The sequence below is a fragment of the Ketobacter sp. genome (assembly GCF_003671495.1).
Classification (GTDB): Bacteria; Pseudomonadota; Gammaproteobacteria; order Pseudomonadales; family Ketobacteraceae; genus Ketobacter.
In genome coordinates this window covers 1-115,343 of record NZ_RCHN01000020.1, presented here as the reverse complement: position 1 = coordinate 115,343, position 115,343 = coordinate 1, and the positions used below count along the sequence as shown (strand labels likewise).

The 115,343-nt window shown below is 55.7% G+C and carries 55 protein-coding genes (1 of these 55 running past the window's edge); 43 read left to right on the top strand and 12 right to left on the bottom strand.

The features are described 5' to 3' along the window. The 4 genes from D9N14_RS10285 to D9N14_RS10270 all read left to right on the top strand — a co-directional run. On the top strand, positions 1-3 hold the 3' portion of the coding sequence (locus D9N14_RS10285) for an acetyl/propionyl/methylcrotonyl-CoA carboxylase subunit alpha (RefSeq protein WP_290579293.1). It extends 1,986 nt beyond the left edge of the window; the window shows 3 of its 1,989 coding nt (coding positions 1,987-1,989); its start codon lies beyond the left edge, outside the window; it ends in the stop codon at positions 1-3. A gap of 2 nt (positions 4-5) precedes the next feature. Beyond that, complete coding sequence (locus D9N14_RS10280; RefSeq protein ID WP_290579292.1) at positions 6-1,994, top strand: acetoacetate--CoA ligase; 1,989 nt, start codon at positions 6-8, stop codon at positions 1,992-1,994. Between the two features lie 39 nt (positions 1,995-2,033). Next, positions 2,034-2,684: a peptide-methionine (S)-S-oxide reductase MsrA gene (gene msrA / locus D9N14_RS10275; RefSeq protein ID WP_290579291.1), complete on the top strand. Its 651-nt coding sequence runs from the start codon at positions 2,034-2,036 to the stop codon at positions 2,682-2,684. 156 nt (positions 2,685-2,840) lie between these two features. Then, positions 2,841-3,821, top strand: a complete 981-nt coding sequence (locus D9N14_RS10270) for a DUF2817 domain-containing protein (protein ID WP_290579290.1) — start codon at positions 2,841-2,843, stop codon at positions 3,819-3,821. On the opposite strand, the gene D9N14_RS10265 is transcribed toward D9N14_RS10270, so the two are convergent. The 3 genes from D9N14_RS10265 to D9N14_RS10255 form a co-directional block, all read right to left on the bottom strand. Next, positions 3,751-4,575 carry a lysophospholipid acyltransferase family protein gene (locus tag D9N14_RS10265; RefSeq protein WP_290579289.1) on the bottom strand — a complete coding sequence of 275 codons (825 nt, stop codon included), beginning with the start codon at positions 4,573-4,575 and terminating at the stop codon, positions 3,751-3,753. The genes D9N14_RS10270 and D9N14_RS10265 overlap by 71 nt on opposite strands. Then, on the bottom strand, positions 4,572-5,360 hold the full coding sequence (locus tag D9N14_RS10260) for a GNAT family N-acetyltransferase (protein ID WP_290579288.1): 789 nt from the start codon (positions 5,358-5,360) through the stop codon (positions 4,572-4,574). Before D9N14_RS10260 ends, D9N14_RS10265 begins: the two co-directional genes overlap by 4 nt. Before the next feature lie 146 nt (positions 5,361-5,506). Then, positions 5,507-6,073, bottom strand: coding sequence for a chalcone isomerase family protein (locus D9N14_RS10255; protein WP_290579287.1), 567 nt, complete (start codon positions 6,071-6,073; stop codon positions 5,507-5,509). 493 nt (positions 6,074-6,566) lie between these two features. On the opposite strand from D9N14_RS10255, the gene D9N14_RS10250 reads away from it, so the two are divergent. The 3 genes from D9N14_RS10250 to D9N14_RS10240 all read left to right on the top strand — a co-directional run bounded on the left by D9N14_RS10250 (position 6,567) and on the right by D9N14_RS10240 (position 9,117). Continuing rightward, entirely contained in the window at positions 6,567-7,313 is a 747-nt protein-coding gene (locus D9N14_RS10250; RefSeq protein WP_290579286.1) for an electron transfer flavoprotein subunit beta/FixA family protein, read from the top strand. Next, on the top strand, positions 7,313-8,242 hold the full coding sequence (locus tag D9N14_RS10245; protein ID WP_290579285.1) for an electron transfer flavoprotein subunit alpha/FixB family protein: 930 nt from the start codon (positions 7,313-7,315) through the stop codon (positions 8,240-8,242). The genes D9N14_RS10250 and D9N14_RS10245 overlap by 1 nt, the downstream gene beginning before the upstream one ends. A gap of 128 nt (positions 8,243-8,370) precedes the next feature. After that, the gene (locus D9N14_RS10240; RefSeq protein WP_290579284.1) at positions 8,371-9,117 is read left to right on the top strand and encodes an outer membrane beta-barrel protein; all 747 of its coding nucleotides are present in this window, start codon (positions 8,371-8,373) and stop codon (positions 9,115-9,117) included. Between the two features lie 81 nt (positions 9,118-9,198). Here D9N14_RS10240 and D9N14_RS10235 read toward each other — a convergent pair whose 3' ends face one another. Beyond that, positions 9,199-9,447 (bottom strand): YdcH family protein, encoded by a 249-nt coding sequence (locus D9N14_RS10235; protein WP_290579283.1) that lies wholly within the window; start codon positions 9,445-9,447, stop codon positions 9,199-9,201. A gap of 197 nt (positions 9,448-9,644) precedes the next feature. On the opposite strand from D9N14_RS10235, the gene D9N14_RS10230 reads away from it, so the two are divergent. The 5 genes from D9N14_RS10230 to D9N14_RS10210 all read left to right on the top strand — a co-directional run bounded on the left by D9N14_RS10230 (position 9,645) and on the right by D9N14_RS10210 (position 13,670). Next, complete coding sequence (locus tag D9N14_RS10230; RefSeq protein ID WP_290579282.1) at positions 9,645-10,277, top strand: hypothetical protein; 633 nt, start codon at positions 9,645-9,647, stop codon at positions 10,275-10,277. Between the two features lie 5 nt (positions 10,278-10,282). Continuing rightward, a complete protein-coding gene (locus tag D9N14_RS10225) occupies positions 10,283-11,824 on the top strand; it encodes a GMC family oxidoreductase (protein WP_290579281.1) in 1,542 nt (513 codons plus the stop codon). Positions 11,825-11,992: 168 nt separating this feature from the next. Then, positions 11,993-12,802 carry a TatD family hydrolase gene (locus D9N14_RS10220; protein WP_290579280.1) on the top strand — a complete coding sequence of 270 codons (810 nt, stop codon included), beginning with the start codon at positions 11,993-11,995 and terminating at the stop codon, positions 12,800-12,802. A gap of 118 nt (positions 12,803-12,920) precedes the next feature. Beyond that, positions 12,921-13,169, top strand: a complete 249-nt coding sequence (locus D9N14_RS10215) for a hypothetical protein (RefSeq protein WP_290579279.1) — start codon at positions 12,921-12,923, stop codon at positions 13,167-13,169. 39 nt (positions 13,170-13,208) lie between these two features. Then, entirely contained in the window at positions 13,209-13,670 is a 462-nt protein-coding gene (locus D9N14_RS10210; protein WP_290579278.1) for a MaoC family dehydratase, read from the top strand. Between the two features lie 81 nt (positions 13,671-13,751). Here the strand turns inward: D9N14_RS10210 and D9N14_RS10205 are convergent, their stop codons facing one another. From D9N14_RS10205 to D9N14_RS10190, 4 genes are all read right to left on the bottom strand, one after another. Beyond that, entirely contained in the window at positions 13,752-15,896 is a 2,145-nt protein-coding gene (locus D9N14_RS10205; protein ID WP_290579277.1) for a hypothetical protein, read from the bottom strand. Positions 15,897-16,075: 179 nt separating this feature from the next. Next, positions 16,076-17,881, bottom strand: a complete 1,806-nt coding sequence (locus D9N14_RS10200; protein ID WP_290579276.1) for a CocE/NonD family hydrolase — start codon at positions 17,879-17,881, stop codon at positions 16,076-16,078. A 321-nt stretch (positions 17,882-18,202) separates the two neighbouring features. Continuing rightward, positions 18,203-19,915, bottom strand: coding sequence for an OmpP1/FadL family transporter (locus tag D9N14_RS10195; protein WP_290579275.1), 1,713 nt, complete (start codon positions 19,913-19,915; stop codon positions 18,203-18,205). Between the two features lie 104 nt (positions 19,916-20,019). After that, a complete protein-coding gene (locus tag D9N14_RS10190) occupies positions 20,020-21,612 on the bottom strand; it encodes a TolC family outer membrane protein (RefSeq protein WP_290579274.1) in 1,593 nt (530 codons plus the stop codon). A gap of 596 nt (positions 21,613-22,208) precedes the next feature. Here D9N14_RS10190 and D9N14_RS10185 point away from each other — a divergent pair. The 7 genes from D9N14_RS10185 to ectB all read left to right on the top strand — a co-directional run bounded on the left by D9N14_RS10185 (position 22,209) and on the right by ectB (position 84,048). Further along, on the top strand, positions 22,209-30,848 hold the full coding sequence (locus D9N14_RS10185; protein WP_290579273.1) for a non-ribosomal peptide synthetase: 8,640 nt from the start codon (positions 22,209-22,211) through the stop codon (positions 30,846-30,848). A 189-nt stretch (positions 30,849-31,037) separates the two neighbouring features. Continuing rightward, the gene (locus D9N14_RS10180; RefSeq protein ID WP_290579272.1) at positions 31,038-43,604 is read left to right on the top strand and encodes a non-ribosomal peptide synthetase; all 12,567 of its coding nucleotides are present in this window, start codon (positions 31,038-31,040) and stop codon (positions 43,602-43,604) included. Further along, complete coding sequence (locus D9N14_RS10175; RefSeq protein WP_290579271.1) at positions 43,601-52,864, top strand: non-ribosomal peptide synthetase; 9,264 nt, start codon at positions 43,601-43,603, stop codon at positions 52,862-52,864. Before D9N14_RS10180 ends, D9N14_RS10175 begins: the two co-directional genes overlap by 4 nt. Positions 52,865-53,021: 157 nt before the next feature. After that, positions 53,022-54,803 (top strand): diguanylate cyclase domain-containing protein, encoded by a 1,782-nt coding sequence (locus tag D9N14_RS10170; RefSeq protein WP_290579270.1) that lies wholly within the window; start codon positions 53,022-53,024, stop codon positions 54,801-54,803. 124 nt (positions 54,804-54,927) lie between these two features. Continuing rightward, positions 54,928-66,066, top strand: coding sequence for a non-ribosomal peptide synthetase (locus D9N14_RS10165; protein ID WP_290579269.1), 11,139 nt, complete (start codon positions 54,928-54,930; stop codon positions 66,064-66,066). Positions 66,067-66,214: 148 nt separating this feature from the next. Further along, positions 66,215-82,783, top strand: coding sequence for a non-ribosomal peptide synthetase (locus D9N14_RS10160; protein WP_290579268.1), 16,569 nt, complete (start codon positions 66,215-66,217; stop codon positions 82,781-82,783). Between the two features lie 8 nt (positions 82,784-82,791). Then, positions 82,792-84,048 carry a diaminobutyrate--2-oxoglutarate transaminase gene (gene ectB, locus D9N14_RS10155; RefSeq protein ID WP_290579267.1) on the top strand — a complete coding sequence of 419 codons (1,257 nt, stop codon included), beginning with the start codon at positions 82,792-82,794 and terminating at the stop codon, positions 84,046-84,048. A 34-nt stretch (positions 84,049-84,082) separates the two neighbouring features. On the opposite strand, the gene D9N14_RS10150 is transcribed toward ectB, so the two are convergent. Further along, the gene (locus D9N14_RS10150; RefSeq protein WP_290579266.1) at positions 84,083-85,276 is read right to left on the bottom strand and encodes a condensation domain-containing protein; all 1,194 of its coding nucleotides are present in this window, start codon (positions 85,274-85,276) and stop codon (positions 84,083-84,085) included. Between the two features lie 102 nt (positions 85,277-85,378). Between D9N14_RS10150 and D9N14_RS10145 the strand changes: the two genes are divergently transcribed. The 5 genes from D9N14_RS10145 to D9N14_RS10125 all read left to right on the top strand — a co-directional run bounded on the left by D9N14_RS10145 (position 85,379) and on the right by D9N14_RS10125 (position 94,259). Further along, the gene (locus D9N14_RS10145) at positions 85,379-86,686 is read left to right on the top strand and encodes an MFS transporter (RefSeq protein WP_290579265.1); all 1,308 of its coding nucleotides are present in this window, start codon (positions 85,379-85,381) and stop codon (positions 86,684-86,686) included. Between the two features lie 326 nt (positions 86,687-87,012). Continuing rightward, entirely contained in the window at positions 87,013-87,822 is an 810-nt protein-coding gene (locus D9N14_RS10140; RefSeq protein ID WP_290579264.1) for a thioesterase II family protein, read from the top strand. Positions 87,823-88,043: 221 nt separating this feature from the next. Further along, entirely contained in the window at positions 88,044-89,786 is a 1,743-nt protein-coding gene (locus D9N14_RS10135) for an efflux RND transporter periplasmic adaptor subunit (RefSeq protein WP_290579263.1), read from the top strand. Further along, a complete protein-coding gene (locus D9N14_RS10130; RefSeq protein WP_290579262.1) occupies positions 89,783-93,124 on the top strand; it encodes an efflux RND transporter permease subunit in 3,342 nt (1,113 codons plus the stop codon). Before D9N14_RS10135 ends, D9N14_RS10130 begins: the two co-directional genes overlap by 4 nt. A 76-nt stretch (positions 93,125-93,200) precedes the next feature. Then, complete coding sequence (locus D9N14_RS10125; RefSeq protein WP_290579261.1) at positions 93,201-94,259, top strand: hypothetical protein; 1,059 nt, start codon at positions 93,201-93,203, stop codon at positions 94,257-94,259. A 6-nt stretch (positions 94,260-94,265) separates the two neighbouring features. Here D9N14_RS10125 and D9N14_RS10120 read toward each other — a convergent pair whose 3' ends face one another. Continuing rightward, positions 94,266-95,243: a serine/threonine protein kinase gene (locus D9N14_RS10120; RefSeq protein WP_290579260.1), complete on the bottom strand. Its 978-nt coding sequence runs from the start codon at positions 95,241-95,243 to the stop codon at positions 94,266-94,268. Between the two features lie 400 nt (positions 95,244-95,643). Here D9N14_RS10120 and D9N14_RS10115 point away from each other — a divergent pair, with 400 nt between their 5' ends. The 15 genes from D9N14_RS10115 (at position 95,644) to D9N14_RS10050 (ending at position 108,985) form a co-directional block, all read left to right on the top strand. Next, entirely contained in the window at positions 95,644-95,961 is a 318-nt protein-coding gene (locus tag D9N14_RS10115) for a hypothetical protein (protein WP_290579259.1), read from the top strand. Between the two features lie 140 nt (positions 95,962-96,101). Beyond that, entirely contained in the window at positions 96,102-97,712 is a 1,611-nt protein-coding gene (locus D9N14_RS10110) for a Tad domain-containing protein (RefSeq protein ID WP_290579258.1), read from the top strand. Beyond that, positions 97,705-98,508, top strand: a complete 804-nt coding sequence (locus D9N14_RS10105; protein ID WP_290579257.1) for a hypothetical protein — start codon at positions 97,705-97,707, stop codon at positions 98,506-98,508. Before D9N14_RS10110 ends, D9N14_RS10105 begins: the two co-directional genes overlap by 8 nt. 120 nt (positions 98,509-98,628) lie before the next feature. Further along, on the top strand, positions 98,629-99,246 hold the full coding sequence (locus D9N14_RS10100) for a hypothetical protein (protein WP_290579256.1): 618 nt from the start codon (positions 98,629-98,631) through the stop codon (positions 99,244-99,246). An 18-nt stretch (positions 99,247-99,264) separates the two neighbouring features. Continuing rightward, positions 99,265-99,483, top strand: coding sequence for a hypothetical protein (locus D9N14_RS10095; RefSeq protein ID WP_290579255.1), 219 nt, complete (start codon positions 99,265-99,267; stop codon positions 99,481-99,483). 11 nt (positions 99,484-99,494) lie between these two features. Next, entirely contained in the window at positions 99,495-100,313 is an 819-nt protein-coding gene (cpaB, locus tag D9N14_RS10090; protein WP_290579254.1) for a Flp pilus assembly protein CpaB, read from the top strand. 28 nt (positions 100,314-100,341) lie between these two features. Continuing rightward, the gene (locus D9N14_RS10085) at positions 100,342-101,616 is read left to right on the top strand and encodes a type II and III secretion system protein family protein (RefSeq protein WP_290579253.1); all 1,275 of its coding nucleotides are present in this window, start codon (positions 100,342-100,344) and stop codon (positions 101,614-101,616) included. A gap of 23 nt (positions 101,617-101,639) precedes the next feature. Next, entirely contained in the window at positions 101,640-103,316 is a 1,677-nt protein-coding gene (locus D9N14_RS10080; RefSeq protein WP_290579252.1) for an ATPase, T2SS/T4P/T4SS family, read from the top strand. Further along, on the top strand, positions 103,313-104,188 hold the full coding sequence (locus tag D9N14_RS10075) for a type II secretion system F family protein (protein WP_290579251.1): 876 nt from the start codon (positions 103,313-103,315) through the stop codon (positions 104,186-104,188). Before D9N14_RS10080 ends, D9N14_RS10075 begins: the two co-directional genes overlap by 4 nt. A 12-nt stretch (positions 104,189-104,200) precedes the next feature. Then, on the top strand, positions 104,201-105,112 hold the full coding sequence (locus tag D9N14_RS10070) for a type II secretion system F family protein (RefSeq protein ID WP_290579250.1): 912 nt from the start codon (positions 104,201-104,203) through the stop codon (positions 105,110-105,112). Between the two features lie 4 nt (positions 105,113-105,116). Beyond that, the gene (locus D9N14_RS22700) at positions 105,117-105,479 is read left to right on the top strand and encodes a DUF192 domain-containing protein (RefSeq protein WP_411267930.1); all 363 of its coding nucleotides are present in this window, start codon (positions 105,117-105,119) and stop codon (positions 105,477-105,479) included. 64 nt (positions 105,480-105,543) lie between these two features. Then, positions 105,544-107,103, top strand: coding sequence for an FHA domain-containing protein (locus tag D9N14_RS10065; protein ID WP_290579249.1), 1,560 nt, complete (start codon positions 105,544-105,546; stop codon positions 107,101-107,103). Then, the gene (locus D9N14_RS10060) at positions 107,091-107,633 is read left to right on the top strand and encodes a tetratricopeptide repeat protein (protein WP_290579248.1); all 543 of its coding nucleotides are present in this window, start codon (positions 107,091-107,093) and stop codon (positions 107,631-107,633) included. The genes D9N14_RS10065 and D9N14_RS10060 overlap by 13 nt, the downstream gene beginning before the upstream one ends. A gap of 5 nt (positions 107,634-107,638) precedes the next feature. Further along, positions 107,639-108,304: a PP2C family protein-serine/threonine phosphatase gene (locus tag D9N14_RS10055; protein WP_290579247.1), complete on the top strand. Its 666-nt coding sequence runs from the start codon at positions 107,639-107,641 to the stop codon at positions 108,302-108,304. Positions 108,305-108,328: 24 nt separating this feature from the next. Then, positions 108,329-108,985 (top strand): TadE family protein, encoded by a 657-nt coding sequence (locus tag D9N14_RS10050; RefSeq protein WP_290579246.1) that lies wholly within the window; start codon positions 108,329-108,331, stop codon positions 108,983-108,985. Here the strand turns inward: D9N14_RS10050 and D9N14_RS10045 are convergent. Together D9N14_RS10045 and gltA are read right to left on the bottom strand one after the other, a co-directional pair. Further along, a complete protein-coding gene (locus tag D9N14_RS10045) occupies positions 108,971-109,840 on the bottom strand; it encodes an NAD(P)-dependent oxidoreductase (protein ID WP_317622608.1) in 870 nt (289 codons plus the stop codon). The genes D9N14_RS10050 and D9N14_RS10045 overlap by 15 nt on opposite strands. Positions 109,841-109,912: 72 nt before the next feature. After that, positions 109,913-111,193 carry a citrate synthase gene (gltA, locus tag D9N14_RS10040; RefSeq protein WP_290579244.1) on the bottom strand — a complete coding sequence of 427 codons (1,281 nt, stop codon included), beginning with the start codon at positions 111,191-111,193 and terminating at the stop codon, positions 109,913-109,915. Positions 111,194-111,754: 561 nt separating this feature from the next. On the opposite strand from gltA, the gene sdhC reads away from it, so the two are divergent. Genes sdhC through D9N14_RS10020 form a run of 4 tightly spaced genes read left to right on the top strand, consistent with a single transcriptional unit; the run spans position 111,755 to position 114,986 of the window. Beyond that, positions 111,755-112,129: a succinate dehydrogenase, cytochrome b556 subunit gene (gene sdhC, locus D9N14_RS10035; protein WP_290579243.1), complete on the top strand. Its 375-nt coding sequence runs from the start codon at positions 111,755-111,757 to the stop codon at positions 112,127-112,129. Continuing rightward, a complete protein-coding gene (gene sdhD, locus D9N14_RS10030; RefSeq protein WP_290579242.1) occupies positions 112,123-112,491 on the top strand; it encodes a succinate dehydrogenase, hydrophobic membrane anchor protein in 369 nt (122 codons plus the stop codon). The genes sdhC and sdhD overlap by 7 nt, the downstream gene beginning before the upstream one ends. A gap of 3 nt (positions 112,492-112,494) precedes the next feature. After that, positions 112,495-114,267, top strand: a complete 1,773-nt coding sequence (sdhA, locus tag D9N14_RS10025; protein WP_290579241.1) for a succinate dehydrogenase flavoprotein subunit — start codon at positions 112,495-112,497, stop codon at positions 114,265-114,267. Positions 114,268-114,278: 11 nt separating this feature from the next. Beyond that, positions 114,279-114,986, top strand: a complete 708-nt coding sequence (locus D9N14_RS10020) for a succinate dehydrogenase iron-sulfur subunit (RefSeq protein WP_317622605.1) — start codon at positions 114,279-114,281, stop codon at positions 114,984-114,986. Positions 114,987-115,343 lie beyond the last annotated feature (357 nt).

Genomic DNA, 115,343 nt, shown 5'->3' with positions numbered 1-115,343 from the left:
TAACTGTGGAAAACGTGCTGTGGCAACCGGATCAAGCCTGGATCGACAACACCAATATGCACCGGTTTATGGCGTTGGTACAGGCCCGTTGCGGGGTGTCTGTGGATGACTATGCTGCGCTGCATCGCTGGAGCTGCGAACACAGTGCAGCGTTCTGGGAGCGTGTGGTTGAGTTCTGCGGCATCCGGCTGAACGGAAATCCGGATAGGGTTGTGGACGACCCCGGCAAGCTGCCTGGCGCCAAATGGTATCCGCAGGCCACGCTCAATTTTGCCGAAAATCTGTTAGCCCCTGCCGGGGCTGCAGATTCCGCCCATAAACCGGCATTGGTGTTTCGCGGTGAAAACGGTCGCAGGGACGTCGTTACCTATCAGCAGTTGTACAATAAAGTGCAACGCCTGGCCGCTTTCATGCAACGCAACGGCGTCCGTAAAGGCGACCGGGTTGCGGCCGTCATGCCCAACTGCATCGAAACAGTGGTGGGTATGCTGGCGGCCACCAGCCTGGGGGCGATCTGGAGTTCCTGCTCTCCGGATTTTGGTATCAATGGCATTGTGGATCGCTTCCAGCAGATTGAACCGGTGATGCTGATTGCCGTAGACGGATACTTCTATGCCGGTAAATCGATCTCGATTCTGGACAGGGTAGAGCTGGTGCAGCACAAGATCCCCAGCATTCAAAACACCATTCTGGTGCCCTTTCTGCAATCCGATCCGTCTGTCCTGCAATCCGATCCGTCTGTGCAGAACCTGAACGCCACCACCCTTTACCCCGAGATAGAGCAGAATGACGCGCCTGGGAAACTGGAATTCACCCAGGTACCCTTCGATCACCCGCTTTATATCATGTATTCCTCCGGTACCACCGGCGTGCCCAAGTGCATTGTGCACACTACCGGAGGTACACTGCTGCAGCACCGTAAGGAGCACAGCCTGCACGCGGACCTGAAAGCCGAAGACGTGTTCTTCTATTTCACCACCTGTGGCTGGATGATGTGGAACTGGCTGATCAGCGGCCTGGCCAGCGGCGCTACTCTGGTGCTGTTTGATGGTTCTCCGTTTCACCCCAAAGCATCTGCCTTGATTGACATGATAGATGAAGAGGGCATCAGCCTGTTTGGCACCAGTGCCAAATACTTATCGGCGCTGGAAAAGGCCGGTGTCAAACCCCGGGAATCCCACCAGTTGAGTCGGTTAAAGGGAATCTTCTCCACCGGTTCACCGCTTTCTCATGAGAGCTTTGACTATGTCTATCGGGATTTCAAAGCCAATCTTTGCCTGTCGTCCATCTCTGGTGGCACCGATATCATCAGCTGTTTCGCCCTGGGCAATCCGCTACTGCCGGTGGTTCGTGGCGAGCTGCAGTGCATCGGCCTGGGCATGAATGTGAGAATTTTCGATGAGCAGGGCAGGGCAGTCGTCAATGAAAAAGGCGAGCTGGTGTGCCTGAATGCCTTTCCATCCTGTCCTGCCGGATTCTGGAATGACGCCGATGGCGCCAAGTTCCACGGTGCCTATTTCGACCGCTTTGATGGCGTCTGGGCTCACGGTGATTATGGTGAGATCACGGACCGCGGCAGCATGATCATCTATGGCCGTTCAGATGCCGTGCTCAATCCGGGTGGGGTGCGCATCGGCACCGCGGAAATTTATCGCCAGGTGGAGCAGCTGGATTTCGTCTTGGAAAGCGTGGTGGTAGGGCAGGACTGGCAGGATGATGTGCGGGTTATTTTGTTCGTTCGACTGAAAGAGGGCGAACACCTGGATGACGAGAAAATCGCCATTATCAAATCCACGATCCGAACCAATACCACACCCCGGCATGTGCCTGCTAAAATTATACAAATCGCCGATATACCCCGCACAATCAGTGGTAAGATTGCGGAATTGGCGGTACGTAAAGTGATTCACGGTGAAGCGGTGAAAAATACCGATGCTTTGGCAAATCCGGAATCACTGGCATTGTATTCAAATTTGGAAGCACTGCAGAGCTGAGATCTGCACCACGTGTGATGGGTTGCCCTGATGGACTGGATGTTCGGTAGTCGAAAAAACAAATTGAAACTCCCCACGGAAGAAGACGCGTTGCCAGGTCGGGCTACCCCTCTGAAAGTGGAGGTGTTACACGCCGTATTGCAAACCGAATTAAAGCCTCCGTACCCGGCGGGCACGGAAACGGCCTACTTTGGTATGGGCTGCTTCTGGGGCGCTGAAAAACTGTTCTGGAATGTGCCGGGCGTACACACCACCGCGGTGGGCTATGGTGCAGGGCTTACCCCCAATCCAACCTACGAAGAGGTTTGCAGCGGCCTGACCGGTCACAACGAGCTGGTGAAAGTGGTGTTTCATCCGCACCAGATCAGCTTTCAGAGGTTACTGAAAATTTTCTGGGAGAACCACAACCCCTGTGAAGGTATGCGCCAGGGCAATGATGTGGGTACCCAGTACCGTTCTGGCATCTATCCCACGTCGCCGGAGCAGCGAGCTGAGGCCGAGGCAACACAAGCAGCTTATAACCGGGCTCTGACTGAACGGGGCCTGGAACCCAGTACCACAGAAATTGTGGATCGCTTCGATTTCTATTATGCAGAGGAATATCACCAGCAGTATCTGGCGAAGAATCCTGCCGGCTATTGTCCCAACCATGGCTGCGATGCCACTGGCTTACCCAGGTTGCCAGACTAGCCTTGGCGGCATCTTAAATATGCGGACGCAATCGCAACTGTCATAGTCCTGCAATCCAAATGTTATAAAACGGCTGCATTCGTTGTAATGGAGCCTCCTTTCTTGACGCTTATACGTTCCGACCGGGTCCTTAAGGGCCTGCCTGAGCTTTATCAAATGGACCGGTGGCTTGAACAGCCGGATTTGCCCGCCCGAATTCACACACTGACCGCCATTGAGTGCGGTGACGATTGCCTGCCCATCTATTGTTTTGAAATCGGCAACGCCAAGGCGGACGTGCCCACAGTGATTTTTACCGGTGGCGTGCATGGTGTGGAACGCATTGGCACCCAGGTGATCTTGTCCTTCATGCACACGCTGTTCAACCGGATGGACTGGGATGAAAGCCTGGATGCGATGCTGGAAGACGTGCGTATTCTGTTTGTGCCGTTGGTTAATCCTTCCGGCATGTTGCGGCGTACCCGCAGTAACCTCAATGGCGTGGACCTGATGCGCAACGCACCCATTGATGCCACCGGCAAAGTGCCGTTTTTACTGGGCGGTCAACGTCTTAGTCGACATATACCCTGGTATCGCGGGCGTCGGGATGACCCCATGGAGAAAGAGGCCAACGCCGTCATCCGCATGGTGGAGAGCATTGTCAAGGAATCCAGCTTTGTGATCTCCCTGGATTGCCACTCCGGTTTTGGGCATCAGGATCAGGTCTGGTTTCCCTATGCCTATACGCCGGATCCGTTTGACGACATTGGGGAAATGTTTGCCCTCAGGTTGCTGTTTCGGCGCACCCATCCCACCTTCAGTTTTTATCTGATTGAACCCCAGTCCCGCAATTACACCACGCATGGGGATCTGTGGGATCATGTTTACAAACAAACCCTGAACACCCGTAAAGGCACTTATCTTCCCTTGACGCTGGAGATGGGGTCCTGGCTCTGGATCAAGAAAAACCCCCTGCAGATGTTCAATGCCCTGGGGGTATTCAATCCGGTATTGCCTCACCGCCACGAACGGGTGTTGCGCCGGCATCAATGTTTGATGGAGTTTTTGATCCGGGCGACAGCCAGCTTCAGAAACTGGCTGCCTCATCCTTCAGATCGCAGGGAATGGATGCACCAGGCGATAGAGTATTGGTATTAGCCTGATATCGGGCATGATGACCGGCTACAGACGAGGCCACCTCCTGCTGCAGCCCTTTTACAAACTTGTCCAGTTCCGTCATGTCCACGGGGCGCAGCGGTAGAAATTCCACGGTCGCGGTGATGCGCTTATAACGCAGCAGATTCCATAAATGCTCAGCGAATTCGTCATCACCAATAAAGGGAACCGGGTTCTTTTCTGCTGATGCCAGGTGGTAATGAATGGCCACCGGGCAGACGTTGATTGCAGTGTGTTGGGCTGCTTTGAACAGTTTGCCGTGAAAACGCCGAACCTGCCTGCCATCGCTGGTGGTGCCTTCAGGAAAGAACAAAACCGAGCGCCCTGCATCCAGATAATCGGCAATAGACCGTGACACCCGTTCTGCGTCACCGGAGCCTCTTTGAATGAACAGGGTGCCGGTACCATCCGCCAGTTTTCCAATGATGGGCCAGTTACGCACTTCGGCCTTCGACAGAAAATTCAGTTGGGACAAGCCTCCGATCAGAGGGATGTCGATCCAGGAGACGTGGTTACTGACAAACAACACGCCCTTGCCGTGTTCAGGTTTTGGTATTTCACCCCTGATCCTGACAGCAATGCCCAGCAGGCGGGTGGTCCGTGCCAACCACCATTGTTTGGTACGTTTCACCAGTTTGGTTTTATTGTTCCAGAGCGAGCCGGTCAGCACCAGCAACAGCACGCCCGCCAGAATGTGCAAGAACAGGCAGGCGGCTGACCAACATTGTTTTATCATGCCGCTTCGCGATCCTTCAGGAAGTGACGGGCGTAGCGATTGGCCACGTTATTGATGTCCAGCAGCACGAACAGGTCGGCTACGTTGAAGTCCGGATCCCAGCAGGCTTCACCACAGATGCGGGCGCCCATTCGGGTATAGGCTTTCAACAGCGGGGGGAAGTTCGCTTTGCCCTGCTGCAACCCTTTGCGCAGTTTGAAGGGGACTTTGGGGCTGACCCGGAACTCGTCATCCGCCATGTATTTTTCCCGGATCACCGGATTCAGTGCCGCCAGGGTTTCACCACCGTCTTCCAGGGATACGCTGGCGCAGCCGAACAGATACTGGTAATCGTTTTCCTGCATGAATTTTGCGAGAAAGGCCCACAGAACGGCGATGGTGGCTCCGTTGCGATGCTCGGGGTGAATGCAGGTGCGGCCGATTTCGAGAAAGCGACCGGGGCGGTCGATCACGTTGCTGATGTCAAACTCGTGGCTGGAGTAGTAACGGCCGAAACGCTTGGCCAGATCGCAGGTAAGAACCCGGGTATAGCCGATGATTTCCCCGTCGTGCTGAGTGCGCACTACCAGGTGGAGACAATGATCATCCAGTTCGTCCACGTCGATGGGATGGCCGTTCCAAACCATATTGACGGGCAGCTCGACTTTGTACTCTTCGCAGAACACTTCATAGCGCATTTTCTGTGCGCTGCGAATTTCCTGCTCCGTCGTGATGAATTCGGCAAAAATTCGAGGCTTTTGACTGAATTCCACTGAGCGCTGAGTAAGGTTTTGTTCCTGAAGCATCTTGATCTCCGCAATATATGAAACCTCGATGCTGACTTTAGATCGCTACTGTTGCTTGAACGTGAAGGATTAATGAATAAATTAAGACAGAGTCAGGTGGCATGTGACGTCATCGCATCACATGCCGGACAGGGCCAGATAACCGCTCAACCCTTGAGGCCGAGCATCGCTTTCTTCAAGGATTTCTGCGCTGGGCGATCCGATATCCAGATGCCAAACAGGGCGGATTTGAAGGCCACGTCGCCTTTGATCAGTTGGGCATTTTGTCCATTCTTGACGATTTGCACGCCGGCACCCGGCAGATAGATGAAATCGAAAATATCGCCTTCTTTGATGGGCTCAGCAAAGGTTGCCAGAAACTGGTCGATTTCAGTTTGCAGGGGTGCCGTTTCTCCGTGAGTGGCGTTCTCGAATCCCTCCACGGTGGCTTTGGTCATCTTCTCACTGGTAATCATGCCGGAGATGATGTGCAGGCGAATGGCCATGGGTTCTGACGCCTGCAGGATGGCATCCCCGTCGGTTTGCTTGGCAGGGAGGTAGAGGCCACCCACGTACAGGTCCAGCAACCATTTATCCCGGATACCGGCGCCATTCAGGTGCAATTCAGAACCTCCGGCTTGCAGGGAATCCGGCAAGGTAATGCCGCCAATGTCCAGAGAGTAGGCCGCAGAGCTCAGTATGCATGCGGCGAGCAGAGCGAAAAGCTTCTTCATCCTTTAAGTACTCCAATTGATCTAAAAGAGGGCAGAGTGTAGCCCTAATAAAATTAGCAAAATCGCACTATTCCCAGGGGGAGTGCGACGGCGCTAGTGTAATGGATTTTTATGGCCTTATAACCGGTCCTTTCGGACTATCGTCCTGTTTTTTCAGTTGGGCAGGGTTGGTGCTGGCTGTATAGAAAGTATTCGGCCCAGCAATGTGCCCGGGTCGTGCCACTAACTGTTTGATTTTTCCCGGCCATTTTGTCCTAATAGATGAAGCCGCATTGGCGCGGGGGACGGGTTGCACTGCCTGATTTGCTATTGACCTACCTGACATAAAACGGCAAGATACCTCGCGCTTTTAACTAGGGCGGTCAAAGTATAGGTAATTCGCTGTACTATTCTGTGCGGTGCCTGTACTGTCGACGATCGCGTGGTGTCCCCCTCTGATTCAGAAGCGGAACGACACCGTAAATCCACATTCCATTATAAAGCCGAGGGTTCCATGAAGGTTCTTGTTGCTGTCAAACGAGTTGTTGACTACAACGTTAAGGTTCGGGTGGCTGCTGATCACAGCGGCGTTGACCTGACTAACGTCAAGATGGCCATGAACCCCTTCTGCGAAATCGCTGTTGAAGAAGCTGTTCGTTTGAAAGAGAAGGGGGTTGCTACCGAGATTATCGCGGTGGCCGTAGGTCCTAAAGAAGCTCAGGAGCAAATCCGTACTGCTCTGGCGCTGGGTGCTGATCGTGGCATCTTGGTTGAAGCAGCCGATGTGCAGCCGCTGGGTGTTGCCAAATTGCTCAAAGCCATTGTTGATGAAGAAAAGCCTGAGCTGGTGATTCTGGGTAAGCAGGCGATCGACGGCGACAACAACCAGACTGGTCAGATGCTGGCAGCATTGGCTGGTATGGGTCAGGGCACTTTCGCTTCTGAAGTGAACGTGGCCGACGGCTCCGTTAAGGTGACCCGTGAAATCGACGGCGGTCTGCAAACGGTAGATCTGAAACTGCCGGCGGTTGTAACCACTGACCTGCGTCTCAACGAACCCCGCTACGCTTCTCTGCCCAATATCATGAAAGCCAAGAAGAAGCCCCTGGATATCAAAGCTCCGGGCGACTATGGCGTTGACGTTACTCCGCTGGTGAAGACTGTGAAAGTCGAGCCGCCTGCTGAACGTCAGGCAGGTATCAAGGTAGCCGACGTTGCAGAGTTGGTTGACAAGCTGAAAAACGAAGCGAAGGTGATCTAATGAGCGTATTAGTCTATGCAGAACACGATAATGCCAGCTTGAAGGGTGTTACCCTGAACACTGTAGCGGCAGCTCAGGCCATCGGTGGTGATATCACGGTATTGGTCGCTGGTTCCGGTTGTGCCGCAGTGGCAGAAGCTGCAGCCAAGATTGCAGGCGTTTCCAAAGTATTGCTGGCAGACGATGCCGCCTACGAACACCAACTGGCGGAAAACGTTGCCGATCTGGTTGCTGAAGTGGGCAAAGGCTACAGCCACATCCTGGCGCCTGCCACCACTTCCGGTAAAAACTTCCTGCCCCGCGTAGCGGCGTTGCTGGATGTGCAGATGATTTCTGAAATCTCCGGCGTGGTTAACGCAACCACATTCCAGCGTCCAATCTACGCAGGTAACGCGATTGCCACTGTTGAGAGCTCTCAGGCGACCAACGTGTTGACCGTACGTGGTACCTCGTTTGATCCGGTTGCTGCAGAAGGTGGTTCAGCTGCAGTCGAGAACCTGGGTGTTGCCAAAGATGCAGGCGTTTCCTCCTTCGTGGGTGAAGAGCTGGCCAAGAGCGATCGCCCTGAATTGACTGCTGCCAAGATTGTTATCTCCGGTGGTCGCGGCATGCAGAATGGCGACAACTTCGAGATGCTGTACAAAGTGGCAGACAAACTGGGTGCTGCTGTGGGTGCTTCCCGCGCCGCGGTGGACGCCGGTTTTGTTCCCAACGATATGCAGGTTGGTCAAACCGGTAAGATTGTTGCGCCGCAGCTGTACGTTGCTGTTGGTATTTCCGGTGCGATCCAGCATCTGGCCGGTATGAAAGACAGTAAAGTCATTGTTGCCATCAACAAAGACGAAGAAGCGCCTATCTTTCAGGTAGCGGATTACGGTCTGGTTGCTGATTTGTTTGAAGCGGTTCCTGAACTGGAAAAGCTTGTATAACACAGCAAGACAGGCTAAAAAGAAAGCCCGGTTTCGACCGGGCTTTTTTATTTTCCGGGAACATAATAAGAAGTAGGGGCATGCCAGTGGGGCTCACACAATTTCGTCTTTGTTCATGTGTTTCGCTTTTGATCCTGGCCCAGTACGGTTGGGCATCTGACAGCAAGATATACATTGGTGCCGCAGCGGGCTCCAGCAGCTATGCCGGCATTGACGACCTGTTCTACGAGCTAGGGGGGGGCGGCGAACAGAACTACGATACGTCAGACAGCGATGTTGCTTATCAACTCCAACTCGGGTGGGAGATATCCCGTTACGTAGCCATCGAAGTGGCCTACTCTGACTATGGCGATGCAGACAGCGAATATCGATACCAGAATCCGGATGTGAATGGTCACCAGGTGTCGTCCTCTGCGGAATACCAAGCCAACCTTACCGCGACCAACATTTCCATCAAGGGGATGTTGCCGCTGGGAGACAGATTCGGGCTGTATGGCAAGCTGGGCTATGCCAAATGGCTGGCGGAAGTGAGCTGGAATGAGACGCTCTATTTTGACGACCGGGTGGACACCCGCAGTACGGGCTCTGATGATGTGGATGGTAACGATATATCCTATGCGCTTGGACTGGATTTTCGTTTGACGGACAACCTTATTGTGTTCGGGGAGTATTATGCTCAGTTGACGGAGTACGAGGACGTTGCCGGCAACACCCATGACTGGTTTGACGCTTCCGCCGTGACACTGGGTTTGCGTTGGCAGTTTGACGTGGGCGTGTTTAATCGCAATGGGCCGCAATCCCAATACGGTAACCGCAAGTTGACCGCGTGTGACGACAAATATAAAGACATCTCGGGCGCCATCTGCAAGCGGTGATTATAAAGCCGAGCCTGAAGTGATTTATCCGCACAAAAAAGGGGCCTAAGCCCCTTTTTTAAATCAGAATCGGCCACCACATCAGGCCTGTTCAAAATCCTTGATCATTTTATAGAGTTCGTCTTTCAACAGCAGGCGCTCTTTTTTGCGTACCTCCAGATACTCGTCGCTGGTGTTCTCTGCGCCGGTCTCGATACGATGAACCTCGTGATCTTTCTCGTGGTACTGGTCGAATAGCTTGGCAAAGTGGTTGTTATTCATTTTCAGCTCATGAATGGCATCCCGGCTCTCAGGAAATTCGTGCAGCAAATCATGCTTATCCAAGGTCATTGGTACTCCCTTCTCTTTGTCGGTTAAGGAAAAAGCTCCCTTCTCATCTTCAGAATAGCGCACGCTACAGATGCTGCTTTGATCCATATCAAGCAGGAAGATTTTGGTTCGAATTGTCAGGTTCCCGGTATATTTGGTCATTTCCAACCCAAGTTTATTCTGTGTAGACTCTTGGGTCAGCTATATGGAATGAACCTATGTCGCAAACCATCGTGTCAAAAGAATTACAAAACGAATTGGAATCGGCACTGGCGCCAATCAACCGTCGACGTTTTATGAGCCTGGGTGCCCACAGTGCCCTGGTGCTGGGTCTCGGAACCTTGGTGTCTGCCTGCTCCAGGCACCCCGCGGGCGAGCTTCCTGCCGGGGACGTACTCACAGCATCCCAAGTTGCGTTCTTTACCCATTTTTCCCGCATTTTATTACCCACCGATGGCACCTCCATGACGCCGCTGGAGCAGGTGCCTGTGGTCGCGAATCTGGATCATCTGTTCGCCATGATGGATGAGAAGGTGCGCTCTGACCTGGGTATGGTGATCGATGTCTTCGAGCACGCCCCTCTGGTGACTGGCTGGCATTTCTCCCGTTTCAGTCGCCTGTCACCCACGGATGCGGTCGCCTATATTGATGCCTGGCAGTCCGGTCACCCCATGCAGCAGGGAATTGTCACCATCCTGAAAAAATTGGTGTATGCCAGCTACTGGCGGGAAGAGTCCACCTGGGCTCCACTGGGTTTCGATGGCCCGGTTTCCGAAAAATGGGGGCTGCCCTCGCTGGGTGAAGCGCCTTTGCCCACGCCTGCGAACCTGACCCAAGCCAAGAAGGTGTAAACAATATGATGTTGAATGTGACGACCGCGGCCCAGGTGAAGAGCACCTCTTTGAACCTGGAGGCGGATGCTGTGGTGATCGGTTCCGGCGCCGGTGGTGCCGTGATGGCCTACGAGCTGGCGGCGGCAGGCAAGAGCGTGATCGTACTGGAGGCGGGCTCCCATGTACCGTCTTCCCGCTTTAACGAAAAATTCCCGGATATGCTGGAACTGTTGTATCAGGACGGTGGCAATCAGGCGACCAGTCAGGGAGATTTGTTGGTATTGCAGGGTCGCTGCCTGGGTGGGTCCACGGTGGTGAATGGTTGCGTAACCTTCCGCGTGCCGGACTTTATCCTGAAAAAGTGGGCGGATGAATACGGGCTTACCAATCTGACCCCGGAGGTGCTGGCACCGTATTTCGATAAGATTGAATCCAATCTGGGTATCCACACCAATCAACCCCATGAGATCAATGAGAACAGCCGCAAGCTGCAACAGGGTGCAGAAGCCCTGGGCTGGTCGGTGAAACCGTTGCAGCGCAACATCCGGGAATGTGCCCTGACTGGCCACTGTCTCTCAGGTTGCAAAACCGATCGTAAACAGTCCATGCTGGTGACCTATTTGCCCTGGGCCTCTCACCACGGTGCCAGGATCTTCACCGACACCGCGGTGACGCGAATTGTGGCCGAAGGCGGACGCGCCAAAGGTGTGGAGGCGGAGGTTCGTGATCCGGAAACGGGGCGCACCGTGGCCAAGATGTCCGTGCAAGCCAAGGTGGTGGTGACCGCGGCCGGCGCCATCCAAAGCCCGTTGCTGTTCCAACGCAGTGAGCTGGGCAACAGCAGCGGTCAGGTGGGTAAGAACTTTGCGTGTCATCCCTCCACCATGGTGGTGGCGGAATTCGGCAGTGATGTATTCACCTGGCGCGGCGCCATGTTGGGCGTCTATGTGGATGAATTCGAGCACCCGGACAAGGGGGGATTCGTACTGGAAGGCGGTGGTGCCGGGCCCGTTGAGCTGGGTATGTCCACTGAACCCGGTACCGGTAAGGCCTATCTGGATTTTATGTCCAGGGCCAAAAACTACGCTTCCTGTGTCACCTTGATCCATGATCACAATGTCGGCCAGGTCAGCCTGGTGGACGGGAAAAAACAGATTGACTACCAAATCGCGGACAGCGATTTTCCGGCCATGAAGGCGGCGTTCAAGGCCGCCGCCAGGATTTATTTTGCCGCCGGTGCAGAACGGGTATTTCTGCCCACCGGTGACAAGCGCATCATTGAGTCGGTGGACGACATTGATGCGGTGGTAGACGGTATTGAAAACAATCCGTTTGCCATACGAATGGTGTCCTACCACCCTCAAGGCACCATGAGAATGGGGGCCGACCCCACCAACTCGGTGGTGAATCCCTATGGGGAAACCCACGATGTGAAAGGCCTGTTTGTGTGTGATGCGAGCCTGTTTCCCACCTCCATCATTGTGAATCCTCAGGAAAGCGTCTACGCGCTGTCGAACTATATTGCAGATCATATTCTGCAGGACCAGGCGGGCTACTTCGCCTAGGGGATCGTTAACCTGAGCGCTCCCATTCCGGGGGCGATCACGTTGCTGCTGGAATCAATTTGCTTCTGGAATCAATTTGCTTCTGGAAAGGAAATCGGGTTCCATGGGAATTGCATCCGGGCCCGCAAGCGGCGCCCGGTTTTCCCTTTCCCTGTCCGGATTAGTACCATGCACGGATTGATAGACAGTCACTGCCACGTCGATTTCCCCCAGTTCGATGCCTCGCGGGATGAGGTGCTGCGTGCCTGCCACCAGAACGGCATGTCCGCTATCCTGGTGCCGGGGGTGACACTGGCACAGTGGCCCAGACTGTCTGAAGTCATTCACGCGTACCCTGATGTGACTCACTACCCCCGGTTGTTGCCGGCCTATGGTCTGCATCCCTGTTTTATGGCGGATCATGCCGCTGAGTCAACGGCCGGGCTCATGGCCAGGTTGGACGCACAATTGGCGGAGGAGGCCGGTTGTGTGGTGGCTGTGGGTGAGATCGGCTTGGACAGCTTTCATAGCACGGCGGACCTGAAACAGCAGGTGACCCTGTTCGAGGCCCAGTTACGCATCGCTGGAAGTCATGGCCTGCCGGTGATCATCCATTCCCGCAAAACCCAGGACCTGGTTCTGAAATCCGTGCGCAAGCAGCGTTTTTCGTTCGGGGGCATTTTGCATGCGTTTTCCGGCAGCTTGCAGCAGGCACAGCAAGCGGTTGATCTGGGTTTCAAAATCGGCTTTGGGGGCGCCGCCACCTACGAGCGTGCCAGTCGCTTGCGTGGCATGCTGAAAGCCCTGCCCCGGGAGGCCATCGTTTTCGAAACCGACGCGCCGGATATTCCCCCCAGCTTTGCGCGGGATCGACCCAATTCCCCCTTCAATTTGTTTCGCATCGTTGAGATTTTGGCGCAGGTTCGACAGGAGTCCGTGGCGGATCTGCTGGAATACAGTAGCAAAAACCTGATAGGGGTTTTGAATTTAGCCGATTGATCAGCCCATTGCGACCGTTTTCGGGGTGTCTGGACGCATGACAGCGGCCCGTTTAATGATAAAATACGCGCCTGCTAATCCGGTTTGAAGTGGGCGAATGGCCCAATTGGGAGTAGTTATGACCAGGTCCGTTACCGGCCGATTGAAAGAAGATCCAAAAGTCATCGTGGAACGATTGGTGCGGCTGGCCGATAAACACGATGTTGAGTTTGAGGGCGACAGCGAGAAAGGCTATGCCAAAGGCAAAGGGTTCCATGTTGAATACCTTGTCGTCGGCGAATCCTGCACCCTGACCGTGACCAAAAAGCCGCTGTTGATTCCATGGTCTTTGGTGGAGTCCCAGCTGGAAAAACTGTTCAACGATTAGCGTTTGGTTTTATACGTTTTTAGACACAGAGGAAATAATATGAAGTCAGTAGATGCCGCGACTCTGCAAGAGTATGTTGGAAAGCCCATGGGGGCCTCAGAATGGTTCCAGATCGACCAGGAGCGGATCAATGCGTTCGCCGATGCGACACTGGACCACCAGTTCATCCACGTTGACGTTGAGAAAGCCAAGAATACCCCGTTTGGCGGCACCATCGCCCACGGCTTTCTGACGTTGTCCCTGCTGCCTTACCTGCAGTCGCAAATGTCCGAGTTGGTGATCCCCGCCGGTTTGAAGATGGGCATGAATTATGGCTTTGATAAAATCCGGTTTTTGGCACCGGTGAAGACCGGAGCCAAAGTGCGGGCCGTGGCCACTTTGAAAGAAGTCACTGAAAAAAATCCGGGCCAGTTCCTGTTTTCCGCAGAGTACAGCATTGAAATCGAAGGTGAATCCAAGCCTGCTTTGATCGCCGACTGGTTGTTGATGTACTTTGTGTAACAGAAATGGCCTGTAACACGATGGTGTGAAAAAAGGGAGCTTAGTGCTCCCTTTTTTAGTTTTGGCTGGTAAGCCTCTGCGTCACAACAGAATGTTCAATCCATTGGACAAGGTGAACATCAGGCTGCCGTTCAAGGGTGAGATCACACCGTAGCGGGTGCCGTTGAGCAGCAGGTAGCCTGCCACATCGTTGTCATCCACACTGAGATCCAGGTCCACGATGACGCCATCCTGGTTGGTCATCCGCACACCGTAATAGGGTGCAAAGAAGTACAGGATTTCATAACGTTTACCGGCCCATTCCATTACGATTTCGTCAATCAGGCCCAGGGAAATCTGCTGTGGTGTGCTGCGCACCGTGATGGTGGCGCGATCACTGTAATCCGGCAGATCGGTTTCAAACTGGAACTGGATTTCGCTGTCCAGCCCACCATCCAACGTGATGGAACCGTCAAACTGATCGCCGTTCAAGGATTGGAACGCACCCGCCGCGGTCATGCTGATATCAATGCTGTCCAGTCCCGCGTAGGGGGATTCGTCGTCTGCCGCTTCGGTCACTCCGCTCAAGTCCAGAGCCAGACTTAGATCGCCGTTGAAGGAGGTGGGGTTGCTGTTGTCCAGGGTGGTGAACTGGGTGTAATCCACGCTCAGGTTGCCGGATGCAGTTTCCGGTAATTTCAGATTCTGGATATCCAGGCCACCGTCAAACACCAGGTTAAACCGACCGTCGGTGATCTCCAGGATACCGGTCTCTGATTCGGCGCTGCCGTTGATGGTGAAGCCGTAGTTGGAGCGGTAGTTGTCACTGGCGGTGAAGGTGATGTCGACCATCACGTTATTGGTGGAGCCGTAGATGCGGGCAACGCCGTCCCACAGCGCAAAGTCTCCAGTCAGGCCATTGCCCAGGGGCAAGGTGAGATCGTTGAGAATATCGCACAGGGAGCGGCCGAACAGCACCAGGTTCAGGGAACCGTTGCAGATTTCTTCCAGCGACTTGCCGGCGATGAGGGAGCGGCAGGCCAGCCGCGCAAAATAATTGGCGAGGCTGTTGCAGGCGGCACTCAAGGCCGCGTCAGGCAGGGCCACCACAGGGCCGAACTGGCCCGCAATGGAGATGGCCTTCAGCAGGTTGGCCAGGTCGGCTCCGGTGGAGACGCCGATGGCAGATACCACGTCGCCAAAGGAGGGCTGGTCTGGTGACAGGCTCAGATACCCCTGCCACAGCTGGATGTCGGCGATAAAGCTTTCCATCACCTCGGCATTGGTGCCGCCAGCGGTTGGGGAAGGCTGCGCTGAAGTCAGGCTGCCGGATTCGCTGCTCAGCAGGCCTGCTGCTGCCAGGCTGAATTCACTTGCCAGGGTGTCCAGGTCCAGGGCCTGGGCGGTGGTCAAGGCCGCTTCAATCAGGTCCAGAAGAGTGGGCACGCTGCCACTGTCGGTATGCGTTATCAACTGTCCGTTATTGATCTGCAGCTGTTGCACGATGCTCTCTAATACCTGAGCCATGGCAACATCGTTGCTGATGCCTAACAACGCACTGGACATCAGGCTGTAACGCAGCTCATCGGCGTCGGCATTGGCGACTGCTGTGCTGTCGGTCAGGTCCACCAGATCTGTGCTGCTCAGGTCTGAGACTGCAAACAGGTTTTCAATCTGGGATTGTGCTACCGCGATGGAGACGTCGTTCAGGCCCTGGGGATAGCCGAGGGCCAACTGGGTCGCCAGGTGGGTCAGCGTTGAAATTCCGGCCTGGGTGCTGGCCGCAGAGGGCAGGGTGGTGGTGAGAATAAAATCACTGGGAGCGGCAAAGGATTCACCGAAATCGATGGTGCCATTCTCGTTCAGATCCAGTTCGCTCACACCGGTATAGTCGCCACAGCCACCACTGTAGTCGCAGACCATCTGCGTGTTGTTGCCATTGGGGGTCACTGCTATGTAAATGGGACCACTATGGCCGCGGATGGACAACCGATACTGGCCCAGACTGTCGGTTTCGGTGCTGGTGAGGACCGAGCCCACCTGGCCATTATCCAGCGCATAGGCGGTAACGATGGCGTTACGCACCACTCCTTTTACCACTTCGCCCTGGATGGTGCTGGTGCTGACCGAGGGGGAGGAATTGTCGTCGGAAGCATTGCCGTCGGAGCTGCCTCCACCGCCACAGGCCGCAAGGCTCAACGCAATCAGACCGGGAATAACACTGCAGGTTAAACGATTCAACAACATGCCAAATACTCAATGGAAAACCATGAATCATCGTAATCAGTACGATAGTAACAAGATTAAACATAGCCGGTTTCCAGAGGGGCACAGGAATTCTGTGAGTAAGGCTTCACAAATCCCTGAATAAGAGGTGGGTTAGGGGATAAATTGAACAGGGGCCCGCTTGACGGGCCCCAAGGATATCAGTTAGGGCGGTGGCGAAGGGTGAAAAGGGCTGCTAACAGAGGCAGCAGGAATAAGGGGAGCGTGCCACCAAAGCCTTTGGTGCTATTGGCGTTGCCGTCCGCGCTGCGGTTGAGCCCTTGTGCCTCCTGGTAATTGGCCACCGGATCGTCGTATTGGCTATTCTCCCATACGATGGGCAGCTCCAGGGTGGCTTGTGCATCGCTGTCAAACACAACGGTATTGAGTTCGGGTGTGGTGGCATAGCGCCAGTAGTCCGGGTCTTTGCCATCGATCACCAGCATCAACTGCTTGCCGACGGGAATGTCCACTGAGGTCCAGTAAAAATCCAGGATGATCTCTTCAACCTGCCCCTCTGTGGTGGCACAACCTTCTGACGCGTGGCAGGAGAAGGGGGCATGCCCTACCCAGTTGGCGATGCCGGTTTGGGGGTCCAGGTAGTACAGATAGGCAAAATACTGGGCCTTGTCTTCAGCGACCACAGACAGGTGCACTTTGGCTTCACCGCGCAAGCGTAACGGCTCAGACAGCACCGGGGTGGTGAACACCAGTCCGTACTCCGGCAGGATACTGTTGGTGTTCAGGGTGCGTCCGGTGTGGGCATAGGCCCCCTGGAAGCCGCCGGCATTGGCCACTTTGTCCAGGGTACTGAACTGCAGGTCCATGGCCACGGTGTTGCTGTACTCATCAGACAACAGGCCACCCTGGGCACCGGATTCCGGGATCAGATTGAACACTTTGATTTCATCCTCCGGCTGCAGGGAGCCATAGCTCTCCCGGCGGCCGGTATTCAACACTTTGGTGCTGAACGGTGCTGCCTGGTCGATGCCGTTTTCAATGCCTTTCAGATGATGATCAAACCACATGCCCACGTTCAGCCAGATGGTGTGGTCCTCATTGCCCAGCAGGCCCCCGGCCTCGCCGGAGCCGTGGATGCCGCGACTCAGGTCCAGGCGCCACGGCCCGTTGTACTGCTCCAACGCGGTGAACAGGCTGTCCGGCTGGAACAGGTAGTCATGCAGGTTGTTGGCAATGTACACGGCCGGTGGATTTTCGCGGCTGTTGACGTCGTCCAGGTAAGTCTTGGCGGAACGGACATAACCCCATTCCTTGGTGGCGGGCACGTTCTCGTGCAACTTCATGTTCATGTAGTTGGCTTCAATCTCCGGGCTGGGATTGTTGCTGGCGATGAAGGGAATTGGCTGGGCACTGGCGATCAGCAGGTTGATCCAGGCTGAATTGGGCGTATTGCCGGCCCACAGTGAGTCGATCAGGTCCACCCAGCCACTCATGGCCGCAATGGCTTTGACGCGAGAATCGGTAAACCCGGTCAGCAGGGCGATGCCGGCGCCATAGGAAATGCCGGAAACACCGATGTTGTCCGGATCCACGGGATAACCGTTAGCGCTGTCCAGCAGGTAATCGATGGCGGAGGACGCATCAGCATAATCTTCCACGCCGGCGGTGGTGATCTGTCCCGGTGAATTGTAAAACCCCCGCGCTGTGTAGCTCAGCACCACGTAACCGTTAGCGGCGAGCAATTCTGCCTGGGGTGCATATTCATGCTCATTCAAAGCCCAGCTGCTGATGAAGATGATCGCTGGAAAGCGCTCGCTGGGATCATCACTGGTGGGAACAAACACGTTCGCCGGCAGGTAGATCACCTCAGACGCCGGGTCGGCAGGGTGGAGCAACGAGGGTACGGTGATGTCGTCATCGTAGACCCAGAGGTTGTCCTCACTGATTTTTTCCGAAGCCTGGGTGCTGATCGCGAAGAATGAAAACAGAATAGTGGCGACTGCCACGACAAGTTGCCGCGGATGCATATTGGGTTCCCCTACGTCTTAAACTTTCTGAATTAAGATGTTGTTTATTGTTTTGTCAGGGCCCGGTTGTTGTTTGGATGTTGCCCTGAAACCGCGTCGTGGTGTCCTTATTACGCGCCCAGTATTTATAACTTTATGTAAAAAATGTGGCATCGACCGAAAGGACTATTTGGCGTCGGGGAGCGCATTAGCGCCCGTGTTTGACGGGAATTAGCAGCAAATCAGGTTGTTTTGTCAGCGTGAAGAGAACAAAAAAGCCCGGCACGGGGCCGGGCTTGGAGAGTGGGTGTTGCCGCTTGATCAGAACTTCTTGTCAATGGAGATCGCGCCGATGTAGGCGGTGGTTTCAGTCTCAAAGGGCATGGAGTAATAGGGGTTGTAAACCACATCACCTTCATTACAGGTGTTGGCGTTACTGGACTCACAGGCATCAATTTTCTGCTCGGAGTAGAGCACTCCAATGGCCGCATCCACTCGGGTGGTGCCGCTGATCTGCCAGCCGAATCCGGCCGTGAACAGGTCTGCGTCGCCGATGGGGAACAGCATATCAGCCGAGGAGCTGGGAATGGCGCCAGTGCGGGGCTCGTAGCCGGCACGCAGTACCAGGTTGTCGTTCCACTGGTATTCGGCACCGATGGCCAGTGACCAGGTGTCATCGTATTCACGGCGGATGCGCATTTCATCCGGGTCGGCGTTGTCCTTCAGGCCAAAATTGCCGGAGATGGTGTAGATGATGCTGGACAGGTTGAGGAAGTCTACGTTGTTGCTAAATTCGAACTGCAGTTCATCCCAGACACTGTATTCAACCCAGCGCAAATCCACATTCACTTTCAGGTTGGGCAGCAGCTTGATGGAGGTGCCGAAGGAGAGGTTCTGCGGCATGAGGTATTCCAGCTCCACGGTGCCTTTTTCAACCGCAGTGCCGTTGAAGGAAGCGCCGCCGACGGCACCCAGAATAGCGCCTGGAATCAGGGCCAGACCGTGGGTGGTGGCCTGGAATTCATCGGTGTTCTCCATTTTGTAGTCACCGGAAAGCTGGGACGTGGTCTCGCTCTGGTACAGGAAACCAAAGGACAACCAGTCATAGGGCTCATACAAAATACCGAAGTTGAAGCCCACCGACAGGTAGTCGTCCATTTCCAGTGACAGCCGGCCTACGGTGTCGTAGGGGCGGATAATGTGCAGATCGGTAAAGTCTTCCAGGTCGGTCAAAAACTGGGTGGTCTCCAGAGGGGCGCGAATGTAGGTGTCCAACGCCATGCCCTGGTAGGAGAAATTGACGCCCACCCCGAACGACAGCTTTTCGCTCACCGGAATGGCCACCGTGGGTGAGAAATAGGTGAGTCGGGTCACGCCCACGTTAACGCCCTGGTAGGAACCGGGATCGCCGTTACCATCGGCCGGGTCTTTGTCGTCCCGTATGTAGCCGATGCCTTGTGGTGAATACACAGCGGTACCAAAGGTCCAGCCGCGGGAGGGGTCTTCAAAGGCAATACCACCCGAAGGGAATGCCAGCAGAGGTACTTCTGTGAAGCCCACAAAGGGCAGCATCAGGCCAGGGCCCTCAATGCTGGTGCTGGTATTGGCGATCGGGTCATAGCCCCAGCACTGATCAATCTGATCCTGGGTCGGGGTGTCGCCGCTGTTACATTCCGGACGGTTGGGATCGTTTTTGTGGCCTTCGTAAAAGGTGCTTTTGGTGGTGTCAGTGGGTTTGGTGGGGGAGCCCACAGAGCCGTCGATGGTCATGTGCGCCGCCAACAGCTTGATGTTCATCTGACGGCCCTTGATCTTGGAAAGGCCGGCAGGGTTGAAGTGGATGGAATCAATTCCCGGTGGATCGGCGGTAACCGCATTCCCCAGGCCCAATGCCTTCGGGTTGCCGATGGTGACGTTATGCAGTAGCTGAGCACTTGCCCCAGTGCTGCCTGCGATGGCGGCCGCAAATGCCAGATAGCGAGCGTGTTGTTGAAGCATACGAGTTTTCTGATCCAGTTTAAGGTCTTTATCCATTTAGCGTATTCCCTTCCTTCGGCAGATTCAGCCTGGCCTCGGAGTGGGAACCCCCTCACTTTTTGTTAATATGAAATTTTTATTGCTTACGCATGGTGTTGTTTTTAATTGCCTTCTCGCCATGCTTTGAACGCATCATAAAGACTCTTATGGGACTTTCCGCTGTCCTGTTTTTTCTCGTCTTCAAAGGTTGTGATTTCACGTTCAAACTTGAGATCGTCCACTTCTTCCAGGTACGACTCGTCTTCTTCCAGGATGGAACTCACAGTATCGGTTGGGCTGTCCAGCCAGGTATTCAAGGTTTGTAAATCATCGGGCGAGAGAACTCCAGCCGCTTTTTTGAGTTTTAATGTGTTAAGAATGTAATCGTAGCGGGACACAGCGTACTCTTTGCGGGCCTGATAGACCTTGCGCTGCGCGGAAATGGCGTCCGTCATGGTGCGGATGCCGTTCTGCCAACCGGTTTTGACTGCCCGCAATGAGCTGTTGTTGGACTTCACCGCGCGCAGGCGGGCTTGTACGCTGGCCACGTTGGCATTGACCTGGGTGTGATATTGCCGGGTTTCCCGCAGGGCGTTACGGCGCGCCAGCTCAACGTTGTAGCGGGCTTCCTGGACGCGGTGGTCGGCTTCCCTCACTTGGGAGGAGGTGATGCCGCCGGTGTACAGGGGCAGTGATACTTGCACGCCGATAGTGGTGGTGTCTGAAGAGGGTGTGAAACCGCCGCCCACGTCGCGATGTTCATAACGCACAAAGAGGTCGGCAGTGGGAGCGTGACCGGCCTTCTTTTCTGCCAGCTCCTTTTCCGTTGCTTCCAGTGCGAACTGGGATGCGATCAATCGGTAATTGGTTTTCTTGGCAAAATCCTCCCATTCCGACAACTCATAAGGTTGTGGTGGCTCAATGGGAATGTTCTTGGGAAGGGGGTTGACGACATCGATGTAGGTGCCGGTGAGGAGTGCCATATTCTCTTTCATGACGTCCACCTGGCTTTGTGCGACGATCACGGCAGCCTTGGCAATGTCATGCTGGGCCTGCAGTTCGAACACATCGGTATCCCGCATCAGGCCCAGCTTGTAGCGGTTCTTGATTTCTGTAAGTTGGGTGCGGAGGGTTTTTTCTTCCGACTGGGCCAGTCTATATTCCTCTTCCGCCCGCAGCACACCGAAATAGGCCTCCGCGGAGCGAATCATCAGCTCCTGCTGGCTGTAAGCCAACTCAGCTTTGCTGGCGTTGTCCATGCTTTTGGCGCGTTTGTAACGCTGCCAGCGGTCCATGCGCAGGAGTGGTTGGGAAACAGTCAGGTCATAGATGGTGGCTTCGTAATCTTCCCGTGTGGTGGTGTAACTGCCGCAATCATCAATTGCCTGGTCGACGGTGGAGGGGTTGTTGATGATGGAGCAGGCAACAAACTCATTGATGCCGCCGCCATTGACGCCACCATCAAACACGGGGGTTTCACTCTCATAGAACTGCTTGCCCCAGGAGCCGTTCAGGCTGGCACTGGGCATTAAACTGCCGAATGCCTGCTCCATCTTTTCATGGTCAGCCAGGTACTTTTGTTTCTTAGCGGCCCATTCAGCGTCGTTCTTTCGTGCTAGCGCAAAAATGTCCTCCAGGTTCTTGGCGAAGAGCTGGGGGCTTAGCAGGCAGAAGAAAACCAACGAAAGGCGAGATACTGCGGCTCTTATTCTCATAAAATTATAGTATTTGCTTGTTATGCTTGGTATTTTTTGTGGCCCACTCTACGCCAGAAATGCCGCAAAAGAAAGCCTCCAAAAGGAGTATCCGCGACGTTCACCTCATGTTCTGACAAATCAGGCGTTTTACGCTTATTTGCTGATCATCATATAAAAAACGACTGCTAATTCAGTTGGCATCCTTGTGATTCTTTGTTAAGCCGCGGTTAAGCTGTGTAAACAAACGTTTGATTGATGCAGCCAGAGGCGTCTTTTTCCTCTCGCGGGGGCCCTATCAGATTGATTTTGCGAGGTTTTTGGTAGTATATTCCCCGCCTCAAAGCTGTATACGTGGTGTCTGTCTTTGATTAAAAATGCGAATTTGAATAAAGTATGCGAGCTACCTTAGATCTATAATTAAAAAACCGGTGGTATCTCGCCTGAAATTAATGGCTTACCTTGCCTTATTGATGAATAAGGTGCAGCTCTGTACATTAGCACGATATCGCCCGTCGAAATCCGCTGTCTTGATGTCCGCTGCTCCCCGATCAACAGCATCAATCTGGCGCAGGGTGTGATCGCATAATAAGAATAAACAAGCAGGAAATGTCAGTATGTCATTAGAAGTTGGGCCCATCTCCTTCAATCCCGCAGAGTGTTCCAATTTGATTGAGTTGCTGGAGGCTCGCGCCGGCCTGCATCCCGACAAAGTCGCCTTCACGTTTCTACCTGACGGAGAAGATCAGGGGATCACGGTCACCTATGCCCAGTTGCGGGATCAGGCCAGGTCCACGGCGGTGCGCTATGCTGCGGTGGCCAAGCCCGGTGACCGGGCCCTGATGCTGTTCCCTTCGGGCCTGGAATTCATCTTTGCGTTCTTTGGCTGTCTCTACAGTGGCATCATCGCGGTCCCAGCCTATCCCCCGCGTCGCAATCAGAATCTGGGGCGCCTTAAGGCGATTATTGATGACTGCGATCCCAGTCTGGTGTTGACCACCTCGAAAATTCTTACCGTGGCGGAGCCTCTGTTCGCGGAAACCGAAGGTTTGTCGCAACTGCAGTTTCTGACGGTGGATCTGGACCAGCAGGTACAACCGGCAGGGTGGCAGCAGCCTGCAATCAGCGCTGATACCCTGGCGTTCCTGCAATACACGTCCGGCTCCACCGGCAACCCCAAAGGCGTGATGGTCAGTCATGGCAACCTGATTTACAACGAGACCATGATCACCGCCGCCTTCAAAAGCCATGCTGAGGATGTCTCCGTAAGCTGGCTGCCCATGTTCCACGACATGGGGCTGATTGGTACCACCCTGCAGCCTCTGTATGTGGGTGCGACCTCGATTTTTATGTCTCCGGCTTCTTTCCTGCAGCGGCCCATGCGCTGGTTGCAGGCCATCAGCGACTATCGCGGCACCGCCATTTGTGCGCCGAACTTCGCCTATGAGTTGTGCGTTAACCAGATCACAGAAGAACAGAAGGCCACATTGGATCTGTCTTCGTTGCGAATCGTGCTGTCCGGTGCTGAGGCGGTGCGACCGGAAACCCTGGAAAGTTTTATTCAGGCATTTGAGGTCTGTGGCTTCAAGCGCCAGGCGTTTACACCCACCTTCGGTCTGGCAGAAGCCACCCTGATGGTGGCCTGCGCCCGGGAGGAGAACCGGCCACTGTTCACGGCAGTGGATTCCGTTGCCCTCTCAGAAAATCGCATCGAAGTGGCCGCAGCTGGAGCAGAACCGGAGAAGATCACCCGCCTGGTGTCCAACGGCGTTGCCCCCCTGGATACGGAAGTGGCCATTGTTGATCCGGTGTCCAAAGCCCGTGTGCCGGCAGGCCAAGTGGGGGAAATCTGGTCCAGAGGAGACCATATCGCCCAGGGTTACTGGCGGAATGAGGACGCCACAGAGGAAACCTTCCGCGCCTATACCGAAGACGGGGCCGGTCCGTTCATGCGTACCGGTGATCTGGGATGCCTGATCGATGGTGAGCTGTACATTACCGGACGGCAGAAGGATGTGATTATCATTCGGGGCCGTAACCATTATCCCCAGGACATTGAGTTCACGGTGCAGCAGAGTCACGTGGCGCTGAAATCCGACGCCGGTGCTGCCTTTGCCGTGGAAATCGATGGGGAAGAGCGGCTGGTGGTGGTGCAGGAAGTGGAGCGCAAGTACCGTATGCGCCTGGTGGCTGAGGTGGTGAGTGCCGCGGTGCGTCAGGCAGTGGCGGAAAACCACGAGCTGCAGGTTCACACGATTGTGTATCTGAAGCCCGGCGCGATTCTGAAGACCTCCAGTGGGAAGATCCAGCGCAGCGCCAACCGTCAGGCTTTTCTGGATGGAACATTGGAGCCCATTGCGGTCAGTGCGATGAACGCGGTGGAGCAGGGCGAACAGGAGAAGAAAGACATCGAAGCCGCTTTGGATTTGTCCAAGGCGCAATGGCAGGCGCTGCCTGATGCGGAAAAAGAGCCGCGGCTGATGCTATATCTGAAAGCGGCCATTGCCAGCGAAATCGGTGAGAAGATCGAACGCATCAGTGACGATGTCAGCCTGATGGGGTTGGGCATCGATTCCCTGCAGATCACCCAGCTGTTCACTCGGCTGCGGGACCGGTTTGAGATCAACCTGGAACTGCCCGCGCTGTTTGATGCCCGGGATTTCAGAGCACTGGCTGCGACCCTGGCGGACGCCATGGCCGGCGCTGCCGGTTCCAGCCTGCCGCCATTAACGGTGGTTGAGCGCAGCGAACTGATGCCCATGTCCTTCTCGCAGAAGCGCATGTGGTTTATGGATAAGCTGCGGGAGAACAACGTAGCCTACAACCTGCCATTTGCCCTGAAAATCCAGGGGGCATTGGATGTGGCGGCGGCGGAAAAAGCCTTTGAAAGTATGATCACCCGTCACGTGGTGCTGCGTACAGTGTATGTGGAAGAGGATGGCCATGCCTTCCAAAAGGTGTTGCCCCCATCACCTTGGAGCTTCACGCGGGAAGACCTGACTTACCTGAAGGAACCGGCTTTGAACCGTGCCATTCAGGATCGTATTGACCGTGAAGCCCGCAAGCCATTCGACCTGGCCAGCGGGCCGGTGATTCGAACCCACCTGCTGCAATTGCCTGCGCAGGAGGCGAGTGCCTTGAAGGGCCGAGCCGCTGAACAGTATCTGTTGCTGGTGACCATGCATCACATTGCGGCGGATGGCTTTTCGCTGAAAGTGATTACCGACGAGATTTCGTTTGCGTATGAGGCGCAAATCTCGGACGCACCCTCGCGGTTGCAACCGTTGACCGTGCAATATGCGGATTTTGCCCACTGGCAAAAAGATCTGTTCGACAGTGGTTTACTCAGTAAACAACTGGACTACTGGATGGAGCATCTGCGGGGCGTACCGGTGCTGGATCTGCCGCTGGATCACCCGCGGCCGCCGGAGCAGAGCTTCAACGGCAGCAATTATTATTTTTCCATTCCCAAGGAACAGGTGCAGGCCCTCAAGCAATTGAGTCGGGCCCAGGGGGTGACCCTGTACATGTCTCTGTTGACCTCGTTCAACGTGTTGTTGCACCAGTACACCCAAAGCGACGATATCTGCGTGGGCACACCCATCGCCAACCGCACAACGCCGGAGCTGGAAACCTTGATCGGGTTTTTTGTGAACACCCTGGCGTTGCGCAGTGATCTGTCCGGCAACCCCAGTTTTGCAGAGTTGCTGCAGCGGGTGCGCAAAGTGACACAGGGTGCGTTTGCCAACCAGGAAATGCCGTTTGAGCGGGTGGTGGAGCACCTGGGTGTGCCGCGGGATATGAGTTATTCGCCGGTGTTCCAGGTCATGTTTGTGTTGCAGAACAGCACCATTGATGAGGAATTCAACCTGGCCGGTGTGAATGTGGAAAGCCTGCACACGGCCCCCGGCACATCAAAATTTGACCTGACCCTGGAATTGTCGGAAGAGTCCGGCGTGCTTCATGGCGATCTGGAGTATTCCACCGACCTGTTCGAGGAAGACACCATCATTCGCATGGTGGAACACTTCAAACAAGTGATCGGCAGTGCCATTACGGACCCCAATCAAGCCATTGGCAGCCTCAATATCCTGACCGCGGACGATCGCCAGAGATTGCTGCAGGAATACAACGCGACGGATGCGGACCTGCCGTTAGACGACTGCATTCATTCCCTGTTTGAACGTCAGGTGGTCGCGCAGCCGGATGCGGTGGCGCTGGTGTCCGGCACCGAACGCCTGACCTATGGGCAGTTGAATGAGCGCGCCAATCGCCTGGCCCATTACCTGGTGGAGCTGGGTGTCACGACCGAAGCCCTGGTGGGCGTTTGCATGGAGCGCCAGTCCGATATGGTGGTGGCCTTGCTGGCGATTCTTAAAGCCGGTGGCGCTTATGTCCCTATTGACCCCAATTACCCGGCGGATCGGGTGGCCTATATGCTGGAAGACGCCAGCGCGCCGCTGGTGATTTCGCAAAGTTCCCTGGCCGCCATGCTGCCGGCCGCCGGTGCCGGTTTTCAGCCGCTGTTTCTGGATCAGGTGGAACCACAGTTGCGCGATGCCTCCACCGAAAATCCGGCTCTGGAAATAGCCGCCGATCGGCTGGCCTATGTGATTTACACCTCCGGTTCCACCGGCAAACCCAAAGGGGTGATGATTTCCCATGGGAATGCCACGGCATTGATTCATTGGGCGCTCAGTGTGTACTCGGCGCAGGATCTTGCCGGTGTGCTGGCAGCCACCTCCATTTGCTTCGATCTCTCGGTGTACGAACTGTTTGTCACTCTGGCGGCGGGCGGTAAAGTGATTCTGGCGGAAAACGTGCTGGCCTTGCCGACCCTGCCGGCGCGATCGGAAGTGGTGTTGGTCAATACGGTGCCGTCTGCCATTGCCGCGTTGTTGCGGGAGCGTGCTATCCCGGATTCGGTCAAAGTAATCAACCTGGCCGGTGAGGCTCTGGCCGCCAGTCTGGTGGATGGCCTGTATCAGCACACCAGGGTGGAGCGGGTGTACGATTTGTACGGTCCCTCCGAGGACACCACCTATTCCACCTACACCCTGCGTGAGCCGGGCAAGCCCGCCACCATCGGTCGGCCCATCAGCAATACCAAAGCCTATGTGCTCAATCAGCATGGTGCTCTGGTGGCGCCGGGTCTGCCCGGGGAATTGTATCTGGCGGGCACTGGCGTGACCCGCGGTTACCGCAACCGGGATGACCTGACCGCTGAGAAATACCTGCCTAATCCTTTTGCGGAGAGCGATCGCTTTGGCCGGATGTATCGAACCGGAGACCTGGTGCGATACCGGGAAAATGGTGACCTGGAATACCTGGGGCGTATCGACCATCAGGTGAAAGTGCGCGGCTTCCGCATCGAACTGGGAGAGATCCAATCGGTGATCAATGCGGTGGCGGACGTCCGGGACAGCCTGGTGGTGACTAAGGAGGATGCCGCCGGCAATAAATGTCTGGTGTCCTACCTGGTGGCGCCGGGTGTGGATCAGGGGGCGGTGATTGAAGCGGTCCGTGGCGCCATTCGCAGCGCCTTGCCTGAGTATATGTTGCCCTCTGCCTTTGTGGTGCTGGATGCATTCCCGCTGACGCCCAACGGCAAAATTGATCGGGCCGCGTTGCCGGAACCGTCGGTGAATGATTTGCTGGGCGATCAGTTTGTGGCGCCCCGTAACGACGCGGAACGCAAGATGGCCGCCATCTGGTGCACCGTGCTCAAGCTCGAAAAAGTCGGCGTTACCAACAACTTTTTTGAATTGGGAGGCCACTCGCTGCTGGCGACCCAGTGTGTATCCCGCATCCGGGAAGCGTTTGGTGTGGATTTGCCGGTGAAGCTGCTGTTTACCATGCCCACCATCGAAGCATTGTGTCAGCAGTTGGAGGCGGTGCACGGAGCAGGGGATTTGATGCCGCCACCGGTTACGCGGATTGACCGCTCCGGCGAGCTGCCCCTGTCCTTTGCGCAGATGCGCTTGTGGTTCCTCAACCAGCTGGAATCCGGCAAGTCCGAATACAACATCAGTACCTCCTATAACATGCCGGCGGCGATTCGGTTGAGCGGCAACCTGAATGTGAATGGGTTGCGCAAAGCCTTCCAGCAGTTGGTGGCCCGCCATGAAGCGCTGAGAACCTCATTTTTGATTGATGACGGCCAGGCAGTGCAGGTGATTCGGGAGCCCGCCGACTGGTTTATGGACGTGCGGGATCTACGCCATCTGGATGCGGAGGAGCGGGAGGCAGAGGTGATTCGGCTGGCGGAAGACGAAGCCACCCGCTCCTTCGATCTGGTGCTTGGCCCCCTGCACAAGGCACGCCGGATTCGCCTGATGCGGACGCGTTTGCTGCAGACCGCTGCGGATGAACATGTGCTCCTGCTGACCATGCATCACATCATCTCGGATGGCTGGTCCCTGGGTATTCTGATCGACGAGGTGGGGGCACTGTATCGCAGTATCGTGTCCGGCGCAGCCTCTACTCTGGAGCCGATCCACATTCAATATGCGGATTATGCCGCCTGGCAACGCCAGTGGATGGATGGCCCGGTGTTCGAGCACCAGCTTTCCTACTGGAAGCAGCAGTTGGCCGGTGTGCCGGTGCTGGAATTGCCCACTGATCGCCCCCGTCCGGCTCTGATGACGTTCAACGGCAGCTACGAACCGGTGCGGATCAACCACGGCCTGACCCAGCAACTGAATGCCCTGAGCCGGGAGCAGGGGGTGACCCTGTTCATGACCCTGTTGTCTGCGTTCTACACCCTGCTGTACCGCTACACCGGGCAGTCTGATCTCTGTGTGGGGACGCCGGTCGCCAACCGCGCCTTGCCGGAGTTTGAAAAGCTGATCGGCTGTTTCGTCAACAGTCTGGCGTTGCGGGTTAACCTGGAGGATGATCCAAAGTTCGTGGATTTGTTGTCCCAGGTGCAGGATGTGACGTTGTCCGGTTACAGCCATCAGGATCTTCCGTTTGAGCGCCTGGTGGACGCCTTGGGTGTGTCCCGCGACAAGAGCCATTCCCCCCTGTTTCAGGTGGTGTTCACCCTGCAGAACGCGTCAAACACGCTCAACGTGCAGATGCCGGATGTGGAAGTGGAGATGCTGCCCTCGGTGGCGCGGACCTCCAAGTTCGACCTGACCCTGAATCTGGAAGAAGGCCCCAACGGGCTGGAAGGCATGATTGAATACAACACGGATCTGTTTGACCGGGAAACCATCCATCGTATGGTGGGGCACCTGGAGCAGATTCTGGATGTGGTGGCGCAGCACCCCCACAGCCGCCTGTCTGAAGTGGCGTTGCTGAGTGATCACGAGAAAGACCTGGTGATCAATCAGTGGAATCACCAACCCCAGACCTACGCGTTCGAAGATACTATTCACCAGCGCTTCGAAGCCTCGGTGGCGGCGGCCCCGGAGCGGGTGGCGGTGTCGATGGATGGGCTCAGCCTGACCTATGGGGATTTGAACGCCAGATCCAATCGCCTGGCCCATTACCTGCGCAATCAGGGGGTCAAGGCCAATGATCTGGTGGGTGTGTGTCTGAACCGTTCGTTGGATATGGTGGTGACCATCCTGGCGGTGTTGAAGGCCGGTGGTGCTTATGTGCCCCTGGACCCAACCAATCCCCAGGAGCGCATCCACTTCATTCTGGACGATGCCGATGTGGTGGCCCTGATTACCCATTCTTCGGTGGCTGACGTCGTGGCCCGGGAAGGCATGACTCCGGTGGTGCTGGATGCGCTGGAGCACGAGCTTGACCCGTATCCGGACACCAACCCTGAACCGGTTGCCGGCTGTGATGATCGGGCTTACGTCATCTACACCTCCGGCACCACCGGCAAGCCCAAAGGTGTTTTGATTCCTCATTCCAATGTGATTCGCCTATTCACTGCCACCGATCAATGGTTCGGATTCAATCAGCAGGATGTGTGGACCCTGTTCCACTCCTTTGCCTTCGACTTCTCTGTCTGGGAGCTGTGGGGCGCCTTGTTCTACGGCGGGCGGGTCATCATCGTGTCCAGCCAGTTGGCCAAATCCACCGAGGATTTTTACCAGTTGGTGTGTGAAGAGGGTGTCACCGTATTGAACCAGACGCCGTCGGCGTTCACCCAATTCATCAAAATGGACGAGTACAGCCGGGATGGGGTGGCGCAGCCAAGCAAGCCATTGGCGCTGCGTTATGTGATCTTCGGTGGCGAGGCCCTGGATTTCTCCGCCTTGCAGAAGTGGAGCGACCACCATGGTCTGGACAAGCCGCAGCTGATCAATATGTACGGCATCACCGAAACCACAGTGCACGTGACCTACCATCGCATCACTGAGGATGACCTGGATCGCCGGCAAAGCCTGATTGGCCGCCCGATTCCGGACCTGGATCTGTACATTCTGGACCAGCACATGAACCCGGTGCCCATCGGCGTGCCCGGAGAGCTGCATGTTGGAGGTCAAGGCCTGGCCCACGGTTATCTCAATCGGGAGGACCTGACTGAAGAGCGTTTCGTGCGCTCGGAGTTCCAAGGTGCCGTGGCCCGTGAAGCCGGTTTGTACAAACGCCTGTATCGTACCGGGGATATTGGCCGCTACCTGGCCAACGGTGTGGTGGAATACATGGGGCGGGCCGATGATCAGGTCAAGATCCGGGGTTACCGTATTGAACTGGGCGAGATTGAGTCCACCGTAAGCCAGTTCAGCCAGGTGCGGGAATCCGTGGTGTTGGCGCGGGAGGATGTTCCCGGTGACAAGCGGTTGGTGGCCTATGTGCTCAGCGATGAGACCATCGACCTGGCGGAGTTGAAAACCTTTTTGGGTAAATCCCTGCCGGATTACATGGTGCCCAAAGCCTATGTGGTGCTGTCGGAATTCCCACTTACCCCCAATGGTAAGGTGGACAAGCGCAGGTTGCCGGCCCCGGACGACGGCTCAGTGGCGAAGAATGAGTACGTGGCCCCCCGCAATGACACCGAGGAAACCTTGTCGCAGATCTGGAAAGAAGTGCTGGGTCTGGATCGCGTGGGCGTGACCGACAATTTCTTTGATCTGGGCGGGCATTCCCTGTTGGCCACTCAGGTGGTGACCCGGGTGCGCGAGCATTTCAATGTGGAACTGGCGTTGAGTGCTTTGTTCGAGGAGCCCACCATCGAGAACATTGCCTTGCACCTGCTGCAGGCGGAGCTGGCCTCGGCGGATGACCTGGAAATGGCCGATCTGTTGGCCGAGATCGAAGGGCTGTCCGAAGAGGATCTGAAAAACCTATAATGAATCAATGCATTAAACGATGGTTTTCAGAGAAAAACTGTTCAAAAATAAGGCAGGCCTTCGGGTCTGCCTTAGCTGCTTTATAAAATACTAAAACAAACAACGAGACAGTAAATTTTGTGTGTTGGGGTTGATCTTTAACCTTGTGCTTGGGGCCTGCGACACCACTATCAATGGGCTATTAACTGAATGACTGATAAGAAGTTACTGAGCCGCCTGGCCAGTCTGACTCCGGAACAACGTGAAGCGCTGCTGAAACAGCTCAAGAAGAAAAAGGATCAGGGAGCAGAGCCCAGGAAAGATGCCATAACACGCTTCCAGCGCCAGGGAAACGACCGTGTTGCCATGTCCTATGCGCAACAACGGCTATGGTTTATCGACCAGCTTCAGTCCGGCAGTTCCAGTTACAACATTTCCGCAGCCCTGCGTTTGAAAGGTGCGCTGGATGTGGAAGCGCTGCGCATGAGCTTCGACGAAATCGTGCAGCGTCATGAAGTGCTGCGCACCACCTTCGTGTCGGAAGAGGGGCAGGGCCGTCAGGTCATCAATCAGCACCAACGCTGGGAATTGCCCACCATCAGTCTGGAGCCGCTGTCCAAGGAAGAGCAGGAGGAGGTGATCAAGGCACGCTTCAAGGGCGATGCCCATACCTCCTTCGATCTGATCAATGGGCCACTGCTACGGACCCGGCTGATCCGCCTGTCCAGTGTGGAGCATGTAATCATCGTCACCATGCACCACATCATCTCTGACGGTTGGTCCATGGGTGTGTTCATTCAGGAAATGGCGTTGTTGTATGACGCTTTCCGCCAGGATAAGACCTCGCCGTTAACTGATCTTTCCATTCAATATGCGGATTACTCTCTGTGGCAGCGGGAATGGCTGTCCGGGGATCGGCTGGAGCGTCAGCTGCGCTATTGGAAAACCCGCCTGGACGGCGTGCCGGTGCTGGAATTGCCGACGGACTATCCACGTCCGCCGGTACACAGTTATGACGGACGCAACCTGCAATTCTCACTTTCCAGGGAGTTGACCGCGGGTCTGAACGAGCTGGCCAAGCAGCAGGGCGTCACCCTGTTCATGGTGCTGTTGTCCGGGCTCCAGGTGCTGTTGCATCGTTACAGTGGTCAGGATGATATCTGTGTGGGCACGCCCATCGCCGGCCGCGTACGACCGGAAGTGGAAAAACTCATCGGTTGCTTCGTCAATACCCTCGCCATTCGCAGTGATCTGGAAAACAATCCCAGCTTTCTCGCCCTGCTGAAGCAGGTACAGCAGAACCTGACCGGCGCCTATGATCATCAGGATATACCATTTGAACGGCTGGTGGATGAGCTGGGCGTGTCGCGGGAGATGAGCCATACGCCGCTGTTCCAGGTGATGTTTGTGCTGCAGAATGCCACCACCGGCAGCCACCTCTCGTTGCCTGGTTTGGATATCGAGTTACTACCGGAAGAGTCCGAGACGTCGAAGTTCGACATCACCATCAACATGCGGGAAGACAAAGGGCAGCTGAAAGGCGATTTTGAGTACCGCACGGATCTGTTTTCCCAGGACACCATGCAGCGCATGGTGGGTCATTTCACCCGGCTGCTGACGCAACTGGTGGCCAACCCCGAACAGGGCATCGACACGGTGGATTTTTTACCGGCAGCGGAGCGCAACCAGTTGCTGTTGGGCTGGAACAACACCGCCACTGCCTATGAGCGTGACTCTGATGTGCTGGATGTGTTCCAAACCGTGTTGGAGGAAAGCCGTGCCCGGGTTGCGGTGAGCTGCGGTGATGATGCGCTTTCCTACGCTGAGCTGGACAACATGAGCAATCACATTGCCCACGCCTTGCTGGAGAAAGGCGTGGCAGCTGGTGATCGGGTTGGCCTGTGTGCCGAGCGCAGTATTGAAACCATTGCGGCCCTGCTGGGCATTCTGAAAGCCGGCGCGGCCTATGTGCCGCTGGACCCGGCCTATCCGGAAGACCGACTGCAGTACATGATCAGCGACAGCTCGGTGGCGTTGATCCTGGCCCATGGTCATCTGACGGAAAAACTGCCAGTGACGGAAGCGCAGCTGCTGTTGCTGGATGGCTTCCGGCAATCACGTGAACCGGTGGCCAAGCTGGAACTGCGGGTGGGTCCGCTGGCCCCGATTTATGTGATGTACACCTCCGGTTCCACCGGCAAGCCCAAGGGTATCGAAGTGATCCACCGCAACGTGGTGCGGTTGGTGCGCAATACCGATTTCATGCGCATGGATCCGGATCTGGCGTTTCTGCAATACGCGCCGATCTCTTTCGACGCCGCCACTCTGGAGATATGGGCGCCCCTGCTCAATGGTGGCAAAATTGTGGTGGCGCCCAAAGGGCAGCTGACCCCGGACGAAATTGGTACGGTGATCGCAGAGGGCGGGGTGAACGCTGCCTGGTTCACAGCAGCTTTGTTTCATTACATGGCGGAGTATCACATTGAGGTGTTCCGGCCGCTGCAACAACTGCTGGCCGGTGGGGATGTGCTGGCGCCGAAGATGGTACGTAAGGTGTTGGAGGAGCTGCCGGGTATTACGTTGATCAACGGCTATGGCCCCACAGAAAACACCACCTTCACCTGCTGTTATCCCATGGCTGCCATGGCGGATGTAAGGCACTCGGTGCCCATCGGCAGGCCCATTGCCAATACCACCGCCTATGTACTGGACAAGCAAATGCAACCGGTGCCCATCGGTGTTCCCGGTGAGTTATATACCGGCGGGGATGGTGTGGCCAATGGTTACCTGAACCGCGATGAGCTGAGTGCGGACGTGTTTCTGGATAATCCATTTGCCACCGCCAAAGGCGCGCGCCTTTATAAAACCGGGGACCTGGTGCGCTATTACGCCGACGGTCATCTGGAATATCTGGGCCGGGTGGATCAACAGGTCAAAATCCGCGGCTTTCGTATTGAATTGAGCGAAGTGGAGGATGCCCTCGGCAAGATCAACACCATCCGTGAAGTGGCGGTCATTGCGCGGGAGGATTCCCCCGGTGTGAAACGCCTGGTGGCCTACTACGTACCGGTGGAAGGGGCCAATCCCACCACCACAGAACTGCGCTCTGAACTGAAGCAGATCCTGCCGGAGTATATGATTCCATCGGCCTTTGTAGGATTGGATGGCCTGCCGGTTACCGCCAACGGCAAGTTGGACCGACGGGCTTTACCCAAACCGGAAATGGACGCCGAGTCTGCCTTGAAACGGGTGCCGCCGCGCACCGAAAAAGAGATGATCCTGGTGGACATCTGGAAACAGGTGTTGAACCTGGAAGAGTTGGGCATTCGCGACAACTTCTTCGAAGTGGGGGGTGATTCCATCCTCAGCATCCAGATCATCAGTCGGGCCAAATTGGCGGGCCTGCACATCACCACCAAGCAGATTTTCGAAAACCAGACCATTGAGGAACTGGCCGCGGTGGCCAGCGAAGTGGAATCGCCCGTGCTGGCGGAGCAGGGACTGGTGGAAGGGGAATTACGGCTGTCTCCAATTCAGCATTGGTTCTTCGATCACAAATTTGTGGATGAGCACCACTGGAACCAGTCTGTGCTGCTGGACGTCAAGGCCGAGCGCAGCCTGCAGTACAACGATCTGCGCCAGGCCCTGTGCGCGCTGGTGCTGCAGCATGATGCATTGCGCTTGCGCTTTGAGCGCACCGAGCAGGGTGTGCGTCAGTTCCTGGCCCCGGCAGCGGGCCTGGATACGGCGTCGTCAAGCGGCTTTGACAATCTGGTGCGGGTGGAAGAGATCGCCATCGACCCTGAGTCCGGTGCATCGGTGACAGCACACTGCGATCGTATTCAGGCATCCCTCAACCTGTTGTCCGGCCCCTTACTGGCCGCCGGACTGTTCACATTGCCGGGCGGTGAGCGCAAGCTGTTGCTGGTGTTGCACCATCTGGTGGTGGACGGCGTCTCCTGGCGTATTCTGCTGGAGGACTTCAACACTGCGTTAGAATGCGTACAGGCGCGGCAGGAAGTGAAACTGGGCTATAAAACCACGTCGTATAAGCAATGGGCCCAGGCCTTGCGCGAAGGCGTGGAGCTGGGGCATCTCAACAGTGAGATCGACTATTGGGAAACCGTGATCGAAAAAGAGAAGCCCGTACTGCCCCTGGACTACCCTGGCGGCAGCGCCACGGTGGCCGAAACGGTGGTGCATTCCGTCAAGCTGTCGGAGTCATTCACCCAATCCCTGCTGCGGGATGTGCATCAGGCCTATCGTACCGAGATCAATGACCTGCTGCTGACCGCGTTGGCCCGTGCCATCTCCGACTGGAGCGGCAACCTGGAAATCTACCTGGACCTGGAAGGCCATGGCCGGGAAACTTTCAGCGACAAGATTGACTTGAGTCGAACCGTCGGTTGGTTCACGTCCGTGTATCCGGTGCGACTGAAGTATGAAAACGGGCAATCGGTGCAGGACAATCTCAAGTCCATCAAAGAACAATTGCGGCACATTCCCGGCAAAGGGTTCGGCTATGGCGCCTTGCGCTATCTGGGCAGCCCCAAGCAAAACCGTTTGTTGTTGCAGGCGCCCCAGGCGGATCTGGTGTTCAACTACCTGGGCCAGTTCAACTCGCTGATCGAGAACAATCCCTGGTTTACGGTGGCGGCAGAAGATCGCGGCCATGAACACAGCCTGGAAAGTATTGATCCCCATCCCCTCAGCATCAACAGTCATATTGCCGGTGAGCAACTGCAGGTGGACTGGATATACAGCCGCTCCCTGTTCAAGCCGGAGACCATTCAAAAACTGGCACAGCAGTATATTTCCGCATTGGAGCAGTTGATCCAGCATTGCATTCAACCGGGCGTGTTTGGATACACCCCATCGGACTTTGCCCTGTCAGGACTGAATCAGGGACAGATCGACCGCCTGATCGGCAGTGAACGGGGTATCGAGTCGGTGTATCCCTTGTCGCCCATGCAGGAAGGTATGCTGTTCCACAGCCTGTTCGATAATGACGATGGTGTTTACTTCGAGCAGTTGAGCGTTGAAGTGTTGGGCGGCGTCAATCGGGAAACACTGAAACAAGCCTGGGGCAATGTGGTGAATCGTCACCCGGCCTTACGCAGTGCGTTCGTGTGGCAGGACATTGATCGGCCCCTGCAGATCGTGTACCACCAGATCAATATGGAAATCGTGGAGCTGGACTGGCGCCACCTGGGGGATGCCCAGGTGCAGGAGCGCCTGGACGCCTGGCTGGAAAAGGATCGCCAGCGCGGCTTTGATTTTGAACGGCCCGGACTGATGCGCCTGGCCTGGGTGGATCTGCCCGGCAATCGTTCCCGCCTGATCTGGAGCTTCCACCACATCGTGCTGGACGGTTGGTCCCTGCCGTTGGTAATGGGGGAAGTGTTCCAGACCTATGGTCTGATGATGAAAGGCGAAGACCCCCGTTTGCCACAGGCCGGTGCTTACGAGAATTTTATTTCCTATCTTGAAACCGTGGACAAAGGGGACGCTCTGCAGTTCTGGAAGCTGTATCTGGCTGACTTTGAAGCGGCAACACCGTTGCCGAACAAGCGTTCCTACAGTCTGACCAGCGAAAAGACGTTCCTGGAAAATGAATTGCTGTTGGACAGCGGATTCACCAGCCGGCTGCAGCAGTTTGCCCGCGATCAGCACGTGACCCTGAACACCGTGCTGCAGGCGGCCTGGGGTGTGCTGCTGGCGCGCTACAGTGGTGACCGCGATGTGGTGTTTGGTACCACGGTATCCGGGCGTCCGGCCGACCTGCCCAATGTGGAAAACATTGTGGGTCTGTTCATCAACACCCTGCCATTGCGCATCCAGCTGGACGGCAGCACCACCATCCTGCCGTTGTTGCAATCCATGCAGGACCAGCAAGTGGACCTGCGGCGCTTCGAATTCACTCCGCTGGTGGATATTCATCGGGTGTCCGGTGTGCCCGGTGATCAGAGCCTGTTCGACAGTATTCTGGTGTTCGAGAACTACCCGGTTGGGGAGGCGGTTCACAGCGCGGATGAGTTGATTGATTTTGGCCACATTACCACCATCGAGCATACAAACTTTCCCATGACGGTGATTGTGGAACCCAGTGATCAGCTGCGGGTGAAGTTATCCTACGATGCCAGCTGTTTTGACAGCGCCACCATTGCTCGGGTGCTGGATCACCTGAAAACCTTGTTGCACGGTATTCTGTCGCAACCGGATGTGCCCTTGTTGCGTTTGCCCATGTTGAGTGAGGTGGAACGCTCCCAGGTGCTGCATGAGTGGAACCCGGCGCCGGCCAACTATCCCCGCAACCTGTGTTTGCATCAGATTTTTGAGCGCCATGTAAAAGCCCATCCGGACCGGGTGGCGTTGATTGAAGGTGCCACTGAACTCAGTTATCAAGAGCTTAACCGCCAGGCCAATCAACTGGCCCGTTATCTGGCGGACCTGGGCGTGGCCGACGGTGCCTATGTGGGCATTGCGCTGGAACGCTCTAGCCGTATGATCGTCAGCATTCTGGCCACGTTGAAGCTGGGCGCGGCCTATGTTCCTCTGGATCCGGATTATCCGGCGGAACGGGTGGAGTACATGTTACGGGACACCCAGGCTCCGGTGGTGATCTCCATTACCGAGCTTTCGAGCAAGCTCAGCGCCATAGTGGCCAATGAGGAGATCCGCAGTAACCTGCTGTTACTGGACCAGGAAGAGGCGCAGATTGCCGGCAAAAGCGGTGACAATCTTATGCCCAATTTCGCCACGGATCCGCGGCGGGATGCCTATGTGATTTACACCTCCGGATCCACCGGTCGCCCCAAAGGGGTATTGGTGCGGCAGATCAGTGTGATCCGCCTGGTGCTGGACAGCAATTTCTTCACCCTGGACGCCACTGATCGGGTTTGTCACGTTTCCAACGTGTCTTTTGATGCGGCGATCTTTGACGTGTGGGCACCGTTGCTTAACGGTGCCGCCATGGTGCTGTTCACCAAGGATCAAATTCTGAACCCGGACCTGTTCCTGGAAGAGATGACCCGCACCGGTGCCAATACCTCCTTCATCACCACGGCGCTGTTCAATATGTACATGGCGACCGAGCAGCGCATCATCTCCCGCTTCAAATACCTGCTGGTGGGCGGTGAACCGCTGGACCCCAGTGTGATCCGTGCGGCAATCCGTCAGTGCAAGCCCAAGCATCTGATGAACGGCTATGGCCCCACGGAAAACACCACGTTTTCCACCTATAAAGACATTACGTTCCTGCCGGAACACGCCACCACCGTACCGGTGGGACGCCCCATCAGCGGCTCCACCGGTTATGTGCTGGATGAGTTCCTGCAGCCGGTCCCCATTGGCGTGAAAGGCGAGCTGTACGTGGGTGGCGATGGCGTTGCGGTGGGGTACCTCAACGATCCTGAACGTACGGCAAAATCCTTTATTCCCGATCCGTTTGCCTCTGATGCAGAGGCGCAGTTGTATCGTACCGGGGACATTGCCCGTTATAACGACGATGGCGAAATTGAAATTCTGGGGCGGGCGGACGATCAGGTGAAGGTGCGCGGCTTCCGTATTGAGTTGAGCGAGGTGGAAGCCAACTTGAGCCGGATTGACGTGGTACAGGATGTGGTGGTGCTGGTGAAACTGGACGCCGACAACCAGAAACGTCTGGTGGCCTACGTCAAGCTGGACGGAGCAGGTGATGCCCAGTCGTTGCGGCAAATGGCGCTGGAATACCTGCCCAAACATATGGTGCCGGCCTCGTTCACGGTGTTGCAGGATTTTCCGTTGACCTCCAATGGCAAGGTGGATAAGCGTGCCTTGCCGGAGCCCGTGTTCGAGAAGCAGGGCGAATCCGAATACGTGGCACCGCGGGATGAAAAAGAACGCACCCTGGTCAACATCTGGGAGCAGGTGTTGAAAGCCGACACCGTGGGCATTCACGACAATTTCTTTGAGCTGGGTGGGGATTCCATCCTCAGTATCCAGATCATCAGTCGTGCCAAGCGGGCGGGTATTCACATCACCGCCAAGCAGATCTTTGACTACCAGACCATTGCAGAGCTCAGTGAAGTGGCGCGTGAACTGCAGGATGTGGTACTGGCGGAACAGGGTCTGATCAGCGGCGACATTCCCCTCACCCCGATTCAACATTGGTTTGTGCAGAATCACCACGTGCGCCCCCAGCACTTCAATCAGTCATTGATGCTGAAAGTGGATAAGCGGGTGCACATGGATCAATTGAAGCTGTGTCTGGAATCCATTCTCTATCAGCACGATATGCTGCGTGCCCGTTTCCAGCAGGATGGCCAACGCTGGCGGCAGCACTATCATCCGGTGGAAGAGGTGAGTGAGTTGCTGGAAGCCTGCTTCGATCAGGTTTATCTGGCCGGGTTGCCCGAGAATCTGCGCGGTGACCAGATTGAGCATGTGGCCAATAAGGCCCAGGCCACCCTCAATCTCAGTGAGGGCCCTGTGGTGCGCTTTATCTATTTTGATCTTGGAGATTCGGAACCGGCCCGGCTGGCGCTCATCGTGCACCACCTGGTGGTGGATGTATTCTCCTGGCGCGTGCTGTTGGAAGATCTGCAAACGGCGCTGGGTATGGTGTTGCGGGGTGCCAAGATCGATCTGGGCAGCAAAACCACCTCGTTCAAGCAATGGGCTGAAGGCTTACAGAGCCTGGCGCAATCTGCGGAGTTGCAAGCAGAGTATCGTTATTGGGCCGCAGCACAGAACACGCCAGTTGCCACTTTGCCAAGACTGTCAGCCGACACCAATACACCTCTCAATACGGTGGGCTCGGTGCAGGTTGTGGAACGCAGCCTTGCCGCTGATCTGACCGACCGCTTGCTGAAGAAGACTGCGAAAGCCTATCGCACGGAAATCAATGACCTGTTGTTGACCGCATTGCAGCGCACCCTGGCGGATTGGACCGGCCAGGCAGCGGTGCAGGTGGATCTGGAAGGCCATGGTCGGGAGTTCATCAGTGAGCAGTTTGATATCAGCCGCACCGTAGGTTGGTTCACCAGTATCTATCCCGTCGTACTGACGGTGGATGCCAACGAGGGCGAGGCCGCCGATATTGGACGTGCTATCAAAGCCATCAAACAACGCCTGCGGGAAGTGCCCCGCAAAGGTCTTTCCTACGGTTTATATCGCTATCTGAATCCAGAGCCGGCGATGCAATCTGCGGTGTCTGAAATCAGTTTCAACTACCTTGGGCAATTGGACCAGGTGGTGGAAGAGGGTGGTTTCATCAGTCAGGCGCCGGAGCATTGTGGTGAGGAGATCTCCCCTCTTGGTGTGCGCCAGTATCTGATTGAGGTCAGCGCCCGGGTACAGAACGGACAGCTCGCCATGGCCTGGCGCTACAGCAAGCACCTCCACGATCAGGCGACCATGGAACAGCTGGCGGAAGGTTATCTGTCTCACCTGAATGCCATCATTGAACATTGCAGCCAGGGCCAGGCGTTTGGTTACACGCCGGCGGACTTCCCGTTGGCCCAATTGACCCAGGCCCAGGTGGATACCTTATCCAGTGTGGCCAATATCGAAACCATCCTGCCCCTTTCACCAGTGCAGGAAGGCATGCTGTTCCATGCGCTGTACGAGCCCGGCTCCTGGGTTTACTTCGACCAGATCATTGTGCCCATCCAGGGCCAGGTCGATGAAGCCGCGATGTTTGATGCCTGGCGAACCGTGGTGGCGCGGCACCAGATTCTGCGCACCGGTTTTGTGTGGGAAGGCTTGAACCGGCCCCTGCAGGTGGTGCTGGAGGAGGTGGACATCGACATCCAACGTTATGACTGGTCCAGTCTGGATGTGGACGCCGCAGACGCGAAGTTCAGGCGTTTCCTGCAGGATGATCGCAATCTGGGCTTCAATTTCAAGCGCCACGGCGTCATGCGCCTGAGTTGGATCACTTTGCCCAACCGTGAATACAAACTGGTGTGGAGCTTCCACCATATTCTGTTGGATGGCTGGTCCATGCCGGTGGTTTTCGGTGAGCTGTTTGCCACCTATGAGTCGCTTGTGGCCGGGCAGGAAGCCGTGCTGCCGGCCGCGCCGCGCTACCAGGACTTTATTGCCTGGCTGGTGGCGCAGAACGCGGATGCGGCCTTTGATTTCTGGCGCAACTATCTGGCCGGGTTCACTGCGCCCACGCCGATCCCGGTGAAAAACGCCCCGGCCTGGGTGGCAGAAAAACTGCGGACCGAAGAATCGGCATCGCGCTATCGGGAAAAAGAAATCGCCATCAGCGGCAGCCTGCTGAAAGGCCTGCAGGATGTAGCCAAACGTTATCGCGTCACCCTGAATCATATTGTGCAGGGAGTCTGGGGCCTGCTGCTGCATCGTTACAGCGGTGAGCATGACGTGCTGTTCGGCACCACCGTGTCCGGCCGACCGGCAGAGTTGCCCGGCATCGAAGTGATGGTGGGCTTGTTCATTAACACGTTGCCCATGCGCCTGGAAATTAAACCCGGTGCCAACTTCATTGATTGGTTGCAGGAACAGCAGGCATTGCAGTCCGAGGTTAAAAATTACGAATACAGCTCCCTGGTGGAAGTGCAGAAGGCCAGCGCCCTGTCGTCCAAACAGGCGCTGTTCGAGTCCATTCTGGTATTCGAGAACTACCCCATTGACGAAGCACTGGAGGAAACCCAGGCATCGCTCAATATCGGCGAAGTGGAAGCCTTCCAGCAGACCAACTTCCCCCTGACCCTGATTGTGATTCCCGGCAAAGAACTGGTGTTGCGTTTCTCCTACGACAGTTTCCAGTTTGAGCAAGATACGATTCAGCGCATGCTCACCCATATTGAACACATGCTGCTGACGATTCAGGGAACGCCTTCCATACGCCTTAACGAAATCCCCCTGTTGAGCATGCGGGAAGAGCAGCAGTTGGTGCACACCTGGAATGACACGGGATCTCTGTTTGCCTCAGAATCCACCCTGGTGCAGTTGTTTGAACAACAGGTGAGCCGCCATCCCAATGCCGTTGCCTGGGAATACGGGGCGCAGAAAATTACCTATGAACAGCTTAACCAGCGGGCCAACCGCCTGGCCCGACAGTTGATGTCCCAGGGCGTCAAACCCGGGCAGGATGTGGCCATCAGTTTTCACCGCTCCTTGAGTATGCTGGAAGCCATGCTGGCGGTGCTGAAGGCCGGCGCGGCCTATGTGCCCATTGATCCGGAGTATCCCCGGGAGCGTATTGAGCATATTGTGCAGGATACGGCGACGCCGGTGCTGATCACCTTCCGTGACAATGTGGACAACCTGCAGCAGCTGTCCGCGGGCGCAGCTGATTCGGTGCTGGCCATTGAACAATTGTTGGAAACCAGTGCCAGCCTGTCGCCGGAAAACCCGAATGTGCCACTCCCCAACGGCAGTCGCTCCCGCGCCTATGTGATTTACACCTCGGGTTCCACCGGCAAGCCCAAAGGGGTATGCGTGCCGCAGGTGGCGGTGAGCCGCCTGGTGCTGAATACCGATTATGTGGATCTCAAACCCGGTCATCGGATGGGGCATGCGTCGAACGTGTCATTCGACGCGGCCACCTTTGAGTTCTGGGGTGCGTTGTTGAATGGCGGCACTCTGGTGTGTGTGGATCGGGATACGGCGCTCAATCCGGAGCAGTTTGCGGAAGTGATTGCCCGCGACAACATCGAGGTGCTGTTCATTACCACGGCGCTGTTCAATGCACTGTCGAAACAAAAACTGGATGTCTTCGCCGGTCTGGAATACTGCCTGTTCGGTGGTGAGGCCTGTGACCCCAACCAGGTCAAAGCGGTTATCGAATCCGGTGCTGGACCCCGTCACCTGCTGCACGTATATGGTCCTACCGAGAACACCACGTTTTCTACCTGGCACGAAGTGTCCCAGGTGCTGCCCGGGTCGACCACCATTCCCATTGGCAGGCCTCTGGCTAACAGCACACTCTATGTGCTGGATGAATCACTGCGCCCGGTGCCCATCGGTGTGAACGGGGAAATCTACGTGGGCGGGTTGGGCCTGGCGGATGGCTATCTGAATCGGGATGACCTGACGGCGGCAGCATTCATTGAACACCCGTTCCGCCCCGGTGAACGTCTGTATAAAACCGGCGATCTGGGGCGCTTGCTGGCCAATGGTGCCCTGGAAATCTCCGGGCGCATGGATGACCAGGTGAAGATCCGTGGCTATCGGATTGAGTTGGGGGAGATCGAAACAGCCCTCAACCAATTGACGGATGTAAAGGAGGCGTCGGTGGTGGTGCGCAGCATGGCCAACGGCTCGCGCCAGCTGGTTGCCTATTGTCAGCGTCGAACGCCAGGTCAGGAGGTGTCCATCGCCGAGCTGAAATCCAGGCTAAAACAAACGCTTCCGGATTATATGGTGCCCAGCGCCATTGTTATGCTGGACCGATTGCCACTGAATCCCAATGGCAAAGTGGACAAGAAGGCATTGCCCGAACCCGCGGCGGAGCACTTCGCCGCCAATCAGTTTGTGGCGCCCCGCAATGACATCGAGCAGAGTCTGGTGGGCATCTGGCAGGAAGTGCTGGAGTTGGAGCAGGTGGGTGTGTTCGATGACTTCTTTGATCTGGGTGGCCATTCCCTGTTGATCAACAAGGTTGCGACCCGCCTGCAACAGCAGTTGGGCGTTGAGTTGCCCTTGCGCACATTATTTGAAGTGCCCACGGTGGCGGCTTTGGCTGAAATTATTCAAAGCCTTTCCGGTACCAGCGCGGATGCTGATGAGTGGGATGATGAAGATTATGAGGAAGGTTCTCTATGACGGTGTATGAGCTGATGGCTAAGTTGGGTGCTGCGGGCATCAAACTGTGGGTGGAGGATGGCCAGCTCAAATTCAAAGCGCCCAAGGGAGCGCTCACAGCGGACCTGAAGCAGCATCTGGTGGCGCAGAAAGCGGCGGTGATTGCGTTTCTGTCAGAAACCCGCATCGGTGAATCCGGTGGCGAATCGCAGATTCCTTTGGCTGACCGCAGCCAGCCGCTGCCGTTGTCCCATGCCCAGCAACGTTTGTGGTTTATCGAACAGCTCACGCCGGGTAGCAGCACCTTTCACATTCCGGCGGCGCTCTACCTGACCGGAATCCTGGATGTGCCGGCGTTGCAGCGGGCGTTTCTGCAATTGATCCAACGCCATGAAGCCCTGCGTACCCTGTTCATTCAGGAGGGCGAGGAACCCACCCAGGTGATACAGGACGTCGATCACTTTGAGATCCCCTTTGAATCCCTGCTGGATCTGCCGGAGGAGCAGCGACTGGCGGAAGTGAAAGCCCGGGTTGAAAAGGAAGTGCGCACCTCGTTTGATCTGGGGGCGGGGTTACCGATACGAGCGCGCTTATATCAATTGGACGACAACAAGCACGGCTTGATCGTTACCATGCATCACATCGTCACCGATGGCTGGTCCATGGGGATTTTTGTGCGGGAGATTTCCGCGCTCTATGCAGCGCAACGCATGGGGGCACAGGCTCCGTTACCGGAATTGCAGATTCAATACGCGGACTTTGCCGCCTGGCAGCGGGAATGGCTGCATGGGGATGAGCTGGAACGTCAACTGGGTTACTGGCGTCGGGACCTGGATCGGGCGCCGGCACAGCTGGCATTGCCCTTCGACCGCCCCAGGCCGGCCCTGCAAACCCTGAACGGGGCAACGCAGGACCTGCAACTTTCACCAGCCACCCTGGCATCCTTGCGGGCTGTCGCGCGGGCGTTCGACACCACTCTGTATGTGGTGATGCTGACTGCCTATAAAGTTGTGCTGGCAAAGTGGGCGCAACAGAACGATGTCTGTGTGGGCATGCCCATCGCAGGTCGTACCCGGGCCGAGGTGGAGGGGTTGATCGGATTTTTCGTCAACACCCTGGTGATTCGCACTCAGCTGGATGGTAACCCTTCATTGCGTGAGATTTTGGCGCAGGTGAAGGAAAAGGTGTTGGGTGCCCAGAGCCATCAGGACGTTCCCTTTGAAGCCATTGTGGAAGAACTGAATACGCCCAGGAACCTCAGCTTCTCTCCGCTTTATCAGGTGGCCATGTCTCTGACCAGTGGAGAGGGTACGGCCAAAAAGGCGATGGTGGGCGGGCTTGAAATTGAACCCATGCCCATTGAGCTGGTGGCTGCGCGCCTGGACATGACCCTGATGTTGGTGGACCACGGCGATAGCGTCGACGGCATGCTGGAGTACAATACCGACCTGTTCGATGCTCAGACCATGGCGTTGTTTCTGGAACATTTCCAGACAGCGCTTCAACTGTTAGGCGACAACCTGGATCTGCGCATCGCCGCCCTGGGGTTGTACGAGCCCGAGGCGCTGATCAATACGCTGGGTCAGGGTCAACCGGTGGCGGCAGTGTTGCCGCTCACGCCCATGCAACGGGATTTTTGCCTGGACAGCCTACGGGAGCCCGACTCAAATCGTAATACCATCGGTTACTACGTGAGAGTGCCCGAGTTGCCCAGTGCTCAGGTCATTGCAGCGCTGCAATCGGTGGCCGATGCCAATCCCTTCCTCCGGAGCCGGATTCGTGCCGGAACTCTGCCGGGCAGCGAGCCGCTGTATCAGGTGATTCTGGAACAGGATGCAATTCAGTTACAGACACTGGACTGGCGCTCTTCTGATATGGAAGCCAATGACGCAACGCTGACTGCATTGGCGTTGCCATCCTGGAATGTAGACGACCAACCTTTGATCCGGTATTTCTGGGTGGATGCAGACGCCGGCGAACATTACCTGGTGGTCGCTGCCCATCATGCCATTTTTGATGGCATCAGCAAGTTGCGGCATTTTCAGCAGTTCGCCGCGGCGCTCAAGGGTGAAGCTCTTGCCGCGGTTCCCGTTGCACAGGTGAGCCAATGGGTTACCGAGCGTGCAGCCAAATTCGACCGTGCGGACAGCCTGGCGTTCTGGGCCAATCAGTTGAGTGAATACGATACCCCTGCACTGAAAAAACCGGATGCAGGAGCAGTAGTGGTTCACAGTTGGTCCATTGAAGGGCCAGCGTTTGCCTGCTTGGCCCGCTGGTGTGAGGCGAACTCGGTTTCGCTTGCCAATTATTTGCGTACGCTGTACACCCTGGCGTTGCAGCAATGCTTCTATCATTCGGAACCCTTTGTGTTGGTGGACGCGGCCGGCGGTCGTGATGCCACAACGGAGCATTGGCTGGGTTGTGCGTTTCAGTTTGTGCCACACATTCAACACCGGCCTGAGGCGGATGGCGTTCTGGATCTGCTGCAACAAAACCGTGCATGGAAAAAATCCGTCGGTGATGCCCAGTTCGTTTCCATGCTGGCGCGGTCCACTCTGGTATCCAAAGAGGCCTTGGAGTTCCAGTACAATTACCGTCTGCCGGAGATCAGCGGTCCGGTTGATCTGCTGGGCGAACCTGCAATTCTTTGCCCGGTGCAGCCGGACAATGCCGGCACCGTGAAACTGCTGGTCACGCCCGCAGCGACGTCGGTGCAGTTGCGTTTGAGTCATCGTCAGCATGAGTTCAACGGCTTTGACCTGCTGCAACGCATGTCACAGGTACACGACCAGATTCAGGCCGGCGCCACCGGTCTGCAGGAACTGGATTGGCTGTTGCCACAGGAACGCAAACAACTGCTGCAATTTGCCCAGGGGCAAATCCGTGACGTGGGGCCAAACCTGCTGCAGCGGTTTGAGGCGCAAGTAAAAAAGCAGCCGGATGCCGTGGCGGTGATTCATGGGGAGCGTTCATTAACCTATGGCCAACTGGACACACTGAGCAATCAGGTGGCGAATCTGCTGCTGGCAAAAGGGGTCAGTCGTAGCGCCAAAGTTGCACTCTGTGTCAGCCGCAACCTGAACCTGCTGCCTTTGTTTCTGGGAGTGATCAAAACCGGCGCCGCTTATGTGCCCCTGGATGTGAATTATCCCGCTGAGCGCATTGCGTTTATTGTAGAGGATTCCGGTGCGGAGCTCCTGATCACAGAGCAATGCGTGTGTGAGCGCTGGTTGCCGGGGCAGGCACAACCGCAGCCATCGCGAATGCTGCTGGCGGATGAGCTTGAGACTCTGCTGGCCGGGGTTTCCCATTCGGCTCCGGCGGTGACCATTGATCCTGAGGATACCCTCTACTATGTGTACACCTCCGGTTCCACCGGGCAACCCAAGGGCGCCGGCGTTTACCATCGCGGCGAAGCCAACCTGCTGGATTGGTATCTGGAGTTGCTGCAACCCAACGCCGAAGACCGGTTTCTTTTAATTTCCGCCCTGGGGTTTGACCTGACCCAGAAGAACCTGTTTGCGCCGCTCTGCAGCGGTGCCGCCCTGGTGCTGCCATCCAGTGAAGCCTACGACCCGGACAGTCTACTGGTGGACATTGCCCGGCACCGTGTCAGCATCATCAATGGTGCGCCATCCGCCTTTTATCCCTTACTGGAATCCGCGGAACACACCGGCAGCCTGCGCCATCTGGTGATGGGGGGGGAGCCGATTCGCGTCGACCTGGTGCGGGAATGGCTGGCGCGCCCAGGCATCCGCGCCACGCTCACCAACAGTTATGGCCCCACCGAATGCAGTGATGTGGTGGCGTATTACTCCACCTCCAGTTTACCGTCGGAACAGGCGGTGATTCCGGTGGGCCAACCCATTGCCAATACCCACCTTTACGTGGTGAACCAACAGGGTAACCTGATGCCTCTGGGTGCTGCCGGCGAGCTGCGCATCGCCGGTGCCGGTGTCGGCGCGGGCTACTGGAACCGACCGGATCTGGATGCGGACGTGTTCAGCTCCTGTCCCTACGGCGCATCACGTTGGTACCGTACCGGGGACATCTGTCGGCTTAATTCCAATCTGGAAATTGAATATATTGGCCGTACTGATTTTCAAGTGAAGTTGCGCGGGCTGCGCATCGAGCTGGGTGAAGTGGATGCGCAGCTGAAAGCGTTGTCAGGTGTCAAGGATGCCCTGTGCCTGGTGAGGAATGACACGCTGATTGGTTATGTGCTGGCGGATAACGCGTTGGATGCAGATCAGGTGCGCCCACTGTTGGCCAACACTTTGCCGGAGTTCATGGTGCCTGCTGCCATCGTCACCGTGCCGGTGTGGCCGTTGACCCCCAATGGAAAGATCGATCGCAAGGCGCTGCCGGAACCGGTGCTGGATGGCAGCGGCGAGTTTGTCGCCCCCCGTAATGACAGCGAACAGCAGATCGCCGATATCTGGTGCCAGGTATTGAAGCGGTCGGAGATCAGCGTCAAGGCCAACTTTTTTGAAGCCGGTGGCCATTCCTTGTTGGCTACCCAGGTGGTGTCGAGGATTCGCAAGGCGTTCGCGGTGGAGATCTCGGTGCGGGCCCTGTTCGAAGCACCCACTATAGAAAAACTGGTGCGTTATATCAGCACTGCAGCCGCCCCCAGTGCGGATGCTCCGCCGTTATTGCCCCTGGACCCACCGAACCGGGATACCCTGTCCTTTGCCCAGTACCGACTCTGGTTTGTGGATCAGTTGAATCAGGGCAGCAGCGAGTACAACCTGCCGTCTGCGCTGAAAATCAGTGGCCCCCTGGACGTCAGCGTACTGGATCGGGTGTTTGGCGAGATCGTGGCGCGTCATGAAGTTCTGCGCACCAATTTCGGTGATGCGGACGGCATCCCGCAACTGATTGTGCACGAACCCCGGGCCTGGCATTCCGAGATTGAAGATCTCACCGGATTGTCAGCGCAGCAACAGCAACAACGGGTAACCCAACTGGTGGATGAGGACGCCGCCCGGGTATATTCATTGCAGCAGGAGCCCCTGCTGTCCACCCGCATTGTCAAGCTGGCGCCGCACACCCATATCCTGCTGCTCAACATGCACCATATCGTCTCCGACGGATGGTCCCTGGGGGTAATGGTGCAGGAGATCCAGGCGCTGTATCCGGCGTTTGTGGCTGGTCAGCCGTCACCTTTGCCACCACTCCCCATTCAATATTCGGATTTTGCGGTTTGGCAACGCAACTGGTTGCAGGGCACGACCCTGGAGGCATTGCGGGAATACTGGCAGGAGGCATTGCGCGGTGCCCCGGATGTACTGCGCCTGCCCACGGACAAACCGCGGCCCAAGCACCAGACCTTCAACGGTGCCCACTTTTCGCTGCAATTGGGCAGTGCACTGTCAGACAAACTCAACCGCTTCTGTGAACAGCGGGACCTGACCCCGTTTATGGTATTGATGGGGGCTTATCAGATTCTGTTGTCCCGTTATTCCGGGCAGCGTGACATCTGTGTGGGCATTCCCATTGCCGGACGCAACCGGGCGGAGCTGGAAGGATTAATCGGGTTTTTCATCAATGGCCTGGTGATCCGTACCCGAATGGAGGGCAACCCCTCCGCGGAAGACTATCTGCAACAGGTGAAAGAGGTGGCATTGGGAGCCTATGCCCATCAGGACATGCCCGCGGATCTGTTGTTGGACGCCATCAAACTGGAACGCACCGCGGACACCTCACCCGGTGCCCAGGTGGGTTTTGCCCTGCAGAACGTGGCCCAGGAAAACCTGCAGGCGGAAGCCGCCGGCCTGACCATTGAAACCGTGCCCCGGGAACACAAGACCGCCAAATATGAGCTGTCCCTGATTCTGCAGGAGTCGGAAGAGGGGTTTGGCGGAGTATTCGAGTACAACACCGATCTGTTCCTGGAATCCAGTATCGCCCGCATGAGCCGCCATTTCGTCCGCCTGCTGGAGCAGATGATCGATCAACCGGAGCACATGATCGACCAGTTGGAACTGTTCCCGCTGGACAGTCTGTATGAGCTGTTGGAACTGGATGCATCCCAGTGCGCATTGAGAACACTTTCCCCCATGCAGCGGGATATGTACCTGGATACGTTGCTGGAGCCCGACACCCTGAAAAACAGTCTCGGCTATCACTTTATCACTGACGGTGAGTTTGATGTTGAGCAATGGGTGACAGTAAGCCAGCAGATGGTACAGCAACATCCTTTATTGCGGGCCCGGATTCTGCGGGTCGATCTTCCTTATACCGATGTTGCCTATCTGCACATTCCCCATGAGGGCGCGATTAACCTGACCGTGGAAGACTGGAGCCAGCGGCAAACCAGCGATGCAGAGGCGGCGGATCATGCCCGCAATCTGATTTGGCAACCCTACGATATCCACGGTGAGCTGAGCCAGTACTTTGTCATCAAGCTCAACGGCGGGCGTCATCTGGTGGTGTTCCGCATGAATCATATTGTTCTGGATGGCGCCGGTATGGCGGTCCATTTAATGAACGCCATTGCCGGTGCCGAAGCATTGAAATCCGGGCAGGCTTGCCCGGCGGTACCGGACATTTTTGACCAGTATGTCGAAGACAACAGCCGTCGCACGGACAGCGCCGCGGTGCTGCAATTCTGGCAGCAGCAAAGCCAATCTCTGGAAGCACTGGATTTCTCTTTGCCACCTGAACACCAGGGCCATGGCGTCCGGGTTGAGAAATCCTTACGCTTGCCAGATGCCCACTGGCAACGCTTACAGGCCTTTTGTCGTGAGCAGAAGATTACCCCGTCCCTGTATTTCAAAGCGTTGTATGGATTGCTGATCAACGCCTATTGCCGGGGTGAGGATGATTTCTATATTTCGGAAGTGGTGGGCGGCCGCGTCGGGCAACACAAGCGCGCCTTCGGGAATTATTTTCAGGTGCTGCCGGTGGTGTTTCCCAAACACCTGTTTGTGGATCATGCACCCGTGAGTGCCTTGTTTGAGCACATCAGGCAGTACCGCAAGTCGTTGCGGACCCATGCGAATATTTCCCTGCTGGCCCAGCGTCGCCTGTTACCCCAGGGGCGGCTGCACTTCATGTTCAACTATTACAATTTCATCCCCTCGATGACATTGCATGGCACCGAGATCAAACTGAAGGCGTATCCACAGGTGCAGGATGGCCCGGTTCAGTTTGTGGTGCAGGAACAGGATGGTTACCTGGATCTCAACCTGATTTATCTGGATGACCTGTTCACCGACCTTGCCTTTCTGCAACGCATCGAACACCTCAGTGAGCAGGTGCTGGAAGAGGCGGTGGAAGGAGTCGCGACATCCACCCGGAAAGCCACCGGGAAAGCCGGGATGGACATCCAGAGCCTGGAGCTACGGCTCAACGCTGAACTGTCCTCCACCGGCAAGATCACCCGGGATGAATCCAGCGCTGACGCCGGGCTGCATTACCCTACGGTGGTGCATGGATTCCTGCAGCAGGTACAGCTGACCCCGGCGGCAGTGGCGGTGCAACAGGGAACCCGGCAGCTCAGTTACCAAGCGCTGGATCAGCAGTCCTCCGCACTGGCCGCACACCTGCACAGCCTGGGTGTGGAGAAGGGGCATCGGGTGGGGATCTGCCTGGACCGGAGCGTGGAACTGCTGGTGTCGGTGCTTGCTGTCCTGAAGTGTGGCGCAGCCTATGTGCCGATGGATTCCAATTACCCTCCGGAACGGCTGGCCTACATTCTGCGGGATTCTGCTGCATCCATTGGCGCCTCCGCACCGGTCTTGATCACCCAGCGTTGTGTCCGTGAGCGTTTGACCGGCATCATCGACGCCGCTGACTGTGCATTGGTGGAGTTGGATGGGGATACCCGGTGGCGGGATGCCGCTGCGGCCACTGTTATGCCATTTTCGGCCCTGACGTCGCCTCATTTGCCTAGCGCTGATGACACCATATACGTCATCTACACCTCCGGCTCCACCGGCCAACCCAAGGGTGCCCAGGTGACCCATGGGGGCGAGGTCAACCTGCAGAACTGGTATGTGAATGATCTGGGTATCGGGGCGGAGGATCGCTTCCTGCTGGTCAGCGCGTTTGGCTTTGACCTGACCCAGAAGAATCTGTTTGCCCCCTTACTGGTGGGGGGCTGTCTGGTGATTCCGGAGATGGATGAGTTCGATCTGGATGTGGTGGCGGGCACCCTGGTGCGGGAGCGGATTACCGTGGTGAACTGCGCTCCCAGTGCGTTTTACCCTCTGGTGGAAGACGGTTCCACGCCGGGCTATCCGTTCCCGGACCTGCGTTATCTGGTGTTGGGCGGGGAGCCCATTCGTCTACCCGCGCTGCAGGGCTGGCTGGCGCAATCCCGTTGCAAGCTGGTGAACAGCTATGGGCCCACGGAGTGTACGGATGTGGTGGCCTATCACATTCATGACCCGCAGCAATCGTCCTTGCAGCAGGGTTCGGGTCTTCCCATTGGTAACGCCATTGGCGGGGCGGATTTGTTTGTGGTGGACAGCGCTGACCATCGCCTGCCCGCGGGCATTGTAGGGGAGCTCTGTATCGCCGGCTCCTGTGTGGGTCAGGGTTATGTCAACAAACCGGAACTGACAGCGGCGGTCTTCAACCCCAATCCGTACGGAGCAGGGCAGTGGTACCGCACCGGTGACCTGGTGCGGCAGCGTGCCGACGGTGCCATTGATTACATCGGGCGAAAGGATTTTCAGGTGAAAATCCGGGGTCTGCGCATCGAATTGGGGGAGATCGAGGCCGCGTTGAAACGGATCAGCGGTGTAGTGGACAGTTTGACCCTGGTGCGCAACGAACAACTCATTGCCTATGTGGTGTCGGCCCAGAACCAGTCCACGGAGCAGGTGCGCAGTACACTGCGGCAGTCCCTGCCGGACTACATGGTGCCGGCGGTGGTGGTCACCCTGCCGCGTTGGCCCTTGACTCCCAATGGCAAGGTGGACCGTAACGCCCTGCCGGACCCGGAGCACTCCGGTCGGCCGGAATACGTGGCGCCGCGCAACGAAACCGAGGAAAAACTGGTGGAAATCTGGCGGGAAGTACTGGGCGTGGAGAAAATCGGTATTCACGACAGCTTCTTCGATCTGGGTGGGCATTCCCTGTTGGCCGCCAGAGCGGTGGCCAAATTCAGGCAGGTATTCGAGGTGGACATCCAGCTGCGGTCGCTGTTCGAATTGCATACCGTCGCTGATATTGCCCAGTACCTGGATACCATGAAGTGGGCGGCGCAGGCCGCAGAACAGGCCTCCGGTGGGGAGTCCGAAGCCGGTCGCGACGAAGGCTTCCTTTAGACGAAGGCTTCCTATCGTTATATCTGCTTTATTTTGATACGGGTTCGCCGCTTCTCAGCCACCGATCCACTGTGGCCAGGTGATAGGGGTTATACGGTGATAGGGGTTATACTTAGCCAAGGTATAACCCTTGTTGCTAAATGGATTAGGTGGTTGTGTGAAGGTGAGCCGTCGCTGCGGACTGCTGTGGTTATGGATTCTGGTGATATCCACCCAGGCCATGGCCGTGTCCGCGGAACCGGAATTCTTCACCCCGGAGATCTTGGTTTACGAGCAGATTGATAGCAGCGTGGCCCCTTCAGCAAGCACGGGTGTTGCAGATCTGCTGCAGCGCTTCCCGTTTCGTGGGGAAACCTCCGGCGCCAACAAGGGATACGCCTTCTCACCCCATTGGGTGTTGATTCCCCTGGAGGACATCGTCAGCCGTATACCCGCCGCGGAGCCATTGTGGCTGGAGTACGGTTATCCGCCGGTTGACTCCATCATGGTGTACACCACCTCCGGGTCGGGCTGGGCCCACATTGCCAGCACCGGGGACCAGTCACCCTGGAAAACCCGCCAACGGCACGGCCCCAAATACTATTTTAAACTGCCGCCTGGGACCTCTCATGTGCTGGTACGCCTGCAGACCATCGGTTCACTGCAATACCCCTTCACACTGTATTCTGAAGCCGGACTGGATCGATCGCTGTTGAATGATGGCGTCGTGGATGGCATGTTTTTCGGCGCGCTTACCATCATGATCTTTTACAACCTGTTCGTGTTCCTGATGGCGCGGGATACAGCCTATCTTTATTACGTGGTGCTGCTGACAGCCATTACCCTGTTCAAACTGGCCGTTACCGGCTACGGCTCCATGTACCTGTGGCGAGACGATCCGGCCTGGGTCAACAGCCATATCCAGCCCATCTCGGTGGGCATCTGCCTGACCTTCGTTGCGTTGTTCACGCGCCGCATGCTCGACATCAAAGCCCTCAGTGCCCGGCTGGATAAGGCCTTGCAGTTCTCCTGCGGGGTGAGTGCCCTGATGGTTGTGGTGGGACTATTGTTTAACGGTGGGTGGGTGGTGAAGTTCACGTCCACCTGGCCCTCGGTGGTGGTGTTGCTGGTGATTGCCGCCGGTGTGCTGGCGCTGGTTCGCGACCAGTCCGGTTCGCGGATTTTTGTGGCGGCCTGGGGCGCGGGGCTGTTTGGTGCCGTGTTGTTTTCGGCTCAGCAGCAGGGATGGCTGCCGGCCAATGAGTTGACCGTCAATGCATTGAAGCTGGGAATTGTATTGAACGTGGTGTTGCTGTCGTTCGCGCTGGCATCCCAGATTCGCCGCTTGCGCCACGAGAAAGAAACCTACAAACAGGAGGCCAGGCAGAACTACGAACTGGCCCTGGTGGACGGGCTCACCGGTGTTCCCAACCGGCGGGCCTTTGATGAGCGACTGGAACAGGAGATAGAGCGGGCGCGCAGGGACAATCGTTCCATTGCGCTGATGATGATCGATGTGGATTACTTCAAGAACTTCAACGACGCCTACGGCCACCAACAGGGGGATGATACCCTGGTACGGGCTGCGTTGATCATGCGTAACTGCCTGCGGCGACCGTCTGACAGTCTGTTCCGATACGGCGGCGAGGAATTCAGTGTGGTGCTGCCGGACACGGGGGAGGCGGGGGCCCGTCACACCGGGGAGCGGGTAATGAGCGCTATCCGTAAACTGGCCATTCCCCACAGCGAAAGTCCGTTCAAGCAGGTTACGGTGAGTATTGGGGTAGCCGTGGCCAAAACTGCTAATATTGAGGCTGAGGATTTTATTCAGATAGCGGATCAGGCACTCTATCAGGCGAAGCGAAAAGGGCGGAATTCCCTGGTTTTGGCCGAACAACGGGAGAACCCGGTGGTCAATATTGGCGATTATTTCAAAAACACACCAAAAGACACTCTGTAACCTCTTTAAACTTCCCGATAAATCCACGAAAATTAACGGTTTAACTCATCCTGATCAGCTCGCACCGCGTCAGGCGTAAACGGTACGTATACTAATAACAATAACAGCAGAAAACAGGAATAATATGAACGTAGTTGAGTTTCTGGCTTCTCTCGCGAAACAGGACATCCGTCTCTGGCTGGAAGGGGAGAACCTGCGTTTCAGCGCCCCCGAAGGCGCTTTCACCCCGGAAATCCGCGATAAAGTTGTCGCCAACAAGCCCGCCATCATCGAATTCCTGCGCCAGGCCCGCAAACTCAACGAAGCCGCCATCGAGCCGGTGTCCCGCGATCAGGCTCTGCAAACCTCCTATGGCCAACAGCGGCTGTGGATACTGGATCAGCTGAATCCCCACGACGTCACCTACAACATGTCCAGTGCCTTGCGCATTAAAGGGCCTTTGCGCGGGGATGTGCTGGAAAAAGTATTGCGGGAGCTGGTGAAACGCCACGAATCCCTGCGTACCTGTTTTGATGAAAACGACGGTGAGCCGGTGCAACGCATCCTGCCGGCCGATGGCTGGAGCCTGCTGCGGGAGGACCTGTCCGCCATGGAGCCGTCACAGCAACAGGCGGCGGTGGACAAAGCCGTCAGCACTGAGTCGTTGACGCCCTATGATCTCAAGAGCGGACCGCTGTTTCGTGCCCGGCTGTTGGTGCTGGGCGCAGATCACCATGTCCTGATCGCCGGCATGCACCATATCATTTCTGATGCCTGGTCCATGGAAGTGTTGGTGAAAGAGCTCAGCATCCTGTACATGGCATTCTCCTCAGGCATGGGGTCGCCGTTACCGCCTTTACCCATTCAATACGCGGATTATTCCGCCTGGCAGCGCCAGCAGATGGCTGGCGAAGACATGCAGAAACACATGACGTATTGGCAGGAAACCCTGGCCGGTGCGCCAGCGGTGTTGGCCCTTCCCACTGATCGGCCACGGCAGGATATTCCCTCCAATAATGGCGCTTTGAAGATGCTACCGTTACCGGCGGCGCTGGCGGACAAAATCAATCGCATGTGCAGCGAACTGGATGTGACCCCCTTTATGTTTTTCCTGGGGGCCTGGCAGTTGCTGCTGGGGCGTTATGCAGACAGTCAGGATGTGGTGATCGGGTCACCCATTGCCGGTCGCAGTCGTAGTGAGGTGCAGGAACTGATCGGATTCTTTGTGAATCTTTTGCTGATGCGGCTGGACCTTTCTGGTAACCCCTCGGTGGAGACCTTTTACCAGCGGGTCAAGAATATGGCCCTGGGGGCGTTCAGTCATCAGGATCTGCCCATCGACCGCTTGCTGGAAGTGATGGCAGTGGAACGGCAGCCCGGCTATCCGCCGTTGGCGCAGGCCGCGTTCCAGTTGATCAACCTGCAGGATGCCAGTACCGCCAATCCCTTTGGCGACGCGCCGGTGCAGATCGAGGCGATCCCGGCCAGCCATGTGGCGGCCCGCATGGACATGGTATTGGGGGTTGCCAAAACCGGGGATCAGTACGAGGCCAGTCTGGAGTACAACACGGATCTGTTCAACGACAGCACCGTGGCGGGCATGATGGATCAGTACCTGTTCCTGCTGGATGCCCTGGCTTCCGACCGCAGCCAACTGGTGGATGAGATCCAGCTGTACAATGACGCCCATCTGTTGCAGCAGATGGGCTTTGATGCCGACACCCACGATCTGTTGGCGCTCAATGCCAACCAGCATTCCATGGTGCTGGATCAGCTGGCGCATCCGCATACCATTCAGAATGCCTACGGTATTTATGTGGATCTGCCGTTGCGGCCGGATGTGCGCCTGCTGGAACAAGCCATCCAGGCGTTGGTGGATGCCTGCGCGGTGTTGCGTACGAAACTGGTGGAGTGCAGCCTACCGGCGGCCGACATGGCCTACGCGGTGATGCCCAAACACCAGTCCATTAGCCTTGAGGTGATTGACCTGAGCCAGGAGCACTGGCTGGACTATAACATCCACAGCGCAGCCCTGAAGTTGATGCATCGTGCCTACGATATCTTCAATGAGCCGTTGTTACGTTACTACCTTTTGCACCAAGGGGAGCAGTACCGCCTGGTGTTGGCCTGCCACCATATCGTGCTGGATGGTGCCTCCACCTATTTGTTCATGCAACAGGTGTTGAGCGGCTATCAGCAATTGTTGAACGGCATGGCCTTCTGCCCGCCACTGGACGAGGGTGCACGCCGTTTCCTGAGCTGGAGTTCAACCCAAACCGACACGCCTCAGGTGCTGGATTACTGGAGGCAGCGTGCGGCGGAAGTGGAACCCCTCAATTTCTCCTTCAGTGAGTACTACCGTGAACCTGGGCAGGAATCGGAATTTGGGGATGTGGTTCAGACCCTGGCGCTGGATCACCGGCAGCTGGCCACCATCCGTGAATACTGTGTGCAGCACGGAATCAATTTGCCTTTGTATTTCAAAACCCTGTTCGGCCTGATGTTGCAACATTATTGTCGACCGGATTCCGGCTTTAGCTTTGCCGAATTTTTTGCCTGCCGTCAGCAGGAATGGGCGGATGCACTGGGCTGTTTTTATCAGCAGTTTCCATCGGTGGTGGCCGCTGATCTGCTCAGCGCAGGGGCCACCCTGGTGGACTGGCAGCAGGGCTTGAAGGCCAGTCGTGACCTTGCCCGCTCCTTCCGTACGGTATCCTTGCGCAGCCAGCAGCAGATTCTGCCCAGCGGCCGCGCCACCTTTATGTTCAACTTCTACAATTTTGTTAACCGCATTGAGGTGGCAGGGGCCGAACTGCAGCCCGTGATGTCGGCGCCCAAGGTGGACGGGGGTGTCCAGTTCATCGTCAAGGATCTGGGGGATACCCTGGAATTGGAGTTGCGCTACGATGCGGCGGTGTTCAATGGTCACCAGTTTCTGCCACGGTTGATGCATCTGAATGAGCAGGTGCAGTTCGACCCTCCGGCTGCGGCCGCGCAACTGCAGTTCCTGTCTGCGGCCGAAGGCATGGCCATGCGGGCGCACGCCCATGTTCAGCCACTGGTGCCGGGGGAAACGGTGGTCCACCGCTTTCAGGCCAGCGCCGAGCAATGGGCCGATAACGTTGCAGTCATGGCACCGGGAGCGCAACTGACTTATGCAGAATTAAACGCCAAAGCCAACCAGCTGGCCCATACTCTGATTGAGCAGGGTGTGACGGCCAATGTGCGGGTTGGGATCTGTCTTGATCGCAGCACGGATCTGCTGGTGGCGATTCTGGGTGTGCTCAAGGCCGGTGGCGCGTATGTGCCGTTGGATCCTGCCTATCCCAAAGAGCGTCTGGCCTACATGTTGGAGGATGCGGCGGCGCCGCTGGTGATCACCGCGTCTTGCCACCGTGCCGTGCTGGGGGACGTTTCAACCCGAGTGCTGGAGCTGGATAGCAATGCGCAAATGATAGCACAGAAGAGCACGGCCAATCCGGATGTACCCATTGATCCCGCTAGCCAGATCTACGTGATCTATACCTCTGGCTCCACCGGCCGCCCGAAAGGTGCCATGGTCAAGCACAGCGGTGAGATGAACCTGCAACATTGGTATCTGGACCTGTTGGGTTTGAGCCACGAGGACTGCACTTTGCTGGTCAGTGCGGTGGGCTTTGATCTCACCCAAAAGAATCTGTTTGCCCCCTTGATGGTAGGGGCATCCATCGTCATGCCGGCCATGGAGTTGTATGACGAGCACGAACTGTTGAACCTGATTCGTGATCATGGTGTTACCTGGGTCAACTGCGCCCCCAGTGCGTTTTATCCCATCGCCGAACTGGCGGCTGCGGATGGTTATAAAGCATTGCGCTCTGTACGCTACCTGGTATTGGGAGGGGAGCCCATTCGCCTCTCGCCCCTGTATCACTGGCTTACCAGTGCCAATTCCCAGGCCCAGTTGGTCAACAGTTATGGACCCACGGAATGCACCGACGTGGTGTCTTATCATGTGCTGGATCGCATTGAGAATGATCAGCAGATGATCCCCATCGGCAAGCCGGTTCCCAATACCGAGCTGTTGTTGCTCAATGAAAACCTGCAGGCAGTGGTGCCGGGCTGCGTTGGCGAGATTTGTGTGGCAGGTGCCGGCGTGGGGCTGGGCTACATTAACCGCCCGGAATTGACCGCACAGGTGTTTGTGGATGTCGACCGCAGTGCCGGCAAAGTGTATCGCACCGGCGACCTGGGGCGGTTGTTGCCCAATGGTGATATTGAGTACCTGGGGCGCAAGGATTTTCAGATCAAGTTGCGTGGGCTGCGCATCGAATTGGGGGAAATCGAATTCGCCCTGAAACGTTTGCCCGCGGTACAGGACAGTCTGGTGCTGGTGCATGAGGATCGCCTGATCGCCTATCTGGTGGCACAGGCAGAGCCCCCTGGCTGGCGTGAAACCCTGCGTGATCATTTGCCGGAGTATATGATTCCGGCCTTGTTGATCTGCCTCCCGTCGTGGCCGCTTACGCCCAATGGCAAAGTGGATCGCAAGGCCTTACCGGATCCGGAACTGGCGGTGGCGGAACTGCAGGTGTACGTGGCACCGCGCACACCCACCGAGCAGACTTTGGTGGGCATCTGGCAGGAAGTTCTTCAGCGCTCGAATATCGGTGTGATGGATAATCTGTTTGATGTGGGCGGCAATTCTCTGCTGGCCACTCGCATAGTGTCCCGTATCAAAAAGCAGTTTGAGATTCCGCTGGGTGTGCGTGAATTGTTTGTGGCACCTACCGTCGCGGAATTGGCGATGGTGGTGGAGCGGGCCAACCAGACCAGGAGCATTCCCCCCATCGAGCCCCTGCCAGATGATGCGTTGGTGCCACTCTCTTATGCGCAACAGCGATTATGGTTCCTGGATCAACTGGAGCCCGGCAGCACCGCCTATAACATGCCGGGCGCGTTCCGCCTGTCCGGTCGTATCAATATTCAGGCGCTGCAGCAAACGTTGTATACCATCGTTGAGCGGCACGCAGTGTTGCGCACCACTATGACGCTGGTGGAGGATGAACCGGTACAGCAGGTGTTGCCCGCAGATCACTGGCAGCTGCAGTTGATTGAACTGGCCACGGCCTCCGCCGAGCAAAAACAGGCCCGCATCCATCAGGAAGTGGAAGCCCTTTATGGCCATCAGTTTGACCTTGGCCAAGGTCCGCTGTTTTATGTCAAGTTACTGGTGCTGGATGCCGCAGAATTTGTCCTGCTCATCAATATGCATCACATCGTAACCGATGGCTGGTCCAACGGCATTCTGATGCGCGAGCTGGGCATGTTGTACGACGCCTATTCCCATGGCCGCCGTTCACCCTTGCCGGATCTTAAAGTGCAGTACCGGGATTTTGCCCAGTGGCAGCGGCAGTGGTTATCCGGTGCTGAGCTGGAGCGTCAGCTGAGCTATTGGCGGCAGGCGCTGGCGGGTGTGGAAGTATTGAACCTGCCCACCAACTATCCGCGCACTGCCGACACCGGTTTTGCCGGCAACGTGCTCAGCTTTGAACTGGACGCCAACCTGAGTGCCAAACTGAATGCGTTGTGCAAACGTCAGGGTGTCAGTCTTTACATGGCCACACTGGCTGCCTATATGGTGCTGCTGTCGAAATACTCCGGCCAACAGGACATCGCGGTGGGCAGCCCCATTGCCAATCGTAACTTCGAAGACATCGAACCGTTGATCGGGTTTTTCGTTAACACCCTGGTGGTGCGTGGCGAGCTGGCGTCGGATATGACCTTCACCCAGTTGCTGGCCCAGGTACAGCAGAAAACCCTGGACAGTTACGCCCATCAGGATGTTCCGTTTGAGCGCCTGGTGGATGAGCTGGTGACCGAGCGGGATATGCTGCATGCGCCGTTGTTCCAGGTGTTGTTTTCCCTGCAGAACGTGGACGTACAGACCACTGCAGGCATTCCCGGAATTGAGTTGCAATCCATCGCCAATCATCAGGTAGTGGCCAAGTTTGACCTGGAATTCAGCATGATGGAACAGGGAGAGGTCATCGCCGGAGAGGTGGTCTATCGCACCGGGTTGTTTGATAAAGGATTTATTCAGCGCTTGATTCAGCATTACATCACAGTGCTGGAATCCGTGGTGCAAACCCCGGATACCCGTTTGGACGCGGTGAGCCTGATTACTCCGGACGAGGCTCAACAATTGTTCAGCTGGAACGACACCAGCGTTGAGTACGATCGAACGGTAACGGTTCATCAACTGATCGAAGCGCAGGTGGACCAAACGCCTGACGCACCGGCCCTGATTCAGGGCGAAAGGGTGCTGAGTTACCTGGCGTTGGAGCAACGTGCCAATCAGCTGGCCCGTTATCTACAACAGAAGGGTGTGGTGCCTGGTGATGTGGTGGCCATTATGATGGCCCGCTCACCGGAACTGATGGTGTCGATCCTGGCGGTGATGAAAGCCGGTGCCACCTATTTACCACTGGACCCGTCCTATCCGGCAGATCGTATCGATTACATGTTGCAGGATTCTTCGGTCTCAGTGTTGCTGGCAGATGACGCCCTGCGGCCGGAGCAAGAGGTCAGCGTTAGCACCCTGGTAATGGTTGGGGACATCACCACACAACTGGATGCCTTGAGCGCTGAACGCCTGCCCCCGCAAGGAAACGCCGACACCTTGCTGTACGTGATTTACACCTCCGGTTCCACCGGCCGGCCCAAGGGCACCGGAGCCCGACACCGAGCTGAAGTGAACCTGTTGAACTGGTATTGCCGGGATTTTGCCATGAGCCCCCGGGATCGGGTGTTGCTGATCAGCGCGGTAGGCTTTGATCTGACCCAGAAGAATTTCTTTGCTCCGCTGGTATCCGGTGCGGCCCTGGTGATGCCCCGCAGTCATCACTATGACCCTTATGAGCTTTTACAGGATGCCGGTGAGCACCGCGTGACCTGGATTAACTGTGCACCCAACGCCTTTTATCCGTTGCTGGAGGAAGACCCCGGCTTCACTCACTTGCAGTCCCTGCGTTGGGTGTTCCTGGGAGGAGAGCCCATCGACTTTGATCGGGTCGCGACATGGATCAGGCAGGGGAGCGGTAAGCTGGTCAACAGTTATGGCCCCACCGAGTGCGCCGACATCGCCACCTACCATGTGGTGGAGAATCTGGATCACTACAAAGCGGGTACGATTCCCATCGGCCGGGCCATCGATAATGTGAAGCTTTATATCGTCGACGAGCAACTGCAACTGGTGCCCCAGGGTGTGCCCGGTGAGTTGTGCATCGGCGGCGAGAGTGTGGGCCCCGGTTACTTCAATAATCCGCAACAAACCGCAGACAGGTTCGTTGCTAATCCGTATCTGGAGGATGGGTCAAACCTGTACCGTACAGGGGATCTGGCCCGCTATCTCAGTAACGGCGAAATCGAATACCTGGGTCGAATCGATGCCCAGGTGAAAATCCGCGGTTTTCGTATTGAGCCCGGCGAGATTGAAATGTTGCTGCGGCAGATGGACGGCATCAGCGCCAGCTGCGTGGTGGTGCGTGAGGACAGCAGTGGGCAGAAAATCCTGGTGGGCTATGTGGTGTCCGAGCAGGAATACAGCCAGTCGGATTTTCGCGCCTATTTACAGCCCCGTTTACCGGAGTTCATGATTCCCGCGGCGGTGGTTACGTTGCCGCAGATGCCACTGACCCCGAATGGCAAAGTGGCCAAGAACCAACTGCCGGCGCCGCTCTTGGAAGCCGCCGCCGAGCGGGAGATTGTTGCACCGCAAACCGATATTGAACGCCGGGTGCTGGCCATCTGGCAGGCGGTATTGCAACAGGACGCGCTCTCCATCGATGACGATTTTTTTGCGGTGGGTGGCCAGTCCTTGCTGGCAACCCAGGTGATGTCGCGCCTGCGCCGCGAGTTCGCGGTGAACGTTCCATTGCGGGCGTTGTTTGAGGCGCCGACCATCCGCAATATTGGGCAACAGGTGGAGCTGGCCTTGTCTAACCAGGCGACCGCGCTGCCACCGGTGGAGGTCATTGATCGCAGCGGGCATCTGCCCCTGTCCTTTGTGCAGCAGCAACTTTGGTTGCTGGATCAATTGGACCCGGGCACCGCCGCCTACAACATGCCGGTGGCGCTGCGCATTCACGGTGATCTGGATGTAGAGGCTTTTAAACACAGTTTTAACCAGATCATTGTTCGCCATGAAACCCTGCGCACCAACTTCAAGGTCATTGACGGAGAGCCGGTGGCGGTGATCCATGCTGCGGCGGCAGATCAGGGTCAGGAATACTGGGATCTGGAATACCGCGACCTGTCAGCGGAAGAACCTATTGCCCGGGAAGCAGCATTGCAACAACTTATTCATGAACAGATGGACCGCGGCTTCAACCTGCAGTCTGATCGTTTGCTGCGGGGTGTGTTGGTGCGATTGGATGACAGTGTGTCCGCCCCACAGCATGCCTTTGTGGGCGCGGTGCATCATATCGTCTCTGACGGATGGTCCTTGAATGTGATGACCGCCGAGCTGATGGAGCTGTACCAGGCAGCGATTGAACAGCGGCAAGCCCGTCTGCCCGAGTTGACCATTCAATATGTGGACGTAGCGGCCTGGCAGCGCAAATGGCTCAGTGGGGAAACCCTCCAGGAGCACGTTCAATACTGGCGCGACCAACTGGATAACGATGGCCAGGTGCTGCAGCTGCAGTCCGATTTTCCCCGGCCTGCGGTGATGACCAGCAACGGCGCGGTGGTCAAAGCGCACGTTGCCCCGGCCGTGGTGCGGCAACTCAACACGCTGGCGCAGGAGGAGGGAGCCACCCTGTTCATGGTGCTGGTCGCGGCCTATCAGTTGCTGCTGCAGAAATACACCGGCCAGGAGCGAATCAACGTGGGTACGCCCATCGCCGGTCGCGATTCCATCGAGACCGAACAGTTGGTGGGTTTTTTCATCAACACCGTCGTGTTGTCTACCGAGGTTCATCCGGAGCTCACGGTGCGGGAGCTGGTGCGGCAGGTGCGGGAAGTCACTCTGGGCGCTTATGCCCATCAGGCGCTGCCCTTCGAGAAGCTGGTGGAAGCACTGCGGCCGCCGCGGGATTCCTCCCGCACTCCGTTTTTCCAGGTCTTTATCAATCTGCTCAACCTGCCGCCCCAGGCAGATGGCCGCTTTGATCTCAACATTGAGCCCTTGCTGCAGGAAGATAACCACAGTCATGCCAAGTATGATTTCAACCTGTATGTGAGCGAAGAGGGCGATGGCAGCCTGGATCTGGTGATGGTGTACAACACGGACCTGTATCGGCCCGATACCGCACAGGGCCTGCTGAATCATCTCGCCCAGGTGCTGGGGAGCCTCAACGACCGCGCCGACCAGGCACTGGCGGCCATTAAACTGGTGGATACCGCGGCTGTAGACTGGATGCCGGATCTGACCGTAGCCCTGCCCAAACCGTCCTGCTCCAGTCCGCTGGATCTGTTCCTGCGACACGCCCGCGAGGACGCTGACAGGGTGGCAGTACGCTGTCAGAGCGGTACCATCACCTTCGGTGAGCTGGAGCAGCAAAGCCGATGCTTGGCCCAGGCCCTGGTTGCCCGCGGCATTCAGGCAGGCGATCTGGTGTCGGTATTGGCCACCCGTTCCCCGGATCTGATTATTGCATTACTGGGCATACTGCGGGCCGGAGCCGCCTTTAATATCCTGGATTCCGGATACCCGGCGGAGCGCCTGCATCGCATCCTGACGGAAGCCCGGCCTGCGTTGCTGTTGGATGCCACTGCCCAGGCCACGGATGTATCCGGGTTGCAGAGCGCGCTGGGAAGTGAACCGGGCGCTGTTTCGGTTACATTGGCCGATCTGCAACAGGAGAGCGGTGGTGATCCGTTTGTGGAACGACATGATCCCCATGGGCTCGCCTATGTGGCGTTCACCTCCGGTTCCACCGGCAAACCCAAAGGGATCAAGGCGGATTTTCAGCCTCTGGCACACTTCGTTGAATGGTACTGGAACGCCTACCAGATTTCTGCAGAAGACCGCATCAGCATGATGTCCGGCCTGGCCCACGATCCACTGTTGCGGGATATTTTTGTGCCGCTGGCCATTGGGGCCAGCATTGTGATTCCCGCTGCCGACTGGATGCTGAATCCGGAAGCTTTGTTCCAATGGTATGCCGAAAACCAGATAAGCGTCAGTCACCTTACCCCCTCCATGGCGCGCATGCTACTGGATACGGCACCGGCTGATGCACAATTGGACCGGCTTCGCCTGTTGGGTATTGGCGGTGATCGACTGCCACGCAAAGTGGTGGCCCAGCTCACCGAACTGGCCCCGGACGCGCGCATCGCCGCGTTCTATGGTGCCACCGAGACGCCCCAGGTGATGGCGACGTTCGACGTGATCGGGGAGGTTGATTCCCTGCCGGAGTTTATGCCGGTGGGCAGGGGCATCGAGGGCGTGGATATCCTGCTGCTCGATCCCTCCGGAGCGCTCTGTGCTCCGGGGCAGGTGGGTGAAATTGCAGTGCGTACGCCGTACTTGAGCCAGGGTTACCTGAATTCCGATGATTCGGTATTTGCATTGAATCCACATTCCGCTGCGGCCGATGATCGGATCTATCACACCGGTGACAAAGGTCGATACCGCGCTGATGGGATGGTGGAGTTCCTCGGCCGCCTGGACCAACAAATCAAAATACGCGGCTTCCGGGTTGAACCGGAGGAAGTGGAAAGCGCCATAGTCCGGGTATTGGGTGGAAACGCAGCGGCTACCGTGGTGGCCGGAAAAGACCCCCGTGGTGACGATTGCCTGGTGGCGTATGTGGCCGTGCCTGAAGCGGATTCTGACAGCACCGGTGATCAGGATGCGTTGCGGATGCAGTTGCGTAACCAGCTGCCGGAATACATGGTGCCGGCGCTGTTCATCCCGCTGCAACGGATACCGCTGACCCGTAATGGCAAGGTGGACAAACGCAGTCTACCCATGCCTGATGACTTCTGGGTGGCGCGGGAATATGTGGCACCGCGCACCGAGTATGAGGAACAGATTGCCGCCATCTGGCAAACGGTACTCAAGGTGGAACAGATCAGTGTGGTGGACAACTTTTTCGATGTGGGTGGTCACTCCCTGTTGGCCGTACAGATCGTGTCACGGGTGAAGGAGCAATACCAGATTGAGTTTTCCATGCGGCGCCTGATGGAAATTGCATCCATCGAAGGGATGGCCAGTTACGTGGAGAATGCTCTGTGGGTGCGGGGAGCAGAAGAACAGGGCGATGATGCTGGTGATGACTTCGAAGAACTTGAGATTTAAGCAGGATTCGAATTAGAGGTCTGGCCTCAACACAGTACAACGCAACCACATTACAAGAATGTCCTCCTACAGGTCCAATGACCGATTACAGGACCAGAATGTTTTATTACAGGACTAGAATGTCCCATTATAGGAAAAGTTTCGCTATATGAACGTGCTTGATCTGCTGACCAGTTTGCGCAAAGCCAATATCCAGATTTCGCTGGTGGACGACAAGCTGAAGATTAAAGCGCCCAAAGGGGCGGTGACGCCGGAGATCAAGCAGCAGCTTGGCGAAGCCAAACAGGAGATCATGGATTTCCTGCGCGAAGCAGCGGCCCCGGTCCAGGCTTCCACCTCCATTCCGGTGATTGAGCGCAGTGGTGAGCTGGCGCTTTCCTATACCCAGGCGGCGTTGTGGACGCTGGATCAAATGAGCCCAGGCAGTATTGCTTACAACCTGCCCATGGCGTTCAAGTTTTTCGGTGGCCTGGATGTGGCCATTCTGGAACGGGCCATTACCACCGTGATTGAACGGCACGAAGTACTGCGTCTGGTGGTAAGGGAAAATGACAGCGGCGAGCCCTATGCCCATATTCATCAGCCTGGCGCGTTTCAACTGCCAGTGCACGACCTGGTGATCACTGAGCACGACCACTATGACGCGGAGATCAAGGCGGCGGTGGAACACTACGCCTTGCAACCTTTCGATCTGGCGGCAGGACCATTGTATCGGTTCGACCTGGTTCAGGTTCGGGGTGGCAGCGAGTTGGTTGAGGCCCATGATCTGTTGGTCGTGTGTCTGCACCACATTATCTCCGACGGTTTGTCACAGAACCTGTTGGTGCGTGAAATTGCCATGCTGTATGCCGCCTTTGTGCAGGGCGCGCCGTCCCCTTTGCCGGAATTGCCCGTGCAGTTTCTGGATTACGCCGCCTGGCAGCGGCAGCGATTGACCGGTGACAAACTGGAGCAGGAACTCGCCTTCTGGAAGTCCCAACTCCGGGGTGTACCTGCATTGTTGGCCTTACCCACGGATCGGCCGCGCCCCATTATCCAAAGCAGTAATGGAGCCCGCTATCACTTTTCCATTCCCCCTGTCATCGCCACAGCAGTGATCAAAACGGCTCAGGAACAGGGCCATACCGTGTTTATGGCACTGATGGCTGCGTTGCAGATGGTGCTGTCCCGTCATGCCCGGCAAACGGATTTTTGCATCGGAATGCCCACCGCCGGCCGCCATCTGCAGGAAGTGGAAAACCTGATCGGGTTTTTTGTTAATGGTGTACTGGTGCGGGCGGACCTGAAGGGCAACCCCACCTGGAAGCACCATCTCGACAACGTCAAACAACGACTGATGGATGTGTTGTCCCATCAGGAAACCCCTGCGCAACTTATCATTGATCACCTGGATGTACCTCGCAATCCAAGTTATCCCCCGTTGGCACAAGTCGGATTCCAGCTGCAGAATTTTTCCGGATCGGTACAGGCTGGCCGCGATGAAGCCGCCACGCTGGATGCGTTCCGCAGCATGACCAATCTCTCCATGGAACCGGTGAAGCTGGAGGAGGCGGATTCCAAGTTTGACATGATTGTAAGTGTTGCACAGAACGAGACCGATCTGAGTGGCTACGTTGAATACAACACCGACCTGTTTGATGAATCCACCATTTCACGCTTGATGGCGCATTTCAATCAGGCATTGAACAGTATGCTGGAGGAGCCGGAACAACGACTGGAGAACATTCAGCTGGATTCCCAGGCGGCGTTGAGCGAGGAGCTTGGCCTGGCGGAAGGGGAGCAGCTGTGCCGCCTTACCACGACCCAGATGGCGTTTGTTCAGGATATAGAACTACGACCGGAAACACGACAATACGCTGTGGGATTCCGCTATGCCATCCCCAAACCGGTTGATCATGCCCTGCTGCAACGCGCCATCAACCATGTGATTCAAAGCCATGGCGCGCTGCGGGCCCGCTTCGTGCGCTGTGATCTTCCCTGGGCGGACAGCGCCTACCAGGTGTTTCGCACCCATCACTCTGTGGAATTGGAGTTGATTGATTTGGGTGGGCGTGACGATGCGGACGCGTTTGTGGCGCGCCACTTTGACCAGTGGTGTTACCGTGCCCACGATATTTTCGCCAATGAACTGATTCGGTTCCAACTTATGGTGAGTGGCGACCAGAGCTGGCTTTTGCTGTCCTGTCACCACATCATCCTGGACGGCATGTCCGGCATGGCGATGTTGCGCAAGATAATCCAATCCTACGAAGCCGGGCTCCCGCCGCAACAGGCTCAGACATTGCCTGCCTATGACGATTGCTTTGCCGATTATGTAGAGCGTCACCACGCTGCGGTGGATCAGGCCAGTGCTGTGAAGTTCTGGCAGGAAAAAAGTGCAACCACTGCGCCGTTGGTGTTTTCCAAACCCGGCACCTGGCCATCTAAGCGGGATTATCAGATCCTGACGCTGCCCATAGACGATACATTGCTGGCGTCCATCAATGCCTATTGCCGCAAACAGAAAACCCATCCCAGTACTTTGTACCGGCTGGTCGCCGCGCTCATGATTCAGGAATACTGTCGTCCGGAATCGGATTTCGTGTTGTGGGACATTCAAAGCGGTAGAAGCGCAGCGGAAGAGGGTGGTATCGGGGTGTTCTATCAGCAAGTGCCCTACATTATTCCCAGGGACCTGCTGGCCGCCAGCCGCAATGCCGGAGAATTCTTCAGTCAGCAACGCCAATACCGTCGTGAGATCAAGGATTTTACCTTCCTGTCGTTGGCCAGGCTCAATCAATTGTTCCCGGCTGGCTCCCTCAGTTTCCAGTACAACTATTTCAACTTTCTGGAGCCAGTGAGCATCGACGGGGTTGCCTCGTTGCCTTACACCTTTTCTTCTCATGTGGACAATACCGTACAGGTGTTCGTGAAGGATTACGGCGCGTCCCTGGAGTTTGAACTTTGGTTTGATGGGGCTGTGTTCGTGCCGTTGGAGTTCCTGCAGCGCATGGAGCAGGTGACCCGTCAATTGGTATCCGATCCGGCAACGCAATTCGCCCACCTGCAATTTGATCTGGCGGCGGAACGGCGCCAGTTGGCGCAATGGAATGATAACGCAGAGCCACTCACCCACAGCACCATACTTACCTGGTATCAGGATGCGGTTACCCGTTATCCGCAGCAAATCGCACTGATCTATGATGAGTTAAGCCTGACTTACTCAGATCTGGATGCGGTCGTCAACCAATGGGCGAACCTGCTGATGGAGCAGGGTGTGGTGCCCCGTGATCGCGTCGGGATTTTCCTGGGGCGCTCCCAATGGTCCGTGATTGCCGTATTGGCAGTGCTTAAAACCGGCGCTACTTACATTCCCATAGAATCGTCCTATCCCTGTGAGCGGGTTGAATACATTCTGTCGGATTCCCAGGCCCGGTTGTTGATTACCGAGCGCTGTCTGGAACAGAAGCTACAGAACTTTAAGGGTGTGCGCTTGACGCTGGAAGAGGTCAATGCCTCACTGCACACCTTCGCCGCAGAATTTACTCTGCCTGAGATCAAAGCTGAAGATCCGATTTATGCGATTTACACGTCAGGCTCCACCGGCAAACCGAAGGGGGCACTGGTGGCACATGGGGGCGAGGTTAACCTCCAGCGTTGGTATACCTCGCTCTGCGATTTTGGGGCCGATGACCGCACTCTGATCATCAGTGCATTCGGGTTTGACCTGACGCAGAAAAACCTGTTCGCACCGCTACTCTGTGGTGGTGCTGTGGTGATTCCGGCGATGGAGGAGTTTGATGCGGGTGTAGTGGCGGCCGAGATTCAGCGTCATGGGATCACCCACATCAATTGCGCACCCAGTGCCCTGTATTCCATTGTAGAAGACTGTGATCCGCAGCGGGCCCGTCAATTACAAACCCTGCGCTGGGTATTTCTGGGTGGCGAACCCATCCGCTTGTCAGCTCTGCATCAATGGTTGCAATATGCCGACACCGTTGCCCAGGTGGTGAACAGTTATGGCCCCACGGAATGCACCGACGTGGTGTCCTTCCATGTGCTGCAGAACATCGCCTCTGAGAACCAGCTGATTCCCATCGGCAAGCCCATCTGCAACACCGATTTGTTCGTGTTGGATGAAAACCTGTTGCCGGCGCCCCTGGGTACCGTGGGTGAGATCTGCATCGGTGGGGCCGGTGTGGGATTGGGATACATCGGTCGTGACGATCTGAATGCAGAGGTGTTTGTTCGCCCGCCGCTTGCGGATGGCTCAGCTTATCAAGGGCTTCTGTATCGAACCGGCGATCTGGGGCGCTTTGGCCCGGATGGCAACATCGAGTATCTCGGCCGGAAGGACTTTCAGGTTAAAGTGCGCGGTTTGCGCATTGAGTTGGGCGAGGTGGAGGCTGCCATCAAGTCCTTGCCGCAAATCGAAGACGCAGTGGTCCTGGTGAAAGAGGATGCTTTGGTGGGCTATGGCCTCAATGCTGCGGGCACGTTGCCGGCAGACTGGCAGGCACAACTGCGCTCCCGGTTGCCGGACTATATGGTGCCGGCTCAGCTTGTGGTGTTGGCGCAATGGCCCCTGACCCCCAATGGTAAAATTGATCGCAAAGCCTTGCCGGAACCGGCCACCCAGGGCATGGCCACTGAGTTTGTGGCGCCACGCAACGATCTGGAAAACAGTATTGCCACCATCTGGGCCCAGGTGCTTAAACTGGATCGGGTCAGCGTAGAGGACAGCTTTTTCGATCTGGGGGGGCACTCGCTGCTGGCCAACCAGATCGTGTCCCGCATTCGCAAGCTGTATGACATTGAATTGCCGATCCGGGATCTGATGCTGTTCCCCACGGTGGCGCAATTGTCCGGTCGCGTGCTCAAGGCCCAAAAGAGTGAACAACTGGGCCAGATCGTTGCCGTCTCCCGGCAGCAGCGCATCCCGCTGTCTGCATCACAGCAGCGTTTGTGGCTGTTGGACCGGATTGATGCCGGTAACCCGGCTTATCATGTCCCCAGTGTGGTGACCGTGCGGGGCGCCATTCAGGTTAAGCTGATTCAGGCGGCCTTTAGGGCAGTCGTCAACCGCAATGAAGGGTTGCGCACCATCTTCGCTGAAGATGAGCAGGGGCCGTACCAACAGTTTCTGTCGGAGTCAGACTGGCAGCTTACTTTCATCGACGGCCGTAATTTGGATGAGTCTGCCCTGAAGCAGCAGGTTTCCCTCCAGGTGTTAACGCCGTTTCAGTTGGATCAAGGCCCTTTGTTCCGAGGGGCCATTATACAGCGCGCCGAAAACGAACATCTGCTGGTGGTGGTGCTGCATCACATTATCACCGACGGTTGGTCCAATGCCCTGTTGGTTCGTCAATTGGGTGAGGTCTATGTCCGCCTGTTATCTGGTGGTGCAACGGAACTGCCTGCGCCCAGTCTGCACTACGCAGATTACGCTGTGTGGCAGCAGGAATACCTGGCGCACACCCTCGACACCAAGATGGCGTTCTGGCAACAGTCGCTGGCGGATGTGGCCACTTTGGAACTGCCACTCGATTACAAGCGCCCCCCGGTGCAGACCTTTGCCGGTGCCAGCATCCAGTTTACGTTGGGTGCAACGGTGAGCGCAGCCATGAACGCGTTGTGCAATCGTTTCCAGATGACGCCCTTTATGGTGTTGTTGGCGGCCTATGGTGCATTACTGCAGCGTTACAGTGGCCAGGAACGCTTCGCTGTGGGTACGCCGGTAGCTGGGCGGGAGCGGCCGGAGCTGGAAGACGTGGTGGGCTTTTTCGTCAACACAGTGGCGGTGCCGTTGGCGCCAGAATCCAGTCAGTCTTTCTCCCAACTGTTGGAGCAGGTAAAACAAACGGCGCTCAGTTGTTTCGAACATCAGGACATCCCTTTCGAGCAGATTGTGGAGGAACTCAATCCGGTACGGGATATGAGCCGGTCTCCGATTTTCCAGGTGATGCTGGCCTATCAGGATATTCCGTTGGGCGATTCCGCCATCGCGGCCGGGCAACTGGGAACCCTGTCCCTGGAGCCCTATGCGTTGGAGCTCAACACGGCCAAGTTCGAACAGACCCTGACCCTGTGGCCTGGTACTGAGGGGCTCTGCGGGACGCTCAATTACAATACCGATCTGTTCAGTGCCAGCAGTGCCCAACAGTTCGTGGATCATCTGCAACGTTTTTGCGAGCAGGCTTTCCAACATCCGGAACGACCGTTACACCGGCTTGAAGTGTTGTCCGCCGCAGAGCGTCAACAGCAATTACATGAGTGGAACCAAACGCAGTTCAACTACACCGCCGATCGTATCGAAAACCTCTTCACTCAAGCGGCCGGAAAGGCATCTGAGTGCATCGCAGTGAGCCAGGGGGACCAGGTTCTGACCTATGCTGAACTGGCCCTGTGTTCTGATGCGGTGGCGGCAACGTTACGCCGGCAGGGCGTTGAACGTAATGCCTTTGTCGGTGTGGTGTCGGATCGCAATCTTCACCTGATGTCGGTGATCCTGGGTGTAATGAAGGCCGGAGCGGTTTATGTTCCCGTCGATGGCGCTTATCCGGAGCAACGGATTCGCTACATCTGTGAACAGTCCGGTATTCGTACCCTGTTGTCCTTACCGCACCTGAGTGAAAACCTGCCTGCTGAAATGGATGTCCTGGATGTCACGGATCTGCCGCAGTGGCTGGCCGAGGCTCCAGACACTCAATCTACCGAGTCCGTTCAGTTTCAGGATGACGACCTCATCTACGTCATTTATACCAGTGGCTCCACCGGGAACCCCAAAGGTACCGGTGCCTATCACCGCAGTGAAGCCAACCTGTTGGCCTGGTACACCGGGGCGTTCCAGATGAATGCCAATGACCGGGTGCTGCTGCTCAGTGCCATTGGATTCGATCTGACGCAAAAAAATCTGTTCGCGCCGTTGCTCTGCGGCGCGCGCCTGGTGATCCCCGAGTTTCAGGAATATGATCCGCAAAAAATCATTGAGGTGATCGAGCGCGAGGAAATCACCTGGATCAACTGCGCACCCAGTGCCTTCTATCCCCTGGTGGACGCTGCAGGGGATTGGCAACGCCTTGCCTCACTGCGTTATGTGTTCCTGGGTGGCGAGCCGATCAATCTGTCACGGATAAGCCCCTGGTTACAACAGACCACTTGCCAGCTCATCAACAGTTACGGCCCCACAGAATGTGCAGATATCGCTGCCTGGCATGCCATTGATCTCACGCAGGATAGCGGCAAGTCCGCCATTCCCATTGGAAAACCCAACTACAACGTGCAATTGTATGTATTGGGGGAACATCAGGAGCTACTGCCCAGGGGGGCCATTGGCGAACTTTGTATTGGCGGTGACGGGGTCGGCCCCGGGTACCTCAATCAGGCGCAGTTAACCGCGTCTGTGTTCATTGACAACCCCTTTCAACCGGGCTCCAAACTCTATCGCACCGGCGATCGGGTACGTTACCAGCCCGATGGGGCCGTGGTGTATCTTGGACGTCGCGACCATCAGATCAAGTTGCGGGGTTATCGCATCGAAGCAGGCGAAATCCAGGCGCTCGCCAATCGTCATGAGGACGTCAAGGAATCCCTGGCGGATGTCATCCGGAACCCGTCCGGCGTGGACCAACTGGTGGTGTGGGTGGTCAGTCAGCGGCCCGAAGCGGAGTATCCTGCCCTGATTTCCGAACTGAAGCCGCTTGCCCGTCGGCATCTGCCCAGCTTCATGCTGCCGGATGCCTGGGTAGTGTTGCCGGCATTCACGCTCACTGCGAACGGCAAAATAGATCGTAAAGCTTTGCCACAACCGAGCTGGACTTCCGCGATGGATCGGTATGTGGCGCCCCGCAACGAACAGGAGTTGGCCCTGGCGGAGATCTGGGCCCAGGTGTTGCGTTTGGATCAGGTGGGTGTGCACGACAACTTTTTTGAATTGGGTGGTCATTCCCTGTTGGCGACCCAGGTGGCAGCGCGGGTGCGGACCCGCCTGGGCGTGACACTGCCGATCCGGGATCTGATGTCGCATCCCACCGTAGCGGAGCTGGCGTTGCGGTTGTCTGCTCATCTGCGCAGCGTGGATGAGCCCGACTTGGTGCCCGTGGCGCGAGACCAACGTTTACCCCTTTCCTTTGCCCAGCAACGGCTTTGGCTGCTGGATAAAATTGATGCGGAATCCCTGGCGTATACGGTGCCTTCGATCATCCGAATTCGCGGAGCATTGAAGCCATCCATCTTGGAAGCAGCACTGTCGGAAGTGCTGAATCGCCATGAAGGCTTGCGCACCCATTTCGGTGAGGACGAAGAGGGGCCCTATCAGAAAATACTTGAGCCACAGCACTGGCCTCTACCGGTGGTGGACGTGGAGCGCGAAGCGGGCAGCACTGAAGAGCAAGCCTTGCTGACCGAGTGCAAGCGCCTGCTGGCCATAGAATTAATGACTCCGTTTGATCTGAGCCGTGGCCCCTTATTCCGCACCCGGCTGTTCAGGCTGGGGGCGGATGACCACGTATTCATGGTAGCGATTCATCACGTGGTTACCGATGGCTGGTCCATGAATCTGTTGATCGAGGATCTGGCCCAGGCCTATCTGCAACTGGATCTTCATGGCGCCGTGATGTTGGACCGCTTGCCCATCCAATACGCGGACTTTGCCCAATGGCAGCGCCAGCGCCTTGACCAGGCTCAGCAACAACGACTGTTGGAATACTGGAAGCAGCAGCTCCATGGCGTCGAACCCCTCAACCTGCCTTTGGATTTCCAGCGACCGGCCGTGCAGAGCTATAACGGAAAAACCGTGCGCTTCAGCATTGGCAAACCGGTACGTGATGCGCTCTACCGACAGGCCGTCAACGACAACACGTCGTTGTTCGTTTCTCTGCTCAGTGGTTTATTTATTCTGTTGCGGCAATACTCCGGGCAAAACGATTTTTGCATCGGCACGCCAGTGGCCGGTCGGGAGCGGGCTGAACTGGAAAAGGTGGTGGGATTCTTTGTGAATACCCTGGCCATCCGGGCTGACGTTTCCGCCCGGGAGACCTTTACTCAGGTTCTGCAGCAGGTAAAGCAGTCCGTACTCGATGGGCTGGCGCATCAGGAGATGCCCTTCGAGCAGATTGTCGATGAGGTGGATCCCGCCCGGGACATGAGTCGTACACCGGTGTTCCAGGTGATGCTGGCCTATCAGAATCTGCCTCAGGAACAAGCCGCACTGTCTGGCGCTGATCGCCTTGGGGACATTGCGCTGGAGCCGTTCGATCCCGGTGTGGATTCCAGCAAGTACGAGCTGACCATGACCTTATGGGAATCCAGCGACGGTCTGGGTGGCTCCCTGCAATACAACAGCGACCTGTTCCTGCCCGCTACCATTGAGCGCATGGTCGACCATTACACAGCACTGCTGGAATGCGTTGCCTGCAATCCTGATCTGCCTATTCATCAACTCGAGTTCCTGTCTGCGGAGGAGCGAGAACAGCAGTTGATTGAGTGGAATCTCACGGCTCATGATTATGATCGCGAACTGACCCTGGACCGAGCGCTGACGTCCGTGCTGCTGCAGCACCGGGAGCGTATTGCGGTACGCTGTGGTGACGACACACTCACCTATGGCCAGCTGGATGAGTTGTCCAACAAAGTGGCGGCCGCGCTGCAGGCGCAGGGGATCAAAGCAGGGGATAAAGTAGCGTTCTGCCTCGATCGCAACCTGCACTTGCTTACTGTCTTGGTGGGCATCATCAAGGCCGGCGCCACCTACGTGCCACTGGATGCTTCCTATCCAAAACAGCGCTTGGCCTACATTCTTGAGCACGCGGATGCGCGCCTGGTGTTGACGCAGCAGCATTTGTTGTCTGCGCTGCCGGAGACAACGCCCATCCTGGTTTGGGAAACCTTACTGGCAGCCATGGAAACGCTGTCCGAAATGGTGACGCCGGTTCAGGTATCACCCGAACAACTGCTCTATGTGATTTTCACTTCCGGTTCAACCGGCAATCCAAAAGGCACCGGCGCATATCATCGTTCGGAAATGAATTTGCTCAACTGGTACCGGGGTGAATTCAATATGGTGGCAGAGGACCGGGTGCTGTTGATGTCAGCGGTCGGTTTTGATCTCACGCAGAAAAACCTGTTTGCACCTCTGCTGCAGGGAGCCGAACTGGTCATTCCCCACTTCAATGAGTTTGATGCCCATAAACTGAATGGGATCATTGCCCGTCATGGGGTGACCTGGCTCAATTGTGCTCCCAGTGCTTTTTATGCTCTGCAGGATGAACCGGCTGACTGGCCGCAACTGGCGTCCCTCAGGCTGCTGTTTTTAGGTGGAGAGCCCATCAACGTGCCTCGCCTTGCAGATTGGTTGCAGCACTCACGTTGTCAGTTGATCAACAGTTACGGTCCCACGGAATGTGCTGACATCGCGGCCTGGTATCCGGTGGATGTGAAGCGAGATTATCATGCTGCGGCCTTACCCATTGGCCGTCCTAACTATAACGTGCAACTCTATGTGCTGGGGGACCAACAGGAACTGTTGCCCACGGGCGCCATCGGAGAATTGTATATCGCGGGCGACGGTGTGGGCCCCGGCTACATCAACAACCCGGAGCAGACCCAGGCAGCCTTTCTTGCCAATGTCTATGCCCCGTCCGGCGCAGCCGACAATGTAGCCGACAATCCATCCGGAAAACCATCAGAGAATGCCACTAAATTCTACCGCACCGGTGACCGGGTACGGTATCGGGCGGATGGCAATGTAGAATATCTGGGGCGTCGCGATCATCAGATCAAGCTGCGCGGCTATCGGATTGAAGCTGGCGAAATTCAATCGGTGTTGAATCATGTGGATGCCGTCAAGGATAGCTTGGTGGATGTATTGAAAGAAACCTCCGGCCAACAGCGATTGGTGGCCTGGGTGGTGGTCACGGATACCCAGGCGGACTGGGAGCCCGTATTAAAGCAGGCCTGTCTTGATCGTTTACCCGCGTTCATGGTGCCCGATGCCTGGGTGATGCTGGAACGCTTCCCACTTACGCCCAATGGCAAAGTTGACCGCAAAGCACTGCCCGAGCCGCAGTTGCAGTCTGAGAAAGAGCATGTGGCGCCGGCAACAGAGCAGGAAGCAACTCTCTGCAAATTGTGGGAAGGGGTCTTGGGCGTTCAGCCGGTTGGGGTCACTGATAATTTCTTCCAACTGGGGGGGCAGTCGCTGCTGGCCACCCGCTTGGTGAGTCGCATGTCCCGTACTTTGGGGATGACCATTCCAGTACGTAAGCTGTTTGAACACCCGACCATTCGTTCTTTGTTACGGCAACTTGAACAGCAGCCCAACGCGCAATCCCAGATGCCGGTCACGCGGCGCCCTGAACCGGAACGAGCTCCCTTGTCCTTCGGTCAACAACGACTGTGGTTCTTCGAGCAGATGAATCCCGGCACTCAGGCAAATAACATGCCGGTGGCGGTGCGGATCAAAGGCCATCTGGATGATGGCGTACTGGAAAAAGCCTTTGCTGAACTGATCCGGCGCCATGAATCCCTGCGCACCTGTTTCGACACAGACGAATCCGGTAACCCCATTCAGCAGATTCAACAGAAGGTGCCTTTTGTCCTGCAGCGTTCCGACCTTAGCGCGTTAGGAGACGAAACTAAGGCAGCGCAATTGAATGCATTGATCACGGAGAACAGCCGCACGCCGATTTCTCTGTTACAAGCACCGTTGTTACGGGCCCATTTTATCAGGACCCACTGTATCCCGAACCATGCCGACTCTACAGCAAGTGAATCATCAGAGCAGATGTTGCTGTTGTGTATGCACCATATCATTTCGGACGGTGCTTCCCAGGTGGTGTTGTTCCGTGAGCTGATGACGCTGTATCTGGCATTTATTTCCGGCCAGCCGTCGCCGCTGCCGGAACTCACCATCCATTATCCCGATTTCGCCTATTGGCAGCGACAACGCCTGGACGACCAGTCGATGGCGCAGCAGCTTCAGTATTGGAAGCAGCAACTGCAGGGTGTGCCGGCGCTTCTGGATCTGCCCCTGGATAAACCTCGCCCCAAAGTTCAGACTGCACACGGGGCCACGGTGAACGCCACCTTACCGGAGCCGCTGACCCAAAATCTGCTGGCCCTGTGCGAGCAAGCGGGGGTTACCCCTTTCATGGCGACACTGTTGGCTTGGCAAGTGGTCTTGTACCGCTTCAGCGGCCAGCCGGATATCGTAGTGGGTGTGCCAACGTTGGGACGCAACAGCCCGGAGCTGGAAGGAATCATCGGCTTCTTCATCCAGAGCCTGGTACTGCGTGCCCGCTTTGATCGGAATCCGCTGCTCAGTCAAGCCTTGGGCGTAACCAAAGAAACCGTACTGGAAGGCTTTTCCAATGGCGATGTGCCCGTGGACAAAATTGTGGAACACTTGGGCATTGCCAGAAACCCGTCCTATTCCCCCTTGGTACAAGTAGCGTTCCAGTTGCTGGACAGTGCAGGTTTCAACACCGCGCAACTTGCGGAACAGGCCCGCATTGGCGATATGGAAGTGGAAATTCTCGGCTCAGAAACCGCATCGGCCAAATTTGATCTCACGTTGAACCTGACGCTGGATGGCGATCAACTTAACGCCTCTCTGGAATACAACACCGACCTGTTCGTGGAATCCACCGCCCAGGCTCTGTTGTCCGGTTTCGAGAACGTATGTAGCCAGCTGGTGGAGGCACCGGATACTCCAGTGGCGGCCGTAGACCTGCTGGCCAGCCAACAGTTGCTGCAGGCGCTTGATCTGGATTCGGCTACTGCAGAGAGCGTTCAGCCTCTCTCCGCCATGCAATATGACATGTTCATGGACAACCTGGTGAACCCGGACTCCCTGCAAAGCAGCCACGGTTGGAACATTCATATCCACCGCCGCCTGGATGTTGAATTATGGCAACGGGCCTTGCGGACCATTGTTGAGCAACAGCCCATGCTGCGGGCACGCTTCGTGGCATCCCAGAAAGCCAGTCTGGATATGGGTTACCTGGTCATCGACAAACAGACTACGCCACAAGTACAGTTGATCGATAAAAGCGATGTGGAGTTTTCTGACGCGGAACTGGCACAATTGATTAACCGTCTGGTGTACAAGCCCTATCATCTGCAACGGGATCCACTGGTTTCCTACTATGTGGTCAAGCTGGGCCCTGAACATTTTGTGGTGGTGACCGCAGCGCACCACGCGATACTGGATGGGGCGTCACTGAATGTGCTTTGGTCCCAGTGGACCCAGGCCTATGAGCGTTTAGCGCAGCAGGATTCCTATTCGCTGTCTGCCGTGCCCTATGCCGACTTCGTCGCGGTGGATCGGCACGTGATGGATACCGCACCGGTGCTCCAGTTCTGGCAGGAAAAGCTGGCCACGGTTGAGCCGCTGGCGTTCACCGTGCCGTCCCCGGTGCCGGCAGCCTCCCACTTTGTTACCCGGGAGTTGTATCTGGAGGATAGTCATTGGGATGCGGTGAAAGGGTTCTGCCGCAGCCGTCGTATAACCCCGGCCCTGTATTTCAAGTGCCTGTTTGGTTTTGTGGTGCAACAGTATTGCCGAGCCGATACGGATTTCTCCATTCAGGAAACCATGGGTGGCCGTATCAAAGGACACCATGAAGCACTGGGCTGTTACATTCAGGAGATTCCCTTTGTCTTCAACAAAGGGGCATTGTCGTCTGACCAGCGCTTCGTGGATTTGCTGGAATACGCGCGCCAGTTCCAGAAATCCATCAAGGATTTCCGCTTGATCTCCATCGGCAAGCAATTGCAGTTGTCACCTAAAGGCCGTATCGGCTTTATGTACAACTTCTATCAGTTCCTGGGGCAGACCGAATTTTTGGGTGAGTCATTCAGCCCGGAGGGAACCCCCAGCGATCCTGCCAACAATGTGCAGTTTGTGGTAACCGAGGTGGCGGGTCGTCTCAAACTGAATTTGTTCTATCACCGCCATCTGTTTGCCGACCTGGGAATGTTGCAGCGGATTCGTGCGCTCAGCCATCAGGTTTTGGCGCAGGCCGACGTGACCCTGGCAGAGCTTAATCTGGTGACCGAGCCCGGTGAACGACTCAGGTTACTGGAATCCTGGAATGATACCAGACGGGATTATGATCTGAGCCTGTGTGTCCACCAGAAATTTGAAGTGCAGGTACAGCGCACGCCTGGTGCCCTCGCCATCACCGACGACCAGGGCGCATTGACTTACCTGGAACTGAATCAGCGTGCCAATCAACTGGCCCATTATCTGATGGAACATGGGGTGCGCGAAAACCATCTGGTGGGCTTGTGCGCAGAGCGCTCCTGCGATTTTCTGGTGGGCATTCTTGGCATCCTGAAAGCCGGCGGGGCCTATGTGCCTATGGACCCGAAGTATCCCGACGATCGCATCGACTATATGATCCAGAATTCCGACGTGGGGGTATTGATCACACAACAGCATTTGCTGCCAAAGTCGGACTCAGCCCCGTCCACCCTGCATCGGGTGTGTCTGGACCGCGATTGGCCGCAGATCGCCAGCGGTTCCATGAACAACCCGAACCTGCCGTTGGGGCCGCGCAACCGGGCGTACATGATTTACACCTCCGGTTCCACGGGTTTGCCCAAAGGGGCCATTGTGCGCCACGACGGAGCCATCAACCACATTGAGGCGGAATGTGAAGTGTTGGGCTTTGCGGATGCGTTCAGCTTCCTGCAAACTGCACCTGCATCATCGGATATCTCTGTGTGGCAATTCGTGGGACCCATCACCCGGGGCGGCCAGGTTGTGGTGCTGGACGATGTCACCCATTCCCGAAAGCTGTTCCAGAAAGTGCAGCAGCATCAGGTTGACGTGGTGGAACTGGTGCCCGTGGCCTTGCAACTGTTGATGGAATACGTGCGCCAGCTGCCCCAGTCCGAACGGGAGCTGCCCTCTCTGCGCTGGATGATGGCCACCGGGGAGGCGGTGTCGGTGGAACTGGTGAACGACTGGCTCGAACTCTTCCCCAATATACCGGTGGTCAATGCCTATGGCCCCACAGAAGCCGCGGATGACGTTATTCAATGCTCGATCCGGCAACCACTGCCGGCAACTCAGAAGTCCGTGCCCATCGGCCGACCCCTGGGCAATCTCAGGGTCTATATTCTGGACCCGCTGCTGCGCCTGGTGCCGCCCGGTGTGCCGGGGGAGATCTGCATCGGCGGAATCGGGGTGGGTGAGGGCTATTGGCGCAATCCGGACAAGACCGCCGCTGCCTTTGTTGCTGACCCCTATTGCGGCCAGGCAGGTGCGAAAATGTATCGAACCGGGGATCTGGGTCGCTGGTTAGCCGATGGCACCGTAGAGTACCTGGACCGGGTGGATAACCAGGTCAAGGTGCGCGGCTTCCGCATTGAACTGGGTGAGGTGGAAGCCGCGCTGTCTGCGTTGCCCGGCGTGCGGGAAAACGTCGTCATTGTGCGGGATGACCTGCCCGGTGGTAAGGCTTTGGCAGCTTATGTTGTGGCCGGTCAGGGCGTTGCCGATCAAGGGGGGCACTCCGGTCCGAACCTGGACCCCCAGCGCTTGCGGGCGCAGCTGCGGGAATCCTTGCCGGACTTCATGGTCCCCGCTGCCATTACGGTGATGGATGCCCTGCCGTTGACGCCGGCCGGTAAGATTGACCGTAAAGCCCTGCCCAGGCCGGTGGCGATTCAGCTGGGCGGTGCGGAGTACGTGGCACCCAGAAACGACGTCGAATCAGCCTTGGTCACGATCTGGGAATCCTTCATGCCGGTGGAGCGTATTGGCGTCACCGATAATTTCTTCGAGCTGGGCGGGCATTCCCTGGTTGGGGTGCGCATTATGGCGAAAGTGAACAAAACCTTCGGCCTGCAGCTGCAGGTGGCTGCACTGCTCACCACCCAGACCATCGAAAAACTGGCTCAACTGATCCAGGGCGGGCAGGGCACCGATGATCTTCTGGTGCCCATTGAAGTGTCCGATCGGCCACCGCTGTTTATGATTCATCCCATTGGTGGCGATGTCCTGTGCTATGCCGACCTGGCTCGGGCGTTGCGGAATCAGTATTCCGTCTACGGGCTCCGGGCCCAGGGCCTGGACGGTACTCAGCCCCCGCTAGGCAGCCTTGCGGAAATGACTGAACGCTATGTGGGCCTAATCCTGAACACCCAGCCCCAGGGACCATACTCCCTTCTGGGTCAGTCCATTGGCGGTATTTTCGCCTGGGCTGTGGCGGCCAGGCTGGAGGCGCTTGGTCATCAGGTGGCGGACGTGGTGATGCTGGATACCTACAGTCCGCAGCATCTGCGGGGCACTCGGGATTCCGGCGCGGCGCTTCTGGGCAAAGCGCTGGGTGTACCCCTGGCTAATCCAGATGAAGTGGGTACGGCTAAAAGCAGCGAGGAAACAGAAGCTTACCTGACCAGAATCCATGATCTGAGTGTACAAGCCGGTGTGTTGCCCGCGGAAATGTCGCGGGCCCAGTTCGCCGCGCTCTATGCAGTGGTACTACAAAATCACACCATTGCTTCACAATATGAAGTGGAAAAAATTGCGGCCAGAGTGCATCATTTCACAGCGTCTGCTAATGTATCCGGCGGTCACTCTGGCGCGACTTGGCAAGGACTTCTCCCTGAGCCGGTTTCCCACGAGGTGGACGGTGGTCACGAATCCATGATGCAGGGCGCACTCGCCGTCACCCTGGCAGAGTCGATTCTGGATCGGCTCCATCTCGATAACAACAATAATGAATGAGGCGTTGAATGCTAGTTGATGTGTTTCAGCAGTATGAATCCGAAGTGCGTTCCTATTGCCGTGCTTTCCCCACCGTATTTACCAAGGCCAAAGGGTCCCACATCGAGGCTCAGGACGGCACGCGCTATCTGGACTTTTTTGCCGGCGCCGGTGCGTTGAACTACGGTCACAACCCGGATCTAGTGAAGCACCGCCTGATTGAATACCTGCAGGAGGATGGCATCCTGCATGGCCTCGACATGTACACCGATGCCAAGGGCCATTTTCTGGAGGTGCTGCAGGAATCCATTCTAAAGCCCCGCAACCTGGATTATCGGGTTCAGTTTTGTGGCCCCACCGGCACCAACGCGGTTGAGGCGGCCCTCAAGATTGCCCGTAAAGTTAAGGGCCGGCGCAATATATTTGCTTTTCAGGGTGGCTATCACGGCATGACCCTGGGGGCGCTGGCCTGCACCGGGAATGCGTACAACCGCAAAGGGGCCGGCACAGCCTTACCGGACGTCACCTTTATGCCGTTTCCGTTTGGGCCCATGAAAGACATCGACACCATCGCCTATATGGATGCAGTGCTGTCCGACAGCAGCTCCGGTATTGATAAGCCCGCCGCCATGGTGCTGGAAACCATCCAGGCGGAGGGTGGTGTGGTGGTGGCGCCGGTTGAATGGTTGAAGCAACTCAGGCAGCTCTGCGATAAACACGATATTCTCATGATCGTAGACGACATCCAGGTCGGCTGCGGTCGCAGCGGCGGCTTTTTCAGCTTTGAGCGGGCCGGCATCGTGCCCGATATTGTGACCCTGTCCAAATCCATCAGCGGTTGTGGATTGCCGCTTGCTATTGTTCTGCTAAAGCCTGAACTGGATAAGTGGCAACCCGGTGAGCACAACGGTACCTTCCGCGGTAACCAGTTGGCGTTCGTGAGCGGTGTGGCCGGCATTGAACTGTTCCAATCCCTGGATATTCCCGCTCAAGTCGCCGAGAAATCCCAGCTGGTGCAGACTGAATTGCAATCGATGATAGAAAACCTGGATCCGCGCATGGAGTTGCGGGGGCTGGGTTTAATCTGGGGTGTGGACCTTACGCCCTTGAAAAACGAAAAGCTCATCGATCAGATCACTACCAATTGCTTTGAAAAGGGCCTGATCATTGAAAACGCCGGCCGCAAAGGTCAGGTATTGAAGCTGCTACCGCCACTCACCATTACCCAGGATGAGTTGCTCACGGGTTTGCATATTATCGAACGAGCAATAAAAAAAGCCCTGTAAGGGCTTTTTTTATTTTATGCGCCAGCTCGCTGTACTACAGAGAATCCAGCTTGGTCGCCAGTTCCCCACAAAATGTTTTCAGCTCAGCCATAGTACAAAGTGCCCTGGGGCAACCGATGATGATATTGGTGGTTTCGTTATACGAAACAGCGGCAACATAGAGCGGCTTGTTCTCGAACGGAATCGGTACACCAAATTGTGAAAACGGCTCAAACCCATCGCAGGAGAACAGGTCGTTGTTGACTTCCCCCAGATAGCTGATGATGCCAGAGCCGCGATAACGCTGTTGCTTATGCAGGCGCTGCAGGGAGTCCGGGTGGGTCCGGAACAGTGATTTAGGTAACCACTTTACGAATTTGTGGTTCTCCTTGAACGGGGCCAAATCCATTTTTTGCCGCATGGCCCTGACGATTTGCGAACGGATCTGATTCAGTGTGCTGTCGCTGCTGACGTCCAGGTCGATGGCGCCGCTGCAGTTGGCGATGGTGAGGCCTTCCTCGTCCGTCATATAACGCCGCAGGTCCGCCGGGATGCGAAACCCCACATGGCCTTCGCCGAAATGTTCCCGCGCCAACTGACTGCAGGCGAAAATCATCTTGGCGGCAAATTTGTTTTTGTCACCGCGCCAATCAAAGCGACTCCAGTGACAACCGGACAGGGTTTCATTCAGCGTGCCCTTTATCACCGGCAGGCAGTGCGGTGGGCTGGCTGTCCACTCGGGGCGCTCTTCCCGCATGGCGATGTCCCATTCGGTCAGTTTGGAGGTTGAGCCCAGCGGCGCCTCGCCCCGCAGAATGCGGAATACCTCATTCATCAGGTGGACAGTGCCACGACCGTCAGTGATGGCGTGATGGGTTCTGAACAAAATGTGGAGCCCGTTCGAGGTGCGAATTTTCGCGATCTGGCAGGGGGGCTCCCGGCGCAGGTCGATGGGGTTACCCAGCAGCGGAGCACCCTCTGAGGTGCTGCTGTCCCAGTCGGGCGCGTCCAGCTCCTCAACCGTGGGGTCAAGCCCCTCCACCCACCGGCGCCAGCCCCAGACTCCCTGTAATCGCAATTTGAATCCGGGGTTGGCGGCCACCGCCTGCGCCAACGCCGATTGCAATCGATCACGCTCAATATCGCCGTTCCCGATCACGAAAAACTGATTCACAGTGGGAGAATAATGGGGCAGGTCAGTGGCAATGTAGGTGAATTCGAGGGGGGATGGAATCCGATAAAAACTCATAAAATCGTTATTATTGTTGCGAGATCGTTAACTATACCATGCCAGGATTATAGGGTACTATGACCAGCCTTACTAAAATAATAATCGCGGTCCTGTAAGTTGATGTCAGGCTTGAAGCTTTTCTATTTTATCCTCTTTGGCCAATCCATTTCTCTGCTCGGCTCCTCTCTCACAGGCTTTGCGCTGGGTGTCTGGGTGTACCAAACCAGCGAATCTGTGATGGAGTTCACAACCATACTGGTGGCGTCCACCCTTCCTGGTATCGTGTTGGGACCCTTCATCGGCAGCTGGATTGATCGCCTCAATCGTAAAGCCCTGTTAGTGGGTGCCCAGAGCGGCAGCGCCGTTGTCATCGTAGCGCTTGCGGTTTTGTATCACTTCGAGATGCTGCATTTCTGGTACATCATACTTTTGGTGGCGCTGGCTTCAGTGTTTGCGACCGTGCTGCAGGTGGGGTTCACATCCACGGTCACCCTGATAGTCCCCACCGATGATCTCAATAAGGCCAATGCCGCGCTGGGTATCGTGTTGGGCCTGGTGCAGCTGGCCGGACCCTTTCTCGCGGGCAAAGCCCTGGATACCATCGGTATCTCCACGATCCTGCTGATCGACATCGTCAGTTTCCTGTTTGGATTGGGTACCCTTATCGTCGCTTCGGTGCCTTCCATCCCGAAAGCTGTCAAGGAAGGTACAACCACCGTCTGGCAGGAAGTCAAAGAAGGCTATCTGTTCCTCAAATCCAAACCCGGGGTCTTGGGTGGGCTCTACCTGTTTACCCTGATCTGGTTCAATGTGTCGGCGGTGCAGGCGCTGATCACACCGTTGGTGCTTTCCTACGCCACGCCCAGCGAAGCCGGCCTGATCATGTCCGTCGCCGGCGTCGGAGCCCTGGTGGGTGGTGCGCTTATGATGACCTGGAAGGGGCCGGAACGCCGCATGTATGGGATTCTGGGTGCGGCCCTGGCCATTGCGGTGGTGTTGGTGCTGCTCCCGGTTTACACCAACCTGATGTGGATTGGCGGTTGGGCGTTCCTGATCATGGCGTTGGCGCCGGTGGCCACCGTCTGCAGCCAGACCCTTTGGCAGCGTAAGGTCCCGGTGCATTTCCACGGTCGGGCTTTCAGTTTGCGCAACACCATTATGAAAGCCGCTCAGCCGGCCGCATTCCTGAGTGCGGGGTTCCTGTATCAGAGTGTCTTTGAGCCGTTGATGACCGAAGGTGCTGTGTTGGCGAACCTGTTCGGGCCCATATGGGGCATTGGGGAGGGCAGGGGGATAGCGTTGTTAATCAGCCTGTTCGGGGTGTTGAGCATCGTTATGGTGTTGATTGCCTGGGGGATTCCCGCCATTCGTCTCGCCGACACCGAGCTGCCGGATGAAAATGTAAACCGCGGGCCGGCTGTGACCTAACAGTCATATGTTCTGTGTATGCTTTATGTGAACTGTGTAAGTTGTGTAACGCGCTGTTTTTAAAGTGTTAAATTTTCCCACTTCTCGTATCAGGGGTTTGACGGCGAAGGCATGCACGCGTTAAATGGATGAACATATATACAAAAACCAGTTTCAAATGGACTTGGAACGAGCGTTCAGATAATATTGGTTAGTCTTCGATCAATAAGGCTGCTCCGTCACCCATTGGGGGATCAAGCATTAAGAGGCTTAATCTCGGTATGACCTGCAGTTTTGATAGAACCTCAAAGCCAAGTTCAAACAATAATAAAACGGTGGTTCAGGGCATGATGGCAACTCACTCCGGTATTCCGCTGCGCAGCAATTGGTTCCAGGTTCCGCGACCTGTATCGAACCCTCGTCTTCGCCTGTTCTGCTTTTCCTATGCCGGCGGCAACGCGTCCACCTACCGTGACTGGCACACTCATTTGCCAAAAGATGTTGAGGTTTGCTCGGTACAGCTCCCCGGCCGTGGCAACCGGTTCAAGGAAAAGGCCTTCACTGACCTGGATACCCTCTTGAATTCCATGCTGCCGGAGATTGAGCCCTACACCAACACGCCTTACGCGTTTTTCGGCCACAGCATGGGCGCCCAGGTGGCATTCGAGTTGGTACGAAAATTACGTGATCGAGGCTGCCCTGAGCCGAAATGCCTGATCGTCTCCGGGCGTCGGGCGCCGCAACGGCAGAAAAAATCCAAACCCATTTATACGCTTCCAGAAACTGAGTTTCGTGACGAAATTCGGCGTTTGAATGGCACCCCGGAAGAGGCCCTCAACAATCCCGAGCTGATGGATTTGGTGAGCCCCATTCTGCGGGCGGATTTCCAGCTGATTGAAACCTGGATTTATCAGCCCTCTGACCCACTGGATGTGCCGGTGATGGCCTTGGGTGGCGTCAAGGACAACCAGGTGTCCATGGACGACCTGGAGGACTGGAGCAAGGTCACCAAAGGCCCATTCTGCCTGGAGTTGTTTTCGGGTGATCACTTTTTCATCAATCAGGTGCCGGATTCGCTCCTTTCCACAGTAAGTCACGCCATTGAGTCCGTTCTGGGTGGTGCGGAAGGCCTGCTGGCCACCCGAAAAACGTCCTGACCTGCATTACCTTGCAGCCCTTTTTAACTAGTCGGCACCCGGGTTAGTTGCTAGAGTAGTGTGTATCGCAAATAGTTTTCGCATCTATTTAAAAATCAACAGCATTTCGGATAAGATGCAGTTCACTGTGGTCTAATGCCCACGCAGATTTCTTCCCCTCCTGCTCGACGTCGAAACCGGATCAGATCAGGGCTGGGGGCGCTTAACAAGAAGACTAGAAAATGACAAAAGCTTTGAAATTTCTCTTGCCCGTTGTGGCAATCGCATTGGGAATAGTCGTATCAGTGGTGCTTTTTGTTTCGCGCCCCAAAGTTGAACATAAGCCTCTGAATATCAAGGCCCCTCTCGTTACCATTGCCGAAGTCCGCGCCACCAGCCAAAGTATCCCAGTGTTCACCCGTGGCACGGTCACCCCGGGAACCGAGATTCAGCTTATGTCGGAAGTAAGCGGGCAGGTGCTGGAGCTGTCACCCAATTTTGCCAATGGCGGCTTTTTCCGCAAAGGTGAAGTGCTGATCAAGGTTGACCCCATCGAGTATGAGGTCAACATCAAGCGGGCAGAGGCCAGTGTGGCCCAGGCCCGGCAGGCCTATTTGCAGGCTGAAGCTGAAAAGCGCGCCCGCAGCCGGGTTAAAGGAAACAGTACTGAGCTGGGGCGTTATGAAGCGCAGTTCAAACAGGCTCAAGCGCAGTTAGAAGCCGCACAAGCTGAACTGCAGGCGGTAAAATTACAACGTGATCGCACCATTATCCGTGCGCCTTTCGACGGCCGGGTGCGCCTGGCTGCGCTAAACGTCGGGCAGTATGTGCGTCCTGGCCAACAGATGGGTTCTATCTACGCGGTGGATGTCGCAGAAGTGCGCTTGCCCCTGTCTGATCGCCAATTGAGTCTGGTGGAAGTTCCCAATCGCTTCCAGGATGCGCAGAATCCGGTATTCCCTGAAGTTACCCTGACCGAAAAGTTTGCCGGTCGCACCTACACCTGGAAAGGCCAGGTGGTACGGGCAGAGGGGGGCGTGGATGAGCGCAACCGCCTGCTCTATGTGGTGGCTCAGGTGCGCGACCCCTATTCACCAGACCCGAATCAACCCGGCCGCCCAGAGCTGGTTGCTGGGTCTTTTGTGGAAGCCACCATCGATGGCCGTCGCTTTGAAAAAGTCTTCGAGGTGCCCCGCAAAGCCTTGCGTAACAGCTCCCAGCTTTGGGTGGTGGACGCCAACAGCCAATTGCGTGAGCGCGATGTCGCCATCATCTATAAAGGAAAGGACAGTATTTACATCAGCTCCGGCCTGCAGGATGGCGACCGGGTGGTGCTCAGCCAGATGGATATTGCTGTGGACGGTATGACCGTTCGTACCAAGGAGGAAGATAACTTCCAGTATGAGGTTGAGCCCAAGAAAACGGACAATTTGTTTGGTGCGGCGTCGTCAGCCGAAAACCAAACCATTACGCTGGATGATCCCCGAGTAAAGCAGTTGGCGGAACAGGCCAAGCAGGCCTATGACAATCTTGACGGTGAGCAGAAGCAACAACTGAAGCAAAATGTCCAGGCTCTGGCGCAGCAGGCCAAGGATTTGCAGGCGGCACTGAAGCCGGCGAGCACGCCCCAGCCCTCGGCAATTCCCAAGCCCACTGAGGCGACTGAACCCAGAGCAACCGAACCCAAGGCGCCTGCAGGTGAAACCCCGATGTCGCCACTGGCAGCACAGATTGCGGAAGACCTGGCAGAGGAGGGCCTTGCAGCAGAGGCTGCGCAGGTTCCTGCAGAGCCCCTGGCACAACCCCAGCCTTCATCCGGCCAGGTTGCAACTTCGAGCCAACCTCCGGCGGAGCCGTCGGCCGCTTCAACCCAATCCAAACCCGCCAACGCTCCGCAAACAGCAGCCAGATCTTCCGTGCCGGATGGCAAAATCACAATTTCAATCGTCAGTGCACCTGAGCCTTTGGTGGAAGCCGTACAATGAACGCAATTATTGCCTGGTTTGCGGAGAATAAAGTCGCCGCCAATCTGTTAATGGTGTTCATTGTTGTGGCCGGTTTTATCAGCCTGCAGGACACCCGTAAAGAAATCCTCCCTAATATCTCCCTGGATCTGATCACTATCACGGTGCCGTATCCCGGCGCATCCCCGGAGGATGTGGAGAAGTCCGTACTCAATCGCATTGAGTCCGCCATCTATGATCTGGAGGGGATCAAGTCACTGTCTTCCAAAGCCACCGAACATTTAGGTGTGCTGACCCTGGAAGTTGCCTATGGGGTTGACAGTAAAAACCTCCTCAACGAAATCAAAGCGCGTGTGGATGGGATCGGTACGTTCCCGGCGGATGTAGAGCGCCCCATAGTGCGCGAGATTTCTGTGCGCAACATGGTGGCGTATGTCGTGATCTCCGGTAACGCAGATGAACGCTCGCTCAAGAATCTGGCCGCCCAGATCGAAGAGGACCTCACCACCAGGCCCAATATTTCACAGGTTTCCCTGGCGGCGAGCCGCCCCTATGAAATCGCCATCGAGGTGTCCGAAGCCGCTTTGCAGCGCTATGGGATGAGCTTTCTGGAAGTGGCCAATGCGGTGCGACAAAGCTCTGTGGATCTGCCCACCGGGGTCATCAAGACCGCACAGGGTAATGTCTCGGTCAAGGCCAAAGGGCAGGTCTACTGGGGTGAGGATTTTGAAGATATCGTAATTCGGGCACTGCCCGATGGCGCCCAGGTGTTGGTGCGGGACGTGGCCACCGTTCTTGATGGCTTCAAGGAAGGCGTTTCGCTCAGTGAGTTCAACGGCCGCCCGGCGGTTGCGTTAGCGGTGTATCGGGTGGGTGACCAGAACATCCTCGATGTGTCCCGCGAATTGCATGACTATGTGGCGAATCCTTCCACCTATATTCCGGAGGGGATTCACCTCGACGTATGGCAGGATTCTTCGGTCTATTTCAAAAGCCGAATGGACCTGCTAAGCGAAAACGCCATCAGCGGATTGGCGTTGGTGTTCATCATCCTGCTGCTGTTCCTGCGTGCCCAGCTTTCTTTCTGGGTCAGCCTGGGTATCCCCATATCCTTTATGGGTGCCTTCATGATGCTGCCGTATTTTGACGGCTCCTTGAATATGATCTCGCTGTTCGCCTTTATCCTGGTGCTCGGGATCGTCGTGGATGATGCGATCATCGTTGGTGAGAACGTGTTCACCAAGCACCGGGAAGGCATCGCCGGAGTACGCGGAGCCATCCTGGGTGCCCAGGAAGTGCAAAAACCGGTAATCTTCTCCGTGCTGACCACGATAATTGCATTCGCTCCACTGATTATGCTGCCTGGTCCAGAAGGTAAGCTCATGAAAGTGATTCCCATCGTCGTCATCTGCACGTTGATGTTCTCACTGATTGAGTCATTACTGGTGTTGCCCTCCCATGTTTCGGGTATTTCTTCTGACGAGTTTGATCGCATCCCGGTGATCGGATACATCCAGAAAAAATTCTCACTGGGTCTGGAGCGCTTCGTTGAGAAAGTCTACAGCCCGTTTTTGGAAACCTGCCTGCGCTGGCGCTATACCACTTTGTTTGGTTTTATTTCCATATTGCTGGTGGCGCTGTCCCTGATGGCCTCCGGCTGGCTGAAAGTGGTGTTCTTCTCCACCATCGAAGCAGACACCGCCAGTGCCACCATCAGTTTCGCCCAGAACACCACACCAGAGGCGGTAAGAGACGGCATCAAGCGCGTTGAACGTGCTGCCATGGACCTGCGTGCGGATTTGCGTGCCGAAACCGGCACCGAACAGATCCTGAATGTGTTCACAGCATTCACCAGCGACACGGCGGGGCGCATCGTGGTGGAGATGGCGCCGTCGGAAAACCGCAAAATGTCGGGCCAGAAAATGGTGCGTCAATGGGAAGAGCGGGTTGGTGATATCCGCGACGTTGTGGAGTTGGAGTTTAAGGCCACGTTAAACCAGCCCGGCTCTATCGTGGATATCGAGCTGGCATCCAGCAGCCTGAGCGATCTTAAGTTGGCGGCAGATGGGCTGAAGGAGCGCATGGCAGCCATCAACGGCTTGTATCAGATCACGGATTCGTTCCAGCGCGGTAAGCAGGAGCTATTGATCGAACTGAAACCGTTGGCGCGCAACCTGGGCTTGAATCTGGATGATGTCGCTATGCAGGTCCGACAAGCCTACCATGGTGCCGACGTGCAGAATATCCAGCGTGGGGAGCAGGATATCAAAGTGGTGGTACGCTACCCGGCTGAAGAGCGCAGTTCATTGTGGTACCTGGAAAACATGTCCATCCGGATGCGGGATGGTTCCACGGTACCCCTGCTCACGGTGGCAGACATTGAGTACGGAGAGGGTGCAGCACAAATCAATCGACACAATCGACGTCGTGTCATTCGGGTGCGTGCCAAACTCGATGACAGCGTCACCAGTACTGAGAAAGTCATGTTTGCCCTTAAGGATGAATACCTGAACGCCATTCCCGAAAATTTCCCGGGAATGAGTTGGGACATCTCCGGTGTGCAGCGTGAAAAAGACGAATTCAAGGCGTTTTTGGCCAAAGCCTATTGGATCGCGATTCTGGGCATGTACGTCATGATGGCCACGCTGTTCCGTTCATACGCCCAGCCACTGATGGTGATGTTCGCGATTCCGTTCGGGATTATCGGCGCGTTATTAGGGCATTTGCTATTGGGGATGCAGATCACGCTCTGGTCTCTGGTGGGAATGATCGCAGTGAGCGGCATTGTGGTGAATGACAACCTGGTGTTGGTGGATTTTATGAACCGAAACCGGGAAAAGGGCGTGGCGCTAATGGATTCCATTCGGCAGGCCGGAGGCGCGCGCTTCAGGCCCATTATGCTGACGTCGCTTACTACCTTCGGTGGGCTGGTGCCACTGATGCTCGAAACCAGCCTGCAGGCCCAGTTCCTGATTCCGATGGCGGTATCCATCGCGTTTGGTGTGCTATTCGCCACGCTTGTCAGTCTGGTGCTGGTGCCGGCAACTTACTACATTTTGCATGACGCCCAGCAGCTGTTCCGTGAAACCATTTTGTTCTTCAGTGGTGCAAAAACAAAAACCATTTCAGTGGCCGAGGAGGTGGATCAATCGTTCGATAGCGAGTCGGAGGATGATTCCGGCAAACTGCAGTGGCATGTTGGCCTGGACGAAGCCTATGAGCTTGGTCACAAGGAAGGTCTGAAGGGCGATGAGCCCAGAGTATCTCCGTTTGAGCTTGAAGTGCTGTCAGCCAGTTGGGAAGCCGGCTGGGATGACGGTCACGAAGAGTTTCTGGCCAATAACAAAGCATCGACCTGAGGGGAATCATTTGAACACTGGTAAGGTGATGAAGTCTGTGTTGACCTGTGTAATTCGTACGACGACCGTTTTGGCTATGGCTCTGTATCTGCTCCTGGCTGGGTGTTCAGATGATGAAGGTGGCCTGGCGAAAGTGGAGAGCAAATCAGCTGAGCGCGGTGAAACCAGCAACGCAGTCCACAGCCTCGAAGATGGCAGTACCTATCAAGGCCAATTGCAGAACGGTGATAAGAATGGGCAGGGCGTTTACATCTGGCCTAATGGTGACCGATACGACGGCGAGTGGAAGAATGGACTGATGTCCGGCCAAGGCACCTTTGAAGACAAGCAGGGTCACGTTTATTCCGGGCAATGGCAGCAAGGAAAATTCCATGGTCGTGGCATTTACCGCTGGCCCAGTGGTAGCCGGTATGAAGGTGGTTTTGTAAATGGCCGCAAAGAGGGCGTCGGTACCTATGAGTGGGCGGATGGCCGTGTCTACCGTGGCGAATTCAACAATGATTTGAAGCACGGTAACGGCACCTACACCTGGCCCGATGGCCGCAAGTACATGGGGGAATTCAGAGCGGATGAGCGCTCCGGTCGTGGCAAAATGCTCTATCCCGATGGCGAGATATATGAAGGTGAATTTGTGCAGGGAGTGCGTGCAGGTAAGGGCACCCGAAGCCAAAGCGATGGCGTCGTTTATGAAGGCGAGTTCCGCGACGATATGGCTGAAGGGCAAGGCGTCATGGAATGGCCTACAGGTGAGCGCTATGAAGGGCAGTTCGTAGCGGATCTGCCCAGTGGGGTTGGTATCAAAACCTGGCCCAGCGGAAATCGCTATGAAGGCGAATTCCGCTCCGGGGTCATGGATGGACGCGGTGTGCTGACCTTTGCCGATGGGCGCGTCTATGATGGCCAGTTCCAATTGGGTAAGCGCTCGGGGAAAGGTACCTTGCTGTGGCCGAGCGGTGAGAAGTACGCAGGCGAATTCGTCGACGGTATGCGAGAGGGGCGTGGTGTGTTCACCTGGCCGGATGGCAGCAAATATGTCGGCGGCTTCCAGCAAAACGCCCTCCATGGACGGGGAGTGTGCTCAATGGACGGTGCTGATACACCCTGCCGTTTTGATCGTGGTGTGAGAATTGAGTAGCGTCGCTCAGGACTTCAGTGCGCTGAGGGCTTCCTTGGCGCTTTGAAAACGCTTTTCGGGGTTTGGGTCCAGCATCCGTGCAACGAACGCAGATGTCTTGGCATCCGTAACATCCATCAGGAAATTATCTTGCTGACGTTGGTTTGAGGCAGCAAACAACACCTTGTCGCGCTTGGTGGCACCTTCATTCCAGCGTCGATTGCGCAACAATTCGTACAACAGAATCCCCGCTTGATACAGATCGCTACGGTGATCCCACTTCTCGCCCCTGGCCTGCTCCGGTGAAATGAACGACGGTTTGGCCAGCCATTGATACGCTTCCTTGTTTGCCTGCTTTTGGAAATGGGAGCATCCAAAATCCACCAGGTAGATCTTCTGTTTGGTGTCAATCAGGATATTCTCGGAGCTGATATCGCCGTGTACCACCGGTTTGAGGCTGGTGTGCAGGTAATGCAGTTGCTCCAGAAGCTGGCCGACGATGTCTTTCGCAAGTTCTTTAACTAGGGCGGGGGGAAAGCGTTGCTGTTCCTGCGACAGGTTGATTAGCTGGAAACCTTCAATAAATTCATAAGCATAGTAGGCTTTGCCATCAATCAGCCCCCGTGAGCGGTATTTCGGCAGCTGGGGATGATGAAGCTCGCGCACGATCTGGCTTTCCGTTGTGAACTGCCTCCTGACCGCTTGGTGATTCAACCATTGCTCCCGCACCATTTTTACCGCTAGCTTGGGTTTTCCCTGCTCCAGGGGAATGCCTTTCATAACGATGCAGATACCGCCCTCGGTAAAGGGTTCCATGCGGTAGCGACCGATGTTCAGCTGAACCTCGAATGGGCGTTGGATATTGGATTGAGGGGCGGCTGGCGTAGCAGATTGCTTGGTGGTGGGCTTGCGAACCGTTGCCGGTGGCCTGGATTGCGGGCTGGCGACCTTGGGTTCACTTTGCTGCTTCTTTGAGCGCCACGAGAATAGCCACGTCAGATTCATAGAGAGGTTGAGCCCTTAAACGCCAAACTGGAAGTAATAAGTTGTTTTTGTTAGATAACCTAATAGTTTACACGGTACTCAGTGAATCGCAAAGAATCTCTTCCAGTGGGAGAAATGTCTGTAAATTACATCAAAAAACGTCAATATATTGTCGGGTGCGAGGTGCCGCTGGTTCGCTGTTATGTGCGTTCGTCGGAAAAATTAAACTGCCGGCCTCGAATTCTATTGACTAATAAAGAGCCGATAAAGCAGTATATCAATCATCGATCTTTGTCTATCTCTTTGACGGCATTCGTTCTAAAAAGGCTAGCCAAAACGATGGAAAATAAGTAAAGTACTTTTCGAGTCCAGCTCAAAAAAAGTACTAAGAACGAAAACAACTATAAAGGGGCTAATTCCTGTGGAAATCAAATCTTCTCGCAAAATGTCCAACAAACGAATCACTGGCCAGGGTATGTCTGAGTATCTGGTTATCGTAGGCCTGCTGGCTGTTGCCGGTATCGCTGCGATGGGCTTCATGGGTGGTTCAGTCCGCCAATCCCTCGCCGCGTTCGCCGCAGAGTTTGCCGGTGATACTACCGCCAACGTCGATGCTATCAAGGGTAACGCTCAGGCCAATGCAAACGCTGCAGAAGACACTTCTGTTGCTGGCCTGGATAACTACCAGGAAAACAACGACAACCTGGGTGACACCCAGACCGTTGCTGTTTCCCGATAAGATCGGATAGCGTTGGCCTGGTTTCAGGCCAACGCTTCGTTCATGCTGGCGGTGCATTGCATATTGCTACGTCGTTAGCGTCGCGGTGATGAAACCGTACCAAATCAGGTCCCACTATATAAGAATAACGACCGAGAATTATGAGAGCAGTCCATCGATTTTCCCACTCCTCTCAATCAGGCCAGGTTTTTCCTCTGGCACTGGCGGTTCTGGTCATCGCCTGTGTAACCTTCTTTTTTGTTTTCAATAGCGGTCGAGCAGTCAACGAGAAGATCAACCTCGTCAATGCTGCCGATGCCAGCGCCTATTCCGGTGCGCAGATCGCCGCGCGCCATCTCAATTTTATGGCCTATACCAATCGGGCCATGATCGCCAATGAAGCCGCTATAGGGCACCTCTACAGCTTCCAGGTCGAAGTCAATATGCTCGGTAACATTGCCCAGGATGCGGTCAATAGTATTTCCGGAACCAGTTTGCTGGGGCAGTTGGGGCGCCTGATATTGACGGCCATAAACCCGGAGCTTCCCAACTATATTGAGTTCCTGAATCAGGTGATTCAGCCTTTGGTTGACAGCTCCAAGGTGTTCACTGGCATGTTGTCGCTTATGCTCGATGCCAACAATGCCACATTTACCAATTTCCAGGAGCAGGCCTATATGGACCTGATCCAGGCGGATCCTAATACGCGGCAAACGGTAGTGGATAAGGCTATGAGCGTCGTGGCGTCTTCCTACCTTGAGCGTGCCAGCGCCCCGATTCATGTGAATGATTACAGTGAAACACTGAGCGAGTTCATTGCACAATCGGATAACCCGGCGGTGGTTGCTGCAGCCAACCAGGCCAATGGCGGTTCCGCACAGCACTTGTGTGAGATGATTTTGTTCGCGACGCCCGGGGCGGAAACCGGTGGTGCTCTGGGCAGTTCCTACAGCGCCCGTGCCCAGAACTGCCAGCAGGCATTGTCTGGAGCGGGTAGCTTGAGCCTGACAATTCCAGGCACGCCTTTGGCGCCTGAAGCAGATGGTGGACTGATGATTGATGCCATCCGTCAATCCACAGCTCAGATGGAAAACGCTACCTGGATTCGGGATCGGAACGTAGATAATTACTCCATATTCGGTATTTTCAGGGCGGATCGGGCTGGTAGTACCCAGGTTGGGTACAATAATGGCAGTATCAACTGGGTGGCTGATAATGACACGCTCCGGGTGAAACTGTTGGGGATTCCCTTCTACAGCACCAGTGATAGCGGCAGTGCAGCGGGCAACGTGGATCAAGCCAGGGCTATGGTGGATGATCTGGCCATTCAGGGCCTGCGTTTGTTCGGCTTGTGTGAAGACGACGGCGCAGTAGACTGCAATGAGCTGGCCAACAACCAATATGACAGTATTCAGCGCTATGCAGCGTTGGACCCTAATCGCCAAAGCGTTGCGATCACGGCATTTCTTGAGCAGAACAACTGTTCCGACCACATTGGGGTTGATGAAGAAGGTAATCGGAGGGAGGGTTGGCGCGATAACCTGTCCATGTTCGAGGAGCCGGTGTGCAATAAAAGCGTCTACGCCATAGGTCAGGCGGAAGTGTATTTTCAGCGGCCTGATTGCTACGAGCAGGGTAATGCCAGTTGTTTCGCGACCGACAATGGGTTCGCAAGACTTGATAATGGTAACCTTACTGAGGCCCCCAATCTTTATAATCCGTTCTGGCATGCTCGTCTGATCGCTACCAGTGTGGGTGACGGCAATGATTAAGCAGCGTGGGCAGGCCATGTCGGAATTCCTGGTGTACATGGCCTGGTTGATCCCGTTTGCGTTTATGGCTGTTGCGATCGTGCAGATGATCAAGGTTCAGACTCAAACCCATAAAGCCGCCCGCTATGTGGCCTGGGAGCGAACCGCTTACAGCGGGGAAGAGTATCAGGATCGCTTAAGTGACCCAATTAACGGGTTTGATGACGAGGTGGCTACTCGCTTTTTCCTTCAGGAAGAAAGTGGTTTTGATAGTGAAGGTGGCATCACCTCTGGACGTTGGACTGACAGGCAGTCCCGCCAATCCATTGTGGATCTGGATGATGGAATCCGGATCCGGGAGCCAGATATCAATGACACCTTTATCAATGATGCAACGGGGTTTCTTGAGTCCAATTCATCCCGGGTGAATTGGTTGCAGGAGCGCAGCGATGTGGAGCTTAACGCCATTGCTGCGGCTTCGCTCCAGGTGGATTTCGATGCCGAGAATACTTATGCATTAACGTCTACCTCCGGCTTTACACCCCATGTCGATGCGTCGTATGTGCTGATCGCAGACAGCTGGGCACCTGGCAATGAGTCAGCCTACTCGGAGCGGGTGCGAGGGGTGAGGGAATCGGTCTACAGCAACGCGCAGCGCTGGTATCAGAACACCCAGGCGACCCGTTTTCTGGCGCCTATTTTCAATGAGATTGATGAGAAACTGTTTGTAAACGGCAGCGACTCATTCGATATGGTCTCCGGCAGTCAATCTGTGGAAGTACCTGAATCCTTGCTAGAACCCTATGTAGCGCCGTAACTGCGCAGTGTTGCACTCAGGGTTATGATGTTCTCGAAATCCCCCTATCTATTGATGTTGCTCTGTCTGCTTTTGGCGTTGCCAGGGCAGGTGGCAGCAGGCTTTCGGGACCCGTTAAGCGTGGAATTACCCGAACTGGAGGTGATCGAAGGGGCGCAGTGGTATTGGGCTGGCCGGCGAATGGCTGTCAACAATGTACCCATGTCGATCAAGCTCTTTTCTTTTCCTGGAACCCAGGAGCAGGTCAAAGCGTTCTATTTGGGGTTGTGGAAGACCCGTGGCCACGGCAAGCTGACTCAAAAGGCGATTGGGGATATGTCGATTCTGGGTTACCAATTGGATGGGTTCCAATATTCCGTGCAGTTCTCCCAGCAAGGGGAAGTGGTGGATGGGAAGATCGTGGTTACGCCCACCCCTTTGAACTACGAGGAACGCAGGAAAACCAGTCTGCCTTTGCCTCCCCGATCTCGCATATCCAGTGTGGTTGAATCCATTGAATCCGGTCAGCGCTCAGAGTCGGTTACTTTTGAGAGTTCCCTGGATGTACCCCAGGTGCTTGATTTTTATCTGACCCAGTTAAAAAACGACCAGTGGGTACAGTACTCGGGCTCAGGAGACGGCTATGGGGGCGCTGTTGTCAGTTTTCAAAGGGGAGGAGAGCTGTTACAGTTGAACATAAAGGGGTTACAAGGTGCTAACAGCACTTTCAGTCAGGTCCTAATAAACTGGGTCAAATAGGTCTATAAGAACAAGAATATGAGCATTCGAATCCAGTCCGGCAGTATCATGTCAGAATATCTGGTGGTGTTGGTCTTTATGGTCGGCGTTGTCGGATATGCCATAATGGGTGGCCTTGGTGGGCCCGGAGATGTCGAAGGTGGCATGGACGGGGACAGCTCCACTGATGACCCCACCATCATCTCGGTGCTCAATGATAAGCAGCATGAGTTTGCCAGAGATATATATCAGCCGTAGTGGTAGTTGCGATGAAAACCAATAATAAAAACAGCATAATACTATTAATTTGCGCATTGGCAGCCGGAACCGGTGGCTGGTACCTGTCCTCTAATCACATTCAGAATGAGATCAGCTCCTACAAGTCCAGTTTCGAGTCGGAACGCGAAGCAGTCGATGTGGTGGTTGCCAAGCGCGACTTGGCGGTGGGTGATGAGCTCAATACTGCTACGGCTTCAGTGAGAAAAATTCCCCGAATCTATGTGCCAGCGGAAGCGATCATGCCGTCCCAGTTTGCAGGCATTCAGGGGCGACAGTTGATTCACCCCATCAGAGCCGGTGAACCCATCCTGGCATTGCACGTCAGTCAGGTGAAGGTGGATGGCTTGGCGAGTCTGCTGCGGGAAGGCGAGCGCGCCATCACACTGCCAGTGTCGCAACTGGACACTTTTTCCGGCTTTCTGGCGCCGGGCGATTATGTTGATTTGATGATTACCCTGAAGGACGGCGCCACCAAGAGAACCGTGCCGTTGGCCCAGAACCTGAGGGTGCTCGCCACAGGAAGCGATTTGGATGATGGCATTCCTGAAAAGAAAAAGGTCCGCTACAGCGAGATTACAGTGGGCGTGTCCCCCTTGTATGCAACCCGCTTAATCCATGCGCAAACCGTCGGTGATATCAGCCTGTTGCTGAGACGGCCGGAAGATGAAACGGACCGTTTTGAAGATTACGTGACGTTGGATAACCTGGTTGATATCCCTAACGAGGTTAAGGTCCAGGCGCCACCGCCAACACCGCCAAAGCAGGAACCGTGGGGGTTCGAGGTGATTCGCGGCGGCAAGCGCTCATAAAGATAACAATAAAAAGGATTATTGAAGTATGGCTAAGACCACTGTGCGGGCTGTCCTGTCTGCATTCCTCGTTCTGTGTTCACTCTATGCACCACAGCTACCCGCAGCTGAGGATGCCTACTCTGGAACCGTCAATATTATTCAGGGGCAGACCCGTCTGATGCCCTATCCCGGTGTGAACCGGGTGTCCATTGGTCACCCGGATATCGCCAACGCCCAACCGACCGGGCCGGACGAAATTCTTCTGACCGGTCTTAAGGCCGGTGTGACGGACCTGCGTATCTGGACTGATGGAGGGCAGCAGATTCGCTATCTGCTGAAAGTGGTGGACAATTCCTGGGTGCAGATCCTGGAGGTGGCCAATATTGTGTTGGCGGATGTAGAAGGCGTTAATGCCCGCGAAGAAAACGGAATAGTGTTCATCGAAGGGCGGGTATTGCGGGAGCAGGATATCCCGATTCTTGAGGATATGAAAAAGAAACTCTCTAAAGAAATCAGCGGTGGCACGGTGGTGTTTAACATTGTCCGGCCCAAGGTCAGTCTGCAAGCCATGATCCTGTTGGACGTACAGGTGGTTGAGGTACGCCGGGATGACTTGCTGAACCTGGGTGTGGAGTGGGGCACCACGGCGGCCGGTCCGTTTTATAATTTTTCCGGCGAAGTGCACGGTGTCGTGGATACCCAGAAAATCTCTTCATTATTCGGCATCAACACCGGTGTGGCGTCCACCATCAATATTTTGCAATCCAATGGTATCGCCAGGGTGCTGGCTCAACCCAAATTGGTTACCAAAAGTGGTTCCAAAGCGGAGTTTCTGGCCGGTGGCGAGATCCCTATACCCATTCGTGGTGGTGATGGGGAGTTGACCGTAGAGTTCAAGCAGGTGGGTGTCATACTGGAGTTCGAGCCAGTGGCCGATCCCGATGGATTCATTAACACCAAGCTGAATGTGGAAGTCAGCGCGGTGGATGAAAGTGTGGAAGTGTTGGATATACCGGGTTTCATCACCCGCAAAACGAACATGGAAATGAACGTGCAAACCGGACAGGCCATGGTTATTTCTGGAATGTTGCAGGCCCAGGACAGCAAGGCCGTGGCTAAAGTACCAGGTCTGGGCTCCATTCCTATCCTGGGTGAATTGTTCAAATCACGGGATTTTCGTGAGAGTACGACCGAGCTGGTTATCTTTGTAACCCCGTATCTGGTGGACCCTGACAGTAAACGCAATCAGGATATGCTGGATTATGCGGAGAAGCTGAGCTCTGATGCCGGTGATGATATGAAGTACAGCATATTTGACTGAGGCTGTAGGCAGGCATTCGCTCCATGTTGAAATTCGAAGTCATAGACAGCAATAAAAACAAAACCATTTTCGAGTTTCCCCGAGGTAAAGTTGTGCTCGGAAAAGGGGACCACTGTGATGTCATTCTCACAGACAGTCATGTGTCCCGAAATCATGCCGAAATTCTGGTAGACGATAGCAGTGCCCGGCTGGCGGATCTTAATAGCACCAACGGGACCTGGGTGAATGGTGAACGGTTATTGGCTGAAATGATCTTGTCCGAAGGGGATTCTCTGCGCTTCGGGGAGATCACCGTGCGCATCACCGCCGTTCCTACTATAAAATCGGTGTTTGAAGAGGGGACCGATCGCAGGCAGAAGTTAGAGAGCGTCGAGCAGGAAAGCGAAGAGCTGGTGGCACTCAAGCGCCGCATTCATTCTTTGATTCTTGATTACCTTGATCTGCGTAAGCGCGCCAACCTGCAAACCATGGGGCAGGATGAGCTGCGGATTGAGGCAGAAAAAGCCACTCGTGAAATCATACAAGATCACGTTGAGCGCATTCCGGATGGAATTACCAAAGCGGAACTGCAGCGTCAGGTGGTGGCGGAAGCCGTCGGCCTGGGGGCTCTGGAGCCATTGGTTAACGATGATGCGGTGACTGAAATTATGGTCAATGGTCCCGATCAAATTTACGTGGAAAAAGATGGTCGCCTCACTTTGTCGCAGAGCCGCTTCTCCAGTACCCAGTCCTTGCTCGCCGTTATTGACCGCATCGTGGCACCGCTCGGTCGCCGTATAGATGAAAGCTCGCCCATGGTGGATGCCCGACTTCCAGACGGCTCCCGAGTCAATGCGGTTATTCCACCTTTGGCCCTGAATGGCCCTTCCATTACCATCCGTAAGTTCGCCAAGAAAAATCTCTTCATGTCGGATTTGATTCGTTTTGGGTCTATCTCCGAACCGATGGGGTTGTTCCTGAAAGCCGCAGTGGAACTGAAACAGAACATTGTTATCTCAGGTGGAACCGGTTCAGGTAAAACCACCTTGCTGAACATACTGTCGAACTTCATCGGATCGGAGGACCGTATCATCACCATCGAGGATGCGGCCGAACTGAAGCTCAATCAGCCTCATGTGGTTGCGTTGGAAAGCCGACCGGCGAACGCTGAAGGCAAGGGTAAGGTGTCCATTCGGGATCTGGTGATCAATGCCTTGCGGATGCGCCCAGACCGCATCGTGGTGGGGGAGTGCCGCGGTGGCGAGGCCTTGGACATGCTGCAGGCGATGAACACCGGACATGATGGGTCACTGACCACGGGGCACGCGAACTCACCTGGGGATTTTCTCAGCCGATTGGAAGTGATGGTGATGATGGCAGGGGTGGACTTGCCCTCCCGTGCCATCCGCGAACAGATTGCCTCTGCCGTGGACATACTGGTTCAGCAAACCCGCCTGGCGGATGGCACCCGTAGAATCACCCACATTATGGAGGTTGTCGGATTCCAGGATGACAAAATCCAGCTTGAGCCGATATTTCAGTTTATACGGAAAGGCTATGATGCCAATGGGAAGATCGCCGGAACCTATAGACCCACCGGATACATTCCAAAGTTTTACCGTAATTCAATAGAGCAGGGCATAGAATTGGATCTGTCCCTGTTCGGGGATCCGGCCCAGGATGTCACTACTGAAAACGGTAATGGTAGCCTGGCGTCATGAATGAGCTTCTGCAGATCATACAGAGCAATGCACAGCTGGTGGCTTTCGGGCTCATTTCCGTTGCCTTTTTTTGTGTTGCCTGGGTGATGATCAACGTCGGCAAGCAAGTGTTTTCCCTGTACCAGAAGAACTTCTACCAGCAGGTGGACAAGGGCTTGCGGGATGTGGTTGTAATGATGGAGCCTGGCCAGGTGTTCACGCTCACGTTCGTTACCGCCATCATAGTGGTGCCTCTGGTGTTCTGGATCGCAAATGTGGTGGTGGCCTTGATAGTAGCGGTGGTCATATTCATTGCGCCGTCGTTCGTTTTGAAAGTGATGAAAACACGACGCTCGGATGAATTTGTTGAACAGTTGCCCGATGCGCTTTCTTCCATATCCTCCTCACTGAAATCCGGCCTCAATCTGGTTAAGGCTTTTCAACAGGTAGCGAAAAACCAGCCTCAGCCTTTGGCTCAGGAGTTTACGCAAGTGCTGGTGGAGTATCGTGTTGGTACAGATCTTGGGGATTCTTTGGATGCCATGGCCAAGCGCATCGACCGTGACGATCTTTTGTTGATGAACTCCGCCATTAAGATTTCCCGTACGGTAGGGGGGAATCTGGCGGAAACCCTGGAAGTGCTTTCGAAAACTCTCCGGGAGAAATCCAAGGTGGAAGGCAAGATTCGGGCGCTGACGTCCATGGGTAAAGCACAGGGTACATTGGCGACCTTTTTTCCGGTATTTATTGGCTATGTCTTTTACAAGATCGAGCCGGAAGCCATGTCCATGCTGTTCACCACCAAGCTGGGTTGGATCTGGTTGGGGATTATGATTGGCATGTCCATTATGGCCTATATCATGATCGAAAAAATTGTAAATGTGGATGTATAGGTGCAATAGACGATGACCCAATACATACCCATTCTGTTGATGTCGCTTTCTGTCGGACTGGCCGCTTTCGCCTTGGTGAATCTGTTCCTGCGCACACGGGTCAAGTCAAAGGAAGATTGGCGTGATCCACCGCCACTGATCTACAAGTTGTTCAAACCCATCGTAAGGTTGTTTTCGTCAGACATGCGCGGTGCGATGTCCGATCGGCTCTATAATCGCATTAATACCCGATTAAGCACCGGTGGCATGAACTATGCCATTCTTGCGGAGGAGTTCTTTACGCTGAAGTTTGTGTGTCTGGTGTTTACGTGCCTGGTTTCCTATATGCTTTTTTCCATGCCGACTGAGCAGGGTGGTGAGGTCAGGTTGATCATCGCAGCCATGATACCATTGGGCTTTTTCTATCCGGATATCTGGTTGAACGACAAGGTTATACGTCGTCGTAATCGGGTAGCAAAAGAGTTTCCGTTCCTACTGGATTTGCTGGTGCTGTCGATGCGCGCGGGCCTGAACTATTCCACCTCACTGGGGCAGGCCATCTCCAATTTGCCTGAGGGGCCGGTCAAGGACGAATTTGGCAAGCTGCTGCGGGAAATCCGGGCAGGGAAGGTGCGTCGCCAGGCGCTGCTGGATCTGGCGGCACGGATGGACACAAAGTCGATTCACAATTTTGTCGCAGCCATTAACCAAGCCGAAGAAACCGGTGGAGAAATTGTTGAGGTCTTGACGCTTCAGGCCGAGCAACGTCGAAGCGAACGCTTCAATCAGGCGGAAGAAGCCGCCAACAAAGCGCCGGTTAAGATGCTGCTGCCTCTCGTGCTCTTCCTGTTCCCCATTATTTTCATGCTGATCGGGTTTGTCTTGGTGGTGAAGTTATCAGAGACAAACTTCCTCCCCAAAATCATCGTTGATCTTCTGGTGTAGCCTGATGGTGGGTGTTTGTAGGGCAATATCTTCCAGGACCGGAAAGGCCAGGTCCACGGGCTTGGCTCGCGTGCGCACGGCCAACACCTTCTGGTCCCGCTTTATCGGGTTGCTCAACCGCTCCAGCCTGGCTGAGGATGAGGGTCTATTAATTACACCGTGCGCCAGTATCCACACGTTTTTCATGCGTTTTACCATAGATCTTGTGTTTCTGGGTCAGGACAACCGCGTATTAGGGGTCTCCAGCAACGTGCGCCCTTATAGAATTAGGCTGTCGCCCCGTGGCACCTGCTCCGTTCTGGAAATTGCACAAGGTAACGTTAAGAAAACAGGAATTCACTTGGATGACCGGTTGATATTTGATTAAATGCTTAGTATTAGAAGAATAATATTTCGCGGCCTGGTCCTCGGGCTGCACGCAGGGCAGTGTAATGAACCAGAATTCCGATAATTTTGTAGTCGAATCAACCCCCGTCCTCGATCTGAAAAAACACGGACTCGAAAAAAGTCACAGTGAGCCGGGTCTGGGGCCGGCACAATCCTGGGATGCCGATCGCACGGAAGTCTACGCCGATATCGAAGATTCCGATGCTATTGCCTCCCTCATCGCTGACACCGGAGAGTCCTATCCAATCACCACGTTTCCTTTCATTATCGGTCGCGGTAGTGAGTGTGATTTGGTATTACAGGGCAAGGGTGTGTCCCGCAAGCATGCAGAAATTGTATTCCAGTCGGGCCGCTTCGTTGTTAACGATATGGAAAGCCTCAACGGTATCAAGGTCAACGGTTATAAAGTTGCCCGGGTTATTCTGGAGGAAAACGATGTAATTAAGTTGGGGGAGGTTTCCCTGACGTTCCATTCCGGAGAGGGGGGCGCGGAGTCGACTCCAGAGACCGTAAAACAGCCCAAATCCGGGCTTTTTGGCAAGCGCAAATCCGAAGCGGTAGAACGGGATGATACTTTCGGGCCCAGTCCTGCCAAGAAAATAGCAAGTGCGGCGGTGCTGGTGCTGGCTGCCGGCATTTTTGCCTACGCCGGGATGCTGTATTTTCAGAGGGGGTCAGGCCCTGAAGGGATTGCACTGAACGCGCCGATGCCCCCCGTCAATCAGCCGGCCACGCCCCCTGCGAGTACCCAACCGCGCACCAGTGCGCCTGTCGATGTTGCACCGCCTGCCCAGACTGCTGCTCCCGCAGTGCAGAAGCCTGCTCCGGTGCCCCAAGTGGCCGATGTGGCGGCTCCACCTCCTGCTTCCTCCATTGCGCCACCTCCCAGCTTGGCGATTGCACCGGCGCGGGTGGAAACATTGTCAGACCCTGTTCCCACGGCGGTGGTTCCGCCTCCGGCGGCGCCCAAGCCCGCGCCCAAACCGGCCCCCAACCTGAATAGCCAGGCTGCCGCTGCCCAGTCCACGGCGCAAAGTCTTTATATCCAAGGTAAGGCTCCGCAGGCGTTGGATGAGCTGAAAAAATACATCGGTAATGCTGCCGTCTCGGCCAGTTATCAGGATCGGGTCAAAGCCAGTTACCGGGATATTGATGCCCTGTATTCCCAATACACAGACGCGCAGAAAGCGTTTGCGGCCGGCGATAAGGATCGGGCATTCAGCATCTGGACCGACTTTATGTCCAGGGAATCCGCTCTGCTTGATGGCCAAAAGAGTGTTTACAGTCGTTCAATTGTTACCAAGGTGATGGACGAATATGTAGAGCGCGGCAATCGCGCATCCAATGAAGGTGACTACCACAGTGCCTATAATTATTGGAGCAAAGCGGTTGAGCTTGGCGACAGTGTCAGCGCCAAGATTGCGATCGACAACCTCAACAATAAAGCACGACAGCTCTATCGCCAGGCTCTGCGACTGGAATACGTGAATACGAATAAAGCAAAAGCCATGTGGGCAGAGGTCACCCAGTTGCTACCGCCGGGTACGGAGTATCATACCAAAGCGAGTGCTAAACTGGCCTGGTATGAAAAATGGGGAAGCTGATGCGTCGAGTTTTGTTGTTGGCTCTTATGGTTGGCGCATTGCTCGGCTGTGCCGGAAACCCGACCAGTATGTCAGGCGCGTCATCTATTAAGATGTCACCCACTCAGCAGCTGATGCAGCAACTGAAAGTGCATTATGATCAGGGCGAAATGCTGTATAAGTCAGGGCAGTTGGAGCAAGCTCGAAAGGAGTTTGAGTCCATGCTGCAATTAAAACCGGATGAGCCCAATGCCAATTATCGTTTGGGCACCATTGCTTTTCGTCTGCGTGAGTTTGATGAGTCTGCCGCCTACTTCACTGCGGTTATTCAGGTGGACCCAAAGCATCTCAAGGCCCATTACAACCTGGCTTCCATTCGTTTAATGCAAGCTGAAAACCATTTTAAGTACTACGCTGCGTTAGTGGAGCCGGATACCGATTTGGCCAAGGTTTCCAAATTGATAGCAGACATTGATCGTTTTAACAGTAAGCGGTTGCCAAATGGCAACGAGCAGAACCTGGATCAGCTTGCAACTTCCCTTAAAAAATAAAAAGAATGGTACACGTAGTCACTCTTAGTCAAAAAGGCGACAAGTCTGCCGTCAACGAAGATGCGTGTCTGGCGCTGGCCAGTAAGGGTGTTTTCGTCGTCGCTGACGGTGTGGGAGGTGGTCCCTCTGGTGACTTTGCTTCGCGCACGTTGGTGCAGGAAATCGAAGCGTTATGTGCCACTAGTGATCAGCCGGAAGAAGACCTGCTACAGGCGATCCAAAGTGCAAACCTTAAGATTTACCAGGCAGGCCAGGATCCCAAGCTGAACGGCATGGCGACCACGGTAGCCGCCATTGTGATTCAGGGTGAATCGCTGCTGGTGTGCCATGTTGGTGACAGTCGGGTTTACCTGCTGCGTAATGGTGATATGAGTGCGTTGACACGCGACCACTCCAAACTGATTGCCAAGAATGACGTGCAAAAGCAGGTTGTCACTAATGCCCTTGGAATCAGGGAGTCTGTCAAAATTGAGATCAGTCGATTCTCTCACTTGATAGGGGATCAACTGTTGTTGATGACAGACGGTATCAGCGATGTTGTAAATGAACGGCGCATGCACCAATTGTTGTCGGTGGAGGGGCGTTCTACATCGGAGAAACTCAAATCCCTGGTGGAGGAAAGTGAAATGGCCGGGGGGAAGGACGATAAAACGGTGCTCTGTGTTTTCTGAACTCAGAAGGAGCGGGCAATGCGAATGTTAAACAAAGCATATGGATACAAGCAGGCGGGCGTTACTATGGTGGAGACCATGTTGGTCATGCCCATCATGCTCCTGATTGGCTTCGGAATTGTGCATGCCGGCCTGGTTTATCAGGCGCAAGCTAATCTGGAGTATGCTGCGTTGATGGCGGCCCGGGTGGGTGCAGCTTCGAATATCGACATGGCAGCCATGAAAAAAGAGTTGGAGTACCGCATGCGTGCCACCAGCGGTGTGGATGGCAGTGACGCTGATGTGGTGACTGAAGAACTGAATAAGATGGGAATTGAAGTGTTAAACCCGTCTTACCAGATGTTTTTGGATTGTGGCCAACAACCAGTGATCACCAGCGGGTGCGCAGAACCATCCAACTGCGAGATACCCTATTTCGGGATGCAGTTTTTCGATCACTCAGCTACGATTTGCTCCAATGTCAGTATTCAGGATGCCAACATCCTTCGTATCCGTGCCACTTATACCTATAACAGTCGAATCCCATTCTTGAATCGAATCCGTTTTGTCGGTGAGGGGGCGCTCCCGCCGGAGCAGGACGGCATTACTGTCTCCGCGGTGGCTACCGTCCGCATGCAATCGCCGGCCCGCTTATCATATGATCTGCTTGACAGCTACAACAATGCATCAGGAGGAGACTAAGCGCTTCAGCAAGCTGGAGGTATCCCAGCGACCTCCGCCCATTTTTTGCACCTCTGAATAAAACTGATCCACCAACGCTGCAACCGGCAGGTGCGCGCCGTTTTTCCTCGCCTCCTGCAGGCAGATATTTAAATCCTTTCGCATCCAGTCAACCGCGAAGCCATGATCGTACTGATCCTGATTCATTGTCTTGTGGCGATTATCCATCTGCCACGACTGGGCGGCGCCTTTGCCGATAACATCAAAGACCTGTTCAACATCCAGCCCTGACTTTTGTGCGAACTGCACACCTTCGGCCAAACTTTGAATCAAGCCCGCAATACAGATCTGGTTCACCATTTTGGTCAATTGGCCTGCGCCCCATGCCCCCATCAAGCTGGTTTGTCTTGCGTAATGGTTCATCACCGGTTGTACGCGGTCGAAGCATGTCTGCTCACCACCGCACATGATGGTCAGTAGTCCGTTTTCGGCACCTTGCTGTCCGCCTGACACCGGAGCATCCAGAAAGCCTGCGCCTTTCGCCTGCAGAATTGACCCAATCTCCTGCGCTATTTGCGCCGACGCAGTAGTGTGATCAACCAGAATGCTGTCAGGGCAAATAGAGTGAATGATGCCATTGGTGCCAATGACTACTTCGCGCAGGTCCTCGTCATTACCGACGCAGGTGAACACCAGTTCGGCATCCATGGCGGCGGTGGCCGGGGTATCTGCTGAACTGCCAGTGAACTGGTCGAGCCAGTTCTGGGCTTTCTCTCGGGTTCGGTTGTAGACGCACACATCCAACCCTGCATTGGCAAGATGTCCCGCCATGGGATAGCCCATGACACCGAGTCCAATAAATGCAACTTTCATTATTATTCCTTTCGTGCAGGTGGGGGAGACTCAAATAATAGCCGAAAAAAAAGGCCGCTTGCGCGGCCTTTTTTCTTATCGCTTGTCCAGCGGCACAAAGTCACGCTGTGGTGAGCCGGTGTACAACTGACGGGGACGACCGATGCGGTAGGAGCCGCTGATCATCTCGTGCCAGTGGGCAACCCAGCCAACGGTTCTAGCCAGCGCGAAGATCACGGTGAACATGCTGGTGGGAATCCCGATGGCTTTCAGGATGATGCCAGAGTAGAAGTCCACGTTGGGGTACAGGTTCTTCTCAATGAAGTAGCTGTCGGAGCGGGCGATGTCTTCCAGCTTCATGGCCAGTTCCAGCAGTGGATCCTTGATACCCAGTTCGCCCAGTACCTCGTGGCAGGTCTCACGCATTACTTTGGCACGGGGATCGTAGTTCTTGTACACGCGGTGACCAAAGCCCATCAGGCGGAACGGGTCGTTTTTGTCCTTCGCTTTGGCGACGAATTTATCAACATTGGACACATCGCCGATTTCGGTGAGCATATCCAATACCGCTTCGTTCGCACCACCGTGAGCCGGTCCCCACAGGGCTGCGATTCCGGCTGCGATGCAGGCGAAGGGGTTCGCGCCGGAGGAACCGGCCAGGCGTACAGTGGAGGTGGATGCGTTCTGTTCGTGATCCGCGTGCAGGATGAAGATTTTGTCCATGGCCTTGGCCAGGATGGGGTTCACCTCATATTCTTCGCAGGGAACGCCGAACATCATCTGCAGGAAGTTCTCAGAGTAACTGAGGTCGTTCTTCGGATACATGAACGGCTGGCCGAGGGAGTACTTGTAGCACATGGCGGCCAATGTGGGCATCTTCGCGATCAGGCGGAATGCCGCAATCTCGCGATGACGTTCGTCGGAGATTTCCAGGGAATCGTGATAGAACGCTGACAGGGCACCGACGACACCACACATGATGGCCATGGGGTGCGCATCGCGCCGGAAGCCCTGATAGAAATTACGCAGCTGTTCATGCACCATGGTGTGATTGTTGATGGTGCTTTCGAACTTTTCTTTCTCGGCGGCGTTGGGGAGCTCTCCGTACAGGAGAAGGTAGCAAACTTCCAGATAATCTGAGTGGTCTGCCAGTTGATCGATGGGATAGCCTCGGTGCAACAGAATGCCCTTGCCGCCATCAATGTAGGTGATTTTCGACTCGCAGGCGGCAGTGGAAACAAAGCCTGGGTCGTAAGTGAATACACCCTGTGCAGTCAACTGGCCTACGTCAACGACGTCAGGACCGATTGTGCCAGAATAAATGGGAAGATCGAGGGTGTTTTCGCCTAGGGTCAACTGAGCGCTTTTCTCAGTCATATTACTCTCCTGTACTCGGTTAGCAGGCAGTCCAGCAGGAATTGTGCCGAAACGACCAACTGTCTCCCTGATAGGAAGCCAGCTGTGCCTACGTGCTCGTTAATATGGAGCCTCTGCATTTAAGCCCTGTGTCACAAAGGTAATTGTGCCACGATGAACGGCTTTGTCGTGAACGTATTTGACTACTTATGCTCAAACGCCTCAAATCAGGTCGAGCTAAAGTGGTGGCCAAAACTAATCACTCAACGAAAGTTTGTCAATTTATTTCAGGCGTGAGTGATTGTTTTAACAGCAAAGACCGCTAAGTCACACATTTCAGGCTCATTGTAGTGCATGACGGCATTATTGTGCGCCAATCTGGGTATAAATGCTTGTTATACAAACGTCTATATCCCCAATAGATCAATTGTATTTCAATGTCTATGGGACTATACTTCGGCCCCGAATGAGAGAGGGGCACAAAATTCGGGGTTATTTAACTTCCTGATTTTTCTTGCCTAACTATTCTCGGAACTTCCTTCAACGCTCCATTTTGGAGCCACAGTCGCAGTGGTTAGAACCGTGAAAAGTCAACGACCTGTTAATCTGGATATCACGACTATCAAGTTTACGCCGCAAATGATTGCCTCGATTACCCATCGTATCGCGGGGGTAGGGATCTTTGTTGGTATGGCTTTCCTTATTTGGGGTTTGGGCTTGTCCCTGCAAAGTCAGGAGTCTTTCGATCAGTTGAAAGAGTGCATGGACAGCGTGATCGCCAAGCTCATCCTCTGGGTTATTCTTGCCGGTTTCATCTATCACTTTGTGGCTGGTGTTCGTCACTTGTTAATGGATGCCGGGTATTTTGAAACACTGGAGGGATCCAGGGCGCTTTCCATTCTGGTGTTGGTGGCGTCCGCTGTTCTTATTCTTGCTGCGGGGGTGTGGGTATGGTAACCAGCGTTACGAGTTTGGGCAAAAACGGCCTGTATGATTGGGTTATCCAGCGCGCCACTGCGGTTATTCTGGGTGTTTACTTTCTGTGCATGATGGGGTTCTTCATTGCTAACCCTGATCTGACCTTTGATAAGTGGCAGACCTATATGTCGACTACTTATATGCGCGTATTCACATTGATTGCATTGGTGTCCATGGCTGCTCACGCCTGGGTTGGTCTGTGGACGATCTCCACAGACTATCTGACGACCCGTCAGATGGGCGCCGCAGGCACGTTTATCCGAATTGCTTTTCAGGCTGTATGCGCGCTGGTAACAGTGGTGTACGTGGTGTGGGGCATCCAGATTTTGTGGGGTATTTAAAAGATGGCCAATATGCGTACTTTAACGTTTGACGCAGTAATCGTTGGTGGCGGTGGAGCCGGTATGCGCGCTGCACTGCAACTGGCTCAGTCAGGTCAGAAGACTGCGCTTATTTCCAAGGTGTTTCCCACTCGATCTCACACTGTGTCTGCCCAGGGTGGTATCACTTGTGCGATCGCCAGTGCAGACCCCAATGATGATTGGCGTTGGCACATGTATGACACCGTCAAGGGGTCTGACTATATCGGTGACCAGGATGCTATCGAGTATATGTGTAGCGTCGGTCCTGAAGCGGTATTCGAATTGGATCACATGGGGCTTCCATTCTCCCGCACGGAAGCTGGCCGGATCTATCAGCGTCCATTCGGTGGCCAGTCCAAAAATTTTGGTGAAGGTGGTCAGGCTGCGCGGACCTGCGCGGCGGCAGACCGAACCGGTCATGCTCTGCTGCATACCCTGTATCAGCAAAACGTACGCAACAACACCAACTTTTATAATGAATGGTATGCCGCAGACCTGGTTACCAACCAGGACGGCGCAGTAACCGGCGTTATCGCTATCTCCATGGAAACTGGCGAGTCGGTTTACTTCAAATCCAAGGCTACCGTCTTTGCCACAGGGGGCTCCGGCCGTATTTACGCGTCCACGACCAACGCCCTGATCAACACCGGGGACGGTGTGGGTATGGCGCTGCGGGCTGGATTCCCGGTACAAGACATTGAAATGTGGCAGTTCCACCCCACCGGTATTGCCGGTGCCGGGGTTCTGGTGACAGAAGGCTGTCGTGGTGAGGGTGGTTATTTGGTGAACAAGGATGGCGAGCGCTTCATGGAGCGTTACGCACCCAACGCCAAAGACCTGGCGGGCCGGGACGTAGTGGCCCGATCCATGATGCAGGAAATTCTGGATGGCCGCGGTTGCGGGCCTGAAGGCGATCACGTTTTCCTGAAACTGGATCACCTGGGTGAAGAGGTTCTGCACAAGCGGCTGCCTGGTATCTGTGAGTTGTCGATTACCTTCGCCGCTGCCGACCCGGTCAAGGTGCCCATTCCGGTGGTGCCGACCTGTCACTATATGATGGGGGGGATTCCCACCAACATTCATGGTCAGGCGATCATGCAGGACGCCGATGGCAAAGATAAAATCATCGACGGCTTGTACGCGGTAGGCGAAGTTGCCTGTGTGTCTGTGCACGGCGCCAACCGTTTGGGAGGTAACTCCCTGTTGGATCTGGTGGTCTTCGGTCGGGCCGCGGGCCTCTTCATTGAGAAGGCTCTGAAAGAAGGTATCGAACACCGAGATACCTCAGAATCCGATTTGGAGCGTGCTTACAGTCGTTTGAATCGCCTGGAGGCTTCCACCTCTGGTGAAGATGTCGCCAAACTGCGTAAGGAACTGCAGACTAATATGCAGAACAATTTCGGCGTGTTCCGCAAAGGCGACTTGATGATACAGGGCGTTAAGAAGCTGGAAGAGCTGCGTGAGCGCATTGGCAATACTCATCTTGTGGATAAGAGCAGCGCGTTCAACACTGCGCGTATCGAAGCCCTTGAGTTGGATAACCTGTTGGAAGTGGCCGAGGCGACTGCGATCGCAGCGGAAGGCCGTAAGGAAAGTCGCGGTGCTCACAGCCGCTATGACTATCCGGATCGTGATGATGAGAACTGGTTGGCTCACTCAATCTACGACCCTAAAACCAAGAAGCTTTCCCAGCGCGCTGTTAACTTTTCACCCAAGCAGGTGGAAACGTTCCAGCCCAAGGTCCGAACTTACTAAGGTGAATCGATATGTTGCAGGTTAGTATTTATCGCTACAATCCGGACACAGATTCTGAGCCGTTCATGAAGGATTACCAGATTGAAACCGGTGGCAAGGATCTGATGGTGCTGGACGTCCTGAACCTTGTGAAAGAGCAGGATTCCTCGTTGGCCTATCGCCGCTCTTGCCGGGAAGGTGTGTGCGGCTCCGACGGTATGAACATCAATGGCAAGAACGGCCTGGCTTGTATTACCTCTATCTCTCAGGCAACCGGTGGCAAGGGTAAGCTGGTATTGCGCCCTCTGCCGGGATTGCCCGTAGTGCGCGACCTGGTTGTGGATATGACCATGTTCTACAACCAGTATGAGAAGATTAAGCCGTATCTGGTGAATGATACGCCGGTACCCCCGATCGAGCGCCTGCAGACCCCGGAAGAGCGGGACAAGCTGGACGGGCTGTATGAATGCATTCTGTGTGCCTGCTGCTCTACATCCTGTCCATCCTTCTGGTGGAATCCGGATAAGTTCATTGGGCCGGCGGGATTGCTGCAGGCTTATCGCTTCATCGCTGACAGTCGTGACACCATCACGGAGCAGCGTTTGTCGGACCTGGACGATCCTTTCAGTCTGTTCCGTTGCCGCGGAATCATGAACTGTGTGAACGTATGCCCCAAGGGTTTGAACCCCACCAAGGCCATCGGTCACATCCGATCACTGCTGCTGCAACAGGGCACATAAACGTTTGTTTATTGGTCGGAAGTCTATATAATTCTGTGGTCTCGGCCACCTAAGCGATTCCCTTTAGGTGGTCCACTGAAAAGACGCTACACTTGATGTTGGGAATGCAGGGGTGTCGGTCAACTAATGTTTTGGCACCCTCTGTGAATTTCCTTGCTCCGCCCAAAAAGCGGATGCAGGTTGATTTTTGAAACCTTAGGGCTATCGGTAAAACCGAACTATCTGGAAGCGCATTTGGCTCAACCCGCCAGTCGCAAACCTAACATGTTTACACGTGTCCGTTGCTGATTCGCGTCTCTGCAGATAGTGTCCTAGATCGACACGGTGATCTGCAATGGAAGATAGTTTGATGTATCG

Bases quoted from the DNA above. Each gene is read 5' to 3' on its own strand.
- D9N14_RS10105 (WP_290579257.1), top strand. From the start codon at position 97,705: ATGATTAAGCAGCGTGGGCAGGCCATGTCGGAATTCCTGGTGTACATG.
- D9N14_RS10230 (WP_290579282.1), top strand. From the start codon at position 9,645: ATGTCGCAAACCATCGTGTCAAAAGAATTACAAAACGAATTGGAATCG.
- D9N14_RS10220 (WP_290579280.1), top strand. From the start codon at position 11,993: ATGCACGGATTGATAGACAGTCACTGCCACGTCGATTTCCCCCAGTTC.
- D9N14_RS10185 (WP_290579273.1), top strand. From the start codon at position 22,209: ATGTCATTAGAAGTTGGGCCCATCTCCTTCAATCCCGCAGAGTGTTCC.
- D9N14_RS10095 (WP_290579255.1), top strand. From the start codon at position 99,265: ATGAGCATTCGAATCCAGTCCGGCAGTATCATGTCAGAATATCTGGTG.
- D9N14_RS10180 (WP_290579272.1), top strand. From the start codon at position 31,038: ATGACTGATAAGAAGTTACTGAGCCGCCTGGCCAGTCTGACTCCGGAA.
- D9N14_RS10060 (WP_290579248.1), top strand. From the start codon at position 107,091: ATGGGGAAGCTGATGCGTCGAGTTTTGTTGTTGGCTCTTATGGTTGGC.
- D9N14_RS10195 (WP_290579275.1), bottom strand. From the start codon at position 19,915: ATGGATAAAGACCTTAAACTGGATCAGAAAACTCGTATGCTTCAACAA.
- D9N14_RS10085 (WP_290579253.1), top strand. From the start codon at position 100,342: ATGGCTAAGACCACTGTGCGGGCTGTCCTGTCTGCATTCCTCGTTCTG.
- ectB (WP_290579267.1), top strand. From the start codon at position 82,792: ATGCTAGTTGATGTGTTTCAGCAGTATGAATCCGAAGTGCGTTCCTAT.
- D9N14_RS10210 (WP_290579278.1), top strand. From the start codon at position 13,209: ATGAAGTCAGTAGATGCCGCGACTCTGCAAGAGTATGTTGGAAAGCCC.
- D9N14_RS10215 (WP_290579279.1), top strand. From the start codon at position 12,921: ATGACCAGGTCCGTTACCGGCCGATTGAAAGAAGATCCAAAAGTCATC.
- D9N14_RS10250 (WP_290579286.1), top strand. From the start codon at position 6,567: ATGAAGGTTCTTGTTGCTGTCAAACGAGTTGTTGACTACAACGTTAAG.
- D9N14_RS10120 (WP_290579260.1), bottom strand. From the start codon at position 95,243: ATGAATCTGACGTGGCTATTCTCGTGGCGCTCAAAGAAGCAGCAAAGT.
- D9N14_RS10080 (WP_290579252.1), top strand. From the start codon at position 101,640: ATGTTGAAATTCGAAGTCATAGACAGCAATAAAAACAAAACCATTTTC.
- D9N14_RS10065 (WP_290579249.1), top strand. From the start codon at position 105,544: ATGAACCAGAATTCCGATAATTTTGTAGTCGAATCAACCCCCGTCCTC.
- D9N14_RS10235 (WP_290579283.1), bottom strand. From the start codon at position 9,447: ATGACCTTGGATAAGCATGATTTGCTGCACGAATTTCCTGAGAGCCGG.
- gltA (WP_290579244.1), bottom strand. From the start codon at position 111,193: ATGACTGAGAAAAGCGCTCAGTTGACCCTAGGCGAAAACACCCTCGAT.
- D9N14_RS10225 (WP_290579281.1), top strand. From the start codon at position 10,283: ATGATGTTGAATGTGACGACCGCGGCCCAGGTGAAGAGCACCTCTTTG.
- D9N14_RS10130 (WP_290579262.1), top strand. From the start codon at position 89,783: ATGAACGCAATTATTGCCTGGTTTGCGGAGAATAAAGTCGCCGCCAAT.
- D9N14_RS10270 (WP_290579290.1), top strand. From the start codon at position 2,841: ATGGACCGGTGGCTTGAACAGCCGGATTTGCCCGCCCGAATTCACACA.
- D9N14_RS10190 (WP_290579274.1), bottom strand. From the start codon at position 21,612: ATGAGAATAAGAGCCGCAGTATCTCGCCTTTCGTTGGTTTTCTTCTGC.
- msrA (WP_290579291.1), top strand. From the start codon at position 2,034: ATGTTCGGTAGTCGAAAAAACAAATTGAAACTCCCCACGGAAGAAGAC.
- D9N14_RS10150 (WP_290579266.1), bottom strand. From the start codon at position 85,276: ATGAGTTTTTATCGGATTCCATCCCCCCTCGAATTCACCTACATTGCC.
- D9N14_RS10245 (WP_290579285.1), top strand. From the start codon at position 7,313: ATGAGCGTATTAGTCTATGCAGAACACGATAATGCCAGCTTGAAGGGT.
- D9N14_RS10110 (WP_290579258.1), top strand. From the start codon at position 96,102: ATGAGAGCAGTCCATCGATTTTCCCACTCCTCTCAATCAGGCCAGGTT.
- cpaB (WP_290579254.1), top strand. From the start codon at position 99,495: ATGAAAACCAATAATAAAAACAGCATAATACTATTAATTTGCGCATTG.
- D9N14_RS10145 (WP_290579265.1), top strand. From the start codon at position 85,379: ATGTCAGGCTTGAAGCTTTTCTATTTTATCCTCTTTGGCCAATCCATT.
- D9N14_RS10255 (WP_290579287.1), bottom strand. From the start codon at position 6,073: ATGAAGAAGCTTTTCGCTCTGCTCGCCGCATGCATACTGAGCTCTGCG.
- D9N14_RS10125 (WP_290579261.1), top strand. From the start codon at position 93,201: ATGGCTCTGTATCTGCTCCTGGCTGGGTGTTCAGATGATGAAGGTGGC.
- D9N14_RS10265 (WP_290579289.1), bottom strand. From the start codon at position 4,575: ATGATAAAACAATGTTGGTCAGCCGCCTGCCTGTTCTTGCACATTCTG.
- D9N14_RS10075 (WP_290579251.1), top strand. From the start codon at position 103,313: ATGAATGAGCTTCTGCAGATCATACAGAGCAATGCACAGCTGGTGGCT.
- D9N14_RS10260 (WP_290579288.1), bottom strand. From the start codon at position 5,360: ATGCTTCAGGAACAAAACCTTACTCAGCGCTCAGTGGAATTCAGTCAA.
- D9N14_RS10175 (WP_290579271.1), top strand. From the start codon at position 43,601: ATGACGGTGTATGAGCTGATGGCTAAGTTGGGTGCTGCGGGCATCAAA.
- D9N14_RS10050 (WP_290579246.1), top strand. From the start codon at position 108,329: ATGTTAAACAAAGCATATGGATACAAGCAGGCGGGCGTTACTATGGTG.
- D9N14_RS10160 (WP_290579268.1), top strand. From the start codon at position 66,215: ATGAACGTGCTTGATCTGCTGACCAGTTTGCGCAAAGCCAATATCCAG.
- D9N14_RS10165 (WP_290579269.1), top strand. From the start codon at position 54,928: ATGAACGTAGTTGAGTTTCTGGCTTCTCTCGCGAAACAGGACATCCGT.
- D9N14_RS10020 (WP_317622605.1), top strand. From the start codon at position 114,279: ATGTTGCAGGTTAGTATTTATCGCTACAATCCGGACACAGATTCTGAG.
- D9N14_RS10205 (WP_290579277.1), bottom strand. From the start codon at position 15,896: ATGTTGTTGAATCGTTTAACCTGCAGTGTTATTCCCGGTCTGATTGCG.
- D9N14_RS10140 (WP_290579264.1), top strand. From the start codon at position 87,013: ATGATGGCAACTCACTCCGGTATTCCGCTGCGCAGCAATTGGTTCCAG.
- D9N14_RS10055 (WP_290579247.1), top strand. From the start codon at position 107,639: ATGGTACACGTAGTCACTCTTAGTCAAAAAGGCGACAAGTCTGCCGTC.
- sdhD (WP_290579242.1), top strand. From the start codon at position 112,123: ATGGTAACCAGCGTTACGAGTTTGGGCAAAAACGGCCTGTATGATTGG.
- sdhA (WP_290579241.1), top strand. From the start codon at position 112,495: ATGGCCAATATGCGTACTTTAACGTTTGACGCAGTAATCGTTGGTGGC.
- D9N14_RS22700 (WP_411267930.1), top strand. From the start codon at position 105,117: ATGGTGGGTGTTTGTAGGGCAATATCTTCCAGGACCGGAAAGGCCAGG.
- D9N14_RS10070 (WP_290579250.1), top strand. From the start codon at position 104,201: ATGACCCAATACATACCCATTCTGTTGATGTCGCTTTCTGTCGGACTG.
- D9N14_RS10135 (WP_290579263.1), top strand. From the start codon at position 88,044: ATGACAAAAGCTTTGAAATTTCTCTTGCCCGTTGTGGCAATCGCATTG.